The organism is Humiphilus diazotrophicus, from assembly GCF_059726315.1.
On record NZ_AP040870.1, the window covers coordinates 792059 to 907401 of the forward strand.

Consider the following 115343-nt stretch of genomic DNA (forward strand, 5'->3'; position numbering starts at 1 on the left):
TGTTTTCAATAGATGAGACGGGCTGCTGGAGCCGGGGAACAGGCTACAGCCAACCCCCGGTAGCCAGGAAGACTCTAAGTCTTTTAGAAACTAATTCACACGAGCAGTGAAAACGTAAAACTTTTTTCGGACCGCGGAGCCGAAAAGACTAGCTAATAACAGAGAAAAAGAACTATTCTCCGGAAGCTCAAATGAGGGACAACCAGCTTCCGGAGTCCGGGTTCAAACCCAGTAGGTCGGTAGTGCTTTTTGATTTTTTTTAGAAGAGAGATATGCTCGAATGGCTCTTAATACAAAGCGTGAAAAAGACTTGCCGGAAAGCGAGACGTATGCAGTTTCAGTGGCTCTTCACGAGGTGCCGGTGAGTACTTCGCAGCCAGATCCTTCCCATCAGCATTTACGCAGGAATCCACCCATTGCCGGCGAGGCAGAAGCTATCGAGCAGGCGCAGGGGGGTGACTCCATGGCCTTCGAGATGCTCTACTCGTTACACAAACGGCGTGTCTATTCCCTGTGTCTGCGCATGTTGGGCAATGTAGCCGAGGCAGAAGATCTGACTCAGGAAGCTTTCCTTCAGCTCTATCGAAAGATTGGAACCTTTCGAGGTGACTCCGCTTTTTCCACTTGGCTGCATAGACTGGCAGTCAATGTTGTACTTATGCATTTGCGTAAAAAGGGCCTTCCGCAGGTTTCCCTGGAAGAGACCCTTGAGCCCTCACAGGATGATGGCCCACGCAAAGACATCGGAGCACGAGATCTGACTCTGTCCGGATCAATTGATCGAGTCACACTGGAACGGGCAGTTGACAACCTGCCTCCCGGTTATCGTTTAGTATTCGTATTACACGATGTCGAGGGGTACGAGCATAATGAAATTGCAGAAATGCTGGATTGTTCCATCGGAAACAGCAAGTCTCAATTGCACAAGGCGCGTATGAAGCTCCGGGACTTACTACGGTCGGGGCAGAAGAGGGAGGCCGCGCTGTGAACTTAGTGGAGAGCCCGTTCGGCAATACGACAATGACGTGCGCGGAATTTCAAGAAAAGCTACCAGAGCTGTTCGAGTCCAATGTGGACTTGAGTAACGACGTTCATCTCAAAGAGTGCGACAACTGTGCTGCACTCGTTCGGGATCTGCAATATATTGCAGCCCAAGCCAAGATGCTGTTGCCCATTCACGCCCCCAGCCCGGCAGTATGGGATAACATCCAATCGGCCCTGAAAAGAGAGAGCAAAACCCTCTCCAAATAGAATTCCGGTGAAGTAGTCACAAGCCGGTCGCAAGATTGGCTGTCGTGGCGGTCTGATGGCCGCCACCATGATGAAGTCGTCCGAGAAATTGCCTTTGGCCGATCCCGAGTAGAACCCGCCCCCAAGTGATAAAAGCTTGCAGGTTTTCGCCCCTACTTGAATAAATGGATGGGAAGCCGCTGCAATCTGCCCTTTTGAGCCCGGCACCAGCTTTCTCCGTATAATGCAAACACGCATGAATGAAGAGGTTAGGCTTCCGGTGGAGATAAAGCGAATTGTGCTCTGCGGCTTTATGGGCGCGGGCAAAACGACGGCAGGAAGACTTCTGGCCGAACGCTTGGCATGGACTTTTCAGGATGTCGACGCCGTCATAGAACAAGAGTCGGGGCTAAAGATCGCCCAGATCTTTTCTCAATTCGGGGAACCGCATTTCCGCAAATTGGAACATGAAACCATCTGCCGTCTGCTCGAGCGGGAAAATACAGTTTTCGCCCTGGGAGGCGGTGCCATCGAACATCCCCAAACTCGGCAACGAATCCTGGCCCATCCTAATACCTTGTTTGTTCACCTTGGGGTAACCATGGAAACAGTTCTCTCACGCTGCAGTGGAACAGAGACAATCCGCCCTGTATTCAACGATCGTGAACGACTGCAAGTCCGTTATGACCAGCGGATACCACTCTATAGCCAGGCGCATCTCACTATTCCCACCGACGACATCTCAGCAGCAGAGGTTGCAAACCGCCTGATCGAGACAATGAAACATCTTCCTCAAGAAGGGACTTGCCCAAGGTCAGAACGATGAACGGAAACCCACCCGAAGTTCCTGCAGGCCGTACTCGCCGCGACGATATTGTTTTTACTTTTGGTCTGGCTTTTGCACTGTATCTGGCGTGGCTCCTCCGTGACGTATTGATTTTGATCTATGTCAGTGCCCTATTCGCCGTGGTCTTGATGCCTGTGCTGCGCGCGATTATGCGAATCAAAATCGGGAAATGGTCCCCCGGGCTTGGTGTCGCCATCATGGTGCTGTTTGTTGTTTCCGGTGCGGCTCTCACGCTGTTTTTCGTCTTTGCACTTCCCCCGGTCATAAGCGATCTTCAAGAATTCGTTCGTGAATTGCCCAGTCGGGGCCCACAGATAATATCCCGTCTGCAGAGCCTTCCCTTCGCCCAGAGGATGAACATCTCCGCAGTAAACGGCAAGATCCAGGACTTGCTTTCGAACTTCGCGACTTACCTTCTGGTTTCCGCCAAGGACTGGGTGGGGAAACTCTTTGACCTGATCATGGGCGTTGTCCTGACCGTCTATTTCTTGATGGAAGGAGAACCCACCTACCGTTGGCTCCTTAGCTTCTTCCCTGCCCGCACGCGTCCACGTCTGGACGAAACGTTGCAGCGCGCAGAAGTAAGAATGGGGAAATGGCTGCTAGGCCAACTCCTGCTGATGCTGATTCTCGGGGTCTCCAGCACCATAGTCTTTGTCTGTTTGAAAGTCCGCTATGCCTACGCTCTCGGCGTCATCATGGGTGTCTTTAACATCATCCCGATTGCCGGTGCTTTGATTTCCATGGCATTGGTCGTCCTGGCCGCAGCCATCGACTCCTGGGGAAGAGTTCTGGGTGTCATGATCTTTTATGTCATCTATGCCCAGGTGGAAACTTCCTATCTCACCCCACGCATTATGAAAACCAGCGTAGATCTGGCGGGTTTAGCCGTCATCGTGGCATTAATGCTGGGCTCGAAACTCGAAGGCATCCTGGGAGCGATGGTCTCCGTCCCAACAGCAGTTCTGATCGCCGTCCTGCTGGATGAATACATGGTCAAACGAAATTCACCTATTATTCAGACAGATAAACCCCTCGCAGAGGATTAACTACAAAGCCAACATGAAGGCCTAACTGTCTTTCCTTCGTGTAATTAAAGCCGAATCGTCTGCTCCGCCTCTGGAGTCAAAAAGACCAGAGTTGGTATCATTAAGGTTGATTCCATGCTTCCCCTTTTCCGTTTGGATCACAATTTAGTTCGTCAAGGATGGGCAGTTTGATTCCGGCCGCTGAGGTAGGAAAGCCCGTTCTCGTGCCCACGGTACAGTCCCAACCAGCACAGGGACTGCACGGGATACATGCCCCCGCAGCCGGGGCAACTGCATCCCTGATTGCAGACCTGCGGGAACTGTTCAAAGTCCGTGTTACCGCCATGGTCATCATCACCGGGTGGGCAGGCTTCTACTTGGGCTCAATGCGCTCGGGTATCAGCAGTGTCCAACGCGGACTCCTGGACACCTTGATCGGGATCGCACTGATCTCGGCAGGATCCGGAGCTCTGAACGAGGCACTTGAGCGCAAGTCCGATGCCAAAATGATTCGGACTGCGCAGCGACCTCTGGCCTCAGGCCGCATCAGCCTTCCATTGGGAATCACGCTCGGTATGGCTGCACTGGCACTGGGCGGATTCTGGCTCCTGCATACAAACCTGCTCACCGTAATTCTGGCGCTGTTGACGGCTTTTACCTACGTGGCCATCTACACACCGCTAAAGCGCCTCACCACCATGGCCACCTTCATCGGGGCATTCCCCGGAGCCATGGGGCCGATGTTGGGCTGGACAGGAGCGCGGGGTCAGATTGAATGGCCTGCAGTAGCGCTTTTTGCCATTCTCTTCGTCTGGCAGTTTCCCCATTTCATGGCAATCGCCTGGCTATATCGAGATGACTATGCCCGAGCCGGAATCCGGATGCTCCCTGTAGTACAGCCGGATGGGTGGTCAACGGTGCTCGAAGCACTCACGTACGCCATCTTGATGATTCCCGTCAGCCTGGCCCCGTGGTATCTACACCTGACCGGCTTGCCTTATGCCATAGCTGCCTTGATTCTGGGTATCTTTTACCTGGGTTACACCATTCGGTTTGCGCAAATCACACGGGCCAAAACGGAAACCGAGTCAAAGATGTATGCCCGTGATCTTTTGAAGGTCAGCGTGATTTACCTGCCTCTTCTGTTGACCATCATGATGTTGAATGCGGCAGGAAAGAGATAACTAACCATGGTTACCCTTAGTGAGCTTCCCCGATCAAGCGGATCTATGCCTTCGGTTTCTGGACAATTCCCTATCGAACTGGACAATCTAGTCCACAATTACGGCACACGTCTGGCGCTTGATCAATTAAGCTTCGCCGTCTCCCATGCCGAGATATTCGGTTTGTTGGGCCCCAACGGGAGCGGAAAAACGACGCTCTTCCGCATTCTCTCCACCTTAATGGTCCCTACCGGAGGCTCTGCACGAATTCAGGGCTTCGATGTCGCACGAGAAGCAAATCGCATCCGGCAACACACCGGTATCGTCTTTCAGGCCCGCAGTCTGGATATCAAATTGACTGTCGAAGAGAATCTTCGGCATCAGGGACACCTTTATGGATTAAGCGGCAGTCTTCTTAAGTCCAGAATCGCCGAGGTCCTTGGTCGTGTAGGCCTCAGAGACCGGGCCAAGGATTCCGTAGAAACCCTCTCGGGTGGCATGCAGCGGCGAGTTGAATTGGCTAAAGGGCTGATTCATTCTCCGAGTGTCCTGCTCCTTGACGAACCCTCCACCGGCCTCGATCCCGGAGCACGTCGGGACGTCTGGCAGTATCTGCGTATGCTGCGCGATGAAGAAGGGGTCACGATCCTGGTCACCACGCACTTGATGGAAGAGGCCGAACACTGCGACCGTCTGGCCATCCTGAATGAAGGCAAACTCGTCGCTTACGGTACGCCGCTGGAATTGAAGTCTCAAATAGGAGGCGATGTCATCCTCCTGGAAACTCGCTCTGAAGAAGCAGCCCAGGCACTAGCGGAACGCCTGACTTCCCGCTTCGGAGTTCAGCCCTCAGCTCTGGGATCGACCGTTCGTCTGGAGCAGAAGCAGGGACATCGTTTTGTAACCGATCTTGTCGAAGCCTTCCCTGGTGAGATCGAAGGGATCTCTGTTTCCAAGCCCAGCCTTGAAGATGTTTTTATCCGTCGGACTGGACACCGCTTCTGGACAGAACAAACGCAGGAAGAAGGGAAAAAGTAATCATGGCAACCGTGGCACAATCGGCTCGACCATCTCCGCGAATGAAGAACCTGCCACAGCCCGGGATACTGATCCCCTCGTATTCCTTGTGGTTGAGAGAAATCGTCCGCTTCTATCGTCAGAAAGCCAGAGTCGTGGGTGTGATTGCATCCCCCTTACTTTTCTGGGTTCTGCTCGGCTCCGGCTTTGCACATAGCTTCAGAACAGGAAGTAGTAGTGGTTCAGGTCAATATCTAGGCTTCTTCTTTCCTGGTTCTATTGCCATGATCGTGCTCTTCACCGCCATCTTCAGCATGATGTCGTTGATCCAGGATCGGAATGAGGGATTCCTGCTCTCTGTCCTGGCAGCACCTGTCAGCCGCTCGGCTATCGTGCTGGGGAAGGTCCTGGGAGGAGCCACGCTGGCAGCAATCCAGGGAATCATCTTCCTGGTCTTTGCTCCCTTCGTCGGGATTCATCCCACGATTGAATCGATAGGGCTGGCAATTCTTGTCACCGCTTTGATCAGTTTCGAACTCACAGCATTGGGATTCGCGATTGCCTGGCCAATGGACTCCCCGCAAGCTTTCCATGCCATAGTGAACATCATTCTTCTGCCTTTGTGGATGCTCTCGGGTTCACTCTTTCCGGTAAGCGGCGCATCCGGATGGCTGCGAATGATCATGTTGGCCAATCCATTGACCTATGGAGTCGAGGCCCTGCGCAACGCACTTTTCCCAACGGAAGCGACAGATTTTTCTTTAGCGGTCAATCTCTCCGTTACGGTTGGATTTTGTCTGCTTTGTTTTGTAGCATCCTGGGCAATTGTGAATCGCAGAACCAATAAACCAGCAGCTTAGAGCATTTCCCGAAAAGATGTAGACCGAAGCAATCGAAGTTGGCGCGGCTTTCCGCCAAAGACCCGGGGACCCTAGCGAACCTGCCTTTGGTTTGCTGGGGTGGAAAGAAAGCCGCTCTTCACCTTACTTGGAAAGTTCACAGTATTTCGGGAAATGCTTTAAGGATTTAAGGACCAAGAACGAATGACCGAAGCAATCGAATCCAATTCACGGCCTGCCGTAGTGGCAATCCTGGGCATCAGCCTGGCAGCAACAGCCTTCCTCTTCTGGCTGCTGTATGTGCATCATGCTCCCGATGCCTATGCCATGAAGCTGCGTTTTCTTCCCGACCTAAATGCCTTTCTGAACGGACTGAGCGCAACGGCGCTCTCCATTGGCTACGTCTTTATCCGCAACAGGAAGATTGCAGCCCATCGCGCATCCATGATGACTGCGTTTGTCTTTTCGTCTCTCTTTCTGGTCAGCTATATCGTGAACCATGCTTTGCACGGCGACACGATGTATCCGGGAAGCGGGACAATCAGGACGATCTACCTGGTGATCCTGGCAAGCCACATTCTGCTTTCTATCGTGGCTTTACCGATGGTATTGACAACGTTCTTCTTCTCTTTGAGCGGACGTTTCCCGCAACATCGGAAATTGGCCCGTTATACCTTTCCTATCTGGCTTTATGTCTCTGTCACAGGAGTGGTGGTACGGGCAATGCTCGCGGCAGCCTTACGATAGGAATTAAAGATGCCGGAGAAAGACAAAATTCAGCCTGCGACTTCCAACATGGACGATGGAACTTCGCAATTGCTCCGTTGGGGAGCTAGCATTCTGGTTACGGGCGGACTAGCGACACTTCTGACAAAGACAGTCTTTGGCGGAATCACGGCCGAGGGTCCGACCACCAATTCGGGATGGCTGGGATTGATCGTAGCGATGATGTGCTTGCCCTTTGGGACCATGCTTTTTCTGCTCGGAGTGGCAAAGTGGCTTCGAAACAGGCGTCTGGCGAAACATTCAGCCAGGCAATCCTGAACAGGAACCCTCTGAAACCACATCTTTCCACAGAATCAGCCGTCCTGGTTCCCTTACCCGACCCTATAGGGTCTGTTATCCTTTTCGTTTAGTTGGAGAAAAAATAGGAAAGCCATGGCAAAGAGTGTTAACAAAGTCATCCTGCTCGGAAATGTGGGCAAAGATCCTGAAATCAAGTTCCTTCCCAGCGGTCAAGCAGTAGCAAACTTCAGCATCGCCACCACCGAACGGTACAAAGACAAAGCTGGCGAATGGCAGGATAGGACCGAGTGGCACAACCTGGTCGCCTATGCGAAGTTGGCCGAAATCATTCGGGATTATGTAAAAAGAGGCAGCAAACTCTATGTCGAGGGCCGTCTGACCACTCGCTCCTGGGACGACAAGGATACCGGCAAGAAGGTTTATCGTACAGAAATTGTTCTCACCGATATTTCCCTGCTCTCCGGACGTGGTGAGGAAGCCAGCGGCGGCGGTAGTGGTAATTACTCCCGCTCCAATACCGCGTCATTCGACCAACGCCCAGCTCCAGCCGGTAACGGGGGCGACGAGTATGCCCAATCTGCCGAAATTACAGACGACGACATACCATTTTAGGTCGTACCTGCGAACCTTTTGTAAAGCTTTCCTCCGAGCGACCACGTTAGAAATACGCTTGGGGGAAAGCGCATCAATTTTGTAAAGACTGCCACAAGCTCGAACCCTCTATAGATTCCAGACCTGAGCCAACCGTAAAGATTAGGCGTGCTCTGGAGTTCATCAGAACGCGGAGCAGCGCACGATCCCTCCCTTCAAAGCCTGTCTGCGAATTCGTCCTGCATCAATGTCTCGAAAACTACGAGCAAATTAAGATCTACTCGAAACGGGATTATCTTAAGTTTCACAATCCAAGATATTTCTCCGCTGGCAAGACTATCGCAGCCACGATAACCGGTACGGAGGGCGCACTGGAACATTGCACGAGCAATCTGCCGTCTCCATCAAAGGAGATCACATTGGTAGCGTCGCTGGTCAGATAGTATGGCCAAAGACCGAGGTTGTAATGATCCCGAATCTCCTGCTGCTGTTGCGATGAAAAGGGCATGGTGCTCGAGTACTCCACTTTGATATCGCAAGCGATGATCAGTGTAGAGAGGAAACGCTGCAAGCTGCCATTTGCGCCAAAGGTTGTTTCCCAGGTGATAGGCGAGCTGGGGTCCCAGGGTGGCCCGCTCCGGTTACGATAGGCCAAGGATAAGGCCGATGCGGTGTACCACTCGTCGGGCATTGGTGTAAAAGACAGCAGATGTCCAAAGAAAATCTGAACATTGATGAAACCGCGGATAAAGGTCTGGTTAACAGAATCGTTAGGCGGAACGCCTCCCCAGAGCCCCCAATAATCGATGTCGCTGATCGGCGGCGTGGAAAATTGAAAGCGCAAGGAAACAGATTGCTTCAGCTGTTCTAGCATGCCCGTGTATCCGCAGTTCCACGCTGGAGGTTGTGCTCCCCACCGCTGCAGTTGCGCTTGAGCAGCCGCAACAGGATCCAGGGGCGAACTAGCGATGAGAGAAAAGATGACTTGGGAGTAGGCCGAAAAGAATTCATTTTTCGTTGAACAATAGAGCAGACCTGCTTCAGGAATCAGATTAAAGAACGACCATAGAACCTGGTCGCTCTTCGCGAAAAGTTTCGAGGGCTGAAAGAGCTGGCAATCGTATTCGGTCAGACCAAACACAGCCCTTTCCATCTCACCAAACTTGCTTTGCAATCGGTCGAAGGAAGACATGAGAAGTACCTCGGTTGCCCGCACCGCAATCGGGCGAAGGGATGAACCGCAAGAGGTGTCTCCGCCGGAGGGCAAAGATGAATCTGAAAATATTCCCAGGATTGGGCTCTGTCCCGATCCTGGGAATATGTATCTATAGCATTTACATTTATAGGCTGCCCTAAGATGCCAGCTCCAGGGCATGGGCGTAATAGTGCTTGTGAAGAATCTGCATTTCCAATTGATTTCCGCCGACGTAGATGGAAGCGGGCTGAACGATGCACCCAATGATGATCGGAACATCGGTCTCGCTGGTAATCAGGACCGACATGTGTCCGGTCTGTTTATCGAAGCTGGACTGTGTCGAGGAGCCGCCTCCGCTACCGCAGTAGAAAGGCCAGAGCCCACTGCGACCGTTGGTTTTGATCTCAGTCTGTTCAAGATCGCTGTAGGATGCCTGTGAGACAACTTCAATACGCAAGTCGCTCGCGATAAGCAAATTGCCAAGGAATCGCTGCATGTTTCCACGCGGGCCGAAGGTATTTTGCCAGTTAATGGGCTTTACCGGATCCCAGGGAGCAGTGTCTGGATTGTGGTAAGCCAGCCCCAGAGCCGCAGAGTTATACCAGTCTCCTGGAGTTGCGGTGAGGTTAAGGACATGTCCAAAAGAGGCTCTGAGATCGACACCCGAAGAGGCAAACTTCTCGCTGATCTTGCTCGTAGATTGGCTTCCTCCCCAGAGGCCGAAGAAGCCGCCACTTGCTTCTCTAGTCCAGGCATGGGAGATGTCGGTGTTCCAGTTCTCGGCAGACACATAGAAGCTGCGCGATGGCGATTGTCTTAGCTGATCGATCATGCCCGGATAATCCGGGAAGAATTCAACATCCTTCCTTCCTGCTGGTTTATACGGAAGGACATTCATCTGCGCCGCAAAGATCGGATCCAGCAAGGCAGCCGCTAATGCGGAGGCTCCGGAGATAGCTACGGAAGAGTATGGGCCACGTAATGCCCAATTCCGGAAACTGATGGGATCAGGCTCTACCTTCCCTTCCTCCAATGCCTTCAGATAAGCCGCATAGCAGTCCGGACCGACAGTGGACTCAAAGCTGTTCGGAGCGGCTTTCACCGCGGACATTACGCCTTGGTAATCGGCAAGAAACTGGTTACCCGGTGTAAGAGTCGTGTTGCTGGTTAGAGTTGCCGGCGGGATGACATTTAAATAATTGAAGAGAATCTTGTTGGCGGTGGTTCCATTAACAATGGGAGGCGATGGCTGAATCACCTGGAACATCGAGGTGGGTTCGAAACCAAGACCTTGTGACAAAGCATTGAAGAAACCTGCTTGAAGATCCAAGAAGTTACTGGGATTTGCCATAAAGATAACCCCTTCCATTTTCAGCATTGGTTCCCGAGCTACAGCGGGCATTGCCGATTTCGATCAAAATGAGGAGGGAAACCGGTAGAGGATGTTACTAGGCCGCCGACGGAATATATCCAGGGAAGGTGCGGCATGACAAGCTTTCGTAAATCTGGACCAGTAATAGCTATTAATCTGTCGACCGTTGTCGGACTTATGTTTGTGATATTTTTTCGTCTCTTTTATGGGAGACTTCGGCGACTTAGCAGCATCGACCTGTTTAGATCGAAGAACGGGGCTAACGATAATCACCAAGGTGCCCTGTGTCAATGCGAAAGCCCGGTATTTTTAATGGGATTTCATGTTATAAACATGAATACATGTAAAGTAAAATTGAGTTGTTTCGTCAAAACTGTGCTCAACATCTCCTAGATCCCTCTAGAAACTCTTTCTGGATCGACATAGAGCTGCCTTATACAGAAAGGAGCACCCTCCTTTGACGGGAAAACTGCGTACGCCTCTTTACTTCGATCTACATCTTTGCGGGAAATGCTCTAATTCTAGACTAAGTTTTTCAAACGGCGGATAACATTGTTTTGCTGCCTGTTTACAAAGCATCCGTCTTATCAACTTAACCTGGATTATTTACGAATAGGTAAGTTTCTAGTCCTATTACATCAATGGCTTGCGAAAGAGAAGGACCACGGCTATCTCGCACAAGATGGAGACATTTCCAAGTTGTATAATGCAGCCAAATTAGGAGAAAGGCTCCGAACAATGTTCAAGTCCCGCTGCAGCTGTTATGTGATTATTTGTTTTGCTTCAATTCTCTTGTCCGTCCACGCTCAGAACGCCGAACAGTTGTCCACCTCAAATCCACCTGTCCAGCAATCGGCAATCGCATCAAGCAGTCTCACTTCGGACGAGAAAATTCAAGCAGACGTTGCTCAGCGAGACTTCGCTACCGGGAAATATGGAGACGCATTGGCCATCTATAAATCCTTAGTAGCCGCACATCCCACGGAACTGGTGTTATCGAAATTTGCTGCCGAGGCAGCCATCAACACCGGTAATCGAGACTATGCCTTCGGCCTTTTAAAGGCTATCGAATCGAATAACCCGAATGACTGGCAAGCCGCAGCCTTGCTGGCACGTGCATATGCAGAATCAGGAGACAAACAAAATCGCACCGCGGAGATGGCACGCATGGAGGATCTCTACAAACGAGGAATCATTCCCGCACGAATGCAGCAGTACCTTCTTGAATCAATTATGATCGGGGATAAAACGATGCGCATCTGGCATTCCTTGCAACCATGGGGCAAACAGAAGGTCTACGACTATGCCCGGGTTTTTGACAGCAAGGGACAACTCCTGCTCCGGATGGAGCTAGAAAGTATGGATATAGACCAGGCTCTCTTTGCCAAAGAACATCCAGACGAAGCAGCCAAGGGAGTTCGGATGTTCTCCTTCGATATGTATACCCAGTCTCAAGCTAACGCAAATGGCACACAGAATATTACCCACGCTACAGTGGACATGTTTGTGGGTCAACCTTCTTATGACACAACCCGCAAAGCTTTTTTGGAGATTGCAGGTGGAAAGTACAGTCCTCAGGGAACAAGTATCCTCAAAGCAAAAGCGCACTAGCCAATCTTCCTGAACAGCTACTCAACAACCGGGTGCTTCTCATCTTCAGCTTCTACCGCGAGAACTGCTTTAATGCGAAGCACCAGCCTTGAGGCTTGTGCTTTCTTCAGCCAACGAAACCTGTGATTCCTGGATGATCTCCGGTTGAGCACCAGAAGAGGGAATAATTTCGATACGCTTGGAGGTTACTTTTACACCCTGCCTCGTCAGCCATGACAGACGCTACAAAGGTCGCTAGAAATGCGCTCCAACCAACCAATGCTTGAGGGCTCTTTAATATCTCGATCAGAAGTTCTCGCATACCTCGCCACTCCGAAGTGCTTAAGAGTCTAGCGTGGTCTAGGCCGCGTTGGCTAGCAATAACTTTTGCTGGTCGGATAGATAGGCAGGAATAGGTAAAGTAGATGGTGGGATTCGCACTGATACCACTGCGATATATACATATGTCTCACAAGTCGTATCGTTGGCTCATAAACATCTGAGCTCCTGACTTGATATAGCTGTAGCGGAGCCCCCACTTGAGAAAGGCGGCTCCGCTTTCACCCTATTCTTTTGGTTGGCTTCCGGGATTCCATTGAGGAACAAAATCGCTGGACGCCAGCCACTGAATCGGACCGATAAGGGATTGGATGGCTGCGGTCATAAACGGAAGGTCGAGGTGCGAGATGTCATCGTCAGGTTGATGATAGGTAGGAGGAGTTCCCCAACCTGCAGCCGTATGGGCCACCACTCCTTTCACGGCCAATGAATAATTATCGGAACGCTCGAAAAAATGTTGTTCCGGATAAGGATCAGGGCCCAAAAGCGCCCCGTGAGTGGCGAGCGTTGGACCGAGATTGGAGCGATCCCACCCGGTCAGCAATAGGACGCCCTTCGGCATCTTGGGATCCTGATTGCCGATCATCTCAAACTCGAGATTCGTAATTAGGTCTTTAAGAGGCACGGGAGAATGAGCAACGAAATACGTCGATCCTAAGCCACCTAGCTCTTCCCCTCCGTAGCAGACAAAGAGAATAGAACGTACAGGACGAGGACCGGCAGCCAATGCATGCGCAAGTTCAAGAACAGCAGTAGTACCAGCCGCATCGTCATCGGCTCCGTTGTAAATCTCATCGCCGTTAACAGGCTTGGCTATACCGAGGTGATCAAGATGTGCCGAAAGGAGTAGTGTCCCTGCATGAGGATCCGTACCAGGAAGATAACCAATCGCATTATAGGTAGCGCGAGGCTTAGCTTCCGGCAAAGGTTGAACACCTATGACAACGGATTTGCCCGCCTGCGGAATCAGCTTAGCCGGATCGTGAATCAGTGCAATCGTCGCACTCGGTCGTTTTTGTGCTTCCGCGAGGCGCATAGGGACTCGAGTAACGCCTCCTGTTAGAGCCTTCAATCCAGGAACCGCAGGTCCCGAGAGAAGAACAGCACCGGCACCAGCGTTCCGAAGTGGACGAATAATGTTGAAAACAGCACCTGGATCACCCTCGACACCTGTAACCAGGACGACCGATCCTTGTTCGAATTTAGCCTCAGCAACTTTCTTGAAGTCCAAGACCACAAGCGATCCTGTAACCTTTTCGGCGGAAGACATTAAGAGATCGAAATCGGCTCCTTCCGCAAGGACCTTTTTACCAGCCGTAAGCGTCGCGTGACCATCGAGCTTTGGTGCGACAAGAAACGCAGATTGGATATAGGAGTTCATACCCGGCGCATGCTGAAGGCCGTAACTCTCAAAGTTGCTAGCTACATACGTTGCAGCAATCTCTTCGTCATGGGTAGCAGAACCACGGCCCCGCATTACATCCGAGGCAAGAAAATCTTCATGGGCACGCACCCATTCCTGCTTTACATGCCATGATGACGATTGAGCAGACGCAGCGAGGGCGCACAAGAAAAGAGCACGAGCAATGTTTCGGTACATGAAACTCCTAAGCATGTTTGAGTAGAGAGAAACTCCTGCGTTAAATCAATATCCGTATTGTATCGCCATCCCTCAATTACACCATTCGTACAGCGCTCCCTTGCGCTACTCTCGAGCAAACGCGCTTACATCGGTAGCGCAGATAATCGATAGAAATTATTGACTACGGCTACTAAGATGTGGGGCACAAGCCTTTGAAAAAGGATTAGCTACAAAGGTCCCAATAAATCCGGAGACAATAACCGTTCCATCCGGATTGAAGTGTACTGTATAGAATTCGCCCTCGGGAAGATCGTTGATTCTTCGCCAACTGCTTCCGCTATCACTGCTAGCGTACACGCCCGTAATTGTGGCGGCAACAATTCGATTCGGTCTCACTGGATCGACATCTATGCCATAAGTTCGAATATTCGGACCTGCTTCATCCAACCAACGATGCAGGAGAAACCTCGGATAGGTTACTCTTTTCACGGTATCGGCACTTACAGGTGTATAGATAGCCCAACAGGCAGCGAGATGAAGACCGCTGACCGTACTCATGGAATGAATTGCTGAATCCGGACCGACTCCAGATATTGGAGTCCATCTTCGGGTGCGAAGATTCAGCAGGTATGCCTGGTCCCCTGTCCCTACATAAAGGCCACTGGGATACATCTTCTTGGGATTGTCGAATTGCATAGAGAAAATATCCATCTCGGTCGGAACCGGAGAGAGCGGGCCTTCTTCAACCCACAATCCATCGACTCCGCGATGGTAGGCAATAATCTGGGGTTCCAGATCGAAATATCCATAACTGATAAACATACGTTTCCCATCCGGAGTTATCTTCACTACACCCGCCCGAATAGGATCGCCGGGGCTTTTAGGAATACTTATCTTCGGGGGCAACGAGGGAACGCGTGGACCGGCAATAGACTTCACAACCGTCTCCGACACATCCGAAGCGGCAAGCACCTGAAAGGCACCTAGCTGCGTGGTAATCACAAAATCAGCTCCACCCGGAGATACCGCCAGACCGTTGCGTAAACCTTCCCCAATCGCCGCATTGAAATATCTAGAATCGATTCGTGCTACCTGTTTCCAGGTCAATCCACCATTTGTCGATTTCGATATATACATTGCCCAATCCTCATCAAGGATGGTGCTGCCTATGTCCGCACTGAGAGCCCACACCACTTCAGTAGTTTTTGCCCGGGGATCGGGATCAATCGCCATCTCTTCCACAAAATCGCTTGCGAACTGATGACTTCCAGGAAGGCTTGTCACCTGATAAATCCGGCAGCTATCGAGACGCTTTCTCGCCTCAAGGATCGCGCTGCCACTCGTCGAGAATGAATCGCCGCCTGATTGACCAATAGAAGGTTTAGGGATCTGCCCGGAAGCCAACACCGGAAATAGGATGAGCATTACGGTGAAGCAAGAGTTCAAACTGCGATTCCAAAGTATCAACACAATATCCCCGAGTAATCGCGCGTAACGTATCTTTCTACTTTGATGCCTTCCTTTATTCCTCTTACGTGGAAATTCTCCTCCCCACGAACAAAACCGGAGGGCGTTCAATCCCCTACGGACAGGACTCTGTTTCATTGGACAGCCGCGAAATCGGCGGAAGGGTACTTTCGTCATAATTCCGAATTCAGAAATACGGCTGTCGAGCCGGAACCTATGTACTCCGCTCGGTGTCCAAGGTGGTATGTCATCTTAGTCTGATTGACATGGTGTTCAAAGACTCTGGGGTTGTGAGTATGAGGAGGACTTGATCGTATGGCTATGGGCAACAGCGGTAACTTGGGCGAATTGAATGCTGCTATGAATGTGACACCTCTTATCGATGTCCTGCTGGTGCTGTTAATCATCTTCATGGTCATCGTACCGGCCACAACACGTGGTCTGGATGCGCAGATACCACAACCTTCGAATTTAAACCTCAATCGGTCAGACGACGCAATCGTGGTCCAGGTCCTTGCCGATCACGCGGGAAAGCTAAGTTACAGGATTAATCAAGAAGATGTGAAGATCGGTGATATGGGAAACCGGCTGAATGCCATCTTCTCAACGCGCGCTAACAGAGCAATGTTCATCAAGGGAGATACCAGCCTGGACTTCTCTGCTGTCGCAAAAGTTATGGATATTGCGAAGAACGCAGGTGCTGAGCACATCGGACTACTCTCCGCAAAAGACCGACTGTAGTGAAAACAAAGAATGCTCGGGCACCCATTTGGGGGGAGCGAAGCGAGTTAAAGGCGGGAAACACCTACGCTGACCACGTATCGCGGAAATAGGGTGCCCTTGGCTTCTTCTCTATCGGAACATATCAACTCTCGTTTGCGTTCATACTTCAGAGCGCTGAGAGTACCAACTAGGGGTTCTGACTGGCAGGCTCTGTCCCCTCTTCTGCCTGCTGTTGCTGCTGCTCCCGTTCCTGCGCGAGCGCCTGTTCCGCAGCGCGTTGTGCTGCCAGAGCATCAAGGTCGGTTATGCGTTTCTCCAGGCGCGCAATTGAATCGCGGTCATAAGCAAGGATCTCTCCTGCCGCATGGTTGCCACTAAGCTGTTCGATGCGCTGTTCGTGTCCCGAAATCAGATTACGGAGCTCGACAGTAGAATCCCAGTGCTGTTTCTCTACCTGGGCCTCATCCTTCTTCTTTTGCTCCAACTGAGAATGAAGCTCCATTTGCCCCAATTCAAGGGGACCAGGTTTTACAGTGACGGGATCGTGAACCGCGCGCGCGAGGTTATAAACCATTATTCCGAAGAGCACCACCAGCACTCCGGATGCGATCGCGATAGACCTCTTCATCACTTCCGAACTCACCATAGGCCAATGATAACTGGTTTGACCGGCCTTCGCGCCTGCAACTGGTGAGACAGATCACACCTCTACCCAATTGCGTTCGAACAGGAACAGCAGGACCGGATGAGGCCGTAGTGATCACAATTTGACGCGGCACGCGGCAAGAGCAGTAATCGCACCAGATTGTGAGAAGCACCTTTGCTGGGTGTTTCCTATCACACTCCTTCCCTCGAAAGTCTCTATACACTTTTATATGAAGCACATACGGTCATCACGGACATCGAACTGTAAGAGGCATCCAGAGGCAATGCTGCTCTCCTGGAGCTTTGCATTTGTGTCCGTCCGCGAATGTTCACACGTAACAGACACGCGGACAAAGCATGATTTGTCCCTTTGCCAAGGAGGATACAGAGAGTGATTGCACGAGAGATCAAGCCAGGGATACTGTCGCTGGTAGCTATCGATTGGGACAGAAGGCTGTTCGATCAGCTGGTTCCTCTGCCGGAAGGTACCACCTACAATTCCTACCTGATCAAGGGAAGCGGAAAGACCGCTCTGATAGACACCGTCTATCCGCCGAATACCGTCGAGTACCTGCAGGCACTAAAAGAAGCCGGGGTCGATCACGTGGATTACATCATTGCAAACCACGCCGAGCAGGATCACTCCGGGTCTTTGCCCGCCCTCCTGAACACCTATCCTAAGGCCAAGATTGTCACGAACACCAAATGCAAGGGCCTCATCATGGAGGCTATGTCGATTCCTGGAGATAAGTTTATCGAGGTTCGCGATGGTGAATCTCTCTCTCTAGGAGACAGGAACCTGCAGTTCTTCCTCACCCCCTGGGTACACTGGCCCGATACCATGGTGACCTATGTGGCTGAGGAGAAGATTCTCTTCACCTGCGACTTCTTCGGGTCACATCTGGCAAGCAGCGACCTCTACGCTCATGATGAAGCCCGTGTTCATACTGCAGCGAAGCGCTACTATGCAGAAATCATGATGCCCTTCAGGATGCATATCCAGAAGCACCTGAAAAAGCTCTCGCCTTTGGAGATTGACTTCATCGCTCCGGGACACGGTCCGGTCTATTCTCGTCCTGCCTTTATCCTGGATCTTTACGAGCGCTGGGCCTCCGATCAGACCGAAAAGGAAGTCATTATTCCGTATGTCTCGATGTACGACAGCACCTCACAAATGGTCAGCTACCTGATTGACAAGCTGATGGGAAAGGGGCTGGCCGTCAGACCACACAATATGGTCGGCGTGGACACCGGACACGTTGCCGAATCTCTGGTAAACGCATCCACGGTGGTCTTTGCCTCCCCTGCCGTGTTGGCAGGTCCGCATCCGGACATCGTCAGCGCTGCCTATCTGATGAATGCACTCCGCCCGAAGACGAAGATCGTCTCGGTAATCGGCTCTTTCGGATGGGGAGGAAACATTGTCTCCAACAAGATCACAGAGTTGTTATCGGGGCTCAAGACACAGATTCAGTATCTTGAACCTGTGTTAATTAAGGGATTGCCTAAGGATTCCGACTTTAAAGCACTCGACCGTCTGGCGGAAGAGATCTATACGGCAAACCAGGCAATTGAGACTGGTGCTCCAATCGAGGAAAAGGTACCGGAACCTGTTGCCTAAAACAGATACTCCATAAGAAAGGCGGAGTCCTATTGGGAGCTCCGCCTTTTTCAGCTCTAATTTAGGGATAGATGCCACGAATTTGAACAGCCTCTGCAACACGCCCTACCCCAAGCATGTTTGCCGCAATTCGCATCGGGATATTCCGTTCCCGATAAATCTTCAGCACATCGACAAAGGCTGACTTCATCACCCGTTCCAGACGGTTATAGACATCCTGAGCCTCCCAGAATAGATGCTGCTCATCTTGTACCCACTCGAAATACGAGACCGTCACTCCGCCAGCGTTACAAAGAATATCTGGAATAACAAATACATCTTTGCTTTCCAAAATCCTGTCGGCTGCTGGTGTCACAGGTCCGTTTGCAGCCTCGGCGATGATCTTGGCGCTAACAGCAATTGCATTCGCTGCATCGATTGCATTCTCCAGCGCCGCCGGAATCAGAATGTCACACTTCATCGACAATAGCTCTTCCGGAAGAATGGCCGTACTCTCCGGGAATTTCTCGACATGCCCGCTGAAGTCCTTAAAACGAATCAGTTCAGGAATATTAAGCCCATTATGGCTGTAAATGCATCCGGTAGAATCACTCACCGCAATAACTTTGGCTCCGGCTTCATAGAGCAACTGCGCTGCTACCGATCCGGCGTTACCGAAACCTTGTACAGCCACGGTTGCACCGGATAGGGACATGTGCAAGTACTCACAAGCACTCTGAATCGTATAGAAAACGCCCCTTCCCGTAGCTTCGTTACGTCCAAGAGAGCCTCCAAGGCTGATGGGTTTCCCCGTGACGACTCCGGGAATGGGATATCCCTTAGTCATACTATAGGTATCCATGATCCATGCCATTGTCTGAGGGTTCGTGTAGACATCTGGAGCAGGGATATCTTGTTCCGGACCGATAAGGGGAAGAATGGCGCTGGTGTACCGCCGCGTCATTCGCTCCAGCTCTCCTGGAGACATATGCTTTGGATCGCAGGTAATGCCGCCCTTTGCACCGCCAAAGGGGATATTGACTACGGCACACTTCCAGGTCATCCACGTGGCCAGAGCCTTCACTTCATCCAAGGTAACCCGGGGATGATAGCGGATGCCGCCCTTCGCCGGACCTCGTACCGAACTATGTTGAACCCGATATCCTTCGAAACGAATAATGTGCCCATTATCCATACGCACAGGAACGCTTACAGTAAGAGCACGTTCGGGATACTTGATCATCTGGCGCGTATCGTTGTCGAGCCCAAGAATATCGGCTGCCGACTCAAAATTTTCCAGGGCAACCTCATACGCGCTTGGTGTCATTGTTGTCGTAACCATGAGAATTACCTTTCTGTCCGGTTCGTTCAACGACACACACAGGATTTGTCAACAATAAGGACGCAACCGCTCTAAACGGCTATGAGCGATGGTGTCTGCAGTTCCGCTTTTGCCTGTGTGCAATAAACCGGAACAACCCACCTTCTGTACACCTGCAAATTTCCTCGCGTTGCATCGAAATACAACTGCTGTATCCGCCGCGTAACCTCTCCTATCGCACCATCTTTCACCGGACGGTGATCCACACGAACAATCGGAGCAATACCAACTGCCGTTCCGGTAAAAAATAGTTCGTCGCACAGGTATAGTTCACTGCGATCAATCGACCGTTCTATAACCGACAGGCCAAGCTCCCGCCGGGCCAACTCCATTACAGCATCGCGGGTTATGCCTTCCAGCACATTCTCCGTTACCGCAGGAGTAATAAGACTTCCCTTCCGCATCATGAAGAGATTGCAGGTAGCACCCTCCGAGACATGCCCGCTCTCATTGAGCAAAATAGCCTCGTCGAAACCGCTTTGACGGGCTTCATCGCTGGCCAAAGCGCTATTTACATAAGCACCGCATATCTTTGCCCGAGCAGGAATGGCATTGTCGTCAATCCGCCGCCAGGAACTTACACCAGCATGAAGTCCCTTTTCAGAATGAAGATAATCTCCGAATGGAAGAGCGATCAGGGCAAAAGAATCCTGCTCATCGAGACCAACACCCACTCGCTCTGCAGACTTGTAGGCCAATGGACGAATATATACATTTGTCTGAAATGCATTCCGCCGCATCAATTCAACGGTAATGGCACACAACTCTTCCGGAGACAACGGAACATCGAGGCGCAAGATACTGCAGTTCTGCTTCCACCTTGTATAGTGCTCCACGGGCCGCATCAAAAAGAGTTCATGTCGAGCATCATTCCAATGAGCCCGGATTCCTTCAAAGACGCCGGTTCCATAGTGCAAAGCATGGGTAAGAATCCCCACCCTTGCTTCGTGTAGCGGCACGTATTGCCCACCGAAGTAGACAATCAGGTTCGGATCCGCATCAGCTTTCATGGCCCACCTCTCAGAGAGATTCTCTAGGGACCAAATCCTTCACCAATTCACGCCCACGTTCTAATGCACGCTCGTCCAACTCCAACCAACGAGGATTCTTCACCAGACGCCGCAATGCAGAATCGACATTTGCCTGGGGCAGAACTTTTACAATTTCGAGCAAGGCACCAAGCATGACCATGTTGGCCGCGCGTGCATCCCCAAGTTCAGCGGCTATTTGTGTAAAAGGAAATGCAAGAGCATGTACATCTTTTCGCTGGCATTCTTCCGGTAGAGTCTCGCCGTTGTACAGAATCCATCCTCCGGAACAAACATTTGCAGCAAACTTAGTCAGTGACGGCTCATTCATGGCAACCAGCACACCGGGCACAGTTACCAATGGAGAGTCAATCGGCTGACTAGCCAGACGTACATGACAATTTGAAGTGCCGGAACGCATCTCCGGGCCGTAGGACGGTAACCATGAAACCTCCAATCCCAGATCCAAGCCAGCCTCAGCCAGCACCTCTCCAAGCAACAGAACACCTTGTCCACCAAAGCCTGCTACCCGGACTTCCAGATCGATTTCGTTCGACAATCCCTTCTTTCCCGGATAATCCGGCGATGCAACCGAATTTGCGATACCAAGTATCTGCGGAATCTCTTCCAGCAAGGGAGGCATTCCGAGCTTTGCACGCGGCTCCGCATCCTTGGTTCTATCGCGAAAGACACCCAGAGGATATGTCTTTTCCATTACATCGCGTACCCACTGCTGAGCTTGTACAGGCGGCATCTTCCAGATAGTCGGACAGGGAGAGAGCACCTCTATAAGAGAGAAGCCCAAACCTCGCACCTGATTTTCAACCGCACGGCGCACAGCTCGCGTCGCCTGGGCAATCTGTTTGTTATCGCCCAGACCGACACGCTCAATGTAGACAGGCGCTTCGAGTGTTGCCAGCAGTTCGCTTACATGCAAGGGATATCCTTCATTCGCAGCGCTGCGGCCCAGCGGTGTAGTCGTGCTTTTCTGGCCTAGTAAAGTCGTAGGCGCTACTTGTCCGCCGGTCATGCTATAGATCGCGTTGTTTACAAATATTACGGTGATATTTTCGCCGCGATTGGCCGCGTGCAAAATCTCGGATGAACCGATCGCCGACAGATCGCCATCCCCCTGATAACCGATAACAATGCTCTCGGGTCTGCTCCGTTTGACTGCTGTAGCCACTGCTGGAGCGCGTCCATGTGCGGCCTGAACATTTCCCACGTCAAAGTAATAATAGGTAAATACCGAACAGCCGACGGGGCCGACGAGAATTGTGCTGTCCTGAATTCCCAAATCATCGATTGCCCGAGCCAGCATCTTATGCACAATTCCATGCCCGCAGCCCGGACAATAATGAGTCTGGTGCTGTAACTCAGCCTTCCGCTCATAGCAGTCGAAGAAGGCCTTCGGTTTTGAGTGGGCCACTATATATTCGGATTCTGTTGTGCTAGACATGGGCTATCCGCTCCTCATCTACTCCAATCGATGACCTCATCCCCATCGCAAGCTTTCGTACTAGCTTGAGAACCTCTTCGTGCGAAGGAACATTCCCCCCCATACGATTCAAGAACTCGACCGGACGAGCACCATTCACGGCCAACCGCACATCCTCTAACAGCTGGCCATTGCTCATCTCTACAACGACGAAACGGCGTGCATACTCGGCCAGATGTTGAATCTGTGCGACAGGAAAAGGATAAAGAGTAATCGGACGCAGGACACCGACACGAATGCCGTTCGCCCGCGCTTCAGCGGTCACAGCCTTAAGTATGCGGCCTACGATTCCATAACCAATCAGCACGATATCGGCACCATCGGTCTGCCACTCTTCGGCACGTGGCTCAAGCTTCTCTGCACAGTGATACTTCTTTTCTAAACTGAGCAGATGCGCTTCCAACTCGTCGGTACCTAGATGCAAAGACGCAATTACGTTATTTCGTGTTTCTGCCGTACCGGCGACAGCCCACTCCGGAAGTCTCGGTTCAGTGGCAGCCCGGGGAAACTCGACAGGCTCCATCATTTGTCCGATAAATCCATCTGCGAGCAGCACCACCGGATTTCTATAACGATCCGCCAGCTTGAAGGCTAAGGCCGTAAGATCAGCCATCTCCTGGACGGAATTGGGCGCAAGAACAAGTGTTCGATAATTGCCATGACCTCCACCCTTCACTACCTGGTGATAGTCCCCTTGCTCGGCAGCTATATTCCCTAAACCCGGTCCTCCACGAGTAATGTCGGCAATCACACAGGGAAGCTCCGAACCGGCCATGTAACTGATCCCTTCCTGCATCAAACTAATCCCCGGACCACTCGATGCAGTCATGACGCGGACGCCTGCCGAGGCAGCGCCGTAAAGCATATTAATTGCCGCTACTTCGCTCTCGGCCTGCAAAAACACACCACCGACCTGAGGCAGATAGAGAGCTGCAGCCTCTGTAATTTCACTTGCGGGAGTAATGGGATATCCATAGAAGGCGCGACATCCGGCAAGAATTGCGCTCTTAACAATGGCTTCATTTCCCTTCATCAATTGCTTGCGCATTGACTTGCTCCTTCGAGATGCCGGTTTATGCCAGCTTCTACATCGGCTCTACCATTCGTTCTTCTACGAAATACAGTGATTGCTCCCGGCTCAGGACAAACCATGAAGCAGATTCCACAGGCAGTACAGCCCGAGCCTGCATAAGTCGCAGTACGAAAGCCGGAGTGATTCAAATGATCACTCATTCGGATAACTTTGGGAGGGCAAGCCTCTATGCACAATCCACACCCCTTGCACTCTCTGTCGTCCACTTGGATCAAGCCGCGATCTCCCTTTTCTAAATCGTTCATCTCGATTCCAGTCCTATACAAATTGTTGAGGGCATACGATCACCTTGTTGCGCTCCAGATAATGAGCACGCCGCGCAAAATCTTCCAGCTCAGATTGAAAGCGTGGATCGGCAATTGCAATCAAAGCCTCGGCACGCTCGCGCAGAGTCTTTCCATGCAAGTACGCGATGCCGTGTTCGGTCACGACATAATGAACATCCGCTCGCGACGTCACGACACCGCCACCGGGTTCCAGCACAGGAACAATACGTGAAACATCTCCATGCATCGCCGTCGAAGGCAAGGCGATGATCGGTATTCCGCCTTTAGATCGTGCCGCTCCACGAATAAAGTCCAGCTGCCCGCCAAACCCACTGTAGGGCTTTGTGCCGAGAGAATCGGCACACACCTGTCCCGTCAGATCCACTTGCAGAGCAGAGTTAATCGCGACCATCCTATCGTTTTGAGCAACGACAAAGGGATCGTTCGTATAGGAGATCACTCGAAACTCGAAGCTCGAATTCTCATGAATGAAATCAAAGAGGCGTTGCGTTCCCAGGACAAAAGCCGCGACAATCTTGCCGCGATGAAGCGACTTTCGCTCTCCGTTGATCACGCCCGATTCCATCAGGTCAATAACTCCGTCGGAACACATCTCGGTGTGAATTCCAAGATCACGCTTATCGGCTAAACAGGCGAGCACCGCTTCAGGGATACCGCCTATACCGGTCTGCAAGGTTGCACCATCCGGAATTAACGATGCGACATTCCGCGCGACTCTGAGGTGTAGCTCCGTTACAGGCTCGGCATGCAATTCCAATAATGGTCGCGATGTCTCGACCAGAGCTGAGAGGTGGCTTACATGAAGAAAGGTGTCTCCGTGTGTGCGAGGCATCCGGTCGTTTACCTCTGCGATTACGGTTCTGGCATGTCGCATGGCTGTCAGGGTGCAGTCCACTGTCGTGCCCAGACTTACAAATCCATGCTCATCCGGAGGCGACACCTGCATGAGCACTACATCCAGAGGCATAGCACCGCTTATAAACAAACCTTCAATTTCACTTAGGAAGATCGGAGTGTAGTCCGCGCGCCCGGCTACAACAGCCTCGCGCACGTTTGCGCCTAAGAATAGCCCACGATGTCGAAAATGGCCTTCATACTCTGGCTTGGTGTAGTCGGCACTACCCAAGGTCATCATGTGAACGATCTCTACGTCCCGCAGATCGTCTGCTCCGGCTACCAGAGCATTCACAAGTGTGGATGGAGTCCCACATCCGGATTGGATCCAAACACGATCGCCGGACCGGACATTTTGCAATGCCCGCACGGCACTCATCTTCCTGGTTCGATACTCATCTTGCCAAGTCAAAGTCGGCCCTCCGACTTCGGGGCTAACAGCACATATCCCTGTCAGTTCCCTGCTCCACCAAGCTCCAGTGGACAGAAAATCTGGCCCTGCCTATGACCTTCAAATCCAGCCTGTTGCCTTTGGCAGGTACTTCCCCAAAACCCGCAATATGGTGCGCTTAGGAATAGGGACATGCGGTGACGCCTATCACGGCACACGAGAATAGGAACTTGGCAAAGTGGTCGGGGTTTTTATCCGCCAATTTCCACTTTTGGGCCTTTAGTCCGATTGTCGTGACAAGCGCTTACGACTGGTTTCTAGGCTTCCAGCAAAGAGCAAACTCCTTTCGGGTATGGTCGATTCCGACAACATTAAAGGAACGGGTTTGCTTCGAGTAGATGACCTGTTGGAGCCCACCATGGATGGAATTGACGTTGGTATAGTGGCCAAGACCCATTCCGAAGTAATCCGGACTCATCTTGATATAGCTATGCCATTCCGGCTTTCCTGAATCATGGAAGCTTGAAGCCAGCAGCAGCCCTTCCGTCGCTTCCCACTTGATCTCAACTATTGCTCCAGTTGGTTCCTGGGTTCCGTCTTCCTTGACGCGGAGATTCACGTAATTGCCAGCCAGGGAGGCATACTGCTTTGTCAGCTCCTGCAATTCGGCTCTTTTCCGAAGTTTCTTACCAATCTTCCAATCGGCAATAATTCCAAGCACCACCCCCAGTACCAGTCCTACCGCAAGGCTCAGCCAATGGATCATCGTTCTTCACTCCTCCGTAGATCACGAAGCTCTTCGTAGGAGATACGTCCCGACACTCTCTTTGGTTCCAAATTTATCGAATTTTGTGGAAGTCCTATTCCATGGCTTCCGCAGACATGCTTGCAGTCAGGCCACAAGGCACTCCGCTGTCTGATTCCCTGCAGCCACCTAAAACAGCTTGCCGATATCTCGCAAACAATTCTCCTGTAGGCTTTTTCAGAAATGTGGCTCGGTCCTAGAGCAAAGCATGATACAGTTGCTGGCCTTGGATTTTCGTGACTGCTTCCCTCACTCACGGGACGAGTGGAGAAGGCATATCAATCCCAGGTCCAATGCAAGAGCTCGTCAGTCATCTATTTTTGCCGCTGTCACGCCACCGGCCTTTTGAAAAGGTAATTCCTGCTGGGCATGCGGCAATGGAGATAGTCTATGAATTCTCTTGATTTCTTCGCCTATGGGAGGCTATTTCATATCTTGCGCAAGACAAAGATACTCTTAGTAGCCATCATTCTTCTCTCCATAACCTGGATCAGTCAGGGTGAGCAACAATCCCTCGCAGCAAAACTTTCAACCACTACACAACTTACTCTCTCCTCGAACTCAACGACACAAGGAAAGTCGATTACACTGACCGCAACAGTGACAGCTTCGGGCAAACCCGTAAGTCCCGGACAAGTGATCTTCTGCGACGCATCTGCCATCTATTGCGCAGACGGAGCCGTGTTGGGCACAGCACAACTACAGAGCAACGGCACGGCCAAAATCAAGCTGCTGCTTGGAATTGGAACCCATGGCCTTTCGGCAACGTTCAAGGGAACAAATGCCTATGCTTTCAGTTCCTCAGCCGCACAGACAGTAGATGTTACCGGGTTCTACCCTAGTACTACAGTAATCTCGAAAGCGGGAGGCCCGGGAGTATACAGTCTTCAAGCAATCGTAAATGTACGCGAAGAACCTCGTCTTACAGGAACAGTATCTTTTTTAGATTTAGCCAATAACCGTAGTTTGGGAACTCAATCGATCAGCAACCTCAACACAACCTGCTGCCTATCCTCGCCCTCTTCCTACATAGCCGGTTACGGGCCCATTTCAATTGTCACAGGAGATTTCAACTTCGATGGAATCCCGGATTTGGCAACAGCGAATTTCACCGACAACACGCTAAGTGTCCTTATGGGAGCTCCTGCGCATCCAGGGCAATTCTTACCCGCAACGAATTACCCTGCAGGAAGCGAACCTAACTTTGTCGTTGCCGGAGACTTCAATTCAGACGGCCTAGTGGATTTGGCCTTGCTCAGCGAGGACGGAGATACATTACGCGTCTTTATAAATGACTTCGCTCATCCCGGGAGATTTCTTTCACCAGTAGTGTATCTGGTTGGCTATACACCAAGCGGAGCAGCGGTGGGAGACTTTAATCAAGATGGCATTCTAGATATAGCCATTGCCAACTCAAATTACGCTAGCGCAGGAGAAAGCAGCATCGGACTGATGTTTGGTGACTCCGCGCATCCGGGGCAATTTCTCCCCCAAACTAAGCTCATCGACACAGACTACCCACTTTCGATTGCTGCCGGAGATTTTAATGGAGATGGGGTATTGGATCTTGCAGTAGCCAATCTTACAAGTATGGGAGTTTTTCTTGGAGATCTCGCCCATCCCGGACAATTTCTGTCCGAGGTAACCTATCCTACCGGCAACAATGGGTATCTTTTGAGCATCAGCGACCTGAATCGAGATGGAATGCCCGATATAGCTATGACCGTCATTGTTGGCAATTCCGGAGGACTCGAAATCTTCCTAAATGATCCTGGTCATCCCGGACAATTCCTTTCACCACAGCTTATTCTGACCAACGGCTTAGTATATTCTGTGACTTCCGGAGACCTCAATGGAGATGATATTCCGGACCTAATCATCGGAAACTATTCAAGATCCCAAATCTCTGTTTATCCGGGGGACCCGAGTCATCCGGGACAGTTTTCTCCAGCAATCAACTACCCAGCAGGCGGGGAATCAATGCAGGTTACCGTATCCGATTTCGATGGCGACGGTTTGGTTGATATTGCAGTAGCAAATTCCGGCTTTGAGAGTAACACTGCAAGCATTCTGCTTGGACAGAGAGTACAAGAGGCAACGTTGAAAATATCGAATGTCGCTCTTGGTCCTGGATCTCACTATGTCGCAGCCAGCTACTTCGGCAATAGCAGCTATTACGGCAGCGGCTCCTGCTCGATCCTTTTGGAAGCAACTGCTCCTTCCGCCCCCATCATCAGCAATATCCAGGTTACCCACATTACCGCCACCTCTGCCACCATCACTTGGACTACCAATGTGCCAACCAATGGTGGAGTGGAGTACGGCTTGTCGACTAACTTCAACCTGCAAACCCCTTGGGTTCAACAGATCTCAACCAATCATTCCTTTACCTTAACAGGATTGTCTCCAGCAGCCATCTATGGCTATCGAGTAAAAGCTGTCTCCTTCTTTTCAGGATGTACGCATTGGACAACCTTTGCTCCCGCCGCAATGTTTACTACGGGTCCGCCTGTATAGCAGATCTATCCTATTTACCTGCTGTGCGCCGATAGTCTCGGAGCACAGCAGGAGGAAATGTAATCTCCATTCTTGCTAAATGCCAAAAATCCATCTCCTGACACATTCTCGTATAGGTATAGACATGTTTACCTGGAGACCCCGGCCTTTAGAGAAAAGGTGCCAAAGAATTTATGCTTGGGGATACATCGGTATAAGAAATGCTCCAAAGTCGGAAAGCTTTCTCCCAAAAGGCTCAAAGACATCCTTAGTTTGTTAAGCTTTAACTTAACAACTAACAATAACAATGGACCTTGATCAGGAGATCGGCTGTGCCTAAAAATATTGCGCTCTGCATCGACGGGACGGGGAACGAATTCGGGGAGAACAACTCGAATGTGGTCAAACTCTATTCTGTATTGAACTGCAGTGATTGTGATGGGCGCAGGCAGATCGCCTATTACCACCCCGGCCTGGGCACTATGGGCTCTCGATATGCCTTGTCGAAATCCATGCGATGGTGGACCAAAACCTGCGGCCTCGCCTTTGGCTATGGTCTCAGTACAGTTTTGGAAGACTGCTACTCCTTCTTGATGGAAAACTATGAAGAAGGAGATTCAATCTTCATCTTTGGATTTAGTCGCGGCGCCTATTGCGCCCGGGCGCTAGCTGCAATGATCTATATGTATGGCCTCGTCCAGAAAGGCAATGAACCCCTGATTCAATACGTCATAAAGATGTTCAAGACAAAGAATAGGGGACAAAAAGATTTCGAAATGGCCGGGCGCTTCAAAGCCACCTTTTCCCGCCCCTGCAAGATACATTTTGTAGGAGTATGGGATACGGTCAGTTCCATCGGCTGGTTGTATGACCCGCTAACACTTCCCTTCACAGCAATGAATCCGGACGTCGAAATTGGCCGTCATGCCATTTCCATCGATGAGAGGAGAGCCGCCTTTCGCCAAAACCTCTGGAGAGTCGATCCGAAACACTCGCAGGATATCGAACAAGTCTGGTTTGCCGGAGTACATTCGGATATCGGCGGAGGATATCCGGAAGCAGAGAGCGGTTTAGCTAAGATTCCTCTGCAGTGGATGATCGAAGAGAGCGCACAACATGGGCTCTTCATCGAGGAAAGCAAAAAGAACGATGTTTTAGGAATTTCAGATCCGAGGAAATGTAAACCCGATTGTATGGGTCCCCTTCATAAGTCGCTGAAGGGCTGGTGGTGGATTCTGGAAGTCTTTCCACGCAGACATTACGATACGAGATTCACTCCTCCTATACGTAGATGGAAAATCCCCTTGGCCTCGCCGCGCTATATTCCCGAAGGATCAACTATTCATCCCTCTGTGGCTGAACGTAGGGAAAGAGATCCACAATACCGCCCAGTCAATCTACCCCAATGATTGGGTAGATCAGGGTTCGAACAAAGCCAAATTTCCCTTAGTCATTTATCGATAACGTCCTCGGCAAACGAGATCATTGCCTTACCGAGCGTTTGCATCAGCCTGGCCCATTCCTGCAGGTGAGCATGACCGGTTTTGGTCAACGAATAGTTTCTTCGTGCCGGTCCGTCGGCCGCCTCCCAGGAAGAAACAACATACCCGTTGTGCTCAAGTGTGCGAAGAGTACGATATAACGCTGCACCATCAATCGTAGAACCCGTTAGAACATATCGAGGCAGGCACTCCGCTATTTCATAACCATAGGACTTCTTCTTCTCTTGCAGAATTCTCAAAACGAGAGGCTCGATAAACCGATAGACGTTCCCCATAGCACAGACACAAGGAACCTCTCCCCTGTGCCGTTTACAGTCACGTCCTCTTGAAACAGCAGGCTTCGCCTCCTTCGCTTCCTTCTCTAGAGTATTGCGCGTTGGCACCGCTTTTTCTCCCGTGACGACATTCCCCATCTAGATGTATATTACATCTATCAAAGCCCTGGAATTCCATAACCATTGAATGAACAGGAATTCGCCTGAGAGTAGAGAATGTTTCCATGAGTAAAGTTGCAGTAATGATGTCAGAAAATCGTCAAGAAGCTCAATTGTCAGCACACTTTGGCAAAGCCGAATGGATCATGATCGCCGATACAGAGACCCGGACATTCGGATTTCTGAAAAACGAGGGCGGCAACGGGAAAGAGGTCGTTGAGTTCCTTATCAAGCAAAATTGTTCAGACGTAATCTTTACCGAAATCGGGGAAGGAGCACGGCAACAACTGCAGGCTCAAAAGATCCAGGGTTGGCAAGCCCCGGCCGAGTTGACCGGACAACAGGCTCTACAGATGTTTGAGCACACGCAACTCTGTATGTCCAAGGCTGCAGCCGGACATGGACACTCCTGCGGATGTCATTCCGAGCCAAAACAGGAACAAAAGCACTGCTGTGGTGGCTGCAAATAGAGGGATCTTGTTCTGCTACGGGAGCAATCCGAAGCAGTTACTCATTTGTACGGAAGAGATCCCATGCAATCCCAAATTGCTCTAGAATGCGTAGGGCAGTGAAATAGAACCGGACAAAGTGCTGAGTACCGATGTCTGCCAATTCTTGGATATGGGCTGAGCGCAAGATCCTTGGAGTTTGGATATGAGTCTTCCACTAGATTGCATCCCGTGCTTTGTCCGAAACGCTCTTGCCTCTGCGAGACATATAACAGATGACTGCAAGGTACACGAGCAAATCCTAAAGGAAGCTCTCCAAATCGCTGCATCATCTGATTTGAATCAATCTGCACCTCAGCTAAGCCAGCAAATTCACCGCCGCTTGCGTGAACTCACCGGAGCTACAGATCCATATCGAGATATAAAAAAGCAATTTGATGCGTTGGCATTGTCTCTCCTCCCGGACTTAAGAGCACAAATCTCCGAAGCCAAAGACCCTCTTGAATATGCCGTCAGGGTCGTTATCGCAGGAAATATCATCGATCTCGGAGTAAATGTAGATCTAAAGGAAGAGGAGGTAAAACAGTCACTCCACCAGATTATGACGGAACCCTTTGCAGGGGATCTGGACCAACTAAAGACAGCGCTTTCCCAAGCGCAACGAATTCTCTACCTTGCCGACAATGCCGGAGAGATTATTTTCGACAGACTTCTGATCGAGCAACTGCCAAAACATTCTGTAACAGTAGCGGTGCGCGGCAACCCCGTTCTGAACGATGCAACCCTCAGCGATGCATATGTCGCTCGCATTGATGAGATTGCAGAGCTGATCGATAACGGATCGGATGCTCCTGGAACAGTTTGGGAAGATTGTTGCGAGAGTTTCAAAAACCATTTCAAGAAGGCAGACGTGATCATCGCTAAGGGACAGGGTAACTTTGAAACCCTACGTGATTCCGATGCGAATATCTTCTTCATGTTGAAGGTGAAGTGTTCCGTGGTTGCAGCACAAACCGGCTATAGTCTCGGGACGCAAGCACTGATCCATTCCCAGGCCAAAATCGCTTAGGACATCCTGAAGACTTTTCGTAACGGGTAAGACCAGATATTTAAGGCTCTTCAAGCCCGGACACGATATCGCCAAAACCTTGCTCGCGAGCTTCCGAGAGGAGAGCCTTTTCGATTCCGAGAGTATCCAGATAGACTGCTTCCTTTTTCTTATCTAGAACAATGATGCGAGCACGGAAGACTCGAACAAGGTGTGGGCCATATTTAAGGTTGAATCCGCGGTAGCCAAGGCTAACAGCGGTAGGGACATCTCCCGGTTCCCGTGAGGAACCAAGATTCCGGAGAATGCTCGCCGCTTTCTCTCCGGATATCGTCCACTTAGGATTCGGTCTGCCGCTAAACACGTCGAATTCTACTTCTAAAGATTTAATCTGTGTGACAGTTCCCCGGTTATCCAGACAGAGCAAGGGATGCGTTTGATTGACACTGCGCTGTGCTATTGCAGCGCTATCGAGAAGGCCCCAAAGCAAGCCCGCCAACAACACACAACCTATTGCACCGGATAGAGATAGACTTGTTTTAGAGAAGACACAAGAGGTAATGCTTTCTGGTTCTTTTCCGGCATCTTTACGATCAAGCTGTGTACACGCCATCCCATCTTGCATTGGGGGCCCCTTTCCTCAAGCCGATCAGCCAGCAACATCCGCTGTAAACAACCACTTATCGAAGCATCGGCGAACGTTCCGAAATATACGCCAAATAGTCTCAGATCTTCGGAAAAGACTTCGTGACCTGGCACACCCACAGGAAGAACTATTTCTCTCGAATCAAGGGCGACAGGAATAGCAATCTGCTCTTTTCTTCCAGGCTGAGAAAGAGTCGGGAATATGATATTTGTAACTAGTTTGTAATTTTGATATTACCAACAAGCCAACGAGAGGTATAGGATGGCCCTACTCCATCTAGGGGGCTCGACGGGCTGCTGCTCCCGTCCAAGTCCAAAATGGCTTGCATCGATTTGAAAAAAAAAGATCAACATACAACTTTCAATTCTTAAATTGCATTCCTTCTCCACTAGAAAGTCGTCACGGAATTGTCGTAAAGTAGTCCGCGCCGGGCTATTCAGGAGCTAGTCATCCTCCTCCGATTGTCGACAACCGGAATACGGGCTCCGAAAGCCGCCGTGTACGACGGAAGAAAGTTCGTACGTTTTGGGCCAATCTGGAATTAAGCTGAGTCTCAATTAATCGCAGTTTATCGGTTTTGCTTCCGCGCAACTTCGCTTGTGGCTAGCGAACTATTCCATGGAAGATCAGGAGTCTCCGTCATGGTGCCGAACTGCTCTAAGAGAACGTTCCCCCTTCGTCTGTCCCTTCGCCTAACTGCTGTCATATCTGTGTGTACATGCCTGTCTCTCTACCCGGGCCACGTAGTTCAGGCGGCTTCTAGAGCAGACCTACCGGATGCCCATGCAAACGAGAATCGCCCCTCGTCAGCGCCAACAGATCCTGAAAGAACAATCGTTGTACCCGGACCGCTTGAGTCCCTGGAACGGATGGCCGGTATTAGTCCTAAGATTTCTGCACCGGAACTGTTACCCATGCTTGCGCACCAGGCGACAGTGCATGGATATGAGGGATCAAGGCCAACAGAGTACCTGATACTGGTTGGCCGCTATCTTCGCCAAGCGAAAGAGCTTCAAGCCTTGGCTGGTCCGGATGAAACGATTAAGGTTAACGGCTGTAGCGACGCCAATCGACTGATTGAAATCCTCGGCTACCGCTTGCGCGCAGGGTGTGGGACAAAGTCCTTCTCGCTGGAAACCGCAAATCCGGAACGAGCTTTCATAACAATCGACTCAGGGTTTCCTCTCGTTCAACTGGAGGAGGCCTTACAGGCCAACGCACCTTTTGTTCATCCCTATCATTCTGTCGCTGTTCCCATACTCTTCAGCGAAGCTGACTGGGCAAAGCTAAAGACAGGTCAGCGGCGGACCTCCGGTGGGCTGTTGGATATTCTGATCAACGACCGGACGATAGCGCGCCTTTACTATTCACTTTCGAAACAGGATTCCGAGACCAGATATGCTCTGAAGCAATCTCCTGGACTCCAAAACCTGCTTCCCTACGGACAAGTTCTGGATTTTTACGGCAGCCAAATCTCCATCCGTTCCGGGCGCGTAGTAATTCCGGGCGGGGAGAGCGCTCAAGCTGCGTGGAAAGAATTGGTAGGCGCCGGGCCGGATGCTCCTGGGCAATTCGTCATGAAGTTGATCTCGAAAGATAAGGGATGGCTGGCCGCTTATTTCGACAACCTATCCAGAGTCAACCTGGAGCAACAAAAGCATCTGACCCAGATGCCCAGGCTAAAGCGAGCCTACAGTGCCTTGCACTCCTTTGATTCAGATAAACCTGCGACGGAAGGAGTCTTCCGCAGATCGCCTAACCTGTTGGTTCTCCTGTCACGTGTCACCTGGGACGAAAACGGCGATCCTCATGTTCCTGGAGGATTGGCAGTATGGAAGGAGATGCTGCAGCGAAAGCTAACGCCAAAGACGATCCGCGAATGGGATAAGCGAGCTCATATATGGGATAGCCAAGAGCAGTTCTTTGAAGGTATGACAGCCCTCTCCCGTGTTGAAACCGAAATCGGTTCGCTCCCTACCTATCTTGTAACCCTGGAGATTGACCGTAATCGGGGTCCGGGCCATGCCCTTACACCTGAAGCCTTACGAGTTATCGCAACAAAGTTTTCTCAATTCAGCTCCTGGTATCCGGTATTTGCCGAATTTCCCGCCCTGGATGATGCCTCTATCATCCGCTTTGTAAATTCCGCTGACGCAATCGACAAACTCTCAAACAAAACTTTACGGGCAAACACCGACGGATCGTTTCAAGCTCTTCTGGGACTTTGGCAAATCTTCGCAAGACAAGGACAGATCTCCACGAAGGATATGACGACCTCATGGCTAAAGATCGTCGATCCCTTTGCCTCAGTCACGACCCCTGTACAACTCTTCGACACCACGCGCGGCTGTCTCGGGAATTTGCTGGCCACAGCAGGAGGAGATTCCAAGGCAACGCAGGAAGAGATTGTGAACCTGCTCGCAGGACCTTCGCAAAATAGCCCCGACGGTCAACATGTCCATCAGGAACTGGCCAATAGAATGCTATCGGTATTGGACGATCAACGGCTCGTCTCCCTCGATACTCTTTTTGCTCTCAGCGATGGGCTAAAGGATATGGAGAAGACAGGCGCGAAGGGTGACAGCCTGCTGCCTTTGGCAGCGGAATTACGCGAATTCGAACTTCCCCGCCCGATCTTTACCAATAATGAAAAGATCCTCTGGGCGCCGGAGATCTACACTACCCATCACGCCGAATTGCAGCTACGGACAGACCTGACAAAGACTCTTCAGGGACCAAACTCACCGGAGAAGCTGGAATCCGCTCGCGGACAATTATCTCCATTCCTGCGCGACCTGCTTGTGGGCTTGAACTACGCCTATTACGAACCACCAGGCGCTCAGATGCTTCACCACAATCCCCTATTTGTGCGCTCCCATGACTTTCTCGGGATTTCAATTCTGGGCGCAGAGCGACTATGGGGGGCACCGATGTTGCTGGGAGTCGGAACAGCAGCCGGTGGTGGAGCCTACCTGATGGGATCTCTGGCAGATCTCTCCTATGCGCTGGCCACTGCGGAAGAAGACTTTATCGCTCCTAAGTACGTACAGGCATTGATCTGGAAAGAACTGGTTCCAGTCCTCGTCTCCAGCTCCACACTTCCACGCTGGTGGGGAGTAACAAAAAACGAACTCCACGCAGCTACGCTTTATCAAAAATCCGGCGAAGAAATTCTCACTGCCGCAAGCACCAATCCTCAGCTGCGAAATAAAGTACTGGAGATACTCTCCGATCGCATAGAACCGCAGCGGTTGGAAAAACTGGCGAATGCCTTGCTTCGCCCGAACAATTCCGCCGATGGCCTCTCACGAGTGACGCCGGCCGACACCTCTTATCTAGCTGCAATAATTCGCAGCCGATTCCCCGATGAGTCGGCGAACTGGGGCCCGGCGAATCAAGAACTGGAAAAGCTAAGAAGCAGTAGCGGAAAGGAAGTCTCCTGGGAGCAGATCTCGCGCGACTTCGGAGTGCCGCATCCGACGCTGGCGCATTCCAATAGCCGTGAGCTGCTGAATACGAAACCTTTCCCTGTCTTCGGCGGAGATGCAGGACGCATGTTTGCCGAGTCTTTTGAGTCCAGCAATCTCTATTGGGCTCGGCTCGCTGATGAAATGGGCTATTCGCCCGTGGCTCTGAACACACTTGTTCCGGAGCTCACCAGGCAGACGGTCGAGAACATCTTCGCAACCGATTTTGAAGATTGGCCTGCTGTGCTTCGCGCTATGCGCGAAGCAGGCGATGAATTTCGCCAAGGCAAACTGAAGCAAGTACCAGCAACCACCGCCTCCTCCAGATCGGAGCAAACGACAAATGCAAGCGTGCAATAGAGGGACCATGACCAAGAAATATATTTTGTATCTTTGCTTTGCACTTTTCCCCATCTATGGCGGCGACGTAGGAAAGGCACAGAAGGACGCCTCTCGGATCTACGTCAACGTCGTTATGGTGCAGCTCAATGTAGCCGTTACTGACAATAAAGGGAGGTACGTCAGCGGTCTGAGTCCAGAGGACTTCATCATCACCGAAGACAGCATTCCCGAAAAACTTGCTACTTTCGAAGAGGGCAACCAACCGGCATTGAAACTTATCGACAACGGGCCTACACATAATGTTTTGCAGGCACAGGCGCAAGGTCACCCCAAGCCATGGGAATCAAAGCTGGTTGCCTCAGGAACGGCAACTCAAACGACACCAGACGGGCTAGGGCCTGATGGAAATCCTGAAGAGGCTCCTAATATATTCATCCTCTTCGATACCAGTAACTATATGTATCGCGGATTCGTTTTCGCACAGGATTCCATCTCGGATTTCGTTCGTTCGCTGGAAGGGGTTAACAGAGTAGCGCTCTACTCCTATAGCCGCGATCTTGATCGAGTTACCTCACTCACCCCCGATCGCTCGCAGGTGCTGCGCGGAGTTCGCAAGACAGTAGCCGGAGACGATGCTGCGCTCTACAACGCGTTGTTGATGACGGTAAAGGACGCTGCCCTCTTGCGAGGAAAGAAAGCAATCGTCGTCTTCTCCAACGGTCCCGACAACGCCAGCCTGGTTCCGCCTGAAGATGTGCAGGAACTCGCTCAGTCAACCGGCACCATCATCTACATGATCAGTACTCAGGCAGCTGAGGCTGAGCCTGTCTCCACTGCTGTCTTTACACGTATGAGTAAAGCAACCGGTGGCCGAGCCTACTTCTCCAGAAGCTGGAGAGATGAAAAGCAGGCCTTCACCTCCATTCGCGATGACCTGGCCCACCTCTATACCTTGAGTTACTATCCGCAACCGAACCCGAACCGCGGATGGAGAACAATCAGTGTCAAACTGGCGGGTAAGAATCCACACAAGTACCGCATCAGAACGCGCGATGGCTATCGTCTGCTCAATCCGACACAGCTGTTAGGAGCGAGTTACACTCCGCCACCCACCTCTCAACCCGCTGCTCAGCCGCCCCAATAAGCAGAGCTAAGATGTCCTCCCCAACGGAGTCCATACGATCAGGTACTTTATGAACCGATCATATGGACCTCCGTCTAGAACAGCCAGAATGCAGATGCGGTCTAGTGCTTTTGCAGCTGGAGCCCTGCATGCACTGAATCGAAGCTTTCTTCCGAATTTGATTTAAGCTTCTTAAGCTTTCTGCTTCTCTTTCTTTATAATCACCCTTCCCTGTGATGTTTTTAGAGGCCTATCCTGCTTGGGTCGCTGGAATGCGACCTGCCTTCCAGCAGAAACGGACTTCCCCTATGTGTGCCGCTACTACTACTCTTCCGGAATCTCAATATCCTTCGTCCCAAAGTAATCAAGACTTTCTCCCCCTAAAGGGCACAGACCACGTTGAGTTTTACGTCGGCAACGCCCGGCAGGCGGCGTACTTCTACCGTGTCGCCTTTGGCATGTCGTTTGTGGCTTATGCCGGACCAGAAACCGGCATGCGAGATCGTGCCTCCTATGTTGTCCAGCAAGGGAAGATACGCTTCGTCTTCACCACTCCGTTACGCAAAGACAATGCCATCGCAGATCACATCTATCACCATGGAGACGGGGTACATTCTGTAGCCCTCTGGGTCGATGACGCGAACTCTGCCTGGCAGGAAACAACGAGACGGGGAGCCATCAGCGTGCAGGAGCCCTATACGCTGGAAGACGAGCATGGCCGAACAGTACTTTCAAGCATTCGGACCTATGGTGACACCATTCATACCTTCGTCGAGCGGGGAGCATATGACGGACCATTTCTTCCCGGCTTTCGTATTATCGAAAACGACCCGGTAGCACGGCCTGTCGGACTTCTCCACATCGATCATATGGTTGGGAATGTCGGCTGGAATGAGATGAACAAATGGGTCAACTTCTATTCCCAAGTGATGGGCTTTTCTCTCTACCAGCACTTCGACGAAAAGGACATCTCTACCGAATACTCGGCTCTCATGTCGAAGGTTATGGCCAACAGCACCGGCTATATCAAATTTCCCATCAATGAGCCCGCAGAGGGGAAACGCAAATCTCAGATCGAAGAGTATCTCGACTTCTACTACGGTCCTGGAGTACAACACATTGCGCTAGCCACGAATGACATTCTGTATACCGTCGGTAAGCTTCAGGAACAAGGCGTGGAATTCCTCCGCGTGCCGCACACCTACTACACGGAACTGCAGGAGCGCGTTGGCAAGATCGACGAACCAGTAGATGAACTCGAGCGACTGGGCATCCTTGTCGATCGCGATGATGAAGGCTACATGCTGCAGATCTTCACTCGCCCGGTGGAAGATCGCCCCACACTCTTCTACGAGATCATTCAACGCAAAGGTAGCCGCAGCTTCGGTAAGGGAAACTTCAAGGCACTCTTTGAGGCTATCGAACGGGAGCAACAGGCACGCGGGAATCTGTAGCAGGAGAGAATATGGCCACCAAGACACTTTCCGCAGCGGCTCCCTATCTTATTCGTCAAGATTACGGCGCTTATACCGACGAGCAACACAGTATCTGGGCTGAGCTCGTCGGCCGCGTTCTCCCTGAGCTCGAAAGGCACGCTGCACAGGAGTACTTGGCCGGTTTTGAAATTATCGGATTACAGCGCGACCACCTGCCGAATCTCTCCGATGTAAGTGCCCGGCTGGAACCCAGAACGGGATGGAACTCCACCCCGGTGAGTGGTTTTCTTCCGCCGCAAGCTTTCTTTGAAATGTTGGCTGCACGTCGTTTTCCTACGACAGTCTGGTTGCGCAGCCGTGACTCTCTCGAGTACACTCCTGAGCCGGACATCTTTCATGATGTCTTTGGACACGTCCCTATGCATGCACACCCGGTCTTTGCCGATTTTCTTGAACGCTATGGCCGAGTCTGTGCATCCATCTCCGACGAAGCAATCCTGGAAAAACTTTCCCATCTCTTCTGGTATACGGTAGAGTTCGGATTGATCCGGCAAGATGGAAAAATTAAAGCTTACGGAAGCGGACTCATCAGTTCCCACGGTGAATGCTTGAACGTTATGGAAGGACATTGTGCCGTACGGGAATTCGATCTCGACGAAGTGATAAATACCCCGGTGAAGATCGATGAGCTGCACAAGTTATTGTTTGTTGTAAATAGCTTCGAACAAATCTACGAAGCAATGCACGAAGCAGAAAAGCGAGCTATCAACCACCGCCTATAGAGACGGTTTTCTATTGAAGTGGAGTAAAGCATGCGCAAGAAAAAGGGCCTCTCGCAGGAATCGACACCCGCAATGAACAACCTTCCGGGAAACACCTTAAATCAAAAGAAACCGAGGCTGGTATTTTGGCGGGCAAAAGGATCGTGTTCCGGCACAGTTATCACCGATTCTGATTTCTACAAAAATCTAGCCAACGACAATCAAGAGAAAATGGGTCCTCAAAAGGAGGAGGGTTCTTATCTGGAAAAGACTTTGGTATCACAAGGCATACGATAAGAATTTGAAATTGAGAAGGTAAAGGAAATATCTGCAGGCTTTGTACAGGGTAGTTCCATATCTATTGGACGAAAGCCGAATGGCCTATACTTTTCAGGGAATAATAGCTCAAATACCGGTAACCGGAGGATACTTCCTTCGCAAGCACTACCCGGTTCCCGGTATCGAGCTTCAACCACTCCAATCCTGGTTCTTTTCATCTCACTTCGCAGCTAGGGAAATACCGGCTACAAGAGTTTGATTCGAAGCCGCAAATAACAACACGACAAGGTGGGTTCCAATCCGTGGAAAGTGGAATTTCGTATCAATCGGGTTTTGGCAACGAATTCGCCACTGAGGCAGTTACAGGAGCGTTGCCCATCGGGCAGAATGCTCCTCAAAAGCATCCTCTAGGTCTCTACACAGAGCAATTCAGCGGAACCCCATTCACCGCTCCCCGGGCACTCAATCGACGGACCTGGACTTATCGCATCCGCCCCTCAGTCACGCACAAACCTTACCAGGAAATCCCCTCTCGATTCATCCGTAGCGGCCCCTTTAACGAGACACCCACTACGCCTAATCAGCTGCGCTGGAATCCACTTCCTATTCCCGAAGAACCTACCGATTTTGTCGATGGAATAATGACTATCGGCGGCAATGGAGAACCGTCGATGCAAACGGGAGTTGCAATCCACCTTTATGCGGCCAATACCTCCATGACTGACCGCTTCTTCTATACCGCTGATGGAGAACTGCTGATAGTCCCGCAGCTAGGCAGGCTTCTTCTTCACACGGAGCTGGGTATCCTGGAAACATCTCCCGGAGAGATATGTGTAATCCCCCGGGGGGTAAAGTTCCGTGTCGAGTTACCGGGAAAGCAGGCTCGCGGCTACATCTGCGAGAACTACGGCCAAGCCTTTCGTCTTCCAGATCTCGGTCCCATTGGAGCCAACGGCCTTGCAAATCCACGTGACTTCAAGGCACCTCATGCCGCCTATGAAGATCGCGAAGGAGATTTTCGTATTACCGCAAAATTCCTCGGACGGCTCTGGTCCGCTGCGATTGATCACTCTCCGCTGGATGTTGTTGCATGGCACGGAAACTATGTTCCCTATAAGTATGACCTCGCCCATTTTAATTGCATCAACACGGTTTCTTTCGATCATCCCGACCCGTCGATCTACACCGTTCTGAGTTCTCCTTCAACAATACCCGGCACAGCCAATTGCGACTTCGTCATCTTCCCTCCCCGGTGGGTGGTTGCCGAGCACACTTTTCGCCCGCCCTGGTTTCATCGCAATCTGATGAATGAGTTTATGGGCCTGATTACCGGAGCCTATGATGCCAAAGCCGAAGGGTTTATACCGGGTGGAGCCAGCTTACATAACTGCATGTCCGGTCACGGTCCGGATGCCGAAACCTTCGAGCGAGCCACCGCGGCCGAGCTCAAGCCGCAGTACCTGGATAACACCCTGGCCTTTATGTTCGAGACTCAACTCATTGTGCGTCCAACCGAATTTGCGATGAAGACAAGCATCCTGCAACACGAGTACTATGTCTGCTGGCAAGGCCTCAAAAAACACTTCCGTCCCGAGCGGAGACCGGAGGAAGATTAGCCATCAGTAAAAAAATGAGTGCCATCGACAGCTTACTTTTCGACCTGATCGACTATGCCGGACTGTTCCCCCCATCCGGTCTCGACATCCGTTCTGCCTTCGGTAACTACCTGCGGTACATGAAAGGGAAACACGCCTCCATGCTAGGGCGTTTTGTCATCGATATAGATCGGCTGCCCGAATTGCGTAAGATCGCAGGAGAGACACTTTGGGACATGAAACTAACCATCATTGCCCCACCAACTACCAATTGGGAGAAATTGCCGCTTCTCTTCAATGATGGACTGCCCTTTGACTCTATCGAGATCAAGACCGACCAGCTTGTCGAAATCACGCGCCTCGGCGAAATGATCCCTACCGGAATTGCCACTTACTTCGAAGTGCCTATCTCTCCCGTTGTATCCGAAACGCTCCACGATATCGCTGCCATCGGAGCTCGAGCAAAGCTGCGTACCGGAGGCATCACCTCCGAAGCCTTTCCCCCCTCCGATATCATTCTCGAAATGCTGAAAACCTTAGCCCACCGTTGCATTCCCTTCAAGGTCACAGCAGGTCTACACCATCCGATTCGTTCGCATCACCCCTTCACCTACGAAACCGATAGCCAAACCGGAACTATGCACGGATTTCTAAATGTCTTTCTTGCCGCAACATTGCTTTACTTCGGAGGAGCGCCCTCGGAAGCGAAACAGTTGCTGGAGGAAGAAGATCCGGCAGCCATCTTTACGGCTCCGGATGCTATCTCCTGGAGAGGCTTCCACTGGACTACCGAACAAATTCTTTCCGTTCGAAGGGAGTTCGCCATCAGCTTCGGTTCATGTTCTTTCGAAGAGCCTATTCACGACCTGGAGGCAATGGGATGGCTGACGTAAGAGAAAGCTGGGTACCCGCAGCCAACGATCCAACTTCAGACTTTCCCCTCCAGAATCTTCCCTATGGAGTTTTCCGTCATCAGGGAGAGACACGCATCGGTATCGCTATCGGCAACCAGGTACTTGACCTCCGTGCATGCGCCCAAAAAGGATTACTTTCGGCTCTTCACCAGGAAGCTCTCGATGCCTGTCGCGTTGAGGTGCTCAATCCCCTGATGTGTCTTGGCTCCAGTACATGGTCAGCGTTACGCCAGCAAGTGACGGCTTTGCTCGATGCCAGATGGGAAAAGAAAACCGATGTGGAATCGCTACTCGTTCCTATGAACGAAGTAAAGATGCAACTTCCAGCAAATATCGGTGACTATACCGACTTCTATGCAGGCATCCATCATGCTCTTCGCGTCGGCAGGCTCTTCCGTCCCGATAACCCGCTACTGCCGAATTATAAGTATGTTCCCATCGGCTATCATGGCCGTGCATCTTCTATTGTCATCAGCGGTGAAAACATCCATCGTCCCTGTGGCCAAACCAAGGCTCCCAGCGATACCGCACCTGTCTTCGGGCCGACAAAATCGCTCGATTATGAGCTGGAAATCGGCGTCTTTGTTGGCACTGGAAATCGTCTTGGACACAGTATTCCTGTTGACAACGCAGAGAAACACATTTTCGGACTATGTCTGATTAACGACTGGTCAGCGCGCGACATTCAATCCTGGGAGTACCAGCCTCTGGGCCCTTTCCTGGCGAAGAGCTTTGCGACAACAATCTCTCCCTGGGTAGTTTCCTTGGAAGCACTTGAACCCTACCGCGTCCCCACGCCATCGCGGCCGGAAGGAGATCCAGCCCCGCTGCCACACCTCGCCTCTTCTACGCCTGAGCGAGATAGCATAGACCTAACGCTTGAGGTATACATCCAATCCGAGCAAATGCGCCGCATGAATATCGATCCAATGAGGCTCAGCCGTAGTAATTTGAGCGACCTCTATTGGACTCTATCTCAACTGGTGGCCCACCATACCAGTAACGGCTGCAATCTGCGCTGTGGAGATCTGCTGGCAACCGGCACCATCTCCGGTCCAGATTCCGGTTCCGAAGGATGCCTTCTAGAAAAGCGGCACAATCCCGATCCGGTGCGCTTGCCCAGCGGCGAAACACGGGTGTTTTTGGAAAGAGGAGATCAGATTCTCTTCCGTGCTGTTACGGAAAAGGAAGGGCTGCCAAGAATCGGCTTCGGCGAATGCACTGGAATGATCCTGTAAGGGATGGTATGCCGATCCTGATACTTCAAAGCCTCCCATCATGGCTACTACTTAACTGGATTCGCATGTTCTTTAGTGAACATAACAATAACCAACAAGGCCGACGCAAGAAAGCTATCTTCCGTTCACACCTGAGAACTTCAAGATCAATTCTCATCAGATCTCTCGTCTGAGATAATCGGGAATCTGGATTTTGCATCTATGGTGATTTCAAGCAAAGTCTAAAGAGATTCAGCTATGCCCCACATCGGGAATATTCATCACCCAAGCAATTATTAGATTTTTCTAGGCATTTTTCATCAGACAATCATTACGTTAGTAATAAAGACGGGCTTTTCCAGCGAAGCATTTCTACCGCACTGCCTCAGCCAATATGTATCATTGACACAAACCAATTGAGGAGCTTCCATGTTTTCTCGGGCATTCTTGTCCCGCGTTGGCATTTTGCCAACCCTAGTCGTTGTCTGTCTCATGTCGGGCTGTTCGGGCAAATTGACTCAACGAGATGCCAAGCGCATGATTGAGGCCCAGCTGAAGTTACATGCCGCTGGAGATAACAAGATATCTGGAGCTATCCCCGGCTATAAGATCGAAGGTATGGGCGAAGCTACAGACTCAGAGGCATTTCCGTTGGCAGAACATCAGCCATATGGTTCGCCGAGTGGTAATGGAGGACCATCAAAAGAAGAGATTTTTTACGGACCCCTGCTGGAGTCATTGAGCAAACTCGGATACATAACCGTACAAGAAGAGGATCCTCAAAGTAAAACTGTATCCGGAGTGACGTTGCACTATCCCCATTCACGCACAATACGGTTGACGCCAAAGACAGGCAGCCCCACAGATTCCGCTTCAACGCGTGACTATAGCACCGGATTCAGTTGCTATCCCATGCCGAAGCCCGATCAATGTAACATTCCTCCCCTCGTTGAAATTGGCAAGGACTTCAAGATTAGCGGCATATACCAGGATGATAAGCGCGCCAAGGTTGGCATTCTGATTTCGTGGAAGCTAACCCAGTTCGGCACAGAACTTAAACCATACGCCAGACCGGGCGGAGATCCTTACAGCCAAGCCCTAAGTGACTACCGCGCTAGGTGGGAGCAGTTCCTCACCTCTCATCCAGACTCAGCAGAAGAGCCGGCAACAATCCTCTTCGAGAAGTTCGACGATGGCTGGCACATTGTTGATCAAAGCGGGAAGAGCATATAGGCCAGCAGCTTCAGGCAAAAGCTTGAATCGAAACCTCAAGAAATTGCGCAGCTTTCTCTCATAGGAAGCTGTGCCTCTCAGCTGAGGAAGCACGGCGACAGTTTCAGATCCTGACACGCATGAACCTAAACATCATTCTGTGATCTGGACTATTGTCCACCCCACCCGCTCTCTATAAAATTTCCCCTGACATCTAGATTTGGTTTCGGGTTGCCCTCCAAAGGCAACAGGGAATTCCGGTGAAAAACCGGAGCGGTCCCGCCGCTGTAAGCGAGAAGGCAGCTTCCTATTTACCACTCGTCAGAAATGCCGGGGAAGGTGGAAGCTTCCATTGAGAGCAAGCATTAAGCTCTCTGAACTTGCGAGCCAGAACACCTGACCGAAACCGCGACTCAACGATCTCCGCGTGGAAAACGGGGATGTGGGTTTTTCGTTTTTTGGAGAGAATATCCTTCCTGCCAGCGAAAAGATCCTGCGACAACAATTATTCGTATTCGCGATTCCCTCTTCCGGACCGGAGGATCTTCTGCCGAAATCGGCCAGATCTCTGCACCAGTAAGGAATCTCGCGTTCGGCTTTGTTATTCCATTTTTCGAGGAAGGAGGTGACGTGATGAAGTCCAAGAAGAACGAACCCAGACAACCGGTCATTGCCACGCGAAAAAGTTGTACAGCGAGCGGCACGGGTTTATCTCACTACGTCATGACCGAAACAAAAAAATAGAAGCTACCGACAATAGCTTTACGCACGGCGGATAGTCAAACACCTATCCGCCCCAGAGTTAAGACAAAGAAAAGGATCGCCTCCTCATGGGACTGGAAGCAAAGGGTCACAACAGCTCGTCACGCGGATTGTATTTCAACACAGGTAAAGGAAGCACACTTCAACCAATCGATATCGGCCACGACGAGTACATTGGCTTGGTTGATCCCGACACGGCCTTTTGGGCACTCATCCAAAAAGAGAAACTCGGAGAAGCGTTGACCTCCAGCACATTCCTGCAGCAATACAAACAAAAGGCCAGCAGTTTTGCAGAGGAGATGGCCCGGCTTCGCTTCGATGTGCGGCCCTCTGCCGTGTACTTCAACCCTACGGAGCGCTGCAATCTGAATTGCTCGTACTGCTATTTGCCGGATACAACGCGTCACAATGGCCAACATATGCCAGTAGATCAGGTACTAGTGGCCATGGAGAAATTGAAGCAGTACTTCCGGGTAACTTTGCCTGAAGGATACAAGCCTCAAATAATCTTTCACGGAGCTGAGCCCACATTGAATTGGGAAGCGATGCTGGCAGCGTTCGATCGATATGGCAATGATTTCCGTTTCGGCATTCAGACCAATGGCACAGTATTAGATGACGCTCAATATGATTCCTTGATGGAAAGGAACGTCGCCATTGGCCTATCTCTTGATTCCGCATTGGAAGATATTGCCAGTCGTACGCGCAAAACCTGGGACGGCCATGGCATTTACACCAAGGTTGTTGCTGCCATGGAAAAATTACGTGGTTACTCCAATTACTCTGTCATCTGCACTGTAACCCAGGAGAATCTGGAACAGCTGGTCCCGACAGTTGAATTCTTCCATCAACATGGAGTTACAACTTGCATGCTCAATCCTGTCCGTTGCACTCGTCAGGGAGCACGCAATATTAAACCTGCAGATGAGGTCATTAGCCACCACTATCTAGAAGCACTGCATCGTACCGAAGAGCTCTATCGGGAAACCGGCCGCCGCCTGATTGTGGCAAACTTCGCCAATATTCTCATAGCAATCCTTGCACCGCAGGCACGACGCTTGATGTGCGATATCTCCCCCTGTGGTGGCGGCCGGTGCTTCTTTGCGGTCTCTGCAAATGGAGATGTGTTTCCGTGCAGCGAATTCCTTGGCCTTCCCGCCTTCAATGGGGGCAATCTCTTCCGGGATGATCTCGCTGGAGTCCTAAAGTCCTCGGCCTTCACCATGGTCACAGGAAGGAAAGTAGAAGATATCGATCCCTGTTTCCGCTGTGCCGTTCGCCACTTCTGTGGCTCTCCTTGTCCCGCAGAAGCTTATGAGATGAATGGAGGAATGGATCGCCCTGGGGCCTTCTGTGAACTGTATGAAGATCAAGTCCGCTATGCGATGAGATTGATTGCAGAGAAGCGTCAGGATGCCTATCTATGGGAAGATTGGGACCGCGATACTGTCACTACCTTTGAATGTTCTACTTTGTAGCTTTTTTGGCTATAGAGCTGGGCTGAGTACGATCTCACAAACGATGTATCTGCTGGAGAAAACTTCGGCGCGGCTTTTCCATCAAGAAAAGCCGCGCTTGGCTTTCGCTTGTCCAGACACCGTATTTGTGAAAACGGTCTAGAACAAGAATCGAGTAGCAAACTGAAACTGTCTCGCGGGATCGGCATTTGTAATTCCCGACTTTGGAGAAAGAAAGGTGGCCAGTGGCTTGGCTCCTTCTCCATAGACATTGTTCACCGTAATAAAGTTGTGACGGTTAAAGAGATTATCTGTCTCCACCCGTGTCTCCAGCTGCAATCGCGGATGCACTTGGAACCGCTTGGAAACGGCAACATCTACATCGGCCTGCAATGGCCCACGGAATGAGTTCCTTCCAAACCCCACAGGCCGGTCAACCGCATAACTATCGCCATTATTGTCATCCCCGGTAATCGGATTTACGGGAAGCCCGGAAGCAGTTGTCGCAACCAGAGCAAACTGAGACTTAAAGGGCAATCCAACAAGTGCGTCGGCAACGAACCTGTTCCGTTGATAAAAATCGCTTGGACCCCGCTCGGCGCTCTCTAGATTATTCCATTCGTTCGGTACCCCACTGTTTGCATCCGAATAGAACATCGAATACGCGACAGAATCGGACAGTACATAGTGGGCCGCAAGTTGGAGCCGTTGTCCCACTCGTTCTGTCACACCAACATCGAGTGAATCGTAGATGCTGGAAGCGGTGTTTTCAATAACCGCGATATCCCGCACCGCTAATCCATCATAGGTCTGATATGGACGTGTAGCATTGGCTGCCGCCGCAGCACTGGCCAAGGTACCTCCACGATATTGCCCGGGACCAGTGCGGATAAAGGGCGTGGGATGGTTGATATCGTTGACTCTCATCTGCTTTAACGTATGAGAATGTAAGCCCGAAATAGTCAACACCAGTCCCCCGCCAAGCTGCTGCTCAATACCTGCCGAAACCTGCAATGCGTAGGGATTGGAGAGCTGACTCGGACGCAGGTACAAATCTCTCTTACCGGACGAAGCTCCGGATGGAGGCGTCAAGAGAGAATTCGGGAAGGATGGAAAGCCCGGATCTCCATAATTCAAGGAGTAAGTTGCCGTTGGAGCGTTGGGTCCCAGGGTCCGAAAGCGTCTCGCGATGTAGAGATAATACTGGTCGTAGAAGAGACCGGTGGCAACGCGAACGACGGTCTTTCCATTTCCACGTACATCCCAGGAGAGGCCAACTCGCGGCGCAAAGTTCGCATGATTATCAGTCAAGGTCTGAAATTCATAACGCAAACCAAGGCTGGCGACCAAAGAGGGAGAAAGTTTGAATTCGTCCTGCACAAAAGCATTTATCTCTGTCTGGTCATAACGGAGAAAGGCTGTTCCGAAAGTCTGGCTGTAGCTGAGCGGGTGTTGTCCTGGTTGAGGAGCACCGGAGGCAAACGTGTAGGTCCCATACGGCGTATAGGAATAGTCCTTGGCCTTCAGGTAGGAAACTTCGGCGCCGATCTTCCAGTCGTGTCTGTTCTGGTGGACAGCGAGAAGATCTCCCATGGTGAAGTTTTGGGCATGCACCCAGTTTGAGGTGGAAAACCCCTCAGTACTGTAGTTTGGACGAACAACAGCTACAGAGGTCTGTAACGGAATCGCACTGTCAGGGAAATAATTGACGAAGGAAAACCGCGCTTGATTGATTTTGTTTTCGAAGAGGCTCTGTTCTGTGATTTGACCTCCCCAGGCTTGTGTCCGTGCGTACCGTCCAGTGCTAGGCTGGTTAAAGCCTGAGATACGGTCATTTACATTGTTCGACTCGTAATGGTTTCCATTGAGCCTCACCGCTAAAGAATGCCTGTCCGTAAGCTTATGATCCAAGCGTAGTAGAGAATAGTACTCGTGCACCTGTCCGTCGAAAAAGCCGGGCTTAGGAGACTGTATGTAGGCACCGCGATCCTGCCTGGCACCCTCGTAATTGGCAAAGAAGGTGGTACGCTCATCTCTTAAAGGACCACCGACAGAGCCTCCCCAATCTTCACGTTCGTTGGGGATATGAAAACTGGCTAAGGGAGCCGATGCCTGAATTCCGCTAGGACGGATAAAGGTAAAAGCCTCACCATGATAGTGACTACCCCCTCGGTTGGTCGTCATGACCAGCACACCGCTGGTAGAAGTTCCATACTGAGCCGAGTATTCGCCGGTCAGAACTTTCATCTCGCGGGTGGCACCCAAGGACACCACTTCAATAGGTGCGACCGAATAGATCCAGTCATAGGTAGTGGTTCCGTCCAGAACGTAGGCGGTATTTCTATAGGATGCCGCATTGATGGAAAGACGATTACTGTCCTGATAGTCGGATCCCAGACCGATCGTCTGCCGTACGTGGGGATCGAGAAGGGCAGATTTTGCAACAGAACGAGTCACAGAAGGAAGTTCGTTCAAATCTTGTGAGGAAACAATCTGGCTAACATTCGCCGACTGTCCGGCTAAATCCATCATCTCGCCGGAAACTCGCACAGAGTCATATGCACCGACAATCTCCATTTTGATGTCGATCTGTCGGGCTTCTCCGTCACCTAGAGGCTGAAGCGTTTGAGTAAACGTCCGTAGTCCCTCTGCTTCGATAATCAATGTATAGGCACGGTTCGCTTCAAGAGAACTGAAGCTGTAATTCCCTACCTCGTCGGTTCGAGAGCTTCGTTCCTGCGCCCCGGAACGAAGCGAAACCTTTGCATTGCGGATCGGAGAGGCAGGAGAACCTGCTGTCACAATTCCATGTAGAGTTGTTGTCGCGGCCCATAGCGTGGTGGGCAGGTGGAACACAAGAAACGCGATAAGGACAGGCAAAAACCTCATTTTGCTGCGAACTCCTTGAACTGTCCGGCGACGGAGATGTCTGCCGGATGAACCAAAATCCTGTATTTCAAATGGAGCTTCTTACCGGGTTCGAGAGTCAGGCTCCCATCCGGAATATCTTTCGAAAAATCATGCTGAGCAAAAGGACTGGCAAAAAGCATTCCATAAGGCCGCACGTGCCAGGGAGTTGGATAACGGAAATTTCCGGGGTGATCCATGATCGTGACCCCAACTTTCTCCCCATTGAGATCGGCCTGCCAATCTACCCACGGAGAATGTGTCCCACGTACATGATCGGCGCCTTCAACCCCCGCTGCATTCTGGACCTTACCGCCGTGGCTCTCTTCAAAAGGAGCCGCTAGTCGCAACCCTAGGATGGCATCGTGATCATCCTCAAAGGTGACTTTCTTCTTTGCAGTCAACGTCAAATCGATATCGAAAATTCGATTTTGTTGAGTACCTGCATAAAAGGTCATGCTAAGAGTTTCATCGATGAGGGGCTCCCCTGTGGGGCTTACCCAGTCAGCAGCAATGGTCAGATCACCCTTCTCTTTGCCATTATGGAGGGCTAGAAGACGGCGAAAGAGAATCTTTCCCTTATGAGGGCGATCATAGGAGGGTTCGTTCTCCCAGAAATCAATACCGCTGACACGCTCAGCCCCTATCCATAAACTACGCTGATGTGGATGATCGATAGATTCCCCGGCCGCCTGCTCCATAGGGAACCCCCTGGTTACAATCTTGCCGGAAGCTGTCCGTAGCGGATACATATAAGGTTTGTTGGCATCAAGCCCCCTATGCAGCGAGGTGAAGGGCTTGCCATCGATCGCAATATCGATACGATCATCCTGAGGTTTGATGTCTACCTGAGCAATCGCAGGAAGAGAGAGGCTGCCAAGAAGAACCGCCAGAGCAAATTTATTCATAGATCCCAAGGTTTTGAGCTTTATTTCCAACCTATTGATTTTATTCTCTTAAAGACGATCTCATCCGGACAGATGTGAATCGGAGATGAAAATAATAAAGGCTGAGTGATTCCAGCAACAACACTCATCGCAGCAGATGTGCGGCTGCTTTCATGCCCTGCGGATCAACTTTTAGGGCATTTTCGGTATGGCTGAAATTATGGATTGAGATCAAGCTCATAATACCCTTGTGTACTGCCGCCAACCGGGTGGAACTTGCATCGTAAAGAGAGATATGACAGAAAAAGAAAAGATGCTGAGGGGTGAATTCTACCTTGCCACGGACCCCTTGCTGGTAGAAGAGCGTCGGCAAGCGGAACTAAAGTTCCTTCAGCTCAATGCCACGAGTGACCCTGGAGCTCGGCGCATGCTCCTCCAGAGCCTTTTGGGTTCAATGGGAGAAGAAGTTGAAATTCGATCTCCCTTCTTTTGCGATTATGGATACAACATCCACCTGGGCAATAACGTTTTCTTCAACTTCAACTGTGTATTGCTCGACGTCATGCCTATCCATATTGGAGATCGCACTCAAATCGGCCCCGGAGTACACATCTATGCAGCTGACCACCCGCGCGATGCCGATCTGCGTCTCATCGATAAAGAAAATGGCAAAAACGTCAGAATTGGAAAGAACGTCTGGATCGGTGGCGGAGCAATACTGCTTCCAGGATTAACGGTGGGAGACGACGCCATTATCGGAGCCGGAGCCGTAGTGGTTCGCGACGTTGAACCAGGAACAACAGTCGTAGGAAATCCCGCACGCTCTATTCCGCAGCGGTAGCTTCATTCCGGCGTCGAGCATCAGGCTGTCGTATATGGCAAGAATACAGGCGTTGGACGATATTGCAGATCGAAAGGCGACGAATACCCACCCCGATTCGGACTGTTTGTAACGATGCGATGTATGGCTAGATAAATCGGTTTGCCGAAATTTAGCACACAAAAATCTTTACAAAACTTCACCTAACTTAGCCAATCTTTATCGCGCAAGCCACAAGCACTTGATGGAATAGAGGAGGAATTATCAGGAGTAGATGTGAACCGATTCATTTTAGTTCCGAAAACGCAACATGAATCTGGAATTAAGTCACATCATTGGATACGAATCGGTTTCTGGTTCTGTATTATCATTGCCGTCGCCGCAGTATTGCGCAGACTTATAGCTCTCAGCTATCCCTCGCAAACAGGACATCCGGGAATAGAGAATCTCGATGCAGTATTCGAATCACATATCGACTTAACACTTGCTCATATTCTGCCAGCGCTCTCATTTGTTTTGCTGCTTCCGCTTGCGCTATTCCGCAAAGCTCGCGTGGAACCGATACTTTTCCCACTCGGAGTTGTGGTAAGTATTACTGCCTATGCTATGAGCGCGACTGCGATCGGAGGTTGGACAGAACGCTCTGCGGTTCTGGTTTTCAATACTCTGTTTCTCTATTCGCTGTTACGGGCTTACTGGTACTGGAGCAGAAAGGAAACTGAGATCCAACGCCCATGGCTCCTTCGTGCAGCCGGAATTCTCCCGGGAATCGCTACAACCCGCCCCGTAATGGCAATATTCTTTGCTACCGGTTCCTTCACCCACCTTGTACCGCAGCAATTCTTCGGCATTGCATTTTGGATTGGATTCACAATTAACGCAGTATTAGTCGAAATCTGGTTACACATGGGCGGCGGACAAAGCTCCTATATTCAGAGAGGTAGCACTCACACGATTTAAAGACGGTTTCGTAGCATTACAAGCACGGAGAAAGCTGCCTGGCTAATAACAGGCCTACGTATCGTACATCACAGATATTGGTTTTTCCTTACTATACCTTTCCCGACACTGCGCCCGGGAAGATAACCTCCGTCGCGGTTGTTACCTTTCTTACCCGAGCGCTTCTTCTCAGGTCCCACAATGGAGGTTCCCTATGGACCTTGAACAGAAGTCTCCTATTACTTTCAAACTCACTATCAACCCGACATCCCTAAAGAAGATCGTTGAAAGCGGAAGATTGACGGAATTTGTCGATGCCCTTTCCGCTCTTGCGTCGGCACATATCCAATCCGAAATCATCAACCATGTGGCCACCGGTACTACCGGTGGAGTTACGATCACGCGTGGATTCGATGACGAGCCCGGATACGGCAATGGCCCACGCCACTGGCCATATCCGAAGGGAATTTTTGAAGACATCCTTCGCGAGAGAGCGAAAGTCGAAACGACTCGACTCGTAGAACAAACCATCAAGAAATCAGCTGCATAACAATCAGTCTGGGGCGATTACAAGTCCCAGTAATCGCCCCATTGCGTACAAGGATTGGCCATGCATATCCTACAGAACACTCTCGCCTCTGCGACCGACGAATCTGGAACTCTGGTCATACATCTGCTAAACCAATGCAATCTCCACTGTCGGCATTGCTACATGAACGCTGTATCGCATCATGGCACCATGCTGCCTTTCGATCTTGTACGCCGAGCACTGCAGGACGCAGTTTCATTGGGAATTCGCACGGTACACTTAACCGGCGGTGAGCCGTTCCTATATCCGGAAATAGAAAAGCTGCTGAAATCGCTAACAAGACCCCTCCAATTTCAGCTCTTCCTTTCAACTAACGGCACGAAAATTGGCACCGAGCAAAGACAATGGATTAAGGATGCACATGCGGGAGTACAAATCAGCATCGACGGACCGGAGGAGTATCATGATCGCTTCCGCGGCATGTCCGGAGCCTTTGCAGCGTCTACAGAGACGATTCGGGCACTTGTCTCCGACAAGATAAACGTCGCTGCTGTGATAACAATTACTCGTGAAAACGAGGACATGCTGCCGTGGATCGCTGAATGGGCTAGAGCAAACAATGTTCAGAGAGTCAGCGTGCAGCCATTGCAAGCTATCGGGCGTGGCAGTCAGATCAGCGATTCAATGCTATCCGAACCGGAGATGCTTACCCTGTTCTCGCGCCTATCGGATCTCGGTCATAAATACTCGGATGCGGGACTACGGTTCAGCCTGCACTACAAAGCGCGAAGCTTTCTGTTGGAGCATCCTTGCGCCGCATACGTCTGCAACGGTGCACGCTGTCACAGGCTGGTATCCAAAGAGATCAAGCGCCTGATTATTCGTGAAGACGGAACGGTTTTGCCCGAAATCGCTACTCTCAATCCCCAATTCGCTCTGGGAAATCTCAACCAGACGAATCTCCCCGAACTCATAAGAAGGTACTTTAATGACGGATATACCGTCTTCCAGGAATTCTGCCGCAAGATTTACGCCGAGGTCATTCCTCAAAGCACCTCACCAATCATTCCTTGGGACGAGATTGTCTCAGAACGCAGCTGGAAGCCTAACAACCAAGCTGTAGCTTAAAATCATGCACCCGATCACGCGCAACCGTCAGATTGGTTTCTCTGGCATCGCGCAAGCGAAGGTTCAAGGAGCCGCCAGGGAGTGAGCTGGCATCCTTAATCCAATGCACATTAACAATTGTGCTGCGATGAATGCGAACAAACTTTCTGGGATCCAGCTTCTTTTCGAGATCCATAATCGAATAATCTACACAATAGCTTTTGCCTGCAGATACGGCATAGGTGAGCTTATTCTCGGCATAGAAGTGTGTCACCTGCGGCAAATCCAGAAACCAGAGACGATCCCCTAAACGGGACGCAATACGCTCAGGATATTTCCCTGCCAATTCCTCCAGGGAATGCTTAAGATGCTTCAGAGTCTCTTGAAAATTCGGCTGCAGCTGTTTGTCCGTATTTCTCAAACAGTGAATCTTGTCTAGGGCACGCTGCAAAGCTTCGGGCTCAATCGGTTTCAGAAGATAGTCAACAGAGTTAACGCCAAAAGCTCTTAGCGCGTATTGATCATAAGCAGTAGTGAAAACAACGATAGGCTGTTTCGGTAAGCGAGCCAGAACGTCAAATCCGGTCAGGCGCGGCATCTCGATATCCAGAAAGCACACGTCGGGCTGAGCAACATGTAAAGCCTGCACGGCAGCTTCCGGTTCCGTTGTACTGCCAACGACTTCGACAGAACCGGCGTCGTTCAACAACCTCCGAAGGCGTTCAAGAGCTAAGGGTTCATCGTCCACAAGATAAGCAGTAAGTTTCATATACGCGGCAACACCATTGCAGCCACAGAATAACCATCTTTACGCAAGACATTGAGTCGAGCTTCTGAACCGAAAAGAGAATCAAGACGCCCGACCAGATTATCCAGCCCGTGACCTGCACGGACAGATGTTAAATCAAAACCCGGTCCACTATCCCGCACTTCTACACGGAGACAGTTACCTTCTATGGTTGCTATGACCCAAAGATCCCCGCCACCGTTCAAAGGTGCGATCCCATGCTTCACAGCATTCTCTACCAGAGATTGCACGGACATCGGCGGAACTTTAAGCTCGTGTACGCCCGAACTAATGTCCACAGTTGCGCGGAGCCTGCCTCCGAAGCGAACCTTCTCAATATCGAGGTAGCTTTCAACCATCTCCAACTCTTGCCGGAGGGGAATCAGCGACTGATTACTGTGATCCAGCGAAGCTCGTAGAAGGGCTGCCAACCGTCCTACTAACTGTTCTGCCAGAGAAGGATCTACAGTGATCAACGAGCTGATCGAGTTTAAAGTATTGAAGAGAAAATGCGGATGGATTCGAGATTCCAGAGATTGGAGGCGGGCTTCCGCGAGTAGCTTGTTCGTTCTCTCTTCCGCTATTTCTTTTCGATGAAGCTCATTCTCCGCCTGTTGAACGCGGTGCAACAAAATAGAATGTGCTATCGCTCCCGAACCGAAAAGAATAGCGAGAGGGATGGCCCGACGTAAAGTCGTCATATAACTTAGCCAGAAATGAGCCGCAGGAAATACACCGGCGCCAACCAGCAGTGCTTGTGCCAATAAACACCCGAGAGCCGTAAACAGAACAACGCATAACAACATCATCGGAACAGGTTTGAGCTTACGAAAAGGGTGCATTTCCGAAATCCACCCAATAGTAAGGAGCGCTAGCACAGAAGCAATATTGGCATAAACCAAGGAATAGAAAATGGTGTGTACCAGTTCTTTCCCGCTGTGAATTTGATTCCCAGCAACAAGAACCATCAGCATGACCGCTACGGCGAGATTGGTCCACACCAAAGAAAAAATCCATCTATTTTTCATTGAAGACACCTGTAGCAATCGGGAATCAATTTGGCTGTTTCATGTTAATCGGTTCAAAGACACCTGTTCGAAAAACATGAACCGGCTCTACCTTTTCCTGACCTGGCAACTTCATTTCCCCCATGACACTTTCATATATCGTGCCATACTCGATTTGCTTAGTAGTCAGAGAAACCCATATCTCTCCCCAATAATCGCTGCGGCCTTTCATCGTCATACCACTCTTGTCAAAATCCAGACTATTGAAAAATGCCTGATATTGAATCACCGCACATTCCTGACCATTCCGCTGGGATCGCCCGATCCACTGTAATTGGACTCGGTGGTTGCGGAAAATACCGAGATCGGGAATCTGCAGATTCTGGCCTGCTATAGGGACAAATGGCTCGCTTAGCTTTAAGTATTCGAAGAAGTTTTGTCCAAAACTCTCGATCATTCCGGTATCCCAAACAAGGTTGCGCTCATAAATCGCCGTCGAAGGAAAAGTTTTAAAAAACCCGGAAGAAAGTATTAAAGACGGATCATTACGATAATGGAATCCCTCCATGAAATCGCGTTTCTGCGATTTTTCAAAGGGAGAGGTGGACCCGACTGCATCCGATTGTGTGACGTTCTTCCACGAAACCTCTCCCCCAGGTAATCCTCTGGTATATTCACCAACCAGACGTTGACGTTGAGTTACGTCTCCTTTGCTATTGGCGACACTGTATTCGACAGTGAAACGATAGGTACGCTGACCTTCGTCTTTGATACTCATCCCCTGAGGCAAAGTCCAGGTATTTTGCAGCGACACTTGTCCAATTAGTGCGGGCTTTCCGCTAATGATCATCGAGATTGCAAGAAGCGATATGACCTTGGCGAACATGAGAACCTCTCTTTCGTAGAGAATTCTCTCCCGCTGGGATTTGCGGCGCATGTGTTCTCAGATGAAGGGTGGATTGTTCAGACAAAAGGCTTTTTCGAAGTGACGAATCGAGTGGCAGATGACCGAATGCTTCATCCGAAACAGAAAGCGGAGGATAGATTTGGATATCTATCCTCCGCTTTTGAAGCGATAACTTGTTTCAGAACTCTAGTTATTGCCGGGCAAACTGATCGATTTGCCGCAGAAGTTCTTCGTGATCCTCAATCTCATGAACGGGCAGCACCAGAGGCTTGATCGGCATGGCGGCCAATACACTCCGCTGACCAACGCGGATGCTTTGCTGCGGACGTGCAGAACAGATGCGAAGCATCTCGAGGTTGACATCAGTAGCTCTGCCCTCCCTGCCAATTACGGCCAACATGGCATGACTGTCCCAGTGAAAGAGCTGATCGCTCCCACCGAGTGACTGCAACAGATAATTGCATGCAGCAATAAAACAGTCCTGAGCGGCATCAGAACCAAAACGCTCTTCGATGGCAGTGTATCCTTCGAGGAACAGGACTACAGCATAGCGAGGCTGGCCACTTTCACGGGCCTTTATCAGGCTCTCCTTTGCTTTCGCACGACCACGGAGACCACTCGGGCTATCTGCGGTTTCTGCCTCGATTTCCTCCTCATTCCATTCTTTCTGTTGAGGAGCCTCTTCCGGTTTGGCGGTTTTGTTTTCTTCAGGAGCAAAGATAGCTTCCAGTTTTTCGCGCAGAGCCTTCAACTCTTCAGGAGTCTTTGCCCGCTCGAATTCCGGCCCGCGGTCCGCTATCAACGCAGAAGCTTCGGGTTTGGAAACGGCCAGAGCCTCAACTAAATTGGTCATGAGAAAGCGAGTCAGAAGTTTCGATTCTTCCCTAGTCTGTGTAATGACAGCCGTAGCGTCACGCTTGACATTCTTCATGCCATCGATCGCAGCAGTAACCACGCCGAGATACTCGGACTCATCTTTTGCCGATTCCAGCTGAGTACCAAGCTGCCGCATCAGACGGTTGAAGTGGGGCGCAAAGGCATCCTCTTCATTACAGGTATGCAGCCGGATACCTTCCAGCAGCAGTGCAAGACTACGTCGAAACTTATCTTCTTGCTCTGCGGCGTCCGGCGCCGGAGTTCCACGATCTTTGCTAAACCATGCCATATATTTTCACTTACCTTACGAATTGATTTATCTGGCCCCAAAGGTGAATATATTTACCTTTTAGCTAATACCCCATGGAGTAACCGAAGCATCTTTCCATTACTCTTCCATAAATCCCCAATAACGGAACAAATCAGATTTAATGGCCCTGTAAACCTATTCTCAATTTCTTGAAGGATCATACTCTGTCTACAGAGAAGACTCCATATAAGAATTGAACTTGTTTGAAAGCTTGTTTATTGCCTATATTCCACCGGGAATCTTTCCCAAAAGCAGGCGGGTCATCAAGATACGCGTGAAGCATCTTAAGGCTTCCCTGTAGACCAGGGCTCGGATACTGGTGTAGCCGTTTCACCAAAGGAAGCGACTCTACGGGGTTTTCTGATGAGCCATACTATACAACCTGAAGCCTTCTGACCATTTGGCTTTCCCAAAAGGCTCATGGCATAGTGTGTTCAGAACAGGAGCATCTGGAAATGCCAGAAGGAAGTCGGAGGTTGAATTTCACTTTTCTGCCTCAACCACCTACTCTAGAGCATTTCCCGCGTAGGTATAGACTTGCCGGGAATAGAGAAGAACAGCTCTCTTTTGTAGAAAGCTGCGTAAGATTCTGCAGCTTGGTCTACAGCTATGCGGGAAATGTTCCAGCATCAAAGATCTACTTTCGACGGAAGCTACAACTGGGCATCATGGTTCCTATTTTTGTACTGCTAAGTACCTTAGGACATGCCCAAGACTCCTCCGGAAGTTCCAATGGCAGCATCCAAAGCCACACAATTTCAGGACAGGTCATCAATGCTGTCTCCGGCAGTCCTATCCCAAGGGCGCTGGTGCGATTTTCGCCTAAAGCAGTTCTCACCGACCATGAGGGCAGATTTGAGTTCAGTGTCGATCCCGCAATGTCGGGACTAAATGGACTGTTGTTGTTCGCTGAGAAGCCGGGATTCTTTGGAGACACAAACCAGAAGCAAGCTCAATATCCACTATTCCCCAATACGCTGGCAGTCGGCTCCAGCCCACTGATAATCCTTCGCCTTTACCCTGAAGCTATTATCAGTGGAGTTATCCAAGGAGCAGATAACGGGCCTTTGGCCAATGTGCAGATAACACTCCGAAAGCAGTTGGTCATAGATGGCCAAAAACGATGGCAACAGGTAATGCTTTCAAGGACTGACTCTCAGGGTGAATTCCGGTTTGCAGATCTCAGCCCAGGCGACTACAACGTAAGCACCCAACTGAAAACCGAGGGTGCAATCACGACATCCGGGCAGGAAGGATACCTGCCGGAACACTATCCACCAGCTCTATCCAGAGATGACATTCCTGCCCTACACCTCATCGTGGGCCAGAATGTTCATCTGCAGATCGCGCCCCGGCATGAACGCTTCTATGCTGTGACCGGACACGTAATAGGCAATGAAAGTGGACAGTGGGGCCGATTTCAGGTGCAAACAGCAGACAAAGATTCGGTATTCATCAATGCCAATTTTGATCCGCAAACTGGATTTTTTCGAATGATGCTCCCGAATGGGGCCTTTGACATTACAGGAGTCTTCTTCGCAAATGGGCCCAGGCCTGGTTTGGAGATGCGCGGTACAGCCCGGGTTACCGTAGCAGGCGGCAATATAGATGGAGTCTCCCTAGTGCTGCAGCCGACAACCAATATTCCGGTACAGGTTGAGAACGCTACTTCGACCACACAGAAGAACAGCAATCGGATGATACCAGCCCTTTCGCTGGTAAATATCCAGCTTCAGACCTCCTCATCCCCGGAGTTTTCAGAACAACGATTCTCAACACTTGAAGCGACCGGTGAGCAAACAAGACTAGTCGTCCCTAACGTCCCCCCTGGAAAATTTACAGTCATCGCGCATCCTCAAGGAAACTTTTATGTCAAAGCCATGACGTGCGGAGGAGATGACCTGTTGAGAGAGCCGCTCACCATAGCACCCGGGTCGAGTAGCGAACCTATCCGCATTGTTCTTCAGGATGATTTTGGACAAGTAAAGGCCAGGATCATCAGCAACGGACAGCCGGTAAATGGAACTGCATATCTTTATCTTGTCCCTCAGGATCCGGGTGGATCCTTTGAACAGCGGATCTCTAGATCGCTTGGCAATCTAGATGCCCTTGGTAATGTGGCGCCCGGTAACTATGTGATTCTGGCTTACGAGCGAAAGCAGGAACTAGAGTATCGCAACCCGGAAACAATCCGTCAGCTAGCTTCTATCGGGAAAGTAATTACAGTTCCTCCCAATGGAGAAGTTACAGCCGATGTCGAACTGATCCGGGCAACAGGCGAGGGACGATAAGCATGCGAGGATTTGCTTCGATTGTTCTGCTTCTGTCACTAATTGCGGGACATACGTCAAGCTATGGGCAAACATCTGCCACGTACCGCGTGAGTGGCATAGCTGTTAACGATACGAATAGTGAGCCTCTATCCAACTGCACGATGCGCCTTTTCTCCAGAGCCGGGCAAGAAGCAGGTACAGCATCGCAAACCACCTCGCTTGAGCAGGAAATGCTCACCGATGAACAAGGATATTTTCACTTCGACCATGTTCCTCGTGGAAGATATCGGCTCATTGCGGAAAAGCGAGGCTTCCCGGTTCGTGCCTATGAGGAGCACGATGGTTTTTCGACCGCCATCGTCACCGGCCCCAATCTAGACACAGCCAATCTTATTTTCCGTCTGATTCCAAATTCGCTGATCTTTGGGTTTGTTCTTGACGAAGCCAGTGAACCATCAAGAAACGCGCAGGTCCATCTATACCGTGCCAGAGGGCAAAACGATGAAAATCGCGAGTGGCAGCGCGTGGCCATGACTTCTACCGATGATCGAGGCCGCTTCGAATTTGCAGGACTGAATCCGGGAACATATTATGTGTCGGTAAGTGCCCGCCCATGGTATGCAGATCACACAACCATGAATTCAGAAGACTCGCACGACGCTCCCGCAAATCCCGAACTCGATGTTACTTATGGAACGATCTATTATCCCGGAGCTACAGATCCGGTAGCAGCCGAGCCCATTCTCTTGAAGGGTGGCGAGCAAATTGAAGCAGATATCACGCTCTCGCCTATTCCGGCTTTACACCTTAAGATTCAGCTAGGATCGAGAGAAAGGGGACAACAATTCAGTTACAGCATTCAGCAGAAGATGCCAGATGGAACCACTTCCTATGTTCCATTCTCTGCGCTGCGAGGCACTTCGGGCGCTATGGAATTTACAGGTCTGGCTCCAGGGAAATACGAGCTTCAGCTCTTTCACTATACCCCTGGCTCACGAGCTCCAAACGCAGCAGAGATGAAGAGGGAGATCGATCTCACGGGAAATGCCACGATCAATGAAAAGACGGCCTCTTCGACAGAAAACTCTACGATCACCGCAAAAATTCTCATGCCGGCGGGCAGCAACGCTCAAAGCAATCCTTTTCTAGAGTTTCAACCGATCCAGCGCTCGACGAATGCCACAAAACAGTCTCAAACAGCGTCCAGGCAATCGGATGGGACCTACCAAATCAGTTTGCCTGCAGGACAATACAGAGTTGCAGCCAGAAATGCCGGGCCCTTTTTCATCGGGCAGATGGCAGCTGATGGAGCCAAAATTTCAGGCAAGACCATTACAATCCCAGCCACGCAGACGAGCGTTCATCTCGTGGTTGAGATGATCAAAGGGCTTGCATCCCTCGATGGATTTGCTCAAAAAGGAGATAGACCTGCCAGCGGTGTTGTCGTAGCACTAATACCTGAGAACCCACAGGAAAGCACGGAACTCCTGCGCAGAGATCAAAGCAACTCCGATGGCAGCTTTAACCTGGAACGTATTCTTCCTGGCCGCTACTATTTGCTTGCTTTAGAACGCGGTTGGGAGATTGACTGGACAAATGTCGATATGGTTCGCCCTTATCTCACGAGAGGAATTCTGGTAGAGCTCAAGCCCGGCGACTCTCTAAAGAAGAACGTCCAGGTACAGCACAGGTGACAGGAATACTCATCGTGCCCGGAAAACCTATCTGCGCTATAGAATTTCAGATTAATCTGAACCGAAGCATATGGGGCTGAGATAATGAACGGTATGAAAGGCGTAGAAGAATCGAGCGACAGGCATTCCGATTTCAACGATGAAGAACGCAAAGCTGTTTATCGAGCGATCTACGAACGAAGAGACGTTCGATCTCAGTTCCTGCCAACCGAGATCCCGGACAAAGTCCTAGGACAAATTCTGATGGCAGCCCACCATGCCCCCTCCGTCGGCTTCATGCAGCCCTGGGAATTCGTCCTAATTAAGAGCCGGGAGATTCGCCAACGGATCTTCGATTGCTTCGAACAAGCCAACCTTCTTGCAGCTTCAATCTATGCGGACGAACAGCGTCGTCAGTATCAGTCCTTGCGGCTCCAGGGCATCCTCTCATCACCGCTGAACATATGCGTCACCTGTAATCGAATGGCTCAACGAGGTCACGGCCTCGGCAGGCAAAGCATGCCGGAAACCGACTTGTACTCCTGTGTTTGCGCAGTCCAGAATCTATGGTTGGCTGCACGAGTAGAAGGTGTAGGAGTGGGCTGGGTAAGCATCTTGTCGAAAGATGAGCTACGAACGATTCTCGGAATTCCTGAAGACATCGAGCTGATCGCTTATCTCTGCGTAGGCTACGTCTCTGAATTTGCTCCTCGTCCTGACCTGGAACAAGCAGGGTGGGAGCAACGCGAACAGTTGCAGCAACTGCTGCACTTTGACCGTTACGGCGCACACGATCAGGAACGAGCTGAGCATCTCACGCTAATTGAGTAAGAGACGACCTATGCTGTGCGGGGCAGCTCCATTGCTTCTGCATATTTCCCTTCCCTGGTCACGGACAAGAAGCGCTCCACCCAATGATGCAGATTCGACCGTCTTATTTGCATCCGGAGGCGAAGCATTCTCCGCCGCTGCTCGGATTTCATCATGGTCAGAGCAGTATTCATAGCCGCTGCCAAACCAAGCTCATCGTAGGGATTGACAAGAATCGCCCCATTGCGAAGCTCTGCAGCAGCTCCGGCAAACTCGCTCAAAACAAGCACTCCCTGCTTGTCGATACGCGCGGCACAATATTCTTTGGCAATCAGGTTCATTCCATCCTTGAGTGGAGTTACCAGCGCCACATCAGCTACACGATAGAGAGCGAGAAGCTCTGTCTTGGTTATCGAGCGATACATGTAATTGATTGGAACCCAGCCTGGTTCGCCAAACTCTCCATTCACCTGAGTCACAATTCGCTGGATCTCTTCCTTCAGGTGCTGATAACCAGCAATGTTCTCTCTGCTGGGAACAGCAACCTGAATAAGAGATGTATGTCGACGAAACTCCGGATACAAGCGCAGAAGTGTTGAGAATCCCTTGATCCGCTCTAGAATTCCCTTTGTATAATCAAGCCGATCAATACCTAGAATCGTCTTCACTTCAATCAAACTCTTCTTCAACTGCACCGTTCTCTCTTCGACTTCCGGGCTTGCAGCAGCACTCGCAAAACCATCGAAATCGATTCCGATAGGAAACGCACCAACTAGGGTCTCCTGAGAACCGTAACGGATTCCATGCATCTCGCCCTTACGGGAAATCGAGATCTGAGGGACACAAGACCTTAGGCATCCGAGAAAATTCCGCACATCGCGCTCGGTCTGCAATCCGACAACATCGTAGGCAAGAAGTCCTTCCAAAACCTCTCTACGCCAAGGAAGCTTCGAGAATATATCGGGGGACGGGAACGGAATATGGAGGAAGAAATGTATCTTGGCGTTTTTGGAGAGGCGCGGTCTCAGGTCAGCCCCAACATTCATCAGCTGATAGTCGTGTATCCAGATCGGATCACCCTGCCGAGCAACTTTTGCCGTCGCTTCCGCAAATTTCTCATTAACACGGAGGAAAAACTCCCAATACTTCGGATCGAAATTACAGCGGGACTGCAAATCGTGGAATAAAGGCCAAACCACCTCATTAGCAAACCCCTCATAGAAGTTTTCCTGTTCTTCTTTCGTCAGGAAAATAGGAACATAATCGTAAGCTTGTTTCCGTGATTCCTCTCGTAACAACCGCTCTGTATCGGGAAAATTTTCAGTACCGGCATTTCCTACCCAGACTCCGCCGTTTTCGCGCAGCAAAGGCTCCAATGCAGTGATAAGCCCACCACTACCAGGCTTGGCCTTAAGTTCGTCTCCATCCTTCTCAAAAGAAATCGGCAGGCGATTCGAAACGATCACCAGACGCCCGTAGTTTTCGCGCATGATCTACTCCTTGCCGAATGAATCCAGTGATCGAAGAAATTTATTAGATCTTCCGGGGGACTCATCCAATAGTCGGCTAGACTTTCACGAATTTCCTGACGTACCAGAACCGATATGCCTTTTCCTCTCATCATCGGAAAAGCATCTTCGTCGGTCCTGTCATCGCCTAAATAGGCAGAGATAGCATCAGCCCGTTCATCCTGGAAGATCTCTCGGACGGCATCGGCTTTGGTGCGCCCTATCGCCCGTAGTTCTATTCCAGCTTCAAAAGGAATAGCTTCAAAACCTTCTGTAAGGGTGTATCGCTCTGCAAGAGAGCGCGCCAGAGTCTCTATCCGTCGCTGTTCTTCCCGAGACTCACCTCTCCAGTGAACAGCCATACTGGTCGGCTTTCTTTCAATCGACCGCGCATATCCTTTTTGCGCTAACGCAGACTGAACTGCATTTAAAGCGCTTTCCTGCTCCGAGGTCAAAGGATAGATCCGATACTGGCCCTCGGCATTCAGGTACTCACGGCCATGAGAGCCCCATATTTCCGTCGACGCCGAAAAACGAATCAAAGATTTCAATTCCCTGGCAGCTCGTCCAGTTACAAACACCAATCGGACATCCGGAATCGACTGCAAACAGGACAGCCGCTCTTCCAGCCCAGGATATGGAAAAGCCTGCATTTTGTCCTTTTGAAAGGGAGCCAAGGTACCGTCATAATCCGTGATCAGTATCGACCGGGAGGAGCTAGCAACACGTTCAAAAAACTCATCTTGTTGCTTAAGAGCTCTGTTCCATGGCTGAGGAACCAACGATCTCATCCAAACCTCTGTGGCATTGGATGCAAGTTGTTCGTCTATAGTCTATTAGCAACCGAGCGAGAGGACCTGAAGGACCGGCAAAATCGCAGTCTTCGCCAGAGATATAAAAAGAGTTTATATAACTTATTCAGTTACACAATCTCACTTCCCTGCAATTAATACCGAAGAGTTGTATTACTATATTGAGCCTTTACTCATACGCCTAAACATCGCTACGATTCCAATTACTAGTCCATCGTCGCAGATAATCGGCGTTGCCGACATTTCAACCCTCCTGGAGATACCGCCTTTAGTGGAAATCGTCGTAGCTCCAAACCAGCTGCCGGTCAGAGCTCGCTGCCAATCCGGGACACTTCCGTCATAAGCAACAAGGTCGTACCACGGCACCAACTCTTCGGCGATGGATCCGGCAACCTCCGCTTCTTTCCACCCCAACAACTCTTCGCAGGCACGATTCATGTAGCGAATACAGCCGAGCGTATCCAGAACCAGAGTGGGATTGTGAAGAGACCGGAAACAGGATTCCATCCACTTGAGGCGATCATCGCGTACTGCATCCTGCTGCAACTGCTGCGTAATGTCAAAAAGAGCGATATAGAGCCCTTTCCCCAGGCCTGCAGCATCTCGAATAACCCTAATTTTTGCGTCGCAAATCAGGTATTCTCCGGATTTCCGTTTGTAGCGTCGCTGAAGAGAACAGAAATCGCTTTGCCCATTCAACAATTCACGATGGCGGCACCGAGACAGATACTCATCTTCATCGGCAATAAAAGTCCAGAGTGGCTTTCCAACCATCTCATCGGCAGAGTAGCCGAGCAGAGAATATTCTGCCTGATTCGCGCGAACGATCAAGCCCTGTTCATCAATCTGCTTTAGTGGAACCGGTGCAGATTGAAAAAACATATCACAGGTGCTCCAATCGACTGTTTGCGTAAAGATGCTCTGACTCACTCTTTCTACTCTCTTTCTTACAGAATGCTATTCACAAAGGGATCAAAAGAAGCTATCAATTCATTGACACCTGCATAACGTGGCAGACTACGAATATCGAAACTAATAGGATTGGCTATCATGACCTTCCGGCTATTTACCTCAATTACCTGCTCACGATTGGCACCAACGAGTCGAGACATCTCCATCCGTAAAGCCGTATCTGGTACGTGACGATCAATAACAGCCAGCAGCAGATTCCGACTCCAATGAAAAAGCCTGTCTTCTCTCCGCAAAGTCTGCACCATGTATTGCGACGTCGCATTCAGATAGTCTTGTGCTGCTTCGCCCCCATATCGCTGTTCTATCGCGTGAAGGGCCGATAGCCTAAACATGACGACGTATATCGAGCCAGCGTCGGACTGAAATTTTGCCAAATACTCCTTAGCCTTTGCCGGTCCGGGAAAGCCGGTAGGACTTTCCCATGAGTCAAAATTGATAGACATCTCACCCTGTTGATTTAGCAGATCTTTGTCGGATATCTGCCATTGAAAGGCCTTTTGAAGATTTTTTCGGGTTTGGACAAAATCTTGGAGACTCTTAGCATCACTGATCTCTCCACCCAGTTTTCCAAGACATTCTTCGATGGCCGGAGGCAGTCCGCGCTGCAATAGCTCTTCGCACAAAAGTATCAACATTGCAGCGAGCTCTCGTTCGACGTTCTCTGCATAGCGCTCTATTTTCTTGCTATAACCGGAAAAGCTATCGATAACAGCACCGAGAGTGGGGATGAGCTGCTCGACGGTATCAGACTGTTGCGTTCGAGCCAAAAGCTTCGTCATCTCATGGCTGAACTCAGTTTTTGTTGCATCCTCAAGCCGAGGCGAATGAATGATAAGCCCCTGTACCAATAGCCCGACGCATCGCTTTAGCGTTTCGGACGAGGGCCTTTCTCCTGCGAAACCACGAGGATCGTCATGAACGGTATGGTTTGGCCCTAGTTTCACGCTCAAGATATCGGACAGAAAATCTATTTCTTGGTAGCCCCGAGATATTTATTTCCTAAGTCATTTAAGAACGGGACTATTCCTGCCAGGGGTAAGAGCTCTTCTCTCGCCGGACGCAGGCCCCGTAATACGGCCAGATAGCCACTCTTTCTACAACTTAGAGCAAAACCAGCGTTACTATGTCCTACCCAAATTCCACGATGTGCAGGTTTTCTCGACGGAAAACCTGCGTAGGGAGTTGTGGCTCGGGATACACCTACGCTGGTTTTGCTCTAGCCGAGATCAGGAAAAATGCAATACATCTTGAGGGGATACTGCAGGGTGGGAAGCTGCGAGGAAGGGGCTTTAGGGCGGCTACGGGGTTACTATACGTAGCTGCCCTAAAGGTGCTCACTTATTTTTTCTGTAACAGAAAGCTACTTGATAGAAACCTGAGCATTCGCCTTGGTCAAGATTGGATCGCCGGACTTCGGATGAATTTTCACGTTCTCTCCCGAAACCTGGGCATCGCTGATTGTCATGCCCGTGACAGCGTTAATCTCAACATTCTTCAGGACGACATTCTTTACCGGAGACTCAGGAAGACCGATGACAATGCCGCCAGACTGGCTTCCAACAGCTTGCAGGTTCTCAATCGTGATGTCGTGGAAGCGGGGAGTCAACCGGGTCACCGGCTGCGCTGGATCGTCTCCCTCCGGGATACGTGGATAATATTCGCTGATCAGAATTGGCGTCTTGACGCCCTCCATCTTGATATCGCTGAAGTGGAAGTTCCCGATATCGTTTCCGCGATCGCGATTCGATTTCACGCGAATACCGTTGTCCGTATCCTTGAAGCTAATTCTTTCTGCACGAACGTTTTGCACGCCTCCGGCAATCTCGCTGCCGATTGAGAGACCGTGTCCATGAACAAAAACGCAATCGGTAATCACGATATTTCGGCTGGCTTCATCGCCACCTTCGGAACCAGGCTGTCCTGACTTGATAGCGATATTGTCATCCCCCGTGTCCGCAAAAACATGGTCGATCCGAACATTCGAAGAGGAGAACGGATCCATCGCGTCTGTATTCGGCGCGTGCTCAGGAGCTGTGATACGCAGGTGACTGATCGTAATGTCGTCCGAATAGTAAGGTACAAGCTGCCAGTAACCCGAGTTTTGAAGAGTAAAGTCCTTCAGAACGATGTGTTTGCAATGATCGAATACGATCCCGCGCGGACGAGGAATATCTCCTTCGAAAATATGCTTGTCGCGCCCTTCGCGAGCAAGCTGCCACCAGGTCTCGCCCTGCCCATCAATCACTCCACCACCGATAATGGAGAGATTCTCGGCATTTTGTGCGCTGATCAGAGACTGTCTGGATTTACGACGAAACTGCTGAACCTCCGGATAATCAGCACGATCTGTAGAACCAAGCAGCTTGGAATCTTTTCTGATTTCCAGAGCGATATTGCTCTTGAGAACAATTGGCCCACTTAGAAAAGAGCCACCGCTCAGGAGCACCGTTCCTCCGCCCTTCTTCGCACAATCATCAATCGCAGCCTGAATGGCTTTGGTGTCTTTCGTGGAACCATCACCCTTCGCTCCATAGGTGCGAACATTGCATGTCGCATGCTGCGCGGCAGCAAACGAAGGAATTAGCAGCAAAGCTGCCGCCATCGATAAAGCAAATCGGGGAGAGTCCCCCAAAGAATGAAATACAGTCTTCTTCATTTTCCGTCCTTATGGCACCAGAACCACATAGCAGTACATCTGGCGTTGGTTGTTAGACCAACTTCTTCTCACCATTCCTGCTTGTTCGACGCCTTTTGCCTTTTCTTACGACTCTTCTGCTTAGAAAATTACCGATTTTCTGCGGAATTGCTCTCGTTCAAGACGAAGTGCTCCCTGGCAATTCCTTCTTGAGAGGTCAGACCATTTCATAAGCCTTTCGATGGGGCAATGTCAATCAAGAAAAAGAGATAGTTTTAGCAGCAAAGAAAACCGAACACTTCTTACGCTGCCGCCGTCTTGCCGGGTGAGTGCCACACAAAGCGAAGGTTCAAGCAGAAAGACATTTGCATTGAGAAAAGATGGCGATTCGCAATTCGAAGCATTGGTCCGTAGGCAATCGCGCTTTGCTTTTCGTGTTGCTTACGCCCTGCTGAGAAACTCTCACGATGCTGAGGACGTAGTGCAGGAGGCCTTTCTGAAGCTTTATCGCACCGGGGCATGGAAGACGATACAGAACGAGCAGGCATTCCTGTCACGAATGATATGGCGGATGGCTTTGGATGCAATTCCCGCCAAACGGACTGAAGAGCTGGAAATGGAAGTTCCCTCGCTGGAATCCTCCCCTGAAGTGAATATGGCAAGTGCAGATTGGCAACAGCACATTCAGAAGATGATCGATGCTCTACCGGAAGAACTTCGTCAACCCTTAGCTCTCTCTGCATTGCATGAACTTAATTCGAGGGAAATCGCTTCGATCTTGGAAATAGCCGAAGGCACCGTGAGAACCAGGATTATGCGTGCGCGCCAGATATTGAAGCAGAAGCTCACAGCCGTAGCGGAGAAACACTATGCACAGTAACGACAACCTCATTGATCAATTACTGGACGAAGCTCTTGAGAGCTATGAAGGAGAACCACCTGAAGGACTGGCAGACAAGATATTGTATTCACTGGATCAAACAGCAATCCTGCCAAAGAAACATCGGTTTTGGTGGTGGGCTATTCCGATGCCTGTTGCTACTGTTGCCTTACTTCTATTATTTGTTCTCCCCCAAACTGAATTGAGAAAGCCTCCGGTTGTTTCACCGAAGATTGCCGTTACGCTGCCACCGGTCAAATCACTTTCACCAGTACAAACACTTCGAGTATCAGCGGCAGTTCCAGAAAACCGCCGTATTCGAGCATCTTCAAGGAAGCAGACCGAGCAGTTCCCTAAGCAGAGTATCTTCCCTACCCCATCTCCGTTGAGTAGGGAGGAGGAAGTGCTGCTACAGGCAGTCGACCAACTGCCTAAGGAAGAATTGCTTCGGATTGTGGAGTTCCAGAAGTCTGCCTCAGAACCCATTTCTATTGCCCGGCTGAAAATCGAGCCAATTGAGATTTCAAACCAAAGTTCTATTCGATAGGAGAGATAAGCATGCGGAAACTTTTACTGTTTGGATTGATTTTGCTTTTGTCTGGTTCCAGTCTGAGAGCCAGCACTCAGGAATCGGCTCCGCCCACAACAGCACGATCAGAAACCTCAGGAGAGGCACTGCATCATTTTCAGCTGAAGTTTCGTGTCTTGGAGCTTGAAGAAGGGAAAGTGATCAATAGCCGTAATTATACAATGGAGATCACCACAAAAAACAAGGACATCTCCTCAATGCGCACCAATGACAGAATTCCTATAGTCACCGGGTCTGTTGCAAATCCTGAATATCAGTACATGGACTATGGCATCAAGATCGATTGCAGCGAGGCAACACTGGTCGGCAATTCTCTGAATGTCAATATTGTCAGTGACATTAGCTCGCTTAGTACAGCTCCCGCACAACAGCAAAATCGACCACCAATTGTCAGCAACAGGAGAATGTCTTCTCATGTTTTGCTAGCTCTCGGCAAACCTACTGTCATTTTCTCTTCCGATGATCTTTCTTCCAAGCGGGTGATGCAGTTGGAAGTTACGGCCACCAAATTGCCATGACTTGCACGGATATGTTCCCTCTGCCCACCCCGGGAGGAGGGAACATACCGACAGGATACAAAGCTCAAGCGCGAGTTGCCCGTATCATCAGAGCATCCATCTCGAACGAAAAGTCTGGACGAACTGCAAAATACGTTCTTACTTCCTGGGGTGCTTCCTGCCAAAGCGTCCGAATGGCCTGCACACGATTTTCCGGGGTCTGAATACGCTTAACCCATGAACTGAACTCAATAGAGATACGCCACTTCTCGATGATCTCCGGCGACAGTCCAGCTTCTAGGAAATATCTATCCCACTCGCTTTCAGAGTAATCCCGGATGTGTGAGCCATCGCGCAAAAGCTCGACGCTTTGCAGATGTGTGTCAAACAGTGGCACGTCGTTCCCTGCAACATCGATAAAGAGAACTTGCCCGGTCTTTTTCAATACCCGGACGACTTCGCGAAGACATTGCGGAAGACTCTGCCAATGATGAGCACTGAAACGACTAATGATCCAGTCGAAATACATGTCCTCAAACGGCAGCGATCCCGCAGCGCCCTGAATTGGCTTGATATTGGAGAGATCCCGTTCAGCAGCTGCCTTTGCGACAGTCGCAAGCATCTCCGGAGTAAGATCGTAGGCGATTACCTCTCGGGCTACCGGCGAAACAGCATAGCTGGCATGTCCTGCTCCACAGCCAATATCTAGAACAATTCCTGCAGGCTCTCGACCAACAAGTTCCCTAAGCCGCTGTAAGTCCTTGCCTGAAGCATGGACTGAACTGGTTAAATAAGCGCCTGCAGCCGATCCAAAGGTGTTTGAAACGAGCGATTCCTGCTTCATCTGTACCTCTCACTCCTTTATGGGTTACCTTAACCTGAAGAGAATCCTGGTACAAGATAAGAGATTATCCTAGTATGATTGCTTCCAGGATGAGAGCTAGAAATAGAGCTGAAGTTACTCCTGTTCGCGCAGCACAAGGCACTTCCCTCGGTGATTTTCTTCGTGCGCACCGGGAGAGGCTATCGCCACAAGAGATAGGATTCCCCTCGGGAACCAGACGGAGGACACCGGGACTTCGTCGCGAGGAAGTGGCACAGCTATGTGGAGTAAGTTCTACCTGGTACACATGGATTGAGCAGGGGCGTCCAGTATCAGCCTCGCCAGAATCACTGGCTCGTATCGCCGTTGCACTTCGACTCTCACGGGCTGAACGTGCTTACCTCTTTGAACTCGCCAACCTTCATGATCCGGAAATAAGTACTCCGCCGGAAACAGAAATTCCTACAGCGCTGTCGTCCATTCTGCACGCACTCAAAAATCCCACTTACGTGCTTGACCGGCAATGGAATGCAATCGCCTGGAATCGAGCCGCGAAGCTTCTTTTCATCGACTGGCTTGAACCCGAGAGTGATCACAATCTTCTCCGCTACATCTTTCTTTCTGCCGCATCCCGTCGTCTTGTAGTGGATTGGGAGAAGCGTGCTCGCCGTGTTGTCGCCGAATTCCGCTCCGATTCCAGCAAGCACCTCAAAGAAGGCCCAACCAAATTGCTTCTTGAAGATCTGCTGAAACGCAGTAATGAATTTCGGCAGTTCTGGGGATCACAGGATGTCTTCGAACGCGAAGGCGGGAAGCGGGAATTTCGGCACCCTAGACAAGGGCATCTGGTCTACGAACAGATCACGATGAAGCCTTCAGCCCACGAGGATCTGAAGTTTGTTATCCTCACGCCCCTCTAGAGGGATTCAACCGTCTCACATCTGCGAGGATGCATTCTCAATTATGCATTGACCTTTCTACTTCACTATTTTACTCTAGGGTTGTTCGAGAATGCCCTTATGATGGCAATCAAAAAATCGACTCAACGCGACCTCTTTCCAGGAGCTTTGGAGATGATGGTTCTCCAAACCCTCAAGTGGCAACCCATGCACGGATATGCACTGGTTCAACACTTGAAGCAACGTTCGCAAGAGCTTCTTCAAGTGGAGGAAGGCTCTCTTTATCCGGCGCTGCAGAGAATGTTGAAGGATGGGTTAGTGAAAGCGGAGTGGCAAATCTCTCCGGCGAATCGCCGTGTCCGTACCTACAAAATCACACCTGCGGGCATAAAGCATCTGGAGAAGGAAGTCTCAGCCTTCGAGCAGATGTTGAAAGGGATTTCACTCGTACTGGACCCCGCCAAAGCATAAAGCAGAAAGTTCGAAGTCCTCTGAAGTACAAATAGCTATTCAAGCAAGACCAAGAAGACGGTGCTGCAGTCTGGCTCCTGGTATTTCCCTTTCATTTTTGAGGAAGCATTTTCACAATCAAGATCCTCCTGGAGAACCTCGATGAACTGGCTCCGGCAATTTCTCTCCCGTCGACAGATGTACAACGATCTTCACGACGAGGTACGGCAACATCTCGCGATGAAGACTGAAGAACTCATTGCAAAAGGGATGACGCCTAAAGATGCGGAGCAAATGGCTCGCAGATCCTTCGGGAATATCGCTTTGATCGAAGAGCGCGGTCGAGAGACGTGGCAATGGCCTACGCTCGAGAGTCTATGGGCAGATATTCGTTTTGCCGTCCGACAGCTGAAGAAATCACCAGGTTTTACTATCACCGCTGTCCTGACTCTCGCCCTGGGAATAGGAGCAAACTCAGCGATTTTCAGCGTTATAGACAAAGTTCTGTTGCATCCTGTTCCCTATCGCCAACCAGACCAGTTAGTAGTAGTTACGGAGACGATACTTCACATGCAGAGCGATGCGGATGGTTTTGGTGTTTCTGCTGCAGAATACCTCGACTATAGGGACCGCAACCGCTCTTTCTCACAGATCGCGGCTTATGAGAATGGCGGCTTCAATCTCACCGGCATAGGAAAGCCACTACGAGTTAATGCTGCCAGTGTCTCTTCTTCAATTTTTTCACTGCTTGGCGTAGCTCCGGAACAAGGCCGCACTTTTACGAAGGAAGAAGAGCAACTAGGTAAGGATAAAGTAGTCCTGCTCTCTCACGCTCTTTGGCAGCATCAATACAGCTCCGATCCTGCAATCATCGGAAAGACGATACGGCTCGACGAAAAGCCCTATACGGTCGTCGGTATTATGCCCGCATCGTTTCGCTTTCCTTTTGACGGTGCCCCTTTCTCGGAGATGGCCGACCTCTGGGTTCCGGAGTCCTTTCAAGCCTACCGAATGAAGCCGGAAAACCGGACGATGGAATTTGGCGTCGGTGTAATAGGCCGTCTAAAGCCCGGAGTCTCCCGCGATCAGGCGCAACTCGATATCGAGCATATTGCCAATACCTTTATGCAGCAGTATCCGGATGCCTATGCTGGAAACACCCGGATCCTGCCAAAGATGTATGCCTTTTCGTCTTTCACTACAAGAAAGGCCAGAACACTGGTGCTGCTGCTGACAGCGGCAGTCATATGCGTACTACTTATTGCTTGCGCAAATGTAGCCAATCTATTGCTAGCCCGTGCTACACATCGCAGTCATGAAATGGCGATACGTGGTGCAATCGGAGCACAAAGGATCCGGCTTTTACGCCAGTGCCTGGTGGAGAGCCTCGTACTCTCCCTGCTTGGCACCGCGGCAGGAATCGCGTTAGCCTTTGGACTTCTGATGGGGCTTAAGCACTTTGGACCTTCGAGCATTCCCGGATTGCATGAAGCAAGCCTGCATCCGATTATTCTGCTCTGCACTTTAGCTCTTTCGATCTTCACCAGCATCGTCTTTGGTTTTGTTCCGGCATGGCGACTCTCTCATGCTGAGCCACAGTCTTGCCTGAAAGAACGCATTCCAGTCGGAACAAAAGGCAAAGGCCAACGGCTGCAAAACTCTCTGGTTATGGCTGAGATCGCTGTGGCACTGATTCTGCTGGTCACGGGAGGACTGCTGATCCGCAGTTTTCTGCAGATCGTCAATTCGCCATTTGGATTTGACCCCAACGGCGGCTTCGTTGTGCGAACCATCTTCGACCATGCCCGATACCCCGATCCGGCAAATCGCCGGGCGGTACAGAAAACTCTGCTCGATCAATTTTCAAAGATTCCTGGAGTTTCCTCCGCAGCGCTGGCTAGTCATCTGCCACTTAGCGACGCGCGTCAGATAGGGTTCCGACTCGAACACTCGGGAGCAGATGATTTCCATATGGCAGAGAACTCGCTTGTGAGTCCCAATTACTTTCACGCAATGGGAATCACGCTGTTGAAGGGCAGAGACTTCAATGAACAGGATCGTCCCGATTCCATACCTGTGGCCATCATTAACGAGGCCATGGCACGCAAGTACTTCCCAGGGAAGAGTCCTATTGGAGAACGGCTGAATTGGGGCGACCGTGGACTATTCACTATCGTCGGAGTAGCCGAGGACGTGCATGTCTCGGCGCTGGATGCAGATCCTCGTCCGATGATCTATCAAGACATGTTTCAGATAGAGAGCGGAGCCAGTGGCAGAACCGCAATCATTTTGAGAAGTCAGCAACCCAACCTGTCACTTTTCTCCGAAGTGCAAAGGCGAGTATGGTCTCTCGATAAAGATCTACCGCTTTATAACACGACCACGCTCGCAACTTTGGTAACAGAATCGTTGGCACAACGCCGCTTTACGATGATCCTGCTATGCGGCTTTGCAGGCCTGGCACTCTTGCTGGCAGGGATAGGGCTCTTTGGCGTGGTCTCTTATCTGGTTGCGGAACGAAAGGCTGAATTCGGTATTCGGATGGCCATGGGTGCGGATCGAAAGAATATCTATTTTCTGGTTTTGCGAAAGGGAGGAGTTTTGGGATTGTTGGGATGTGGAATAGGGCTCCTTCTCTCGATATTCACCGGGAGATTCCTTGCTACCAGCCTGTATCACGTCAGCAGCTTCGATCCGTTTACGTTGTTACTCATCCCTTTGCTGCTGCTATCGGTTGTATTGTTCGCTGCCTATTGGCCGGCACGAAGAGCTGCATCCATCGAACCGATGCGAACTCTCCGCGCCGACTAGAGCAAAACCAGCGTAGGTGTATTCCGAGACACAACTCCCTACGCAGGTTTTTCGTCAAGAAAACCTGCACATCGCTGAATTTGGAGGACACAGTAACGCTGGTTTTGCTCTAAAGCATCTAGTCAATCAGGGACACGGCTTCTACCAGAGAATGACAAACTGCATCGGCAAGCTCGGCAGCCTTCTCTATGCCGGGCTTCTGTCGATCCGGCTCCCCCTGGATGAAGATGCTCTTGATTCCCATTTTCTGTGCCGCTTGAATATCGGAGAGTGAGTCGCCGATCAGGATGCTGTTTTCCGGACGATAGCCGGGAAAATCCTGAAACGCCTGCTTTAGGAGTCCAATCCCCGGTTTACGACACTCACATACATTGCGATCATGAGGGCAGAAGTAAAAGGCGTCAATCCGAGCACCCTGCTTTTCCAGATGCTCCTGGAGCAAACGGTGCATCCCGATCAAATCCTCTTCTGTGTACCGGCCTAAAGCGATTCCCCTCTGGTTGGTCACAACCACGACCTTCTTCCCAGAGCGTTTCAGGGTCTGAATTGCCTCCTCGACCCCGGGAAGAATTACAAACTGGGACCAATTGCTGACATACTCGCCTTCAACGGCTTTCCGATTAATGACCCCATCACGATCAAGAAACACAAAATCCACCTGGGGAAAGCGCGGCCGATCACCCTTCATCTCTGGCAAACCAATTCCTTAAACAGCTGAGAGTTTTCTGTATTGTACGGGATCACTCGATAAAGCCGAAAACCCTTCAAATCACATAATTTAGGCAGCGGCTGAGCACTTTCCCTTCCCCTCGAAAAGAATTCCGGAAATAGGAACGAGTTCCCAATCAGAAAACGGCAACCCGTTGTATACAGAAAATCCGGACCACTGCCGGCACTAACGACCTATTATCCAATTGCTTATCTCGATTCCGAGGACTTTAGGAGTTCATATAGGCCCCGCATAGATTGCGGTGTTCTGGAGATCGAATGTCTTACTCTTCCCTGACTTCCACCATCTTCTTCAGCGCCATAGCCGAGCATCTCTCTGTTATTCAGGCGCTCAATGAGCAAGCTGAAGCGTTCGAGGAGATTGCTCAGTGCATGACTGACGCCATCCTTGCGGGCAAGAAAGTCCTTTGGTGCGGCAACGGAGGAAGTGCAGCAGATTCCCAGCATCTTGCAGCCGAGTTGGTCGGCCGCTTCAGGAGAGAGCGAAAGGGCTTAGCCTCCATTGCTCTCACAACTGATACTTCGATCCTAACGTCAGTCGGCAACGATTACGGATACGAACATGTCTTTCGACGCCAGGTCGAGGCACTGTGCAATTCCGGAGATGTCTTTGTCGGAATCTCAACCTCGGGTAACAGCAAAAATGTCTGCTTAGCCATGGAGTCCGCAGCCAATCTAGGAGCTACAACCGTAGCATTCACCGGGGCAAAGGGCGGCAAGATGGAGGACATGTCCGAATTGAGTATTCGCATTGCCTCCGAAGATACAGCCCGAATTCAAGAGGGACACATCTTGTTCGGACACATGTTATGTGACTGGGTTGAATCTTCCATTTGCAAACACCAAGGAACTGAGTTGGAGAGGAGCACCTTTTGATAGACGATTTGCATGGTGCGGTCAAGGTCATCGAGGAGAAGTGGCAGCAGCTTCGCGTACTGGTTGTCGGCGATGTAATGCTCGACAAATACGTCTGGGGCGAAGTTGAACGCATATCGCCTGAAGCACCTGTTCCAATTGTCCGAGAGACCAGCCAAACACAACGGCCTGGTGGCGCCGCAAACGTTGCAATGAACCTGGCCGGGTTGGGAGCACACGTCACGCTCGCAAGCATTACCGGACAAGATTCCGACCAGCAAAGACTAGAGCAGCTTTTGAAAGAAGCGGGCATCGAACCGCGCCTGGTAACATCTGCAAGCATTCCGACAATCTCCAAGCTTCGAATCCTTAGTGGAAATCAGCAGATACTCCGTCTCGATACGGAAGAGGCACACCTCCCACCTTCATGCGGTTACGATGCACTGCTAAAAACCTTTCGAGAGGAAGCTCCAAAGAGCCATGTAGTCGTGCTTTCCGATTACGCGAAGGGCGTTCTCACGGAGGCCGTTTGCCGCGAAGTAATCGGACTTGCTCGAAATTTGAATATTCCCGTCATCGTCGATCCGAAGGCGAAGAACTTCCTTCAGTATCGAGGCGCAACAACCATCTGCCCCAACCTGACAGAACTCTCCTGGGCAACCGGCGTCTCAAACAAAGATCTGGACGGCATGTTTACTGCCGCCCAATCCAAGCTCTCCGAGTGGGAGCTGGATTATCTGACGATCACAATGAGTGAAAAGGGTATTGCGGTTCTGTCGAAGGATTCCGATTACCGCTCACCAGCAGTTGTCCGCCAGGTATATGACGTCTCCGGTGCGGGAGATACCGTGGTAGCAACGCTGGCGCTCTCTCTTGCAAGCGGACTCCACATTCATACAGCGATACAGCTCGCCAATCGGGCTGCTGGAATTGTGGTAGGCAAAGTTGGTACGGTTCCGATCTATAGAGAAGAATTGATTTCCGCGCTCTCTCCTGAAATTGCCCTTCATGCTCCGGAGAAGGTTCTCAAGCTGGACCGGCTATTGAATCGTGTTGCCTCATGGAGAGCTTCAGGGGAAAAGATCGTCTTTACCAACGGATGCTATGACCTGCTGCATATCGGACACATCACCCTTCTGAATCAGGCACGCATGGAAGGCGACCGTCTTATCGTCGGAATCAACAGCGATGCCTCTGTCCGCCGTCTGAAAGGTCCCACCAGACCAATCGTCGGGGAGAAGGAAAGAGCCAGCATTCTTGCCGCACTTTCCGTGGTGGATGCTGTGGTTATCTTCGATGAACCAACTCCACTCGAACTAGTCAATGCCATCCGACCGAATGTCCTGGTCAAAGGAGGCGACTATCGGGAAGAAACAATTGTTGGAGCCAAAGAGGTCAAATCCTGGGGAGGACGTACGAAGATTGTGCCTATTGTCGAAGGCTTCAGTACAACAAGTCTTATCCAGAAGGCGATTGACCGCGCCCCTGAACACGTGATGGAAACCATTAGCTAACGTTGCAAGGGGAATGCGAATCAGATCTGGAAGTTTATATTCCATTCGGCATCAGGGCGTAAACCCTGATGCCGGAATTGTTTTAGCGCTCGTCTCCTGCGCCGTGAATCGTATTGCGCTGCTTACGCCCTTCCAGTTTGGCGGTATTGGAGGCAATAACCTCCTCCAGCGTGAAATTGTGCTTGCGCAAAAATCGCAGATAATGCGCCACGGTATGCACCGGACCACCGGACAGCAATGCGATCTCTACGAGCGTGTCAATGTCGGCAATAGCATCGGCTGACTGCTTGTCTTCCACCTGCGCAGCCTGAGACCAGATCTCTTTATCACGATGCAGTCTCGCCAGGTACCACAACAGATCTCCAGCTTCTGCAAGCAACTTTTCCGGCGACACCTCACCATCCCGCACGCGGCGTTTCAAAACGCCTGCAACTTCGCCGACTTCACTCAGAAGCCCCAAACGAAGATATTCCTGTTCGCGATCCTTTGGATAAACTGCGGTGGTTTCAGTCCACCGGATATACTCATCAATTGGCACGCCTGGTTCTTTACCTTTCTCTCCTCTGCTCGGCACAGCTTTGAATAGCCTTGAACAGAACGGATTGCTCTTTCTACTTTATAGCCTCTCAGGATCAACTCGAAGAGTCTTCTCAAAGGCGGAAAGATTTCGCAGCCCATGCGTCTCTGAAGCCAATAATTCATATGTGGAATAGTTTCAACAAAAATATAGCTACTCTTCAAAGCCAACATTATCCCACCTCTACAGATGGCAAGCGGATCACATGCACATCGCGCCATTTAGTAAATAGTAATCATTTGTGCTTGACTTGAACGCAAATTAGCCCTAAAGTCACGTATATTATTGATCGTTTTATATCTAAACAATCAATACCAAATTGAGCACATACCCCTTGGACCGTAGGCACAGGCTGTGCAGTACGGATGATCTCGTCATCTTTTCTAACCGGTCCGCCATATGTATTTCTTTTCCGATTGTAGGCACATGGAACAGGCCGAGTCGTAGAGCGCCGTTCTCCAGAGCAATTTAGGTTTCAGTGTAGATAGGACAGCGAGTGACCGTGTGGCCATTCCGTTATGGCGTGGTCGCGCTTCATGGTTCTTGGATGAACTACAGCAGAACCTGAATGCTCCGGGAGACCTTCTGATGTATGACTCAAAGGCCTTTCCTACGGCCGGATCAAGACCCATTTCTTGTGGAGGTGCAGTCGTGAGGCTAGTAACTAGTAAGTCATTATTTGGTGGGTTATTCCTGGCGATACTATATTGCTGTCATCTGTCAGGATTTGCGCAGGAGCTACAGGTTACGATCAGTGGCACTGTTTCCGATCAAGAAAAAGCAGTTATTCCAGGCACCACGGTGATCTTTCATCGTCTAGACACTAATTCCGATGAACGAACGGTCATTACCGACAGCAATGGAAGCTTTGTAGCCACAAACCTTGCTCCATCCACCTACCGGGTTACATTTAAGGCGTCCGGATTTAAATCCTATACGGCTGATAATGTAACGGTACATGTGGCTCAGAAACTGAGCTTGGATGTCACACTACTTCCCGGCTCCGTGTCGGAGAATGTGTTAGTAGAAGCCAATCAGGTAGCACTACAAACGGAAAGTGCCGCTCAGTCTTCCACGATTACCGGGCAGCAGGTGCGAGAGCTGGAGCTAAACAACCGGAACTTCCAACAACTCGTCACCCTACAGCCGGGGGTGGCAAGCAATCTGGGAGACGTTGCCGGATATGGCCTCAACAGTACCACGGACATGGCTGTAAATGGCGTTCGTGGAACCGCAAATAACTGGACTGTCGATGGGGCTGACATCAATGACAGCGGTTCGAATAGCACTCTTCTGAATATTCCCAGTGTCGATGCCATTCAGGAGTTCACGCTGCAGCGAAGCATGTACGATGCCTCCTTCGGACGCAGCGCAGGCGGACAAGTTTTGGTGGCTACCAAATCAGGCACCGATGCCTTCCATGGCGATCTTTACGAATTTGTTCGTAACGACATCCTCAACGCAAATACATATTTCGGTAACCAGCATGGGGATCCTCGCGGCATCCAGCGGTACAACAACTTCGGATTCACTTTAGGAGGTCCCCTCTACATTCCCAAGATCTTCAATAGCAATCGCAAAAAGATGTTCTTCTTCTGGTCGGAGGAGTGGCGTAAGGTCTCTTCACCGTCGACGCTTTCTCTTGCAGCGGCTACTCCAGCAATGATGAATGGAACAATTTCCGGTCCTATATCGGGTGCCCCTGCAGGCTGCAGTAGCTACAATGCCGACACAAAAACAACACAGATCAATCCGAATTGCTTCAGCACGAATGCAAAGGTGTATCTGAATAATATCTTCAGCAAATTCGCCGGAAACTCCAACTCCCGCTATATCTCAACGTATTCAGCACTGGATAACTTTCGGCAGGACATCGTGCGTGCCGATTACAACATCTCCTCGAAATGGAAATTCTATGCCCGTTACATGCACGACTCTCTGCCTTCGAATCGACCCACCGGTCTTTGGGGTGCAGATAACTTTCCCGGAGTCGTAAATGTTGCGCTGCAAGTACCCGGAACCAATGCAGTCGGGAATCTTACCTGGCTGATTTCCCCACGCATGGTCAACGAGCTGGAATTCGCCTACTCTGAAGGCAATATCATCTCAAGCCTTAGCGGACCGGCCGCCGATTCCTCGCTTATCAAGCAGCTGACAAATAATTGGGCCTATACGGATCCGTACAATCGCCTGCCAAGTGTAAGCATTGTCGGTTATACGGGTGTCTCCCAAGGATCGGCTCCTTACCATGAACAGAACCTGGACAGAAATCTCTTCGACAACTTCTCGTGGACGCTAAATAAGCACACCATACGAGCAGGAGCTACTGTCCAATGGATGCTGAAGTCAGAAAACGCGTCGAACGGCGCTGCCAGCTTCAGCTTTAATAGCTGGTCCGATTTCCTGCTCGGTAATGTTGCGGTTTACAGCCAGTCCAATCGCGACATCATACCGGATCTCAAGTACACAAACTTCGAAGGGTACATGCAAGATGACTGGAAGATTGCCCGCAGGCTGACGCTTAATCTTGGTGTCCGCTACAGTTACTTCCCCGGCCCAACTGATACGGCGAACACTCTTAGCAACTTCGATCCGGCACTCTATAGAGCGAATGCTGCACCACTTATCGACCCCGTCACGGGCGACTTCGTCCAAGGCCAAAACATGGTTCCTGCCACCTACGCCAATGGAGTCATCTTCCCCAGCGGTTCAGCCTGCACACAAGCGAAAGCCATCAGCACACAGGTTGCCTGTTCACCTTATGGCGAGCGGGTCAATCCAAACTCGAATAGCAACATTGCTCCTCGATTTGGTTTCGCCTTCGATCCTCGCGGAGACGGACGCTTGGTGATCCGTGGCGGTTACGGTATCTTCTACGACCGCACACTCAACGGAATGTGGGAGCAGAACGCCTTTACCAATCCGCCGTTGGTGCAATCTACCACGATCCAGAATGCCACTTTCGACAAGCCGCTGAGTGGAACGCTAACAACGTCTCTCGGGCCCAACGCACTGGAAATGACCGGAACAACGAAATTAAAAGTTCCCTCATACCAAAGCTATAACCTCTCGATACAACAACAGCTGAACAAAGGAACCTTTTTCGAGGTCGCCTATGTGGGCTCTATGGGGCGACACCTGCTAGGAGAGATCGATCTAAACCAACCAACCCTGGGAGTTCGTGCAGCGAATCCCACCGCAAACGTGAACGCAGTCAGACCTTACCTGGGTTATGCACGCATCAAGGACCGGCTCAGCACCTACATCAGCAATTACAACTCCTTGCAGCTCTCTCTGAATCATCATGTAACCAATAACCTCACGATCAATGCGGCTTACACCTGGTCAAAGGTACTCAGCAACAGTGTGTCGGATCGTGATACCGCGAACAATAACACTTATGATCTGCGGGCCAGCTATGGACCGACGACATACAACGAACCGCAAATTTTCATTGTGAACTACGTCTACGATCTTCCCTTCTTTAAGGAGCAACGAGGCCTCCGTGGACATCTGCTAGGAGGCTGGGAGGTCTCGGGCATCACCACGATACGATCGGGCTTTTCCGCTTCCGCTGTTCAAGCCATCGATCCTTTTGCCTGCACTACCGATGACGCCGGAGCCTGCATCGCCGGTAGCGCTGCAAATACCTATCCAGGTGGCCTGGGAATGGGACAGCTCAACACCTCCGTTCAGGTCATGGCCGACCAGGTAGCACCAACGAGGCTGAAAAAATCCACGACGCAATGGTTTGATCCGGCTTCCTTCGCTACGGCAGTTGGCCATTTCGGTTCGGCCAAGGTAGGAAGTGTACTCGGCCCCGGTCAGCACAACTGGGACATTGGAGCTATCAAGAACATCAAGATTGGCGAACGTTACAGCCTGCAGATACGTGGTGAATTCTTTAATGCCTTCAACCATACCAACCCGAGTACGGTCGATATGAGCATCTCCGACACGACTTTCGGACAAGTCACCGACACGCATAACCCGAGAAACATCCAATTAGGAACCAAGCTGTACTTTTAGGACATTAAGTATTCCGGAGGTCTGGAGCATGCTTTCGAGCGCGCTCCAGGCTTTCGGTCGTCGGGCGAATCAGCCTCAGATCTGCTCGAACCTTGTTATGATCCCCTATTCCCTTTAATTTCATAGACTTCCAAGAGCCCTACCCCTTGCTTCTCTGGCCTTGTAAACTGTATATGAGGTAGCCATGCCAGAAATTCAACGTAGGAAGACTGTTACCGTCCAGATCGGTCAAGTACGAGTCGGCTCGGATTTCCCCGTAGTCGTTCAGTCGATGACGAACACCGACACCGCTGACGCGCAGTCTACGATTCAACAAGTTGCAGCCTTGGCCGCTGCGGGCTCGGAGATTGTTCGTGTCACAGTCAACAATGATGAAGCAGCTCAGGCTGTTCCTCATATTGTCGAAGGCTTAGCCAAGCTCGGCGTCAATGTTCCGATTGTTGGAGACTTTCACTATAACGGGCACCTCCTGCTCAAGAAGTATCCCGCCTGTGCGCAGGCACTCTCCAAGTACCGCATTAATCCCGGTAACGTCTCCATTGGCCGCAAGGATGACGACAATTTCCGGACAATGATCGAATGCGCGGTATCAAATAATAAGCCGGTCCGCATTGGTGTTAACTGGGGATCGCTCGACCAGTCACTTCTCACGAAGATGATGGACGAGAATTCAAAACGAGAGCATCCGTTACCGGCACGCGAAATCATGATGGAAGCCATGATCACGAGCGCTCTCCACTCCGCCGAACTAGCTGAGAAGTATGGTCTGCGCCACAATCAGATCATTCTGTCGGCTAAGGTTTCGGGAGTACGTGATCTGATTGATGTCTACACCTCGCTGGCAGCGCGTTGCGATTATCCGCTCCATCTGGGCCTGACTGAAGCAGGAATGAGCATGAAAGGCATTGTGGCCTCCACTGCAGGCCTTGCTCCGTTGCTATTGCAGGGTATTGGAGACACGATCCGCGCTTCGCTCACACCGAAGCCCAATGGAGATCGCACCGAAGAGGTTCACTGTGCACAGCAGATTCTGCAATCGCTCTCGATTCGCAGCTTCACTCCGCAGGTTACGGCCTGCCCCGGATGCGGACGCACGACCAGTACCTTCTTCCAGGAGCTTGCGCAGCAGATCCAGAACTATCTCCGCGACTCCATGCCGGTGTGGCGCCAGCAGTATCCCGGTGTCGAAGAGCTGAAACTCGCGGTGATGGGCTGCGTGGTTAACGGTCCTGGCGAATCCAAGCATGCGAATATCGGAATTTCGCTTCCCGGTACCTTCGAAGAGCCGAAGGCTCCGGTTTTCGTCGATGGCCGTCTGATGACGACGCTCCGTGGCGATACGATTGTCAGCGACTTCAAAAAGATCCTCGACGAGTACGTGCAGAACCGGTATGGCTCGGCACAAGAAAAACCCTCTCTCGTAGAAGTTCACTAAAGCAATTCTTGTAGCCCAACAGAAAGGCCGCCCTTTACGGACGGCCTTTCTGTTTTGAGGCTTACCCTGCAAGTTAGAGCAAAACCAGCGTTACTATGTCCTACCCAAATTCCGCGATGTGCAGGTTTTCTCGACGGAAAACCTGCGTAGGGAGTTGTGGCTCGGGATACACCTACGCTGGTTTTGCTCTAGATCTTGACCTGCTGCTCAACGGACTCTGAAACAAGCCGCTGAACCTTGCTGTGCTTAATGGAATAGGTGAAGTAAACGACCAATCCTATTAGCAACCACACGATCAAACGAACCCAATTGACCCAACCAAGCTTGTACATCATGTAGCCATTGAATGCGATACCAAGTATCGGCACGATCGGAAGCAGTCCATTGAAATAGATACCGGGAGTGCGGAAGGGGCGCCCCTGCTCCGGATTGGTATAACGCAAGATGGTAACGGCTATACAGACGATGATGAAGGCAAGCAAAGTTCCGATGTTCACCATCTTGCCGATATCGTCAATTGGAGTAGTACTTCCCACTACAGCCGCGAGCAAGCCCGCAAGAATTGTGCTCTTCCAGGGAGTACGGAACTTAGGATGGACAGCAGCGAAGAACTTCTTCGGCAGTAATCCATCGACCGCCATTGCATAGAGCACACGTGATTGCCCAAGAAGCATAACCAACATCACGCTAGTTAATCCGGCCAGAGCACCAACGGTGATGATGTCGGCAGCCCACCCCAGATTGCGATCCAGGAAAGCCCGGGCAATTGGAGCTTCGATGTTTACCTGATGCCATGGCACCATACCGGTCAGTACCGCTGCTACGCCGATGTAAAGCAGAGTACAGATGAGGAGCGAAGCAATGATGCCGATCGGCAGATCGCGTTGAGGGTTCCTTGCCTCCTGGGCGGTAGTGGACACTGCGTCAAATCCGATATACGAGAAGAAGATGTATCCGGCAGCAGTTCCAATTCCAGAAAATCCCTGCGGCGCGAAAGCAGACCAGCTATGTCCCCAGTTGGCTGTATTTACATAATGGAAGCCAAGGGCCAGAACAAAGAAGACAACTCCGACCTTGAGAATCACGATTCCGGCGTTGAACTTGGCACTCTCTTTAATGCCAACGACCAGAATCACCGTGATCAGGAGAGCAATAATGAATGCCGGAAGGTTCACCCCAATCTCCACGCCGAAAATATGCGGAGCACCTAGCAGAGTGTGGGAACGAGAGATTAGTTCGGCAGTGGGATGATCTTTGAGAAATTTAAGTGCTTCGAGGAAAGAAGAAGAACCGGGAGTAAGATCTGGACGGCTGGCGGTGAGTATCTCTCGCGCCACTGTATCAGTTGCACTTCGCAGGCCCGTCCAATGATCATAGGAGAGCCAGAGCGGTAGCCTGATATGAAAGATCTCCAGAAACTCGACAAAGTGATTGGACCACCCGGAGGAGACTGTCGAAGCTCCCATGGCGTATTCCAGCGTTAAATCCCATCCGATGATCCAGGCAAAAAGTTCCCCCAGCGTTGCGTAGGCATACGTGTAGGCCGAACCGGCGAGCGGAATCATTGCTGCGAATTCCGCATAGCAAAGACCGGCAAAGGCGCACCCCAGTCCGGAGAGGACAAAGGAAAGCATGAGCCCCGGACCCGCGTAATGTGCACCTAATCCGGAGAGAACAAAGATTCCTGCACCGATCACAGCACCAATACCAAGAGAGGTGAGCGATAAAGCTCCGAGAGCACGTTTTAGCTGGTGCTCTCCCCCTTCTGCTTGGGCCTCGGCAATCAGCATCTTGAGAGGCTTCGTCGCCAGCAGATTTGACATCTTTATGGACAGTCTCCTTAAGAAGTTTTTCGGGATTGCTTTGTTCTAAGGTTCCAGACGAAATAAACCGGAACTCCGAGTAGGACGATGATGAGGCCCGGCCAGGTGTATTGCGGCTTATAGCGCAGCAGTACGATGCTTACCCAGGCAGCCATGCAGATATAGACCAGAGGAAGGACGGGATATCCAATGGCACGGTAAGGGCGCTCTGCTTCCGGACGTTTACGGCGTAGTACAAAAAGGCTGGTTATCGTAACGATGTAGAACAACAACTGCGCAAAGATAGTGTAATCGAGCAGCTGGCCATAAGAGCCGGAGAGGCACAGCAGGCTGGTCCACACCCCCTGAACGAGCAAGGCAACTACCGGGGTCCGGTATTTTGGGTGAAGCCGACCGGCAGCCTTGAAAAACAAACCGTTCTGGCTCATTGCATAATAGACACGCGCACCGGCCAGACTCAGTCCATTCGCGCAGCCAAAGGTGGAAATTAGAATTGCCAGGGCCATCAGATAGGCGCCTTTGCTCTGAAAGATCTGAGCCAGAACTGCCGTAGCCACACGGTCTTCCGAGGCATATTGGATTCCCCGCGCAAAGGCCGTCGCACCATTCGGATCCCCATGCAGAGGCAAGGCACACAGGTAAACAAAGTTGGCCAAGATGTAGACAGCAAGAACCATTCCCGTGCCGAGAACCAAAGAGAGTGGCAAATTACGCTTCGGATTCTTTACTTCACCAGCAGTGAAGGTAATGTTGTTCCAGGCATCCGCCGAAAAAAGCGAACCAACTTGAACCACAGCCAGAATCGAGAAGATGCTTACTAGAACGGTAGGCCCACCGGTCCCGAGGGTGATGGGATGCAAGATGGACAGTGAGGCATTATGCCAGAAGGCATGCCAGCCTTGACCAAAATTAGCTGCAATTGCAGCAGGGTTACGGCCAAAAGCAAAGCCTATCAGGATCAGGCCAAATAAAGCAGCCATCTTTGCTGTCGTAAAGATGTTCTGAACTAAGGCTCCTGTCTTCACTCCAAAAATGTTCAGGACAGCCAGGAAAAGGATGATCAGAATAGCAACCAGATTGGCGGTATTCAGACCAATCTCCATGTTTCCCAAAACCATGGAGCCCACATGCCATGCGGGAACATGTCCGATATGCCATATCCAGCGGTTCGAAGAGATCGCGGGGAAAAAGACCCCCAGGAACTTGGCGAATGCTACCGCAACCGCAGCGATAGTTCCTGCCTGGATGACAAGAAAGAGGGTCCATCCATAGAGGAATCCAAGCAGCGGACCAAACGCTTCGCGAAGATAGACATATTGACCACCGGCCTGAGGCATCATCGCCGCCAGCTCACCATAGCTAAGCGCGCCGATGGTCGTCATGAGGGCTGTAATGAGCCAGGCCCCGACAAAGAGTGCCGGGGAGTCAACGCCCCGGGCAATGTCCGCAGCAACTATAAAGATTCCGGATCCGACCATGGACCCCATCACGATAGTGGTGGAGCTAAACAGACCAAGGCCGCGGACGAGTTGAGAACTTTCAGAGGAAACAACGCTACCGTTGGAAGTCTGAGAAGATATCGTCACTTGTTGATTGTTCTACCTGAAATCCCGAAATAAAGAAACTCTTCTATCTTTTTCGCGGGATTTGAACTCGCAAAGATTGCCGAGATCACCGCAACCGAATCTGCCCCTGCTTCGAGAACGGACATTGCCTTCTCCAAACCGATTCCACCGATGGCTACCAAGGGCTTTGAAGTTAAAGATCGAGCCATCCGAACCCCCTCGAGGCCAACTACCGGATCGGGATTCAGCTTTGAAGTAGTTTCGAAGACCGGACCGATGGCTACATAATCAGCAACCGAGACAATCGCCTGCTGCAACTGTTCCCTATTATGGGTAGACACACCCACAATCTTGTTCACTCCAACCACGCGACGAGCCGATTCCGGCGAAAGATCTGTCTGACCAACGTGAACCCCATCGAAATCAGCGAGCACAGCCAAATCGGCACGGTCATTCAAGATGAGCTTCACTCGCCCTTTGGGCAGTATCTCGCGCAATAGACGAGCATCGTCCAATTGCTGACGATCGCTTCCCTTCTTATTCCGATATTGAAGCAAGGTTATCCCTGCATTGAGAAGACTCGAAGCTAGACTTCGAAGGCAGGATTCGCGGCTCTCTACCGGAAGAAAGGCATCGTCAAGAATCGGATAGAGTTGCGGCAGTTGAAGCATACTTCGAGAGTAACGCAACAATCCCGAAATGGCTCCTGGGCAAGGTTGCTTCTGCAGTATTTCTGTATGGATCTCTGCCCTACATGGAATCGCTTGAGGTACACTGTGTTGTTTTTATGCACGCGAGAGTGAAGGACGATTCATGCTAACGGACAGCCAATTTCCTCATACCGGACAGGAGGAAACGTACTTTGCACCTGCTAAAAGGGCCCGGTATGAAGAACTGGCGAAGCAGGTCCGTCGTTCCATGAGCGATCCTTGTATCCGGGTTGTCTTACAAGCAGTTGATGGCTTTCTCGTTATCCTTAACAGCGAACGCCAGATCCTCAGCGCAAATCAAGAATTCCTGGACGCGCTCCACATTGAGACTCCCGATTGCGTAGTGGGACTTCGTCCTGGTGAAGCACTCAATTGTCTGCACTTTACAGAAGGTCCCAGTGGATGCGGAACTTCGGAACACTGCAAGACCTGTGGTGCAGTCCTCTCCATCCTGGCAGCTCAGTTCAAACAAAAACAGGTGCTCGGAGAATGCCATCTCTCAGTACTAAACGAAGGAAAGCTTGAAGCGAGAGACTTCCGTGTTCGCTGTACACCACTAACAATTCGTGGAGAAAAGCTTCTCGCCTTTGTGCTCAACGACATCAGTTCCAGCAAGAGGCGGGAAATCCTGGAGGAAACTTTCCTTCACGATCTATTGAACGCAATTGGAGGCATCGAAGGCTGGAGCAGCCTACTCGACAAGCTGGACGTTAAGACAGCCGCAAACGAAATTCTCTCTCTGGTGGGAAGCCTCAAGGAAGAAGTGCTTAGTCAGCGTACTTTGCTGGAAGCTGAAAAAGGTATCCTCTCGATTCATAGAATTAAGTGTGAAGTATCCGAGGTATTGTCTCGAATTCAGGTCCTTTTCGATTCCCACCCTGCAGCGCGAGACAAAAAAATTGAGATAGCGCATCCCGCCGAAAAAACATTCTTTTACTCAGATCTTTCTCTACTTCTCCGAGTATTGGTTAACATGGTTAAGAACGCTCTGGAAGCGAGCAGCCCCGGAGATACAATACGTATTTGGTTCGAATGGGATGGCAGGCAACCCCGGTTTGTCGTACACAATCAGGGAGCCATTCCACAAGAAGTCCAAACACGCATCTTCGAACGCTCCTTTAGCACAAAGGCAGCACGAGGACGCGGGATTGGCACGTATAGCATGAAACTCTTTGGCGAAAACTATCTAGGCGGCAAGGTACGCTTTAGTACAAGTACAGCCCAAGGGACCAACTTCTCGATCACCTTGCCTCAAGAAGGAGATGACGAGAAGACCAACGGAGGCACCAATCCCGCTCCACGACCTGCTCGCTTCAATGGAAAGCATCTGCTGCTTGTAGAAGATGAAGAAGCCCTGCTTAGGCTGGGCACTCTTTTTCTTCAGCAACTGGGCTTTACCATAACACCTTGCCGGAGAGGAACAGAGGCTCTCTCTGCCTTCCGTAAATCTCCGGGCAGCTTCGATGTTTGCATAACCGATCTCTCCATGCCGGAGATGGATGGAATAGAGCTATCCAGACAACTCCAGGCGATTCGTCCCAACTTTCCCATCATCCTCTCTACAGGTTTCGGGGAAGATCTGACCAAAGGAGAGGCTACATCAGGAATTCAGGCAGTCATGCATAAGCCCTTTACCATGCAGGACCTTGTCACTGTGCTACAAAATGCCTTGAGTTTACAATCTGCAACAGCCCAAAAGATTGTGCCAATTGACAAACCGGAATAACACCGCTCACCTGCCGCAAATTCCCTTTCCTATCGCAGGGTTCCAGATACCCTGCATCTACGGGATTCTCTTACTCTAGAATTCCAGTTTGGGCGCTGGCTGATCTACCCCAACACATCCTACGGAAATGTCGGCTATGTAATAATTCTCGCCTTTCATTTTTGCTCCGGATAGATGCCGTAGCATAGCAAGTTGCCCGGTATGAGTAAGAGCGTCAGCAACCGGACCTTGAAAGAGTTGTTCGCATGGAACATGCACGGTATTCCCGGAGGCCAGATAGTCATCAAGCTTTTTCAAGGAAGCGAAGAAGCGCTCTGCCTCCTCAGTCCATGGCAGAGGCTTGGAATTATGCCACTGTTGATTACCCTCGGCCAGAGAGAGAGCCCAATCCATCAAATCTCCCATATGAGCCAAAACCTCGACCGTTGTGCGTTCTGTTTCGCAGCTCTGAAAAGAACCAAACGACGGAGTAGCATTGTGAAGAGCTTTAGCCGCTCTATAGGCCAAGGTGGCCAGTGTATGTCGAAGGAAAGTACGCGTATCGTCCATTATGTCTCCAAACTTATTCGACTCTCAAGTAATACTACATACATTTAGCTTTTCATGAATAATTCAGACCATATATATCAGTCAAAGTTACCCATCTATTCAATTCACAGCTTTGGAGTTCCGCCCCGCGTAATCTCAACCTCGAAAACCGGAGAACACCCGCAGAGGAAGGATTCTCCGGTATACCAATCATGTTATGGCTTTATTCCAAAGCCTCACTTACACAACAACGCTACCAGGCACTTGCGGTACTTAATCTGTCGATCGAAGCCTTATCGAGCTGAAGTTCGGTAGCCTTAACCAGCTCCTGTAACTGCTGATCGTTTGTTGCGCTAGCGATAGCAGAAGTAATTCCGGGCTGAGCCACAAGCCAGGCAAGAGCAACGCGAGCCGGAGTAGCATTCAGATTCCGAGCTACCTCCACCAGGACATCCAGTACCTGAAGGTTCTTCTCGTTCATATAGCGTCCCGCCAATGAGCCGCGAGCTTTGTCCTTCAGATCCTCCTGGCTACGGTATTTCCCCGTCAGGAAACCTGAAGCCAAAGAGAAATATGGAATCACACCAAGCCCAAACTTCTTCACTACGGGAGCCAGATCAGATTCGTAACTCTTCCGTTCCACCAGATTATAGTGAGGCTGCAGTGTCTGGTAGCTTGGGAGATTGCGACTCTTGCTGACTTCCATCGCTTCAGCGAGACGTGTTCCCGAATAATTGGAGGCTCCAAGGAAACGGATCTTTCCTTGCTCAATTAACTTCTGGTAGGTCCCCATTGTTTCTTCAATCGGGACACTCTCGTCGTCAGAGTGCGATTGATATAGATCGATGTAATCCGTCTGCAGACGGCGAAGCGAGTCTTCTACAGCACCTTGAATGTATCTAGAAGAGAGCCCCACCTTTTCTTCGCCCATCTCCTTGCCGACCTTTGTCGCAAGGATCACCTGTGAACGCTTTCCGCTGCGGGCAAACCACCTTCCGATGATCGTTTCGGACTCTCCCCCGGTATTGCCAGGAGCCCATCGAGAATAAACATCAGCTGTATCGACAAAATTCAGACCAAGGTCCAGCGCAGAATCCAACTGTCGAAAGGAATCGGATTCATTCAGTGTCCAACCATATACGTTCCCTCCCAGAGTGATGAGAGGTACTTCAAGTCCAGTACTGCCAAGTTTCCGCTTCAGCATATTTCTCCTGATGCAAAAGAGGTCGTCAAGACACAAGACCGGACAACCTCACAACGTCTCTCTATGAGGGCATCTCGTCCGCAGAAGGACCATAGGGCCCAGGAACCGGGATATTGTTCAAACGCAGATAAACACCAAGCTGCGCACGATGATGAATCATATGGCTGAAAACCCAGGTTCGCACAACTTCCGAGCGCGGAGAGTCAATAACATTCTGGCCCTGCCAACTCATCGTCCAGCGCTTCCCCATCGCTTCATCGGTTGTTTGTTCAAGAAGCTGACGTGCTTTTTCGAGGTCTCCGTCGAACTTCTGAAGAACCTGCTGGCGAGTGGTTGGACGGAAAGGCTCAAAAAGCGGCTTCCCCTCAGCATCGGTTAAGACCAGAGACTCACGACTGAAAATATGAATTGCCCAATCAGGAATCTCGGCAATATGCCCTGCAAGGTTTCCGAGCAGCATGGATTTCTCATGCGGCTTCCAAGTGAATTTGTTTTCGGGAATCAGTTCAAGAAACTTACGGGTTGCAGCCATTTCACGATCAAACTCAGGAATGAGTTGCTGCGCTAGCGACATAAAGCACCTCTGACGACTATCTGAAATGAGAATCTACGTCAGGGTGTAACGTTAAATGCTCCGCCTCTTCCAAGGAAAGAGGCGGAACAGAAATTAGTTAAATTCGCCTCGACGCTCCCGCTCACGTTCAAAGAAGCGCTCCATGAACTTCGTATCGAACTTTCCTTCACGAAATTCCTGGTCGGCAAAGATGCGACGATGTAATGGGATTGAGGTATAGATACCTTCAACAATGAACATATCCAGCGCACGCCGCATACGGGCCATTGCCTCTTCGCGATCCTTTCCATGGGTAATGAGCTTCGCGATGAGCGAATCGTAATAAGGAGGAACAACACCCTCCGCATACTGTGCCGTATCTACGCGAACGCCATTTCCACCCGGCACGTTATAAACCGAGATCTTGCCGGCAGAAGGAGTGAACTTTTCCGGATGCTCTGCATTGATGCGGCATTCAATGGCATGTCCACGAATCGTCAGATTGTCAGGCAAGATATCCGAGAGCTTCTCGCCCGAAGCAATACGCATCTGAGCCTTCACCAGATCCACGCCAGAGATGAACTCCGTTACCGGGTGCTCTACCTGGATACGCGTGTTCATTTCGATGAAGTAGATCTTGCCATCTTCATCGAGCAGGAACTCAACCGTACCGGCATTCTGATACCCGATAGTGGAGAGACATTTCCTGAGAGTCTTGGAAATATCGTCTCGGATTCGTTGCGTAATTTGCAGCGAAGGCGATTCTTCGATCAGCTTTTGATGGCGCCGTTGAATCGAACATTCCCGTTCAAAGAGAGTTTGAACATTCCCGTGCTCATCGGCCAGAACCTGGAATTCGATGTGACGAGGTCGCTCAATAAACTTCTCCATGTAGAGATCGCCGTTCCCGAAGGCATTCGATGCCTCAAGCTGTGCAGCTTGATAAAGCCCGGGAAGCTCATCCGCAGAGCGGACAATCCGCATACCCTTACCGCCACCTCCGGCCGAAGCCTTCAGGATGACGGGATAGCCGACGCTCTTGGCCCATTCCAGTGCCTCATCGGCGGAGGCGATTACACCATCGGAACCAGGAAGAATCGGCACCTTGGCCTTCTTCATCGCCTGGCGCGCCTTATCCTTCTCACCCATCATGCGGGTGATCTCGGGAGGCGGTCCGATGAACTTGATATTGGAAGCACGGCAAACTTCGGCAAAGTTGGCATTCTCGCTCAACAGACCATAGCCAGGATGGATAGCATCGACATCCGCAATCTCAGCTGCACTGATCACTGCCGGCACGTTGAGGTAACTCTCGGTGGCTCGTGGCGGTCCGATGCAGATTGCCTCATCGGCAAAACGCACATGCAGAGAATTACGGTCAGCTTCGCTATAGACAGCGACCGTGCGGATACCTAATTCCTTACAGGCACAAATGACACGTAACGCGATTTCGCCGCGGTTCGCGATTAGAACTTTTCGAAACATAATGATTAATTCTGACGAATTGCAAACAGCGGTTGACCGTATTCAACGGGCTGTCCATTGTTAACGAAGCGCTTGACGATTTCACCGGAAGCATCGCTTTCGATCTCATTCATCAGCTTCATTGCTTCCACGATACAAATAATCTGGCCGGTTTCCACCTGGTCTCCGACCTTGGCAAATGCAGAGGTGCCAGGCGAGGGGGACTCATAAAAAGTACCCACGATAGGAGACTTTACGATGTGCAGACCTGCATTTTCATCAATGGGAGCAGCCGGAGCCTGAGCAGGAGCAACGACTGGAGCTGCCATTGTTGCCGCTGGAGCAGAAACGGCTGGAACGCTTCCCGCTGCCTGAGTTGTCAACAAATGTGACAAAGCGGAAAGATCCGGCGCAGCTGGTTGAGCAAACTTAATGCGGACCTTCAGATCTCCTCGATCGAGGTCAAACTCTCCAATCTGATTTTCTTTGAGAAATTCGATCAGTTCTTTTAGTTCTTTCATCTCATCGGGATTCATTGTTTTGTTTTTATCCTCGAGGGGTGTTCTCCGGAATCACAGTTCGATCAATGCCTTGGTTGCAGGAGTCAGTACCTCGGCACCCGTTTTTGTCACTACCACCATATCCTCAATCCGAATACCGAACTGTCCTTCAAGATAGACGCCGGGTTCAATGGTAATGACCATACCCGGTTTCAGTTTTGTTTCCTGCGCTGCAGCCACGCGAGGCGACTCGTGAATCTCGATGCCGACTCCGTGACCGGTAGAGTGCGTAAAGCTCTCTGCTAAACCTGCGCGGCGCAATACGCCACGGGCAGCTTCATCGACCTGTCCACAGGTCACCCCCGCACGTACTGCCGCCACGGCAGCCATCTGTGCTTCCAATACCGCATCATATACGGCGCGCTCTTGGGAACTCGCCCGGCCAAGGTGAACTGTGCGAGTCATGTCAGAGCAATAACCCTTGAGAATAACACCGAAGTCGAGTACTACGAAGCCGTTACGGGGTAACCGTGCCTCTGTTGCCCGTCCGTGAGGAAGGGCAGAACGTATACCGGAAGCTACTATTGTCTCAAAGGACATCCCCTCGGCACCCTGACTCCGAGCCGCATACTCGAGCTCGGCAGCCAGGCCAATCTCAGAGATTTTGGAGTCTATCTTCGGCAGCAGCTGATCAAACAGACGGCAGCCAAAGTGTGCTGCTTCCGTCATCAGCTCGATTTCGTCCGAATCCTTAACCAGACGGAGATGCTCGACCAACGGGGTCTCCAACGGCTGAAAGAATCCCTTGCGCTGGCGAGTGGGCAGACTGGAACGATAGCGATCCAATTCGGCTATGGTCGTGTGTGAAGCATCGAAGGCAGCTTGCGCGATACCTTGGGAAGTAAACCAGGAGATAGCCTCAAGCTGTGCCGACTTGGTGGCAATTACGGGCCGGGCACCTCGGACTTCATCCTTTGCCTGAGCCGTATACCGGCCATCGGTAAAGAGTGCCGCATCGCTGGCTGTAACAGCTAAAGCAGCGTTAGATCCTGTAAATCCGCAGAGATAACGAACATCCGGCAGATGCGTAATAAAGAGCGCTTCAAGCTCCTGCTCTGCCATTTGGCGGCGGAGTTGGCGAAGACGACGTGCATGATTCATCAGTGGATAAGGTAACAGGATCGGAGCGATAGGGACAGTTCGAGGAGTTGAAAACGAACCCTTCTGCATACCGGGCTGAGAATTTCCTTGAGGACAACACCCTGTTTCCAATCGGCGCCACACCGACTGATTGAGTGCTCCGAAGTCCAAATTACGAAAAAGATTTAGGGAGAAAGATTTTTCTGGAAACTGGAAACCACCAGAGAGACACAAGTTTAGCGAGGGATGACACACAACACGGCGGTGTGTGGCCCAGTGAATTAGAGGTCAAGCAATTTACGCCAAAGCGAGACCGACACTTTGGATAATCCCGATAACCAACAGAATATAAATCGCTTATCTTGAGATATAACTAGCGGCCAGCGGGACGGACCGGCTTCTTTTCTCGCGCAGCAGGCTTAGGCTCGACAGCAGAAGAGGCGAGCGAGGCATCGGACTGGCGATCCATCCACTCATCCAGGCGCGACCTCTTAAAACGCCAGCGATTCCCAAGCTTGAAGGCAGGCACAAAGCCTTCGGAAGCGTATTTGTAGAGGGTATCCGGGCTGATGCCAAGGTAATCTGAGGCCTGCCGGATATCCATGACTTCACGGACTTCGATTCGAGCTGAGGAAGGACGCATCGGAATTCCCTTCTTTAGGACGTGAAATGGGTTAGTCCGGCAAAGTTGCCCCGGGAGTTTGTGTATACCGCGTTTTCACCTACTCTTTCAAGCATTTCTAGCGGTGAATTCGGTAAGCATTGTTTTTTCCCGGACAAACGAACCCCCAGCAACAACCAAATCAATGTCATAGCTGGCTGAGCTTCATCTTCTCACTCTCTGGGAACTTGGACTATTGGTAAGAATGGTCCCTTTCTTGCAGAACGATACATCAAATGTTCCTGCAAAGAACAAAGGGAAGACCCAATCGAGTCTCCCCTTACTTTTCATATACTTACAAGAAAAGATTAAAGCTTCGGCTCTAGTCCTGAGATGACTTCCAGGAAATGATCGTCGACGCGGCGGTTCTTTGAAATAGCCTCGGCAATCGAAATGTCCTTGATCTCGGTACCGCGAAGAACGGCCATACGTCCGAACTTACCGGCATGGACCATATCGATGGCAGCCAAACCGTACCGCTGTGCCAGCATACGATCATAGGCTGTCGGAACTCCGCCACGCTGGGTGTGGCCCAGATTTACGGAGCGGGTTTCGTAGCCGGTTTTCTTCTCGATTTCTTCTGCCAAGTGCTGGCCGATACCGGAGAGGATGGCGTGTCCGAAAGAGTCGACCTTGGTGCCCTTGATAACCTGGCCACCGTCGGGCAGCTTTGCACCCTCGGCGACAACGACGATGCCGTAGTGCTTGCCATGGTCATAGTTGTACTTGAGCAATGCGCAGACGTGGTCAAGATCAATCGGTTTTTCAGGAACCAGAACCACGTGAGCTCCGCCAGCTACACCAGCGGTCATAGCGATCCAACCGGCATCACGACCCATAACTTCGCAAACAATGACGCGGTTATGAGCATCTGCAGTGGTGTGAAGACGATCAATCGCTTCCGTGGCAATTGAAACTGCAGTGTCGAAACCGAAGCAGGCGTCGGTTCCATTCAGGTCGTTGTCAATTGTCTTCGGAACGCCAACGCCCGGAACACCAGCCTCACATAACGCATTGGTCACAGACTGTGTATCGTCGCCACCCAGGGCGATCAGAGCATCGATCTTATTGGCCTTCAGAGTCGCAACGCATTTCTCGATACCACCCTCAACCTTCCGAACATTGGTACGGGAGGAATGAAGAATGGTTCCACCGCGAAGCTGAATTCCATCAACGGTCTCAAGTGTTAGAGGAATGGTTTTGTTCTCAAGAACTCCACGCCATCCGTCTAGGAAACCGATGAACTCGTCGCCATAATGAAAAATTCCCTTGCGAACAGCGGCATAGATAACCGCATTCAAACCAGGGCAATCCCCTCCACCCGTCAATAGACCAACACGCATCTTTTCTTATTCTCCTCTGCAACGGGAGCTACACATTCATCCAACGCAACCGTTGCGGAACCAGTGTAAGGGATAAAGTCCATCTCAGTGTGTGATACAAACCCTTTCTCGAAAGAAAATTGAGGAAGAATTCATTTCTCGGAAAGATAGCCCCCTGGGAATATTCTTTTTGCATTCTCCTTCCGCCCTCCCAACGTATTCAGAAACAGAGGGAAGGAAAGGGCTGGCACTTGCAGAAGACAGAAGAAGAGTTCCAACAGCTCATAGAAAACCGGCAGACGATGGTCTTCAGCATCGCATTGCGAATCCTCCGGGATCCTTCAGCCGCAGAAGAAATTGCTCAAGACGTATTTCTGAGCCTCTACGAGAGACTTGCAGAAATTGAAAATCCAGCACATCTGGACAACTGGCTACGTCGGGTAACGGCTCATCGCTCCATCGATTGGCTACGCCGGATGCGAAGAAGTCCCGAAACACCAACCGAAGAGATCCTGCTAGAGGAGATCCCCAGCCCGACTCTCCCGGGTGTAGATCCATGGCTGAAGAGGCAGGCTGATCTCCTGGTCGCGTCTCTTCCGGAGATTCCACGAACCATCCTGGTTATGCGTTACCAACAGGATTTAATGCCGGAGGAGATTGCCGAAGTCCTGGAGATGCCGGTCGCAACGGTAAAGAGCCACCTGCAACGCACGCTAAAGCTCCTTAGAGAGAAGGCCACAAGGGTTTCACGATGAGAAAACAAGAAGAACTAGAGTTGGCATTCAAAAGCGTACTGGCTACCCAAAAACCGCCAGAAGATTTTGCCCTTCGAGTTATGACGCATTTAGCGAAGCGGGCCGAATCCACCGACCAGCCTGAAGTACACATTACAAAGCATGCAGCTCACTTTGCCTGGATAGTCGTCCCTAACGCCAAGCGCACCTCCCGGCCTTCTTCAATCTGGCAAAGACTAGCTTCCTGGATGGGGAGGAAACAAGATGACACCCTGGCCTTGGGCTTGCTCTCCAGCAGCACAGTAGATTTTGAAAGCAGTACATGGCAGCCGCTGGTGTCGCTAATGGTTCATGCCTTGGTTCTGGCAGCGATCCTGCTATTAGCCAGCAGAGGAACACGTGTCCTCTCTCCCAAACAACAGCAGCTGGCCATTGTCGATGTGGACACGCCTAGCGTATATCTTCCTACCGGCAAAGGAGAAGCATCTGGAGGAGGTGGAGGCGGAGCACGGCAGACGACGCCACCCTCAGCCGGTAAAGCACCTGTATCCAGGGAAACGACCACTCCGGTACCGTTACTGCGCAATCCAACACCTTCAAAGCTGGAGATCGAACCAGCGATGATGGCTCCGCCGATAGCCCTGAATAGTCCTATGCCCGATATCGGCATGCCATTGAGCAAATCTGTCGGACTAGCTTCGGCAGGGCCTGGTTCTGGAGGCGGAATCGGAAGCGGTTCCGGTGGAGGACTGGGCAGCGGTAACGGCACGGGGATCGGCGCAGGCAAGGTAAGTGGCTTCGGAGGAGGACTGTACCACGTAGGCAATGGCGTTTCTCCTCCAGCCCTCATTCATTTTGTCGATCCGGAATTCACGGATGAGGCCAGGTCTGCGAAATACCAGGGCATCTGCATGGTCTCCTTAATTGTCGATGCACAAGGGAATCCAACAAACATGCAAATCATTCGACGGCTGGGAATGGGATTGGACGAAAGGGCCTTGGAGGCCGTCAAACAATACAAATTCCGGCCTGCGACACTTCATGGGAAACCTGTTGCGGTACAGATCGTAGTAGCAGTGAACTTCCAGATCTTGTAGGTCACACTCAAGGAAAAGAGTCAGAAGCGCCGGGTTCAGCTCCGGCGCTTCCTTTTACAGCGGTTATCGATGAGCTGTAGCCTCGTCCTGATAAAAACTGGCTACTTCTCTGGCATAACGCTCGTTGATGATCCGCCGCTTCAACTTCAAACTGGGCGTCAATTCCCCGCTCTCCAGCCCCCATTCATCGGGCACCACCTTCAATCGCTTAATGGTCTCGAAGTTGGCCAGAGACTTGTTTACTTGCTGGACAATATTCTCGTATTGAGCAATGACGCGAGGATCATTTACAAGCTTGATTCTGTCATTGGAGCTCAATCCCTGCTGAGCAGCCCAAGTCTCCAGAGCTGGGAAATTAGGAGAAATCAAAACTGAAGCAAACTTATGGCGGTCACCTACCAACGCTGCCTGCCCCACCAGCACATTCGCCTTAAGCATGTTCTCAATCGGCTGCGGAGCAATCAGCTTACCGCCGGAGGTCTTGATCAACTCCTTCTTGCGGTCTGTAACGAAGAGGAATCCATCCTCATCGAAACGTACGATATCCCCGGTGTGGAACCATCCGTCGTCGTCGAAGGCTGCGCGTGTCTCCTCGGGCTTATTCCAATAGCCTTTGAAGATAGAGGGGCCACGAACCAGCAACTCGCCGTCTTCTGCCACCAGGCATTCAACATTGGGAAGCTTCCGTCCCACAGAACCAAGCCGGAAATACCTCGGCGTGTTAATGCCGATGACGGGAGAGGTCTCAGTCAGGCCATATCCTTCGAGGATACGAATCCCCACGTCGGCGAACCATCCGCCCGTATCCATTCCCAGAGGAGCGCCACCGCAGGCAAAGTACCGGACTCGCCCGCCAAAGGCAGCATGAATTTTGGAAAAGACCAGCCGATTGACTAACTTCCAAATGAGAGCCTTAGGCGTCTTTCCGTGCAGAATCGCCGGACGGCCCTTTCTTCCGACCGTAATAGCAAAGCCCAGCAAGCGGGAACGAACAGGTGAAAGCGAAGCGCGCCGTTCTACTTCCTGCCGAATTTTTTCATACACCCGAGGTACGGCCAGGAAGATGGTCGGCTTTACGGATTTCATCGCTTCAGGCAGATGGTCGAAACTGGGACAGTAGGCTAAAGTAACGCCCCTGAGCGAAAGTGCGTAGTCCACATGGCGCGCTGTGATGTGAGAAAGAGGGAGGAAGGAAATGCAGATATCGGAAGGCTCGAAATCGAATTCTACGGTGGAATAAGCCAGATTCGAAGCGATATTTCCGTGGGTAAGCATTACTCCCTTGGGCTCGCCCGTAGTACCGGAGGTATAGATCAGAGTCGCAAGATCCGAAGGAGTTATAGACCTGGCTCTCTGATCGAATTCGGGATCGGAATCTCCGCTTCTGGCATCCGCTCCTTCTATCAGAGAAGAAAACGAAACAGAGTCGGGAAGCGGCTCGTCGTCCATAACAACCACATGCTCAAGCTTCGTCAGATGGCGGATGGCAACAATCTTTTCATATTGCTTGCGGGTTGAAACAAAGACGACCCGGGCTTCGGAATCGATCAACAGCGCCGCTATCTGATCAGCCAATAACGTGGAATAAATGGGAACATCGACGGCGCCGATAGCTAAGGATGCAAAATCCGCTACGGCCCACTCCCAGCGATTCTCTGACAGAAGAGCAATGCGATCACCCTTCTGAATGCCCCAGGAGATAAACTTCTGGGCTACAGCGCGAACTCGCTGGTAAACCTGTTTGGGAGAGAGGGGTCTCCAATCTCCCTTGGCGTCTTGCCACAGAATGGCGCGGTTACTTTTTCTTGACGTAAGAGCGAAAAAGATATCGTTTAGAGTTTTCAGATCAATCATTTTTGCTGCGGGGACTTAAACCATTGAGCAGAATGTCCAACACTTCCGAAGCAGTCTGTTCCGGATCGATCGGGCGCCCTGTATAAAGCCAGGAACTAATCATTTCATCCAAGGTTCCAAAAATTGCCAGTGCAGCAATTCTGTCAGAGATTCCTGGACGAATTACCTCCGACAGCTGTCCTTGGCGAATGGTCTCGCGGACCAAATTAATGTAATCGACAAAGTACTGATGTGAAAACTGCTCCATGAATTTTGCGCTTTGACGTACCTCTGTCTGCAAAATAATGGCCAGGGAGCGGTTATGAATGAGGGTTTCAATATGCAGACGAGCAATGATTCCCAGCTTCTCGATGGGACTCTGGGCTTGCTGCAAATTCTCTCCTACACGCTTCGAGAACTGCGCGAATGCTGAATCAATTGCCGCGCGAAGGATATGGTCCTTATTCTCAAAGTATAGGTAGACGGTGCCATCGGCTACTCCGGCGCGGGAAGCAATGTCTGAGATACGGGCATAGTGGAACCCCTTCTCAGCAATGACCTCGATAGCGGCCTGAAGAATACGCTCGTATTTTTCACCGCCGCGGGAGACAGCGGGCGTTTCAGGATTATTGTCCAACGTGACGTTCGCTTCGGCTAACCACAAGTCTTCTAAAGTACATCAGGCAAGGGTTGCCAAGGTTGAGTGTACCAGCATTCTAAAAGAGTTCGCCGCAGAGAAATGAAACTTCCGCATTCAATTTTGCAAGCGATACGGCCAGCTGAAAAATGAAGCGCGATTCACTCCTCCATTGAGTATCCAGACGATCTGCTTCTTCTCTGACAAACCGTCTGGATAGGTGTATGCCCTTCGTCCAGTATTTGTCTAGACCAGTTCTCTAACTCTATCGCTCAAAGCGGTAAGAGCGATCTTCGTCCGGTTGGGTTCTCCCTTTGCCAAGGATTCTGCAAAATGAAGCGCTTGCTCCATCTTGATTTTGGGGGGCATGGGAGGCTCAAACTCATCGACGACTGCCTCGATGACTGCCGGCCCAGGCATGGCAAGGGCTCGCTCCAGAGCATTACCACACTCCGCAGGATCGTCGATCATAATACCTTCTGCGCCACAGGCCCGGGCTATCGAGACGAAATCTACAGCCTTCAAGTCACAAGCGTACTCAGGATTGCCGAGAAAGACCATTTGCTCCCACTTGATCTGCCCCAGGCTATTGTTCTTGAAAACAATAATCTTGATTGGCAGCTTATAAGCAACAGCCGTAATCAACTCCCCCATCAGCATGGTGAAAGAACCATCCCCTATATGGTTCCGGAATCGGAACAGACGATTGCGTATCGGAGATGCGCTTCCCCAGTTCCCACCCGACCACCTGCGGCTTCATTGGCTTGTCATCGCGGGTGGCACGCTTGAGTAGGATCTCGCCCCATTCCTTCATTCCCTGTTGCGCCGTCTCCAGGAAGCTACGATCTTTCTTTTGCTTCAATAGCGGCAACAATGCCTGAATGGTACGTTTACTGTCTTCCACCAGCCCCACATCCACCGGATAACGCAAGCTGATACGTTGTGGATTCGCATCGATTTGCACACACTTCACGCTTCCGGGCTTTGGAAGAAGCTCCATATACGGAAATGAAGAGCCGATCATGAACAAGGTGTCGCAGTTCTCAAGAGCCTCCTGAACGAATGAAAAGAGGTATGCCTGAGCGACAGCCTGCATTACGGAGAGAGGTTTACGTCCCCGTTATTTTGATGTAAAGTTCACGCACAGAGAACGATGCCAAGCCCACTATCCCCGCAAGAACGGCGCGCCTGGGGTCAGTCCAGACGCAAACAAGTTCACCGTCAGGATCATTGCATCTGGAAGCCGAAAGCTCGTCGCCACTCACCGCTGAAACTTATGGATGAGTCAATGCGCGGCCGAATTCCCTCGCTCATTACCCTCAAGCATGAACGAATGATGGAATCGCCCTTTGGCTTCTTTCGTGGGGCTGTTCCTGTCATGGCAGCAGACCTGGCCACGCTTCCCAATACCGGCATATGTAACCAGATCTGTGGCGATGCACATGTCCGTAACCTTGGAGCATATGCGGCTCCGGATGGGCGGTTGGTATTTGATATCAATGATTTCGACGAAACGGTATTGGCTCCCTTCGAATGGGATATCAAGCGTCTTGCAACCAGCATTGTTCTTGCAGGCCGAGAAGTAGGGGAGAAAGCTACGGTGTGCCATGAAGCCGCGCTGGCCTGCCTTCGAAATTATCGCAAGCTCATCGATACCTTCGCAGAGATGCCGGTAATCGCTCTGGCCCACTTCCAAGTACATCGCCTTCAGCACGTAACCCCTGTTTCGGAGGTATTGCTCAAGGCTGAACGGGCAACTCCACTTCATGTTTTGGAGCAACTAACAATACCTGCAGGTAAGACGAAGGCGAAGAAATCTGCCAAAACAAAGTCAGCCCCGCGCATCTTCAAAGAAAACAAGCCCGTTCTGACGCGTCTGGGATCGAAACAAGCACAGCAGGTTCTAGCTTCTCTCAAAAAATATGAAGAGAGTCTTCAGCCCGAGCGCCGGCATTTCCTGTCTCTCTATCGGCCAGTCGATGTGGCGTTCAAAGTTGTTGGTACTGGATCCGTAGGACTTCGAGACTATGTCATCTATTTCGAAGGAAACGGCACGTCCGATCCTCTCTTCCTGCAAGTGAAAGAGGAACCCCATTCTGCTTACGCCCCCTATCTCAAACGTCAATCGGGCAATGGACATCAAGGCCTTCGCGTCGTAAATGGGCAGAGAGCAATGCAGTTTCAGACAGATCCATTTTTAGGGTGGACCACAATCGAGAAGCGCCATTATCTCGTCCGGCAATTGAATGACCACAAGGCTTCAATTGAAATAGGCGACTTGAAGGGACAGGGACTGATCGAGTACGCCGAAATGTGTGGCGAGCTTTTTGCTCGCGGACATGCCCGTTCCGGTGATCCCTGCATCCTCTCGGGATACCTGGGAAACGGCGACAAGTTCGATAAAGCCATCATTCAGTTTGCCGAAGCCTACGCGGACCAGACAGAGGAAGATTGGACAGAGCTGAAGAAGTCCCGCCAATCGCCGAAGAAGCAGGCACCCCACAACGGCACCCAGAAGAGAAAACCTTGAGTATCAAGGAAATCGGTCTGATTTCCCATCTCTTCTTGAGAAAGATAAGCTGAGATGGAGAGTGCTATCCTCCAGTGGGACCTTTATGCCTGAGAAGAAACATGTTGTGATCGCAAACCGCGATGTTCCTCCCGATATGATTGCTGCACTTCGGGAAGAATTTGAGGTGACCGTCGTTCTCGATCCTCTTACTGGAGATAAAGCATCCTTCCTTAAAGCATTACAAACGGCTCATGGTCTGGTTTGTTCCATGATGAAGCTGGGGAAAGAGCAGCTTGCCCCTGCGCACAAGCTCGAAGTGATAGCAAGCGTCTCTGTTGGCTATGACAACTACGACCTGAACGATCTCACGCAGAGAGGCATACTGCTCACCAACACGCCCGATGTTCTTACAGAAGCTACGGCTGATACCGGATTTGCCTTAATCATGGCTGCCGCACGTAGAGTTGTGGAACTGGACACCTTCACTCGCAAAGGACAATGGAAGAAGAGTATCGAGCCGGAACTCTTCGGAACAAATGTCTATGGGAAGCAACTAGGAATCATCGGATTCGGACGTATTGGACAAGCTGTTGCCCGACGTGGTCACTTCGGCTTCGGCATGGAGGTGCTCTATAATAACCGCAGCCTCCGCCTGGAAGAAGCACGGCCACTAAAAGCCTCTTATTGTGATCTGCCTGTATTACTGGCGCAATCCGATATCATCTGCGTCACCGTTCCGCTCACTTCGGAGACAGAACACTTGATCGGAGAGCAAGAATTCAAACTGATGAGACCGGGAACAATCTTCGTGAATATCGCTCGAGGAAAGGTTGTCGACGAGCAGTCGCTCATCAAGGCTCTCCAAGCAGGGAAAGTTCTGGCAGGATTGGATGTCTTCGAAAAGGAACCGCTTCCAGCAGACTCTCCACTGGTAGGCCTTTCCAATGTTGTTCTCACTCCCCACATGGGTTCTGCAACGCGGGAAACACGCCGGGATATGGCCAAGCTCTCTATTCAAAACCTTAGAGCCGCACTACGAGGGAACAGACCGCCTAACCTTGTCAACAATCAAGCGTGGGAACGCAAGTTAGGAGTGACGGATTTAGGTGCGCACAAAAAGCTTAGTGGGATTGTTTAGCTTAATATCTATAACTGCAATCTACACGTTATCTCATCGGTAACATATACTCCTCCCTCACACAGCAGCACCGATAATACGCAGGCTTTCAGGACTTGATGAACAGAGGAAGAGCGAAACTGCGCCCCATTCCACCACGAGGTAAAGCAGAGCGGTCCAGGGGATATCAACAGAGGTTCCCATATCGAAAGCCAAGCGATACTCTAGAGCTCAGCTCTGACCGGCTACCTCAATCGAAGCCTTTGGGTATCCCGCCTTAATTTGCTTCGCTCGTGATGACGGCCGCTACTGTTTTCTGAAGGGGCCCATAGCCCTTCGGCTATTTTGAGTTTTCAGCGGTCGATCACCTTTCCATCAAAGCCCATGTATTCATTGATATCGTGCTTTCGCCTTCAGTCATAATCGGGAACCAAGAAACGTAAGAGATATTCAATCAATTGATATAGCTTAGCCAGTCCTGATCGGCAATGAATCACTTATGCTCACGAATGCTATACAGGTGTAAGTTACCAAAGATAACGATAACAAAATCGACGACAAAGCAGAGCACCTTAGGATAGAGCCCGAGATCCGAAATGCTGGAATCGATAGAGTGTGAAGAGAATAGACATACAGCGGGGGTCCGCAGACCGAGAATGTAAATCATGGATATTGAAGCGATGCCACAAACCTTATAAATACTGCTTGACACCGTATCATGCATATGACATCGTTCATAAGCTTTCTGGTGTGCTGATTTCGTGGCGATGTTATTTCCGCCCTCTTTGAGGAGGATGGCCGATGTCTAAACAGCAGACACCCTTATTTGGCGGTACAGGCGGTACCCCATTCGACGATACACTGCTTGCACCAGCAAGGATCGTTCGAATGCTCACTCTCACGATCCGGAGCGGAACCTATATTGATTCCGTCCAGGCGACCTATAGGCTGGAAAACGGCGAAATCTGGACCGCGCCGATCCATGGCGGTGGTGGTGGTTCGCCAATCACCATCAGCCTTACAGATGAAGATCAACTCAGCACATTACTCTTGAGAACAGGTGATGTCGTTGACCAAATTACAATGATAACCAGCCGGGGAGGCCATCCGAATCACGTGTATGGTCCCTTCGGAGGGAACGGCGGCTCTCCACATTACATCCTAGGTAACAGCGTGGCTCTATATGGCCGCTGTGGTAGTTACCTAGATGCCCTCGGCGTTTACGGAGATCATCTCTCTTGGGGAGCGGCTACTCCACCTCATAGAGAGGAGAAGCACGGCGAAGTAACAACACTTCGCGCGGCATAAATTTTATAGAACCTGAACGGAATACGCCGGGGGAACTCCACACGGTTTGCCATATCCATCTTGGCAGATCGTGTGGAGTCATTCTCTGTTGGCGAAACCAAAGCTTTTTCTTAAATTAAGCAAATGAGGTAATAAAGCGTGAACTCGGTCTCCCAAGCTTCGGCCAGAAGCTTGGAAGATAGGAACCAGATCTTCCTCTTCCCCTCCCCCCACCATGCCCGTGCTCCAGTGGACCTAGGTTCAAACCGAGGTTGCTCTAATTTTGCAGATAAGCAGGAGCCCTCCACATGAAGCTAACTTTCGCCTTTCGCGGGAATATCGCCTCCATCGTTCAATCCCAGAACGACTACCAGACGAATCTTGTTTACGTTAGTACCTATGTTCATAACATTCTGAGCTCAAGGCCGATACTCCCGGATCGTATTCCAGCAGCCTGGACGGAATTCCTGATTACCTACAAAATCGCGTCTGCCGATGTACTCCGGTGGGTAAACAGTGTTCTCGTCAAGTTGCTCAACATCCCTTCGGAAATCCAAAACTATGCCCTTCTTATCGACACATCACTGAGGAAAGCAGAATCTCACGCTGCCGATTTAGCAGTAGCGCCTACCAATCAAGCAACAAGCTATCTCCTGCATCGCGAGCTTAATAATCTGCTTCAAAGGATCAATCTCATGGTCACATTCCTCAACGGAGGGCTTGAGTCTGTCCAACGCTTTAGCGAGGTATTTCCCCGCCTGGCGCAGCGCCTTCAGACAGCAGCCTCCGAATCACAGAGAGAAGCAAACTGTGACCGACAGCAGCTGGCCAACTTTATAAAACAGGTCAACCAGACACAAACAGATATTGACCATCTCACGGCAGCAATCATTGACATCGGAATTGCCAACGCCTCCCCACTCATTATGGCAAGCGTCGCGATCGCAGACTCCCCCTCGCAACACGAAAGCTGGTTGAACTTTGGTCCGGTTCTGGCATTCGCAACTACTTACATCGGGCTGGATGCCGAAAATATCCAGAAGGACAAAAATGCTATTGAAGAGACTCAAAACGCAATGGACCCAATCACCCTAGAAGTCGCGATGATGAACACTCTTTCTGACATCTTCACAAATCTGACCGTTCAATGTGCACAATTGGAGCAAAATCTGGAGCAACTTCTAATAAGCTGGCAGACACTCGAAAGTGAAATCACCTTTGTTATTCAGGACATTCAATCTGTAATAACTGATACCTCAAAAAGTAGTCGCAATCTCCATTCTCTGGAAAAGGATTTTGAGGAGGCCATTGAGGAATGGACGAACGTCGTCAACCAATCAGGTTTATTTTCTCTGACCATCCAGGTCAGTGATGCAAAGCTGCACAGCTCTATGTCGCAGGAAAAGATTATAGAGATGATGACTCACGGAAAGATCTTCGACATCATTACCTACCTCAATAAAATTGGCGACTTGGCCGAGGTAGCAGAAGCTCGGTGTTCTATGGCGCAATGGCAGAAAACTCCTAAGTCAGAATTCTCCCTTGATCCTCAAAGTCGGGGTTAGCTCATCTAGGCCAAGCTTCAATATCCCCTTCCCATCTGCTCTAGGTCAGATTCCTTACTCCTGCCCGACCATTGCGTGAAAGAATCTATGCGCGAAGGATTTGGAGCAAATACCCTTGTCGTATACCAGCCAAGGTAGACGGACTGTTGACTTCTCGGAGGGAGATCCACGCCGGATTCTGTGGCTTGGGAGTACAACTATGGGAGACATGCTCTACGCAGCTCAGGAAAGTGAATCTGAATATGCCCGTTAAACTCCTATGTCTGTTCTCTTTGCTTCTTTTCACATCAGACCTAATGAACGCTCAAGGCACTGTCCCAATATTTAAGAAGGCAATTGGCCAGACCTCATACACCCTGCTGGGAGAAGATCCCGCCAGTGGACGAGCCACCAGCATTCCGACATTGCTTGTGCCGATCAAGCTTTCCTTTCAGTCCAAGATGGTTAATGGAAAGCCGTTTGTTCTGGATGCAATCCCAGATACCCCCTCAGTTCTGCACTCCCCTATCTTTTCGAAGGTCGCCTTCCCATCAGGAGGAACTACACAGTATGCAGACGCCCTGCTTCGTGCGAACTTTCCTAAGGCGACGGGATGGCACACGCTGCTGGCAAAGCCGGAGATCAGATCCATCAGCATCAATATCCCTTCAGGTTATGGCTACATTCTGAGTTCGAAGAAAACAGGCAGGTCATTCGCGGTCGCAGACATTGAATATTTACAGAAAGAACTCTTCAAACAGATCCCTAAACAAGAAGGCAAACTGATCGTTGCTTTCACACATAGCACCACCTATTACGCAGCAGGAGATGCAACAATCTGCTGTTCCTGGGGCACTTATGGAGTTGACTCCAGTACCGGAAACTCTTTTGTACTGAGTTCCTACCTTGGAGTTACCCCCTCTGTTGTCGAGGACCAGGATGTGCAGCCCCTCACGCAACAACTGGCAGAGTTCGCATTGGACCCTCTGCACGATACCTTTATCCATGGCCGCAACGTAACAACACCGGGGAATACGGTGCCCGCATGGCTACGTCCTGGGGAGGGTCATTGCGGAGGCTCTGGGATAGGCTCCAGCTACTTCTTGCTTCAACCTACCAATACAAACCCCAAAAACAACATCCCCTCTTCAAAGGCATATATTGCCCGTACCTCAGGTACCGTCTACCACCTCCAGAACGCAGCACTACTTCCATGGTACGTAGGAGTCTCCGGAGATCTGGGGAGCCAGTACAGCTTCCCGGATGAAAAAGTACTGACAGGACCCGCCGAGCCATGTCCAACCTTTAATGGGACCCAACCGACCCCTTCGACACCGGCAGTTGCAGCTGTCTCCACCAGTGACACGAACAACGGACACAAGCTGATTGGCTACTGGGTAGGTTATGGAGCGGCGGGTACAAGTTCCCGTCTACGCGAGGTATCTCCGCAATGGGACATCATCATTGTTGCTTTCGCGACACCGGACAAAAATGCTCCTGAAGGAACAATGCAATTCCATACGCCGAAAGGACTCGATACAGACCAATTCAAAGCCGATATCGCCTACCTGAAAAGTCGCGGTAAAAAGGTCATGATTTCTCTCGGAGGAGGAGGCCAGCATTTCACGCTTGCAGATCCCCAGCGTGTTCCAAACTTCGTTTCATCCGTTGCCAGCATCATTAGCGACTATGGCTTTGACGGAATCGATGTCGATTTCGAAAGCCCTTCATTAGTCATCGCCCCCGGCGATAATGATTTCAGGCACCCCACGACGCCCTCGATTGTGAACCTTGTCTCCGCACTTCGTCAGCTTCACGAACGATTCGGTCCACAGTTCATGATCAGCCTGGTTCCGGAGGGAACGCAGATTCCTTCGGGCTATCCAAGCTATGGAGGACAATTCGGATCCTATCTCGCTATTACTTATGCGATACGGGATATCCTCTCCTTTATCGATGTCCAGGACTACAATACACCGCCACTACAAGGACTCGATGGGGAAATCTACCAACCGGGAACGGTAGATTATCACGCAGCTATGACGGAACTCCTGTTACATGGCTTCAACGTTGGAGGTGATCCAACGTATTTCTTTCCACCTCTTCCGGAAAATAAGGTCGCTGTTGGCTTCCTCACCGGAGATACCAAACCATCGATTGTGAATCAGGCAATGGACTACATCATTACCGGGAAAGCTCCCTCAGGCACACAATATAAGCTGCGTAAACCTGGTGGATATCCCGGAATGATTGGAGCCATGTTCTGGACCATCGATGCAGATCGTCGCGGGAATTACAAATACTCCAATACCGTTGGACCGCAACTTCACAGTTATCCTCCAAGCAAGTAATCCCCCTTTCCATTTACGAGGAGTGTCCACACTCCTCGTAAATCCCCGCCTAGGCCAAGAAATATTTTTTAGAGATTCCGGGATCAAAATTTGAATCGGCGTTGTCTATAGCTACAAATACTGGTGGTACGGAGGCAGGCAATGTTCGAGATGAGTCTGTTGGAATCAGGCGGCGTACTTAAGACCAAGAGCAGATGGTGGGCATTTGCAGCATTCTTTATCAATGCTTCCTTCTTGCTGATTATGATCCTTATCCCGGTGATACATCCTGAGGCACTGCCTAAGCAAGCGCTATCCATGCTGCTTGTCGCACCACCGCCTCCACCTTCTGCACCAGCGCCTATGGTGAAGGAAGCTGCTGCTGCAAGCACAGCCAAGACACCTACCGAGATGATAGACAGGCAGCTCATAGCTCCTCCTGTCATCCCGTCCAGAATTGACATGAGCAAGGACAGCGGCGCTCCGCGCGAAACCGGCTTCACCATTCCCGGAGGAGTACCGGGAAGCACAAATGGCGATGTGGCAGCGATGAGCTCTATCTTTAGAGACCAAGCTATGACACCTGCAGTCATCAAACAGGCTACACATCCGGATAAGCCGGTGCCGGTCTCAGCAGGAGTAGCCCAAGGCTATTTGCTCAACAAGACAGCGCCCGCATATCCGCCTATTGCCAGAGCTTCTCGCACGCAAGGAACGGTTGTGCTAGCTGCGATAATTTCAAAGAGCGGTTCAATTGAGAATTTGCACGTGGTGAGTGGTCCGGCATTGTTGCAACAGGCAGCTCTCGATGCCGTGAAGACATGGCACTATAAGCCATATCTGTTAAATGGAGACCCGGTGGAAGTAGAGACGCAGGTAAATGTGATTTTTAACCTAGGTAATTGATACGGATACGAATCTGTAGAAATCCGAATAAAGGCGCGATCCCAAGATCGCGCCTTTCCTTTTGCACCGACCATCTTGGAATCCTGGGAAATCAACACTACAAAGAATGTTGGATGGCCTATTTGTTACGAGCGAAGGGAGTTAAGGCAGGAAGCACAAGTATTTCCATAGCTGAAAATCCATGACACACCTATTCCCGGGTTACCCAGACTAGACGATAATGGCGAGCTTTGTCTTACATCTTTTCCATTAAAATTTTCTATTCGAGAGAAGACAAAGAATAGGTCTCCTTTTCTGTAACCTTTTTGCCTTTCATGTAAGTACCTTTCTTGTTCCCTACGTCTAACGCACAGGTCCCCTCAAAAGCTGCGAGGCCAACAATTCGCAGCCTCTTGAAAATTGAGCTGGCAAATGGACCGTCTGCTATCAAGACGGCCCAGATAGACTCTTGCGTCCAAAATCATCTGCTCACTGCAAAGCAAATCGCTCCAGTTGAGAGGAGGGTAAGGAAGAACTCATGCAGCAGGGATTGAACGATCAAAGGAAACAGCTTCAGCAGAGGCAAACGCACCATTCATTTTTGCCATACCACCCGGCGATGTTATTGCTGAGTGTAACGATTCTCTTCCTTTCAGGTTGCTCTGCATCCACGACCACAGGCTCCAGCGCTACGAACGGAACGGCCTCGACTACGACTTCACTCAGTGCTTCGACAACAACAGCTACTGTTGGTACAAGTATCACCCTCACAGCCACTGTCTCACCTTCTGCTGCTACCGGTACCGTCACCTTCTATGACAGTTCTACATCTCTAGGAACAGGAACGCTGAGTTCGGGTACAGCAACGCTGTCAACCAGCGCTCTTACGGCAGGGACCCACACCTTGACAGCCAGCTATGGAGGTTCCTCAACCTATGCTTCAAGCACCTCAAGCGCAGTTACGGTAACCATCAACGCCTCTACATCGACGTCCAGTTCCAGTTGTGGCCTTGGAACCGCCTATTATGCCTTAAGCAGTGGAGCCGCCACTCAAACCGGCCAAACTTATTCCGCCAGTAGTACCGACGAGAGTGCCGTCTGCGCTCAAAACTATGGCACCAGCATCACGTTGACAACCCCCACCATCACAACGAGCGGCAATACGAGCTCTACAGATAACAGCAGCTTCTATGGCTTGAACGCAGCAGTATTAGCATATGGATCCAGTTCCACGACGAACTCTGGAGGAACTGTTTCCATCACTGGGGGCACGATTTCCACGACCGGAAGCAGTGCAAACGGAGTCTTTGCCTCGGGTAAAGGGGCCACCGTCAATCTGTCGGGAGTCACAATCACCGCAACAGGAGGTAATGCCCATGGAGTAGACGCCGCCTACGATGGCACCCTGGTTGTCAATAATGTTACAGCCACCACATCCGGCGCGAGCGGTTCCGTCATTGCTACGGATCGTGGAGGGGGCACGGTGACCGTCACTGGCGGGACCTTTACCGCCAACGGTCAAAGGTCTGCAGGAGTTTACTCAACCGGTACGGTTGTTATCAAGAATGCAACACTGAAAGCGACAAATGCCGAAGCTGCTGTTGTGGAAGGAGGCAATACCTTGACCATGACGGACTGCACGATCTCCGGGGCCACCGGAACAGACGATCGCGGAGTCTTCGTCTATAACAGCGAATCGGGCGATGCCTCCTCGGGAACCGGATACTTCACTATGACCGGGGGTTCCTATACATGGCCCTCCACATCCGGGCCGGCCTTTTACGTCACAAATACCAAAGCCATAATTTCACTTACAGGAGTAACCGTATCGAATGGCTCAGGAACACTCCTGAAAGCAGAAGCAAATAGCAACTGGGGAACAAGCGGTGCCAATGGAGGGACCGTAACCTTTACAGCAAGCGGCGAAACACTCACCGGTAACATTTCAGTAGACAACATCAGCACCGCCTCAATTGCTTTGGGCGATACGTCTACGCTGACCGGCTCGATCAATTCGGCAAACACGGCCAAGTCCATAACGTTGACACTCGATTCCAGCAGTATCTGGAATGTCACCGGAGCGTCTTATTTGACGGTGTTGAACGATAGTAGCGGTATCTCAGGAACAACCATCTCCAACATCGTGGGCAATGGCTATACCGTTTACTACGTTTCCTCAGACAACACCTCTCTTGGCAGCCAGACATTCACGCTTTCCGGTGGAGGTTATTTGAAACCTCTATAGCCAGCGGTCGGTAGAGAGGTCACCATCCACACCGGATTTCTGCAGTGCTTCCAACGGCTACCCGGATACAGGCTTAACAGCTACGTGTCCGGGTAACAGTCAAGGCATACACAGACGCCACACCACCTTCGCTCCTGAGGGCATGAGCCACGGCATTCAGAGTCGCGCCGGAGCGGTACAGATCATCGAACAGAAGCACCCGTTTCCCTCGAGTCTCTTCAGCATTTGCCGAAAAGGCACTGGCCAGCACGGAAGCTCGCTCATCGTAATCCAAAACATTTCTGAGATGCCCAATGGATTTCACTTTTTTCACGGCAGTGTCACTCACTGCCATTGGGTGAAATTCTTTCAAGAATCTGGCGATCTCCTGAACAGGATGTTGCTTTCGCTTGGTACCTGTTGGTGGAACTGGAACCAGAAGATCTACTTCCAGACTCCACGAATTGAGGAATTCTGCTACTGTTTCCGCAATAAATTCCAACCCAGAATAATCCTGCTCATATTTCAAGCGAAACATGAGCTCTCCTAGTGGAGTCCTCGTTGTCTGGTATTCGGGCTGCCCATAGGAGTTATACCCAAGAAATTCAGTTCCGATTGTGTGGAAGTCGAGGGCGTAACCTTCATTCCACTCACCTTTGATCAGCTTCGGAGAAATCTCTACACACATGGGTCCACATCTCTCTTCCGGACTACGGCAAGAGCCAATCGAAACGTTTCAGGATTGTCTCTCTCCGAAATCCTTTTGACAGATACTAGGCGAAGAAAAGGAGAAAATCAATCGCCTTTCTCCACAATCTCACCCATCGGCTCGCAAGTGACAGTAATGCAAGCAAATAAGAGCTGGGTAACTTAAGTACCGGGCTATCGGAATGTGGGAAGGCGATTAAGAACAAAGAAAGGATGAAGTTACTACGTGTGGGGTAACTTGCGGCTAAAGCATGGGAAAGGCGCTAAATCTTGGGGGCAGGCGGCAAAATCAGAACAATGCTCTTTGCTCTGTCCACCAGTTGGACAGAGCAAAGAGCCGCTCCGGTTACCGCTTCAGTAGAGAAGATACGGCTTTCTGGCTGCCATAAACGTCTCCATCTGATCGAACCACAATTCACGAAGATGCTTCGGGTCGTCACCAGCCTTCAAACGATCCAGCAATTCAGGATTGGCAAGAATTCCCTGCATCTTGTCGATCTGAAACTGGGAGGGATAGAGCTTTTGAAGCACTGAGGCAACTTCCATCCCGAGTTCGGGAGCATCAAGCGCATTGCGGTCTGTTACAAACAGCTGAACCCCGTGGCACAGCTGTCCGGCATA

The 115343-nt window shown here is 50.8% G+C and carries 99 protein-coding genes and 1 riboswitch (1 of these 100 cut by a window edge); of the genes, 53 read left to right on the plus strand and 46 right to left on the minus strand.

The annotated features are described in order from the left end of the window. Positions 1–280: 280 nt before the first annotated feature. On the plus strand, positions 281–988 hold the full coding sequence (locus AC6I7T_RS04810) for an RNA polymerase sigma factor (RefSeq protein WP_497792182.1): 708 nt from the start codon (positions 281–283) through the stop codon (positions 986–988). A gap of 59 nt (positions 989–1047) precedes the next feature. On the opposite strand, the gene AC6I7T_RS04815 is transcribed toward AC6I7T_RS04810, so the two are convergent. After that, positions 1048–1458, minus strand: coding sequence for a hypothetical protein (locus AC6I7T_RS04815; protein ID WP_497792183.1), 411 nt, complete (start codon positions 1456–1458; stop codon positions 1048–1050). Between the two features lie 52 nt (positions 1459–1510). Here AC6I7T_RS04815 and AC6I7T_RS04820 point away from each other — a divergent pair, with 52 nt between their 5' ends. The 8 genes from AC6I7T_RS04820 (at position 1511) to AC6I7T_RS04855 (ending at position 7762) form a co-directional block, all read left to right on the plus strand. After that, positions 1511–2056 carry a shikimate kinase gene (locus AC6I7T_RS04820; protein WP_497792184.1) on the plus strand — a complete coding sequence of 182 codons (546 nt, stop codon included), beginning with the start codon at positions 1511–1513 and terminating at the stop codon, positions 2054–2056. Further along, positions 2053–3126 carry an AI-2E family transporter gene (locus tag AC6I7T_RS04825; RefSeq protein ID WP_497792185.1) on the plus strand — a complete coding sequence of 358 codons (1074 nt, stop codon included), beginning with the start codon at positions 2053–2055 and terminating at the stop codon, positions 3124–3126. Before AC6I7T_RS04820 ends, AC6I7T_RS04825 begins: the two co-directional genes overlap by 4 nt. A 203-nt stretch (positions 3127–3329) precedes the next feature. Next, a complete protein-coding gene (cyoE, locus tag AC6I7T_RS04830) occupies positions 3330–4289 on the plus strand; it encodes a heme o synthase (protein WP_497792186.1) in 960 nt (319 codons plus the stop codon). Positions 4290–4295: 6 nt separating this feature from the next. Then, positions 4296–5306: an ABC transporter ATP-binding protein gene (locus AC6I7T_RS04835; RefSeq protein WP_497792187.1), complete on the plus strand. Its 1011-nt coding sequence runs from the start codon at positions 4296–4298 to the stop codon at positions 5304–5306. A gap of 2 nt (positions 5307–5308) precedes the next feature. Beyond that, positions 5309–6145, plus strand: coding sequence for an ABC transporter permease (locus tag AC6I7T_RS04840; protein ID WP_497792188.1), 837 nt, complete (start codon positions 5309–5311; stop codon positions 6143–6145). 183 nt (positions 6146–6328) lie between these two features. Further along, on the plus strand, positions 6329–6871 hold the full coding sequence (locus AC6I7T_RS04845; RefSeq protein ID WP_497792189.1) for a DUF420 domain-containing protein: 543 nt from the start codon (positions 6329–6331) through the stop codon (positions 6869–6871). A 9-nt stretch (positions 6872–6880) separates the two neighbouring features. Further along, positions 6881–7168 (plus strand): hypothetical protein, encoded by a 288-nt coding sequence (locus AC6I7T_RS04850; protein ID WP_497792190.1) that lies wholly within the window; start codon positions 6881–6883, stop codon positions 7166–7168. A 114-nt stretch (positions 7169–7282) separates the two neighbouring features. Then, positions 7283–7762: a single-stranded DNA-binding protein gene (locus tag AC6I7T_RS04855; RefSeq protein WP_497792191.1), complete on the plus strand. Its 480-nt coding sequence runs from the start codon at positions 7283–7285 to the stop codon at positions 7760–7762. A gap of 283 nt (positions 7763–8045) precedes the next feature. Here the strand turns inward: AC6I7T_RS04855 and AC6I7T_RS04860 are convergent, their stop codons facing one another. Beyond that, positions 8046–8933 (minus strand): hypothetical protein, encoded by an 888-nt coding sequence (locus tag AC6I7T_RS04860; protein WP_497792192.1) that lies wholly within the window; start codon positions 8931–8933, stop codon positions 8046–8048. Positions 8934–9093: 160 nt separating this feature from the next. Further along, complete coding sequence (locus AC6I7T_RS04865) at positions 9094–10287, minus strand: hypothetical protein (RefSeq protein ID WP_497792193.1); 1194 nt, start codon at positions 10285–10287, stop codon at positions 9094–9096. A gap of 759 nt (positions 10288–11046) precedes the next feature. Between AC6I7T_RS04865 and AC6I7T_RS04870 the strand changes: the two genes are divergently transcribed. Continuing rightward, positions 11047–11919: a tetratricopeptide repeat protein gene (locus AC6I7T_RS04870; protein WP_497792194.1), complete on the plus strand. Its 873-nt coding sequence runs from the start codon at positions 11047–11049 to the stop codon at positions 11917–11919. 544 nt (positions 11920–12463) lie between these two features. Here AC6I7T_RS04870 and AC6I7T_RS04875 read toward each other — a convergent pair. Then, a complete protein-coding gene (locus AC6I7T_RS04875; RefSeq protein WP_497792195.1) occupies positions 12464–13837 on the minus strand; it encodes a M28 family peptidase in 1374 nt (457 codons plus the stop codon). Between the two features lie 156 nt (positions 13838–13993). Further along, positions 13994–15289: a WD40/YVTN/BNR-like repeat-containing protein gene (locus AC6I7T_RS04880; RefSeq protein WP_497792196.1), complete on the minus strand. Its 1296-nt coding sequence runs from the start codon at positions 15287–15289 to the stop codon at positions 13994–13996. Positions 15290–15601: 312 nt separating this feature from the next. On the opposite strand from AC6I7T_RS04880, the gene AC6I7T_RS04885 reads away from it, so the two are divergent. After that, positions 15602–16027 (plus strand): ExbD/TolR family protein, encoded by a 426-nt coding sequence (locus AC6I7T_RS04885; protein WP_497792197.1) that lies wholly within the window; start codon positions 15602–15604, stop codon positions 16025–16027. Between the two features lie 169 nt (positions 16028–16196). On the opposite strand, the gene AC6I7T_RS04890 is transcribed toward AC6I7T_RS04885, so the two are convergent. Beyond that, a complete protein-coding gene (locus tag AC6I7T_RS04890; RefSeq protein WP_497792198.1) occupies positions 16197–16637 on the minus strand; it encodes a hypothetical protein in 441 nt (146 codons plus the stop codon). A gap of 408 nt (positions 16638–17045) precedes the next feature. On the opposite strand from AC6I7T_RS04890, the gene AC6I7T_RS04895 reads away from it, so the two are divergent. Beyond that, on the plus strand, positions 17046–18275 hold the full coding sequence (locus AC6I7T_RS04895) for an FprA family A-type flavoprotein (RefSeq protein WP_497792199.1): 1230 nt from the start codon (positions 17046–17048) through the stop codon (positions 18273–18275). Positions 18276–18336: 61 nt separating this feature from the next. Here the strand turns inward: AC6I7T_RS04895 and AC6I7T_RS04900 are convergent, their stop codons facing one another. From AC6I7T_RS04900 to AC6I7T_RS04930, 7 genes are all read right to left on the minus strand, one after another. Then, the gene (locus AC6I7T_RS04900; protein ID WP_497792200.1) at positions 18337–19596 is read right to left on the minus strand and encodes a Glu/Leu/Phe/Val family dehydrogenase; all 1260 of its coding nucleotides are present in this window, start codon (positions 19594–19596) and stop codon (positions 18337–18339) included. 71 nt (positions 19597–19667) lie between these two features. After that, a complete protein-coding gene (locus AC6I7T_RS04905; RefSeq protein WP_497792201.1) occupies positions 19668–20645 on the minus strand; it encodes a branched-chain amino acid transaminase in 978 nt (325 codons plus the stop codon). A gap of 10 nt (positions 20646–20655) precedes the next feature. Then, positions 20656–22122 (minus strand): 2-oxoacid:acceptor oxidoreductase family protein, encoded by a 1467-nt coding sequence (locus AC6I7T_RS04910; RefSeq protein ID WP_497792202.1) that lies wholly within the window; start codon positions 22120–22122, stop codon positions 20656–20658. Then, on the minus strand, positions 22115–23209 hold the full coding sequence (locus AC6I7T_RS04915; RefSeq protein WP_497792203.1) for a 3-methyl-2-oxobutanoate dehydrogenase subunit VorB: 1095 nt from the start codon (positions 23207–23209) through the stop codon (positions 22115–22117). Before AC6I7T_RS04915 ends, AC6I7T_RS04910 begins: the two co-directional genes overlap by 8 nt. Further along, entirely contained in the window at positions 23194–23499 is a 306-nt protein-coding gene (locus tag AC6I7T_RS04920; protein ID WP_497792204.1) for a 4Fe-4S dicluster domain-containing protein, read from the minus strand. The genes AC6I7T_RS04915 and AC6I7T_RS04920 overlap by 16 nt, the downstream gene beginning before the upstream one ends. A gap of 13 nt (positions 23500–23512) precedes the next feature. Beyond that, positions 23513–24847, minus strand: coding sequence for an acetyl-CoA hydrolase/transferase family protein (locus AC6I7T_RS04925; RefSeq protein WP_497792205.1), 1335 nt, complete (start codon positions 24845–24847; stop codon positions 23513–23515). A 283-nt stretch (positions 24848–25130) separates the two neighbouring features. Further along, positions 25131–25592, minus strand: coding sequence for a hypothetical protein (locus tag AC6I7T_RS04930; protein WP_497792206.1), 462 nt, complete (start codon positions 25590–25592; stop codon positions 25131–25133). Between the two features lie 429 nt (positions 25593–26021). Between AC6I7T_RS04930 and AC6I7T_RS04935 the strand changes: the two genes are divergently transcribed. Together AC6I7T_RS04935 and AC6I7T_RS04940 are read left to right on the plus strand one after the other, a co-directional pair. Beyond that, entirely contained in the window at positions 26022–28148 is a 2127-nt protein-coding gene (locus AC6I7T_RS04935; RefSeq protein WP_497792207.1) for an FG-GAP-like repeat-containing protein, read from the plus strand. A gap of 311 nt (positions 28149–28459) precedes the next feature. After that, positions 28460–29536 (plus strand): T6SS phospholipase effector Tle1-like catalytic domain-containing protein, encoded by a 1077-nt coding sequence (locus tag AC6I7T_RS04940; RefSeq protein ID WP_497792208.1) that lies wholly within the window; start codon positions 28460–28462, stop codon positions 29534–29536. Between the two features lie 41 nt (positions 29537–29577). On the opposite strand, the gene AC6I7T_RS04945 is transcribed toward AC6I7T_RS04940, so the two are convergent. Next, positions 29578–30012, minus strand: coding sequence for a PadR family transcriptional regulator (locus tag AC6I7T_RS04945; RefSeq protein WP_497792209.1), 435 nt, complete (start codon positions 30010–30012; stop codon positions 29578–29580). A gap of 116 nt (positions 30013–30128) precedes the next feature. On the opposite strand from AC6I7T_RS04945, the gene AC6I7T_RS04950 reads away from it, so the two are divergent. Together AC6I7T_RS04950 and AC6I7T_RS04955 are read left to right on the plus strand one after the other, a co-directional pair. Beyond that, positions 30129–30533: a NifB/NifX family molybdenum-iron cluster-binding protein gene (locus AC6I7T_RS04950; protein ID WP_497792210.1), complete on the plus strand. Its 405-nt coding sequence runs from the start codon at positions 30129–30131 to the stop codon at positions 30531–30533. A gap of 184 nt (positions 30534–30717) precedes the next feature. Next, the gene (locus AC6I7T_RS04955; RefSeq protein WP_497792211.1) at positions 30718–31581 is read left to right on the plus strand and encodes a damage-control phosphatase ARMT1 family protein; all 864 of its coding nucleotides are present in this window, start codon (positions 30718–30720) and stop codon (positions 31579–31581) included. 40 nt (positions 31582–31621) lie between these two features. Here AC6I7T_RS04955 and AC6I7T_RS04960 read toward each other — a convergent pair whose 3' ends face one another. Then, positions 31622–32185 (minus strand): hypothetical protein, encoded by a 564-nt coding sequence (locus AC6I7T_RS04960; protein ID WP_497792212.1) that lies wholly within the window; start codon positions 32183–32185, stop codon positions 31622–31624. Between the two features lie 935 nt (positions 32186–33120). On the opposite strand from AC6I7T_RS04960, the gene AC6I7T_RS04965 reads away from it, so the two are divergent. The 10 genes from AC6I7T_RS04965 to cbpB all read left to right on the plus strand — a co-directional run bounded on the left by AC6I7T_RS04965 (position 33121) and on the right by cbpB (position 46792). Next, on the plus strand, positions 33121–36033 hold the full coding sequence (locus tag AC6I7T_RS04965) for a hypothetical protein (RefSeq protein ID WP_497792213.1): 2913 nt from the start codon (positions 33121–33123) through the stop codon (positions 36031–36033). Positions 36034–36040: 7 nt separating this feature from the next. Beyond that, positions 36041–37159, plus strand: coding sequence for a VWA domain-containing protein (locus tag AC6I7T_RS04970; protein WP_497792214.1), 1119 nt, complete (start codon positions 36041–36043; stop codon positions 37157–37159). A 287-nt stretch (positions 37160–37446) separates the two neighbouring features. Beyond that, a complete protein-coding gene (gene hppD / locus AC6I7T_RS04975; protein ID WP_497792215.1) occupies positions 37447–38592 on the plus strand; it encodes a 4-hydroxyphenylpyruvate dioxygenase in 1146 nt (381 codons plus the stop codon). Between the two features lie 11 nt (positions 38593–38603). Next, on the plus strand, positions 38604–39356 hold the full coding sequence (locus AC6I7T_RS04980) for a phenylalanine 4-monooxygenase (RefSeq protein WP_497792216.1): 753 nt from the start codon (positions 38604–38606) through the stop codon (positions 39354–39356). Positions 39357–39916: 560 nt separating this feature from the next. Next, on the plus strand, positions 39917–41230 hold the full coding sequence (gene hmgA / locus AC6I7T_RS04985; RefSeq protein WP_497792217.1) for a homogentisate 1,2-dioxygenase: 1314 nt from the start codon (positions 39917–39919) through the stop codon (positions 41228–41230). 14 nt (positions 41231–41244) lie between these two features. Then, positions 41245–42102: a hypothetical protein gene (locus AC6I7T_RS04990; protein ID WP_497792218.1), complete on the plus strand. Its 858-nt coding sequence runs from the start codon at positions 41245–41247 to the stop codon at positions 42100–42102. Beyond that, a complete protein-coding gene (gene fahA / locus AC6I7T_RS04995) occupies positions 42090–43361 on the plus strand; it encodes a fumarylacetoacetase (RefSeq protein ID WP_497792219.1) in 1272 nt (423 codons plus the stop codon). Before AC6I7T_RS04990 ends, fahA begins: the two co-directional genes overlap by 13 nt. A gap of 408 nt (positions 43362–43769) precedes the next feature. Then, the gene (locus AC6I7T_RS05000; RefSeq protein ID WP_497792220.1) at positions 43770–44573 is read left to right on the plus strand and encodes a hypothetical protein; all 804 of its coding nucleotides are present in this window, start codon (positions 43770–43772) and stop codon (positions 44571–44573) included. A 190-nt stretch (positions 44574–44763) separates the two neighbouring features. Continuing rightward, a riboswitch (cobalamin riboswitch) is annotated at positions 44764–44970 on the plus strand. A gap of 215 nt (positions 44971–45185) precedes the next feature. Beyond that, entirely contained in the window at positions 45186–45296 is a 111-nt protein-coding gene (gene cbpA / locus AC6I7T_RS05005) for a modified peptide precursor CbpA (RefSeq protein ID WP_497792221.1), read from the plus strand. A gap of 86 nt (positions 45297–45382) precedes the next feature. Further along, positions 45383–46792 (plus strand): peptide-modifying radical SAM enzyme CbpB, encoded by a 1410-nt coding sequence (gene cbpB / locus AC6I7T_RS05010; protein ID WP_497792222.1) that lies wholly within the window; start codon positions 45383–45385, stop codon positions 46790–46792. A gap of 138 nt (positions 46793–46930) precedes the next feature. Here cbpB and AC6I7T_RS05015 read toward each other — a convergent pair whose 3' ends face one another. Together AC6I7T_RS05015 and AC6I7T_RS05020 are read right to left on the minus strand one after the other, a co-directional pair. Next, positions 46931–49660: a TonB-dependent receptor gene (locus AC6I7T_RS05015; protein WP_497792223.1), complete on the minus strand. Its 2730-nt coding sequence runs from the start codon at positions 49658–49660 to the stop codon at positions 46931–46933. After that, a complete protein-coding gene (locus AC6I7T_RS05020; RefSeq protein ID WP_497792224.1) occupies positions 49657–50586 on the minus strand; it encodes a DUF6807 domain-containing protein in 930 nt (309 codons plus the stop codon). Before AC6I7T_RS05020 ends, AC6I7T_RS05015 begins: the two co-directional genes overlap by 4 nt. 274 nt (positions 50587–50860) lie before the next feature. Here AC6I7T_RS05020 and AC6I7T_RS05025 point away from each other — a divergent pair, with 274 nt between their 5' ends. The 4 genes from AC6I7T_RS05025 to AC6I7T_RS05040 all read left to right on the plus strand — a co-directional run bounded on the left by AC6I7T_RS05025 (position 50861) and on the right by AC6I7T_RS05040 (position 53981). After that, entirely contained in the window at positions 50861–51406 is a 546-nt protein-coding gene (locus tag AC6I7T_RS05025; RefSeq protein ID WP_497792225.1) for a sugar O-acetyltransferase, read from the plus strand. A 255-nt stretch (positions 51407–51661) separates the two neighbouring features. Beyond that, positions 51662–52345, plus strand: coding sequence for a DUF2306 domain-containing protein (locus tag AC6I7T_RS05030; RefSeq protein WP_497792226.1), 684 nt, complete (start codon positions 51662–51664; stop codon positions 52343–52345). Between the two features lie 193 nt (positions 52346–52538). Next, positions 52539–52874: a hypothetical protein gene (locus AC6I7T_RS05035; RefSeq protein WP_497792227.1), complete on the plus strand. Its 336-nt coding sequence runs from the start codon at positions 52539–52541 to the stop codon at positions 52872–52874. A 60-nt stretch (positions 52875–52934) separates the two neighbouring features. Continuing rightward, positions 52935–53981: a radical SAM/SPASM domain-containing protein gene (locus tag AC6I7T_RS05040; protein ID WP_497792228.1), complete on the plus strand. Its 1047-nt coding sequence runs from the start codon at positions 52935–52937 to the stop codon at positions 53979–53981. On the opposite strand, the gene AC6I7T_RS05045 is transcribed toward AC6I7T_RS05040, so the two are convergent. The 4 genes from AC6I7T_RS05045 to AC6I7T_RS05060 form a co-directional block, all read right to left on the minus strand. After that, a complete protein-coding gene (locus AC6I7T_RS05045) occupies positions 53959–54729 on the minus strand; it encodes a LytR/AlgR family response regulator transcription factor (RefSeq protein WP_497792229.1) in 771 nt (256 codons plus the stop codon). The two genes, AC6I7T_RS05040 and AC6I7T_RS05045, sit on opposite strands and share 23 nt — an antisense overlap. Continuing rightward, entirely contained in the window at positions 54726–55775 is a 1050-nt protein-coding gene (locus AC6I7T_RS05050; protein ID WP_497792230.1) for a sensor histidine kinase, read from the minus strand. The genes AC6I7T_RS05045 and AC6I7T_RS05050 overlap by 4 nt, the downstream gene beginning before the upstream one ends. Positions 55776–55800: 25 nt before the next feature. Then, positions 55801–56691, minus strand: coding sequence for a hypothetical protein (locus AC6I7T_RS05055; RefSeq protein WP_497792231.1), 891 nt, complete (start codon positions 56689–56691; stop codon positions 55801–55803). A gap of 160 nt (positions 56692–56851) precedes the next feature. Next, a complete protein-coding gene (locus tag AC6I7T_RS05060) occupies positions 56852–57826 on the minus strand; it encodes a hypothetical protein (RefSeq protein WP_497792232.1) in 975 nt (324 codons plus the stop codon). Between the two features lie 689 nt (positions 57827–58515). On the opposite strand from AC6I7T_RS05060, the gene AC6I7T_RS05065 reads away from it, so the two are divergent. From AC6I7T_RS05065 to bluB, 3 genes are all read left to right on the plus strand, one after another. Further along, positions 58516–60138, plus strand: coding sequence for a carboxypeptidase-like regulatory domain-containing protein (locus AC6I7T_RS05065; RefSeq protein WP_497792234.1), 1623 nt, complete (start codon positions 58516–58518; stop codon positions 60136–60138). A 2-nt stretch (positions 60139–60140) separates the two neighbouring features. After that, positions 60141–61814 carry an MSCRAMM family protein gene (locus AC6I7T_RS05070; RefSeq protein WP_497792235.1) on the plus strand — a complete coding sequence of 558 codons (1674 nt, stop codon included), beginning with the start codon at positions 60141–60143 and terminating at the stop codon, positions 61812–61814. Between the two features lie 84 nt (positions 61815–61898). Next, positions 61899–62624, plus strand: coding sequence for a 5,6-dimethylbenzimidazole synthase (gene bluB / locus AC6I7T_RS05075; protein WP_497792236.1), 726 nt, complete (start codon positions 61899–61901; stop codon positions 62622–62624). An 8-nt stretch (positions 62625–62632) separates the two neighbouring features. Here the strand turns inward: bluB and AC6I7T_RS05080 are convergent, their stop codons facing one another. The 5 genes from AC6I7T_RS05080 to AC6I7T_RS05100 all read right to left on the minus strand — a co-directional run bounded on the left by AC6I7T_RS05080 (position 62633) and on the right by AC6I7T_RS05100 (position 68551). Further along, positions 62633–64093: an alpha,alpha-trehalose-phosphate synthase (UDP-forming) gene (locus tag AC6I7T_RS05080; protein ID WP_497792237.1), complete on the minus strand. Its 1461-nt coding sequence runs from the start codon at positions 64091–64093 to the stop codon at positions 62633–62635. Then, complete coding sequence (otsB, locus tag AC6I7T_RS05085; RefSeq protein ID WP_497792238.1) at positions 64066–64902, minus strand: trehalose-phosphatase; 837 nt, start codon at positions 64900–64902, stop codon at positions 64066–64068. The genes AC6I7T_RS05080 and otsB overlap by 28 nt, the downstream gene beginning before the upstream one ends. A 177-nt stretch (positions 64903–65079) precedes the next feature. Then, positions 65080–65805 carry a PAS domain-containing protein gene (locus tag AC6I7T_RS05090; RefSeq protein WP_497792239.1) on the minus strand — a complete coding sequence of 242 codons (726 nt, stop codon included), beginning with the start codon at positions 65803–65805 and terminating at the stop codon, positions 65080–65082. Between the two features lie 65 nt (positions 65806–65870). Further along, entirely contained in the window at positions 65871–66674 is an 804-nt protein-coding gene (locus AC6I7T_RS05095; protein ID WP_497792240.1) for a hypothetical protein, read from the minus strand. A gap of 581 nt (positions 66675–67255) precedes the next feature. Continuing rightward, on the minus strand, positions 67256–68551 hold the full coding sequence (locus tag AC6I7T_RS05100) for a glycoside hydrolase family 28 protein (RefSeq protein ID WP_497792241.1): 1296 nt from the start codon (positions 68549–68551) through the stop codon (positions 67256–67258). A gap of 349 nt (positions 68552–68900) precedes the next feature. On the opposite strand from AC6I7T_RS05100, the gene AC6I7T_RS05105 reads away from it, so the two are divergent. Genes AC6I7T_RS05105 through AC6I7T_RS05115 form a run of 3 tightly spaced genes read left to right on the plus strand, consistent with a single transcriptional unit; the run spans position 68901 to position 70517 of the window. Continuing rightward, complete coding sequence (locus tag AC6I7T_RS05105) at positions 68901–69410, plus strand: RNA polymerase sigma factor (RefSeq protein WP_497792242.1); 510 nt, start codon at positions 68901–68903, stop codon at positions 69408–69410. Continuing rightward, positions 69400–69957, plus strand: a complete 558-nt coding sequence (locus tag AC6I7T_RS05110) for a hypothetical protein (RefSeq protein WP_497792243.1) — start codon at positions 69400–69402, stop codon at positions 69955–69957. The genes AC6I7T_RS05105 and AC6I7T_RS05110 overlap by 11 nt, the downstream gene beginning before the upstream one ends. Before the next feature lie 11 nt (positions 69958–69968). Next, complete coding sequence (locus AC6I7T_RS05115; RefSeq protein ID WP_497792244.1) at positions 69969–70517, plus strand: hypothetical protein; 549 nt, start codon at positions 69969–69971, stop codon at positions 70515–70517. 64 nt (positions 70518–70581) lie between these two features. Here the strand turns inward: AC6I7T_RS05115 and AC6I7T_RS05120 are convergent, their stop codons facing one another. Beyond that, positions 70582–71340 carry a class I SAM-dependent methyltransferase gene (locus AC6I7T_RS05120; protein WP_497792245.1) on the minus strand — a complete coding sequence of 253 codons (759 nt, stop codon included), beginning with the start codon at positions 71338–71340 and terminating at the stop codon, positions 70582–70584. Between the two features lie 74 nt (positions 71341–71414). Here AC6I7T_RS05120 and AC6I7T_RS05125 point away from each other — a divergent pair, with 74 nt between their 5' ends. The 3 genes from AC6I7T_RS05125 (at position 71415) to AC6I7T_RS05135 (ending at position 75479) form a co-directional block, all read left to right on the plus strand. After that, positions 71415–72239, plus strand: a complete 825-nt coding sequence (locus AC6I7T_RS05125; RefSeq protein WP_497792246.1) for a helix-turn-helix transcriptional regulator — start codon at positions 71415–71417, stop codon at positions 72237–72239. A 99-nt stretch (positions 72240–72338) separates the two neighbouring features. Beyond that, complete coding sequence (locus AC6I7T_RS05130; protein WP_497792247.1) at positions 72339–72689, plus strand: PadR family transcriptional regulator; 351 nt, start codon at positions 72339–72341, stop codon at positions 72687–72689. 141 nt (positions 72690–72830) lie between these two features. Then, positions 72831–75479 carry an ABC transporter permease gene (locus AC6I7T_RS05135; protein ID WP_497792248.1) on the plus strand — a complete coding sequence of 883 codons (2649 nt, stop codon included), beginning with the start codon at positions 72831–72833 and terminating at the stop codon, positions 75477–75479. A gap of 118 nt (positions 75480–75597) precedes the next feature. Here the strand turns inward: AC6I7T_RS05135 and AC6I7T_RS05140 are convergent, their stop codons facing one another. Beyond that, entirely contained in the window at positions 75598–76167 is a 570-nt protein-coding gene (locus AC6I7T_RS05140; RefSeq protein ID WP_497792249.1) for a D-glycero-alpha-D-manno-heptose-1,7-bisphosphate 7-phosphatase, read from the minus strand. Positions 76168–76466: 299 nt separating this feature from the next. On the opposite strand from AC6I7T_RS05140, the gene AC6I7T_RS05145 reads away from it, so the two are divergent. Both AC6I7T_RS05145 and hldE read left to right on the plus strand, forming a co-directional pair. Then, positions 76467–77084: a D-sedoheptulose-7-phosphate isomerase gene (locus tag AC6I7T_RS05145; RefSeq protein ID WP_497792250.1), complete on the plus strand. Its 618-nt coding sequence runs from the start codon at positions 76467–76469 to the stop codon at positions 77082–77084. After that, on the plus strand, positions 77081–78577 hold the full coding sequence (hldE, locus tag AC6I7T_RS05150; RefSeq protein ID WP_497792251.1) for a bifunctional D-glycero-beta-D-manno-heptose-7-phosphate kinase/D-glycero-beta-D-manno-heptose 1-phosphate adenylyltransferase HldE: 1497 nt from the start codon (positions 77081–77083) through the stop codon (positions 78575–78577). Before AC6I7T_RS05145 ends, hldE begins: the two co-directional genes overlap by 4 nt. An 82-nt stretch (positions 78578–78659) precedes the next feature. Here the strand turns inward: hldE and AC6I7T_RS05155 are convergent, their stop codons facing one another. Next, positions 78660–79115, minus strand: coding sequence for a nucleoside triphosphate pyrophosphohydrolase family protein (locus AC6I7T_RS05155; RefSeq protein WP_497792252.1), 456 nt, complete (start codon positions 79113–79115; stop codon positions 78660–78662). Between the two features lie 690 nt (positions 79116–79805). Here AC6I7T_RS05155 and AC6I7T_RS05160 point away from each other — a divergent pair. Beyond that, positions 79806–83183 carry an outer membrane beta-barrel protein gene (locus AC6I7T_RS05160; protein WP_497792253.1) on the plus strand — a complete coding sequence of 1126 codons (3378 nt, stop codon included), beginning with the start codon at positions 79806–79808 and terminating at the stop codon, positions 83181–83183. 184 nt (positions 83184–83367) lie between these two features. Then, entirely contained in the window at positions 83368–84618 is a 1251-nt protein-coding gene (ispG, locus tag AC6I7T_RS05165; protein WP_497792254.1) for a flavodoxin-dependent (E)-4-hydroxy-3-methylbut-2-enyl-diphosphate synthase, read from the plus strand. A gap of 188 nt (positions 84619–84806) precedes the next feature. Here the strand turns inward: ispG and AC6I7T_RS05170 are convergent, their stop codons facing one another. The 3 genes from AC6I7T_RS05170 to thiE are packed head-to-tail and all read right to left on the minus strand — an operon-like array spanning position 84807 to position 88695. Continuing rightward, complete coding sequence (locus AC6I7T_RS05170) at positions 84807–86441, minus strand: amino acid permease (protein ID WP_497792255.1); 1635 nt, start codon at positions 86439–86441, stop codon at positions 84807–84809. Between the two features lie 17 nt (positions 86442–86458). Next, positions 86459–88027: an APC family permease gene (locus tag AC6I7T_RS05175; RefSeq protein WP_497792256.1), complete on the minus strand. Its 1569-nt coding sequence runs from the start codon at positions 88025–88027 to the stop codon at positions 86459–86461. After that, positions 88024–88695 carry a thiamine phosphate synthase gene (thiE, locus tag AC6I7T_RS05180; protein ID WP_497792257.1) on the minus strand — a complete coding sequence of 224 codons (672 nt, stop codon included), beginning with the start codon at positions 88693–88695 and terminating at the stop codon, positions 88024–88026. Before thiE ends, AC6I7T_RS05175 begins: the two co-directional genes overlap by 4 nt. A 124-nt stretch (positions 88696–88819) precedes the next feature. On the opposite strand from thiE, the gene AC6I7T_RS05185 reads away from it, so the two are divergent. Further along, positions 88820–90442 carry a hybrid sensor histidine kinase/response regulator gene (locus AC6I7T_RS05185; protein ID WP_497792258.1) on the plus strand — a complete coding sequence of 541 codons (1623 nt, stop codon included), beginning with the start codon at positions 88820–88822 and terminating at the stop codon, positions 90440–90442. A gap of 75 nt (positions 90443–90517) precedes the next feature. Here the strand turns inward: AC6I7T_RS05185 and AC6I7T_RS05190 are convergent, their stop codons facing one another. From AC6I7T_RS05190 to AC6I7T_RS05225, 8 genes are all read right to left on the minus strand, one after another. Then, the gene (locus tag AC6I7T_RS05190; protein WP_497792259.1) at positions 90518–90991 is read right to left on the minus strand and encodes a hypothetical protein; all 474 of its coding nucleotides are present in this window, start codon (positions 90989–90991) and stop codon (positions 90518–90520) included. A 232-nt stretch (positions 90992–91223) separates the two neighbouring features. After that, on the minus strand, positions 91224–92174 hold the full coding sequence (locus AC6I7T_RS05195) for an aldo/keto reductase (protein WP_497792260.1): 951 nt from the start codon (positions 92172–92174) through the stop codon (positions 91224–91226). A gap of 61 nt (positions 92175–92235) precedes the next feature. After that, positions 92236–92748: a DinB family protein gene (locus tag AC6I7T_RS05200; RefSeq protein ID WP_497792261.1), complete on the minus strand. Its 513-nt coding sequence runs from the start codon at positions 92746–92748 to the stop codon at positions 92236–92238. Between the two features lie 93 nt (positions 92749–92841). Next, the gene (accC, locus tag AC6I7T_RS05205; protein WP_497792262.1) at positions 92842–94212 is read right to left on the minus strand and encodes an acetyl-CoA carboxylase biotin carboxylase subunit; all 1371 of its coding nucleotides are present in this window, start codon (positions 94210–94212) and stop codon (positions 92842–92844) included. A gap of 5 nt (positions 94213–94217) precedes the next feature. Next, entirely contained in the window at positions 94218–94727 is a 510-nt protein-coding gene (accB, locus tag AC6I7T_RS05210) for an acetyl-CoA carboxylase biotin carboxyl carrier protein (protein ID WP_497792263.1), read from the minus strand. 36 nt (positions 94728–94763) lie between these two features. Then, entirely contained in the window at positions 94764–95921 is a 1158-nt protein-coding gene (locus AC6I7T_RS05215; protein WP_497792264.1) for a M24 family metallopeptidase, read from the minus strand. Positions 95922–96204: 283 nt separating this feature from the next. Then, a complete protein-coding gene (locus tag AC6I7T_RS05220) occupies positions 96205–96474 on the minus strand; it encodes a helix-turn-helix domain-containing protein (RefSeq protein ID WP_497792265.1) in 270 nt (89 codons plus the stop codon). 326 nt (positions 96475–96800) lie between these two features. Then, positions 96801–97835: a 6-phosphofructokinase gene (locus AC6I7T_RS05225; RefSeq protein WP_497792266.1), complete on the minus strand. Its 1035-nt coding sequence runs from the start codon at positions 97833–97835 to the stop codon at positions 96801–96803. Between the two features lie 230 nt (positions 97836–98065). On the opposite strand from AC6I7T_RS05225, the gene AC6I7T_RS05230 reads away from it, so the two are divergent. Beyond that, entirely contained in the window at positions 98066–98569 is a 504-nt protein-coding gene (locus tag AC6I7T_RS05230; protein ID WP_497792267.1) for an RNA polymerase sigma factor, read from the plus strand. Further along, positions 98566–99645, plus strand: a complete 1080-nt coding sequence (locus tag AC6I7T_RS05235; RefSeq protein WP_497792268.1) for an energy transducer TonB — start codon at positions 98566–98568, stop codon at positions 99643–99645. The genes AC6I7T_RS05230 and AC6I7T_RS05235 overlap by 4 nt, the downstream gene beginning before the upstream one ends. Positions 99646–99708: 63 nt before the next feature. Here the strand turns inward: AC6I7T_RS05235 and AC6I7T_RS05240 are convergent, their stop codons facing one another. The 4 genes from AC6I7T_RS05240 to AC6I7T_RS05255 form a co-directional block, all read right to left on the minus strand. After that, the gene (locus AC6I7T_RS05240) at positions 99709–101499 is read right to left on the minus strand and encodes an AMP-dependent synthetase/ligase (RefSeq protein WP_497792270.1); all 1791 of its coding nucleotides are present in this window, start codon (positions 101497–101499) and stop codon (positions 99709–99711) included. Next, a complete protein-coding gene (locus AC6I7T_RS05245; protein WP_497792271.1) occupies positions 101492–102142 on the minus strand; it encodes a TetR/AcrR family transcriptional regulator in 651 nt (216 codons plus the stop codon). Before AC6I7T_RS05245 ends, AC6I7T_RS05240 begins: the two co-directional genes overlap by 8 nt. 219 nt (positions 102143–102361) lie before the next feature. After that, a complete protein-coding gene (locus AC6I7T_RS05250) occupies positions 102362–102775 on the minus strand; it encodes a thiamine pyrophosphate-dependent enzyme (RefSeq protein WP_497792272.1) in 414 nt (137 codons plus the stop codon). After that, positions 102738–103211, minus strand: a complete 474-nt coding sequence (locus tag AC6I7T_RS05255; RefSeq protein ID WP_497792273.1) for a hypothetical protein — start codon at positions 103209–103211, stop codon at positions 102738–102740. Before AC6I7T_RS05255 ends, AC6I7T_RS05250 begins: the two co-directional genes overlap by 38 nt. A 192-nt stretch (positions 103212–103403) precedes the next feature. Here AC6I7T_RS05255 and AC6I7T_RS05260 point away from each other — a divergent pair, with 192 nt between their 5' ends. The 7 genes from AC6I7T_RS05260 (at position 103404) to AC6I7T_RS05290 (ending at position 114035) form a co-directional block, all read left to right on the plus strand. Then, positions 103404–104645, plus strand: coding sequence for a DUF2252 domain-containing protein (locus AC6I7T_RS05260; protein WP_497792274.1), 1242 nt, complete (start codon positions 103404–103406; stop codon positions 104643–104645). 85 nt (positions 104646–104730) lie between these two features. Next, entirely contained in the window at positions 104731–105765 is a 1035-nt protein-coding gene (locus AC6I7T_RS05265) for a 2-hydroxyacid dehydrogenase (protein WP_497792275.1), read from the plus strand. A 780-nt stretch (positions 105766–106545) separates the two neighbouring features. Beyond that, positions 106546–107052: a jacalin-like lectin gene (locus AC6I7T_RS05270; RefSeq protein WP_497792276.1), complete on the plus strand. Its 507-nt coding sequence runs from the start codon at positions 106546–106548 to the stop codon at positions 107050–107052. A 287-nt stretch (positions 107053–107339) separates the two neighbouring features. Beyond that, on the plus strand, positions 107340–108596 hold the full coding sequence (locus AC6I7T_RS05275) for a hypothetical protein (RefSeq protein WP_497792277.1): 1257 nt from the start codon (positions 107340–107342) through the stop codon (positions 108594–108596). Between the two features lie 296 nt (positions 108597–108892). Next, positions 108893–110926 carry a glycosyl hydrolase family 18 protein gene (locus tag AC6I7T_RS05280; protein WP_497792278.1) on the plus strand — a complete coding sequence of 678 codons (2034 nt, stop codon included), beginning with the start codon at positions 108893–108895 and terminating at the stop codon, positions 110924–110926. A gap of 141 nt (positions 110927–111067) precedes the next feature. Then, the gene (locus tag AC6I7T_RS05285) at positions 111068–111811 is read left to right on the plus strand and encodes an energy transducer TonB (protein WP_497792280.1); all 744 of its coding nucleotides are present in this window, start codon (positions 111068–111070) and stop codon (positions 111809–111811) included. Positions 111812–112328: 517 nt separating this feature from the next. Continuing rightward, entirely contained in the window at positions 112329–114035 is a 1707-nt protein-coding gene (locus AC6I7T_RS05290; RefSeq protein WP_497792281.1) for a beta strand repeat-containing protein, read from the plus strand. 73 nt (positions 114036–114108) lie between these two features. Here the strand turns inward: AC6I7T_RS05290 and AC6I7T_RS05295 are convergent, their stop codons facing one another. Continuing rightward, on the minus strand, positions 114109–114702 hold the full coding sequence (locus tag AC6I7T_RS05295) for a ComF family protein (RefSeq protein WP_497792282.1): 594 nt from the start codon (positions 114700–114702) through the stop codon (positions 114109–114111). Positions 114703–115076: 374 nt separating this feature from the next. Further along, positions 115077–115343, minus strand: the 3' portion of a protein-coding gene (locus tag AC6I7T_RS05300; protein WP_497792283.1) for a serine hydrolase. Its footprint extends 2121 nt past the window's final position; 267 of the gene's 2388 nt are visible here — the last part of the coding sequence; the start codon falls outside the window, past its right edge; it ends in the stop codon at positions 115077–115079.

Excerpts from the sequence above, each read along its gene's own strand:
- AC6I7T_RS04810 (WP_497792182.1), top strand. The coding sequence starts at position 281 with ATGGCTCTTAATACAAAGCGTGAAAAAGACTTGCCGGAAAGCGAGACG.
- AC6I7T_RS04825 (WP_497792185.1), top strand. The coding sequence starts at position 2,053 with ATGAACGGAAACCCACCCGAAGTTCCTGCAGGCCGTACTCGCCGCGAC.
- AC6I7T_RS04835 (WP_497792187.1), top strand. The coding sequence starts at position 4,296 with ATGGTTACCCTTAGTGAGCTTCCCCGATCAAGCGGATCTATGCCTTCG.
- AC6I7T_RS04840 (WP_497792188.1), top strand. The coding sequence starts at position 5,309 with ATGGCAACCGTGGCACAATCGGCTCGACCATCTCCGCGAATGAAGAAC.
- AC6I7T_RS04845 (WP_497792189.1), top strand. The coding sequence starts at position 6,329 with ATGACCGAAGCAATCGAATCCAATTCACGGCCTGCCGTAGTGGCAATC.
- AC6I7T_RS04850 (WP_497792190.1), top strand. The coding sequence starts at position 6,881 with ATGCCGGAGAAAGACAAAATTCAGCCTGCGACTTCCAACATGGACGAT.
- AC6I7T_RS04855 (WP_497792191.1), top strand. The coding sequence starts at position 7,283 with ATGGCAAAGAGTGTTAACAAAGTCATCCTGCTCGGAAATGTGGGCAAA.
- AC6I7T_RS04860 (WP_497792192.1), bottom strand. The coding sequence starts at position 8,933 with ATGTCTTCCTTCGACCGATTGCAAAGCAAGTTTGGTGAGATGGAAAGG.
- AC6I7T_RS04865 (WP_497792193.1), bottom strand. The coding sequence starts at position 10,287 with ATGGCAAATCCCAGTAACTTCTTGGATCTTCAAGCAGGTTTCTTCAAT.
- AC6I7T_RS04870 (WP_497792194.1), top strand. The coding sequence starts at position 11,047 with ATGTTCAAGTCCCGCTGCAGCTGTTATGTGATTATTTGTTTTGCTTCA.
- AC6I7T_RS04875 (WP_497792195.1), bottom strand. The coding sequence starts at position 13,837 with ATGTACCGAAACATTGCTCGTGCTCTTTTCTTGTGCGCCCTCGCTGCG.
- AC6I7T_RS04885 (WP_497792197.1), top strand. The coding sequence starts at position 15,602 with ATGGCTATGGGCAACAGCGGTAACTTGGGCGAATTGAATGCTGCTATG.
- AC6I7T_RS04890 (WP_497792198.1), bottom strand. The coding sequence starts at position 16,637 with ATGAAGAGGTCTATCGCGATCGCATCCGGAGTGCTGGTGGTGCTCTTC.
- AC6I7T_RS04900 (WP_497792200.1), bottom strand. The coding sequence starts at position 19,596 with ATGGTTACGACAACAATGACACCAAGCGCGTATGAGGTTGCCCTGGAA.
- AC6I7T_RS04905 (WP_497792201.1), bottom strand. The coding sequence starts at position 20,645 with ATGAAAGCTGATGCGGATCCGAACCTGATTGTCTACTTCGGTGGGCAA.
- AC6I7T_RS04910 (WP_497792202.1), bottom strand. The coding sequence starts at position 22,122 with ATGTCTAGCACAACAGAATCCGAATATATAGTGGCCCACTCAAAACCG.
- AC6I7T_RS04915 (WP_497792203.1), bottom strand. The coding sequence starts at position 23,209 with ATGCGCAAGCAATTGATGAAGGGAAATGAAGCCATTGTTAAGAGCGCA.
- AC6I7T_RS04920 (WP_497792204.1), bottom strand. The coding sequence starts at position 23,499 with ATGAACGATTTAGAAAAGGGAGATCGCGGCTTGATCCAAGTGGACGAC.
- AC6I7T_RS04930 (WP_497792206.1), bottom strand. The coding sequence starts at position 25,592 with ATGATCCATTGGCTGAGCCTTGCGGTAGGACTGGTACTGGGGGTGGTG.
- AC6I7T_RS04935 (WP_497792207.1), top strand. The coding sequence starts at position 26,022 with ATGAATTCTCTTGATTTCTTCGCCTATGGGAGGCTATTTCATATCTTG.
- AC6I7T_RS04950 (WP_497792210.1), top strand. The coding sequence starts at position 30,129 with ATGAGTAAAGTTGCAGTAATGATGTCAGAAAATCGTCAAGAAGCTCAA.
- AC6I7T_RS04955 (WP_497792211.1), top strand. The coding sequence starts at position 30,718 with ATGAGTCTTCCACTAGATTGCATCCCGTGCTTTGTCCGAAACGCTCTT.
- AC6I7T_RS04960 (WP_497792212.1), bottom strand. The coding sequence starts at position 32,185 with ATGCAAGATGGGATGGCGTGTACACAGCTTGATCGTAAAGATGCCGGA.
- AC6I7T_RS04965 (WP_497792213.1), top strand. The coding sequence starts at position 33,121 with ATGCTTGCGCACCAGGCGACAGTGCATGGATATGAGGGATCAAGGCCA.
- AC6I7T_RS04970 (WP_497792214.1), top strand. The coding sequence starts at position 36,041 with ATGACCAAGAAATATATTTTGTATCTTTGCTTTGCACTTTTCCCCATC.
- hppD (WP_497792215.1), top strand. The coding sequence starts at position 37,447 with ATGTGTGCCGCTACTACTACTCTTCCGGAATCTCAATATCCTTCGTCC.
- AC6I7T_RS04980 (WP_497792216.1), top strand. The coding sequence starts at position 38,604 with ATGGCCACCAAGACACTTTCCGCAGCGGCTCCCTATCTTATTCGTCAA.
- AC6I7T_RS04990 (WP_497792218.1), top strand. The coding sequence starts at position 41,245 with ATGAGTGCCATCGACAGCTTACTTTTCGACCTGATCGACTATGCCGGA.
- fahA (WP_497792219.1), top strand. The coding sequence starts at position 42,090 with ATGGCTGACGTAAGAGAAAGCTGGGTACCCGCAGCCAACGATCCAACT.
- AC6I7T_RS05000 (WP_497792220.1), top strand. The coding sequence starts at position 43,770 with ATGTTTTCTCGGGCATTCTTGTCCCGCGTTGGCATTTTGCCAACCCTA.
- cbpA (WP_497792221.1), top strand. The coding sequence starts at position 45,186 with ATGAAGTCCAAGAAGAACGAACCCAGACAACCGGTCATTGCCACGCGA.
- cbpB (WP_497792222.1), top strand. The coding sequence starts at position 45,383 with ATGGGACTGGAAGCAAAGGGTCACAACAGCTCGTCACGCGGATTGTAT.
- AC6I7T_RS05015 (WP_497792223.1), bottom strand. The coding sequence starts at position 49,660 with ATGAGGTTTTTGCCTGTCCTTATCGCGTTTCTTGTGTTCCACCTGCCC.
- AC6I7T_RS05020 (WP_497792224.1), bottom strand. The coding sequence starts at position 50,586 with ATGAATAAATTTGCTCTGGCGGTTCTTCTTGGCAGCCTCTCTCTTCCT.
- AC6I7T_RS05025 (WP_497792225.1), top strand. The coding sequence starts at position 50,861 with ATGACAGAAAAAGAAAAGATGCTGAGGGGTGAATTCTACCTTGCCACG.
- AC6I7T_RS05035 (WP_497792227.1), top strand. The coding sequence starts at position 52,539 with ATGGACCTTGAACAGAAGTCTCCTATTACTTTCAAACTCACTATCAAC.
- AC6I7T_RS05040 (WP_497792228.1), top strand. The coding sequence starts at position 52,935 with ATGCATATCCTACAGAACACTCTCGCCTCTGCGACCGACGAATCTGGA.
- AC6I7T_RS05045 (WP_497792229.1), bottom strand. The coding sequence starts at position 54,729 with ATGAAACTTACTGCTTATCTTGTGGACGATGAACCCTTAGCTCTTGAA.
- AC6I7T_RS05050 (WP_497792230.1), bottom strand. The coding sequence starts at position 55,775 with ATGAAAAATAGATGGATTTTTTCTTTGGTGTGGACCAATCTCGCCGTA.
- AC6I7T_RS05055 (WP_497792231.1), bottom strand. The coding sequence starts at position 56,691 with ATGCGCCGCAAATCCCAGCGGGAGAGAATTCTCTACGAAAGAGAGGTT.
- AC6I7T_RS05060 (WP_497792232.1), bottom strand. The coding sequence starts at position 57,826 with ATGGCATGGTTTAGCAAAGATCGTGGAACTCCGGCGCCGGACGCCGCA.
- AC6I7T_RS05065 (WP_497792234.1), top strand. The coding sequence starts at position 58,516 with ATGGTTCCTATTTTTGTACTGCTAAGTACCTTAGGACATGCCCAAGAC.
- AC6I7T_RS05070 (WP_497792235.1), top strand. The coding sequence starts at position 60,141 with ATGCGAGGATTTGCTTCGATTGTTCTGCTTCTGTCACTAATTGCGGGA.
- bluB (WP_497792236.1), top strand. The coding sequence starts at position 61,899 with ATGAACGGTATGAAAGGCGTAGAAGAATCGAGCGACAGGCATTCCGAT.
- AC6I7T_RS05080 (WP_497792237.1), bottom strand. The coding sequence starts at position 64,093 with ATGCGCGAAAACTACGGGCGTCTGGTGATCGTTTCGAATCGCCTGCCG.
- otsB (WP_497792238.1), bottom strand. The coding sequence starts at position 64,902 with ATGAGATCGTTGGTTCCTCAGCCATGGAACAGAGCTCTTAAGCAACAA.
- AC6I7T_RS05090 (WP_497792239.1), bottom strand. The coding sequence starts at position 65,805 with ATGTTTTTTCAATCTGCACCGGTTCCACTAAAGCAGATTGATGAACAG.
- AC6I7T_RS05095 (WP_497792240.1), bottom strand. The coding sequence starts at position 66,674 with ATGACGAAGCTTTTGGCTCGAACGCAACAGTCTGATACCGTCGAGCAG.
- AC6I7T_RS05100 (WP_497792241.1), bottom strand. The coding sequence starts at position 68,551 with ATGAAGAAGACTGTATTTCATTCTTTGGGGGACTCTCCCCGATTTGCT.
- AC6I7T_RS05110 (WP_497792243.1), top strand. The coding sequence starts at position 69,400 with ATGCACAGTAACGACAACCTCATTGATCAATTACTGGACGAAGCTCTT.
- AC6I7T_RS05115 (WP_497792244.1), top strand. The coding sequence starts at position 69,969 with ATGCGGAAACTTTTACTGTTTGGATTGATTTTGCTTTTGTCTGGTTCC.
- AC6I7T_RS05120 (WP_497792245.1), bottom strand. The coding sequence starts at position 71,340 with ATGAAGCAGGAATCGCTCGTTTCAAACACCTTTGGATCGGCTGCAGGC.
- AC6I7T_RS05125 (WP_497792246.1), top strand. The coding sequence starts at position 71,415 with ATGATTGCTTCCAGGATGAGAGCTAGAAATAGAGCTGAAGTTACTCCT.
- AC6I7T_RS05130 (WP_497792247.1), top strand. The coding sequence starts at position 72,339 with ATGATGGCAATCAAAAAATCGACTCAACGCGACCTCTTTCCAGGAGCT.
- AC6I7T_RS05135 (WP_497792248.1), top strand. The coding sequence starts at position 72,831 with ATGAACTGGCTCCGGCAATTTCTCTCCCGTCGACAGATGTACAACGAT.
- AC6I7T_RS05140 (WP_497792249.1), bottom strand. The coding sequence starts at position 76,167 with ATGAAGGGTGATCGGCCGCGCTTTCCCCAGGTGGATTTTGTGTTTCTT.
- AC6I7T_RS05145 (WP_497792250.1), top strand. The coding sequence starts at position 76,467 with ATGTCTTACTCTTCCCTGACTTCCACCATCTTCTTCAGCGCCATAGCC.
- ispG (WP_497792254.1), top strand. The coding sequence starts at position 83,368 with ATGCCAGAAATTCAACGTAGGAAGACTGTTACCGTCCAGATCGGTCAA.
- AC6I7T_RS05170 (WP_497792255.1), bottom strand. The coding sequence starts at position 86,441 with ATGTCAAATCTGCTGGCGACGAAGCCTCTCAAGATGCTGATTGCCGAG.
- AC6I7T_RS05185 (WP_497792258.1), top strand. The coding sequence starts at position 88,820 with ATGCTAACGGACAGCCAATTTCCTCATACCGGACAGGAGGAAACGTAC.
- AC6I7T_RS05190 (WP_497792259.1), bottom strand. The coding sequence starts at position 90,991 with ATGGACGATACGCGTACTTTCCTTCGACATACACTGGCCACCTTGGCC.
- AC6I7T_RS05195 (WP_497792260.1), bottom strand. The coding sequence starts at position 92,174 with ATGCTGAAGCGGAAACTTGGCAGTACTGGACTTGAAGTACCTCTCATC.
- AC6I7T_RS05200 (WP_497792261.1), bottom strand. The coding sequence starts at position 92,748 with ATGTCGCTAGCGCAGCAACTCATTCCTGAGTTTGATCGTGAAATGGCT.
- accC (WP_497792262.1), bottom strand. The coding sequence starts at position 94,212 with ATGTTTCGAAAAGTTCTAATCGCGAACCGCGGCGAAATCGCGTTACGT.
- accB (WP_497792263.1), bottom strand. The coding sequence starts at position 94,727 with ATGAATCCCGATGAGATGAAAGAACTAAAAGAACTGATCGAATTTCTC.
- AC6I7T_RS05215 (WP_497792264.1), bottom strand. The coding sequence starts at position 95,921 with ATGCAGAAGGGTTCGTTTTCAACTCCTCGAACTGTCCCTATCGCTCCG.
- AC6I7T_RS05220 (WP_497792265.1), bottom strand. The coding sequence starts at position 96,474 with ATGCGTCCTTCCTCAGCTCGAATCGAAGTCCGTGAAGTCATGGATATC.
- AC6I7T_RS05225 (WP_497792266.1), bottom strand. The coding sequence starts at position 97,835 with ATGCGTGTTGGTCTATTGACGGGTGGAGGGGATTGCCCTGGTTTGAAT.
- AC6I7T_RS05235 (WP_497792268.1), top strand. The coding sequence starts at position 98,566 with ATGAGAAAACAAGAAGAACTAGAGTTGGCATTCAAAAGCGTACTGGCT.
- AC6I7T_RS05240 (WP_497792270.1), bottom strand. The coding sequence starts at position 101,499 with ATGATTGATCTGAAAACTCTAAACGATATCTTTTTCGCTCTTACGTCA.
- AC6I7T_RS05250 (WP_497792272.1), bottom strand. The coding sequence starts at position 102,775 with ATGCTGATGGGGGAGTTGATTACGGCTGTTGCTTATAAGCTGCCAATC.
- AC6I7T_RS05255 (WP_497792273.1), bottom strand. The coding sequence starts at position 103,211 with ATGCAGGCTGTCGCTCAGGCATACCTCTTTTCATTCGTTCAGGAGGCT.
- AC6I7T_RS05260 (WP_497792274.1), top strand. The coding sequence starts at position 103,404 with ATGCGCGGCCGAATTCCCTCGCTCATTACCCTCAAGCATGAACGAATG.
- AC6I7T_RS05265 (WP_497792275.1), top strand. The coding sequence starts at position 104,731 with ATGCCTGAGAAGAAACATGTTGTGATCGCAAACCGCGATGTTCCTCCC.
- AC6I7T_RS05270 (WP_497792276.1), top strand. The coding sequence starts at position 106,546 with ATGTCTAAACAGCAGACACCCTTATTTGGCGGTACAGGCGGTACCCCA.
- AC6I7T_RS05275 (WP_497792277.1), top strand. The coding sequence starts at position 107,340 with ATGAAGCTAACTTTCGCCTTTCGCGGGAATATCGCCTCCATCGTTCAA.
- AC6I7T_RS05280 (WP_497792278.1), top strand. The coding sequence starts at position 108,893 with ATGAACGCTCAAGGCACTGTCCCAATATTTAAGAAGGCAATTGGCCAG.
- AC6I7T_RS05285 (WP_497792280.1), top strand. The coding sequence starts at position 111,068 with ATGTTCGAGATGAGTCTGTTGGAATCAGGCGGCGTACTTAAGACCAAG.
- AC6I7T_RS05290 (WP_497792281.1), top strand. The coding sequence starts at position 112,329 with ATGCAGCAGGGATTGAACGATCAAAGGAAACAGCTTCAGCAGAGGCAA.
- AC6I7T_RS05295 (WP_497792282.1), bottom strand. The coding sequence starts at position 114,702 with ATGTGTGTAGAGATTTCTCCGAAGCTGATCAAAGGTGAGTGGAATGAA.